This window comes from Blautia pseudococcoides, from assembly GCF_001689125.2.
GTDB lineage: Bacteria > Bacillota > Clostridia > Lachnospirales > Lachnospiraceae > Blautia > Blautia pseudococcoides.
In genome coordinates this window covers 4,644,750-4,760,092 of record NZ_CP015405.2, presented here as the reverse complement: position 1 = coordinate 4,760,092, position 115,343 = coordinate 4,644,750, and the positions used below count along the sequence as shown (strand labels likewise).

113 protein-coding genes and 1 riboswitch (2 of these 114 cut by a window edge) are annotated in these 115,343 nt (G+C 44.7%); of the genes, 33 read left to right on the top strand and 80 right to left on the bottom strand.

The features are described 5' to 3' along the window. Window positions 1-1,039 carry the 5' portion of a site-specific integrase gene (locus A4V09_RS22410; protein ID WP_065544283.1) on the bottom strand. Its footprint begins 17 nt before the window's first position, so only the first 1,039 of its 1,056 coding nucleotides appear in the window; the start codon lies at window positions 1,037-1,039; its stop codon lies off the left edge, out of view. Window positions 1,040-1,074: 35 nt separating this feature from the next. Further along, entirely contained in the window at window positions 1,075-1,269 is a 195-nt protein-coding gene (locus A4V09_RS22405; protein WP_065544282.1) for a helix-turn-helix domain-containing protein, read from the bottom strand. 177 nt (window positions 1,270-1,446) lie between these two features. Between A4V09_RS22405 and A4V09_RS22400 the strand changes: the two genes are divergently transcribed. Together A4V09_RS22400 and A4V09_RS22395 are read left to right on the top strand one after the other, a co-directional pair. Continuing rightward, window positions 1,447-1,932: a helix-turn-helix domain-containing protein gene (locus A4V09_RS22400; protein WP_065544281.1), complete on the top strand. Its 486-nt coding sequence runs from the start codon at window positions 1,447-1,449 to the stop codon at window positions 1,930-1,932. Between the two features lie 221 nt (window positions 1,933-2,153). Then, entirely contained in the window at window positions 2,154-2,876 is a 723-nt protein-coding gene (locus A4V09_RS22395) for a penicillin-binding transpeptidase domain-containing protein (protein ID WP_157766996.1), read from the top strand. 72 nt (window positions 2,877-2,948) lie between these two features. Here A4V09_RS22395 and A4V09_RS22390 read toward each other — a convergent pair whose 3' ends face one another. Then, complete coding sequence (locus A4V09_RS22390) at window positions 2,949-3,653, bottom strand: hypothetical protein (RefSeq protein WP_065544280.1); 705 nt, start codon at window positions 3,651-3,653, stop codon at window positions 2,949-2,951. 134 nt (window positions 3,654-3,787) lie between these two features. On the opposite strand from A4V09_RS22390, the gene A4V09_RS22385 reads away from it, so the two are divergent. The 3 genes from A4V09_RS22385 to A4V09_RS22375 all read left to right on the top strand — a co-directional run bounded on the left by A4V09_RS22385 (window position 3,788) and on the right by A4V09_RS22375 (window position 5,101). Next, window positions 3,788-3,949, top strand: a complete 162-nt coding sequence (locus tag A4V09_RS22385) for a type II toxin-antitoxin system antitoxin (RefSeq protein ID WP_004077980.1) — start codon at window positions 3,788-3,790, stop codon at window positions 3,947-3,949. A 136-nt stretch (window positions 3,950-4,085) separates the two neighbouring features. Beyond that, window positions 4,086-4,319 (top strand): helix-turn-helix domain-containing protein, encoded by a 234-nt coding sequence (locus A4V09_RS22380; protein WP_065544279.1) that lies wholly within the window; start codon window positions 4,086-4,088, stop codon window positions 4,317-4,319. An 89-nt stretch (window positions 4,320-4,408) separates the two neighbouring features. Next, a complete protein-coding gene (locus A4V09_RS22375; RefSeq protein WP_065544278.1) occupies window positions 4,409-5,101 on the top strand; it encodes a hypothetical protein in 693 nt (230 codons plus the stop codon). Between the two features lie 129 nt (window positions 5,102-5,230). Here the strand turns inward: A4V09_RS22375 and guaA (A4V09_RS22370) are convergent, their stop codons facing one another. From guaA (A4V09_RS22370) to spoIIID, 6 genes are all read right to left on the bottom strand, one after another. Beyond that, window positions 5,231-6,775, bottom strand: a complete 1,545-nt coding sequence (gene guaA / locus A4V09_RS22370; RefSeq protein ID WP_065544277.1) for a glutamine-hydrolyzing GMP synthase — start codon at window positions 6,773-6,775, stop codon at window positions 5,231-5,233. A 164-nt stretch (window positions 6,776-6,939) separates the two neighbouring features. Next, window positions 6,940-7,842 carry a cation diffusion facilitator family transporter gene (locus A4V09_RS22365; protein ID WP_065544276.1) on the bottom strand — a complete coding sequence of 301 codons (903 nt, stop codon included), beginning with the start codon at window positions 7,840-7,842 and terminating at the stop codon, window positions 6,940-6,942. A 113-nt stretch (window positions 7,843-7,955) separates the two neighbouring features. Beyond that, window positions 7,956-8,050: riboswitch (NiCo riboswitch) on the bottom strand. A 74-nt stretch (window positions 8,051-8,124) separates the two neighbouring features. Beyond that, complete coding sequence (locus A4V09_RS22360; protein ID WP_065544275.1) at window positions 8,125-8,802, bottom strand: pentapeptide repeat-containing protein; 678 nt, start codon at window positions 8,800-8,802, stop codon at window positions 8,125-8,127. Window positions 8,803-8,888: 86 nt separating this feature from the next. Continuing rightward, window positions 8,889-10,190, bottom strand: coding sequence for a glutamine-hydrolyzing GMP synthase (guaA, locus tag A4V09_RS22355; RefSeq protein ID WP_065544274.1), 1,302 nt, complete (start codon window positions 10,188-10,190; stop codon window positions 8,889-8,891). 76 nt (window positions 10,191-10,266) lie between these two features. Further along, window positions 10,267-11,601, bottom strand: coding sequence for an MATE family efflux transporter (locus A4V09_RS22350; protein WP_065544273.1), 1,335 nt, complete (start codon window positions 11,599-11,601; stop codon window positions 10,267-10,269). A gap of 84 nt (window positions 11,602-11,685) precedes the next feature. Further along, window positions 11,686-11,943 (bottom strand): sporulation transcriptional regulator SpoIIID, encoded by a 258-nt coding sequence (gene spoIIID, locus A4V09_RS22345; protein ID WP_065544272.1) that lies wholly within the window; start codon window positions 11,941-11,943, stop codon window positions 11,686-11,688. A gap of 449 nt (window positions 11,944-12,392) precedes the next feature. Here spoIIID and A4V09_RS22340 point away from each other — a divergent pair, with 449 nt between their 5' ends. Next, complete coding sequence (locus A4V09_RS22340) at window positions 12,393-13,748, top strand: putative ABC transporter permease (protein ID WP_065544271.1); 1,356 nt, start codon at window positions 12,393-12,395, stop codon at window positions 13,746-13,748. Between the two features lie 237 nt (window positions 13,749-13,985). On the opposite strand, the gene A4V09_RS22335 is transcribed toward A4V09_RS22340, so the two are convergent. The 6 genes from A4V09_RS22335 to A4V09_RS22310 form a co-directional block, all read right to left on the bottom strand. After that, a complete protein-coding gene (locus tag A4V09_RS22335; protein WP_065544270.1) occupies window positions 13,986-15,173 on the bottom strand; it encodes a ComEC/Rec2 family competence protein in 1,188 nt (395 codons plus the stop codon). Window positions 15,174-15,365: 192 nt separating this feature from the next. After that, window positions 15,366-15,872 (bottom strand): O-acetyl-ADP-ribose deacetylase, encoded by a 507-nt coding sequence (locus A4V09_RS22330; RefSeq protein ID WP_065544269.1) that lies wholly within the window; start codon window positions 15,870-15,872, stop codon window positions 15,366-15,368. Window positions 15,873-16,084: 212 nt separating this feature from the next. Continuing rightward, window positions 16,085-17,443, bottom strand: coding sequence for an MATE family efflux transporter (locus A4V09_RS22325; RefSeq protein WP_065544268.1), 1,359 nt, complete (start codon window positions 17,441-17,443; stop codon window positions 16,085-16,087). Between the two features lie 96 nt (window positions 17,444-17,539). Further along, window positions 17,540-18,721 (bottom strand): lactonase family protein, encoded by a 1,182-nt coding sequence (locus A4V09_RS22320; RefSeq protein WP_084043733.1) that lies wholly within the window; start codon window positions 18,719-18,721, stop codon window positions 17,540-17,542. After that, window positions 18,672-19,655 (bottom strand): Gfo/Idh/MocA family protein, encoded by a 984-nt coding sequence (locus A4V09_RS22315; protein WP_065544266.1) that lies wholly within the window; start codon window positions 19,653-19,655, stop codon window positions 18,672-18,674. The genes A4V09_RS22320 and A4V09_RS22315 overlap by 50 nt, the downstream gene beginning before the upstream one ends. A gap of 171 nt (window positions 19,656-19,826) precedes the next feature. Then, window positions 19,827-22,106 (bottom strand): glycoside hydrolase family 3 C-terminal domain-containing protein, encoded by a 2,280-nt coding sequence (locus tag A4V09_RS22310; RefSeq protein ID WP_065544265.1) that lies wholly within the window; start codon window positions 22,104-22,106, stop codon window positions 19,827-19,829. Between the two features lie 191 nt (window positions 22,107-22,297). On the opposite strand from A4V09_RS22310, the gene A4V09_RS22305 reads away from it, so the two are divergent. Further along, entirely contained in the window at window positions 22,298-23,500 is a 1,203-nt protein-coding gene (locus A4V09_RS22305) for a helix-turn-helix domain-containing protein (RefSeq protein WP_157766995.1), read from the top strand. On the opposite strand, the gene A4V09_RS22300 is transcribed toward A4V09_RS22305, so the two are convergent. The 21 genes from A4V09_RS22300 to A4V09_RS22200 form a co-directional block, all read right to left on the bottom strand. Further along, a complete protein-coding gene (locus A4V09_RS22300; RefSeq protein WP_157123547.1) occupies window positions 23,497-23,748 on the bottom strand; it encodes a hypothetical protein in 252 nt (83 codons plus the stop codon). The genes A4V09_RS22305 and A4V09_RS22300 overlap by 4 nt on opposite strands. Window positions 23,749-23,819: 71 nt before the next feature. After that, window positions 23,820-24,218 carry a hypothetical protein gene (locus A4V09_RS22295; protein ID WP_065544263.1) on the bottom strand — a complete coding sequence of 133 codons (399 nt, stop codon included), beginning with the start codon at window positions 24,216-24,218 and terminating at the stop codon, window positions 23,820-23,822. A 33-nt stretch (window positions 24,219-24,251) separates the two neighbouring features. Next, a complete protein-coding gene (locus A4V09_RS22290; protein WP_065544262.1) occupies window positions 24,252-24,518 on the bottom strand; it encodes an MFS transporter in 267 nt (88 codons plus the stop codon). Window positions 24,519-24,795: 277 nt separating this feature from the next. Continuing rightward, the gene (locus A4V09_RS22285; RefSeq protein WP_065544261.1) at window positions 24,796-25,479 is read right to left on the bottom strand and encodes a V-type ATP synthase subunit D; all 684 of its coding nucleotides are present in this window, start codon (window positions 25,477-25,479) and stop codon (window positions 24,796-24,798) included. 69 nt (window positions 25,480-25,548) lie between these two features. Further along, window positions 25,549-26,922, bottom strand: a complete 1,374-nt coding sequence (locus A4V09_RS22280) for a V-type ATP synthase subunit B (RefSeq protein ID WP_065544260.1) — start codon at window positions 26,920-26,922, stop codon at window positions 25,549-25,551. Continuing rightward, window positions 26,922-28,688, bottom strand: coding sequence for a V-type ATP synthase subunit A (locus tag A4V09_RS22275; RefSeq protein WP_065544259.1), 1,767 nt, complete (start codon window positions 28,686-28,688; stop codon window positions 26,922-26,924). The genes A4V09_RS22280 and A4V09_RS22275 overlap by 1 nt, the downstream gene beginning before the upstream one ends. A gap of 94 nt (window positions 28,689-28,782) precedes the next feature. Continuing rightward, window positions 28,783-29,103, bottom strand: coding sequence for a V-type ATP synthase subunit F (locus tag A4V09_RS22270; protein WP_065544258.1), 321 nt, complete (start codon window positions 29,101-29,103; stop codon window positions 28,783-28,785). Further along, window positions 29,096-30,073 carry a V0D/AC39 family V-type ATPase subunit gene (locus A4V09_RS22265; protein ID WP_065544257.1) on the bottom strand — a complete coding sequence of 326 codons (978 nt, stop codon included), beginning with the start codon at window positions 30,071-30,073 and terminating at the stop codon, window positions 29,096-29,098. Before A4V09_RS22265 ends, A4V09_RS22270 begins: the two co-directional genes overlap by 8 nt. Window positions 30,074-30,101: 28 nt before the next feature. Further along, window positions 30,102-30,695, bottom strand: coding sequence for a V-type ATP synthase subunit E (locus A4V09_RS22260; protein ID WP_065544256.1), 594 nt, complete (start codon window positions 30,693-30,695; stop codon window positions 30,102-30,104). A gap of 76 nt (window positions 30,696-30,771) precedes the next feature. Further along, entirely contained in the window at window positions 30,772-31,248 is a 477-nt protein-coding gene (locus tag A4V09_RS22255) for a V-type ATP synthase subunit K (RefSeq protein WP_065544255.1), read from the bottom strand. Beyond that, window positions 31,245-33,281, bottom strand: a complete 2,037-nt coding sequence (locus tag A4V09_RS22250; protein ID WP_065544254.1) for a V-type ATP synthase subunit I — start codon at window positions 33,279-33,281, stop codon at window positions 31,245-31,247. Before A4V09_RS22250 ends, A4V09_RS22255 begins: the two co-directional genes overlap by 4 nt. A gap of 177 nt (window positions 33,282-33,458) precedes the next feature. Next, on the bottom strand, window positions 33,459-33,767 hold the full coding sequence (locus A4V09_RS22245; protein WP_065544253.1) for a hypothetical protein: 309 nt from the start codon (window positions 33,765-33,767) through the stop codon (window positions 33,459-33,461). A 185-nt stretch (window positions 33,768-33,952) separates the two neighbouring features. After that, window positions 33,953-35,194 carry an ABC transporter substrate-binding protein gene (locus A4V09_RS22240; protein ID WP_065544252.1) on the bottom strand — a complete coding sequence of 414 codons (1,242 nt, stop codon included), beginning with the start codon at window positions 35,192-35,194 and terminating at the stop codon, window positions 33,953-33,955. 155 nt (window positions 35,195-35,349) lie between these two features. Continuing rightward, on the bottom strand, window positions 35,350-36,399 hold the full coding sequence (locus tag A4V09_RS22235; RefSeq protein WP_065544251.1) for an AI-2E family transporter: 1,050 nt from the start codon (window positions 36,397-36,399) through the stop codon (window positions 35,350-35,352). A 63-nt stretch (window positions 36,400-36,462) separates the two neighbouring features. Beyond that, a complete protein-coding gene (locus A4V09_RS22230) occupies window positions 36,463-37,125 on the bottom strand; it encodes an RluA family pseudouridine synthase (protein ID WP_065544924.1) in 663 nt (220 codons plus the stop codon). A gap of 1,590 nt (window positions 37,126-38,715) precedes the next feature. Next, complete coding sequence (locus A4V09_RS22225) at window positions 38,716-41,004, bottom strand: hydratase (protein WP_065544250.1); 2,289 nt, start codon at window positions 41,002-41,004, stop codon at window positions 38,716-38,718. 284 nt (window positions 41,005-41,288) lie between these two features. Next, a complete protein-coding gene (locus A4V09_RS22220) occupies window positions 41,289-42,374 on the bottom strand; it encodes a PucR family transcriptional regulator (RefSeq protein WP_065544249.1) in 1,086 nt (361 codons plus the stop codon). A gap of 164 nt (window positions 42,375-42,538) precedes the next feature. Next, window positions 42,539-43,651: an ABC transporter ATP-binding protein gene (locus tag A4V09_RS22215; protein WP_065544248.1), complete on the bottom strand. Its 1,113-nt coding sequence runs from the start codon at window positions 43,649-43,651 to the stop codon at window positions 42,539-42,541. A gap of 197 nt (window positions 43,652-43,848) precedes the next feature. Further along, window positions 43,849-44,487 carry a sensor histidine kinase gene (locus A4V09_RS22210; RefSeq protein ID WP_065544247.1) on the bottom strand — a complete coding sequence of 213 codons (639 nt, stop codon included), beginning with the start codon at window positions 44,485-44,487 and terminating at the stop codon, window positions 43,849-43,851. Window positions 44,488-44,504: 17 nt separating this feature from the next. Then, on the bottom strand, window positions 44,505-45,989 hold the full coding sequence (locus A4V09_RS22205; RefSeq protein ID WP_157123546.1) for a hypothetical protein: 1,485 nt from the start codon (window positions 45,987-45,989) through the stop codon (window positions 44,505-44,507). Between the two features lie 88 nt (window positions 45,990-46,077). Then, the gene (locus tag A4V09_RS22200) at window positions 46,078-46,776 is read right to left on the bottom strand and encodes a response regulator transcription factor (protein WP_065544245.1); all 699 of its coding nucleotides are present in this window, start codon (window positions 46,774-46,776) and stop codon (window positions 46,078-46,080) included. A gap of 347 nt (window positions 46,777-47,123) precedes the next feature. Between A4V09_RS22200 and A4V09_RS22195 the strand changes: the two genes are divergently transcribed. Continuing rightward, on the top strand, window positions 47,124-47,390 hold the full coding sequence (locus A4V09_RS22195; protein WP_065544244.1) for a hypothetical protein: 267 nt from the start codon (window positions 47,124-47,126) through the stop codon (window positions 47,388-47,390). A 47-nt stretch (window positions 47,391-47,437) separates the two neighbouring features. Here the strand turns inward: A4V09_RS22195 and A4V09_RS22190 are convergent, their stop codons facing one another. From A4V09_RS22190 to A4V09_RS22170, 5 genes are all read right to left on the bottom strand, one after another. After that, the gene (locus A4V09_RS22190; RefSeq protein WP_065544243.1) at window positions 47,438-48,787 is read right to left on the bottom strand and encodes a glucose-6-phosphate isomerase; all 1,350 of its coding nucleotides are present in this window, start codon (window positions 48,785-48,787) and stop codon (window positions 47,438-47,440) included. Window positions 48,788-48,913: 126 nt separating this feature from the next. Next, window positions 48,914-49,744 carry a hypothetical protein gene (locus A4V09_RS22185; protein WP_065544242.1) on the bottom strand — a complete coding sequence of 277 codons (831 nt, stop codon included), beginning with the start codon at window positions 49,742-49,744 and terminating at the stop codon, window positions 48,914-48,916. A gap of 122 nt (window positions 49,745-49,866) precedes the next feature. Next, window positions 49,867-50,565, bottom strand: a complete 699-nt coding sequence (locus tag A4V09_RS22180) for a 5'-methylthioadenosine/adenosylhomocysteine nucleosidase (protein WP_065544923.1) — start codon at window positions 50,563-50,565, stop codon at window positions 49,867-49,869. Window positions 50,566-50,671: 106 nt separating this feature from the next. Next, the gene (locus A4V09_RS22175; protein ID WP_065544241.1) at window positions 50,672-51,565 is read right to left on the bottom strand and encodes a dihydrodipicolinate synthase family protein; all 894 of its coding nucleotides are present in this window, start codon (window positions 51,563-51,565) and stop codon (window positions 50,672-50,674) included. Window positions 51,566-51,760: 195 nt separating this feature from the next. After that, window positions 51,761-52,171: a hypothetical protein gene (locus A4V09_RS22170; protein WP_242963888.1), complete on the bottom strand. Its 411-nt coding sequence runs from the start codon at window positions 52,169-52,171 to the stop codon at window positions 51,761-51,763. 155 nt (window positions 52,172-52,326) lie between these two features. Between A4V09_RS22170 and A4V09_RS22165 the strand changes: the two genes are divergently transcribed. From A4V09_RS22165 to A4V09_RS22115, 10 genes are all read left to right on the top strand, one after another. Then, complete coding sequence (locus A4V09_RS22165; RefSeq protein WP_065544240.1) at window positions 52,327-55,065, top strand: molybdopterin-dependent aldehyde oxidoreductase; 2,739 nt, start codon at window positions 52,327-52,329, stop codon at window positions 55,063-55,065. Between the two features lie 63 nt (window positions 55,066-55,128). Continuing rightward, window positions 55,129-57,378, top strand: a complete 2,250-nt coding sequence (locus A4V09_RS22160) for a pyridine nucleotide-disulfide oxidoreductase/dicluster-binding protein (RefSeq protein WP_084043731.1) — start codon at window positions 55,129-55,131, stop codon at window positions 57,376-57,378. Further along, window positions 57,378-57,599, top strand: a complete 222-nt coding sequence (locus tag A4V09_RS22155; protein WP_065544239.1) for a DVU_1557 family redox protein — start codon at window positions 57,378-57,380, stop codon at window positions 57,597-57,599. The genes A4V09_RS22160 and A4V09_RS22155 overlap by 1 nt, the downstream gene beginning before the upstream one ends. After that, window positions 57,596-58,249: a class I SAM-dependent methyltransferase gene (locus A4V09_RS22150; RefSeq protein WP_065544238.1), complete on the top strand. Its 654-nt coding sequence runs from the start codon at window positions 57,596-57,598 to the stop codon at window positions 58,247-58,249. The genes A4V09_RS22155 and A4V09_RS22150 overlap by 4 nt, the downstream gene beginning before the upstream one ends. Then, a complete protein-coding gene (locus A4V09_RS22145; RefSeq protein ID WP_065544237.1) occupies window positions 58,203-58,631 on the top strand; it encodes a DVU_1555 family C-GCAxxG-C-C protein in 429 nt (142 codons plus the stop codon). Before A4V09_RS22150 ends, A4V09_RS22145 begins: the two co-directional genes overlap by 47 nt. After that, the gene (locus A4V09_RS22140) at window positions 58,628-59,746 is read left to right on the top strand and encodes a DVU_1551 family NTP transferase (RefSeq protein WP_065544236.1); all 1,119 of its coding nucleotides are present in this window, start codon (window positions 58,628-58,630) and stop codon (window positions 59,744-59,746) included. The genes A4V09_RS22145 and A4V09_RS22140 overlap by 4 nt, the downstream gene beginning before the upstream one ends. Continuing rightward, window positions 59,743-60,867, top strand: coding sequence for an aminotransferase class V-fold PLP-dependent enzyme (locus A4V09_RS22135; protein WP_065544235.1), 1,125 nt, complete (start codon window positions 59,743-59,745; stop codon window positions 60,865-60,867). The genes A4V09_RS22140 and A4V09_RS22135 overlap by 4 nt, the downstream gene beginning before the upstream one ends. Then, window positions 60,857-62,890, top strand: coding sequence for a radical SAM (seleno)protein TrsS (trsS, locus tag A4V09_RS22125; RefSeq protein ID WP_242963887.1), 2,034 nt, complete (start codon window positions 60,857-60,859; stop codon window positions 62,888-62,890). The genes A4V09_RS22135 and trsS overlap by 11 nt, the downstream gene beginning before the upstream one ends. A gap of 1 nt (window position 62,891) precedes the next feature. After that, window positions 62,892-64,172: a DVU_1553 family AMP-dependent CoA ligase gene (locus A4V09_RS22120; protein ID WP_065544234.1), complete on the top strand. Its 1,281-nt coding sequence runs from the start codon at window positions 62,892-62,894 to the stop codon at window positions 64,170-64,172. Then, window positions 64,172-64,759 (top strand): histidine phosphatase family protein, encoded by a 588-nt coding sequence (locus tag A4V09_RS22115; protein WP_065544233.1) that lies wholly within the window; start codon window positions 64,172-64,174, stop codon window positions 64,757-64,759. The genes A4V09_RS22120 and A4V09_RS22115 overlap by 1 nt, the downstream gene beginning before the upstream one ends. A 75-nt stretch (window positions 64,760-64,834) precedes the next feature. On the opposite strand, the gene ilvD is transcribed toward A4V09_RS22115, so the two are convergent. From ilvD to A4V09_RS22025, 18 genes are all read right to left on the bottom strand, one after another. Continuing rightward, window positions 64,835-66,565: a dihydroxy-acid dehydratase gene (gene ilvD / locus A4V09_RS22110; RefSeq protein ID WP_065544232.1), complete on the bottom strand. Its 1,731-nt coding sequence runs from the start codon at window positions 66,563-66,565 to the stop codon at window positions 64,835-64,837. 172 nt (window positions 66,566-66,737) lie between these two features. Continuing rightward, entirely contained in the window at window positions 66,738-67,133 is a 396-nt protein-coding gene (locus A4V09_RS22105) for a hypothetical protein (protein WP_065544231.1), read from the bottom strand. Between the two features lie 55 nt (window positions 67,134-67,188). Continuing rightward, window positions 67,189-67,374 carry a hypothetical protein gene (locus A4V09_RS22100; RefSeq protein WP_065544230.1) on the bottom strand — a complete coding sequence of 62 codons (186 nt, stop codon included), beginning with the start codon at window positions 67,372-67,374 and terminating at the stop codon, window positions 67,189-67,191. A gap of 167 nt (window positions 67,375-67,541) precedes the next feature. After that, window positions 67,542-68,063, bottom strand: coding sequence for a signal peptidase I (locus tag A4V09_RS22095; RefSeq protein WP_084043729.1), 522 nt, complete (start codon window positions 68,061-68,063; stop codon window positions 67,542-67,544). A 41-nt stretch (window positions 68,064-68,104) separates the two neighbouring features. Continuing rightward, window positions 68,105-69,157, bottom strand: coding sequence for a MucBP domain-containing protein (locus A4V09_RS22090; RefSeq protein WP_065544229.1), 1,053 nt, complete (start codon window positions 69,155-69,157; stop codon window positions 68,105-68,107). Further along, window positions 69,154-69,951: a sortase B protein-sorting domain-containing protein gene (locus A4V09_RS22085; RefSeq protein WP_065544228.1), complete on the bottom strand. Its 798-nt coding sequence runs from the start codon at window positions 69,949-69,951 to the stop codon at window positions 69,154-69,156. Before A4V09_RS22085 ends, A4V09_RS22090 begins: the two co-directional genes overlap by 4 nt. A gap of 12 nt (window positions 69,952-69,963) precedes the next feature. Continuing rightward, window positions 69,964-70,725: a hypothetical protein gene (locus A4V09_RS22080; RefSeq protein WP_065544227.1), complete on the bottom strand. Its 762-nt coding sequence runs from the start codon at window positions 70,723-70,725 to the stop codon at window positions 69,964-69,966. Then, window positions 70,725-71,225: a hypothetical protein gene (locus A4V09_RS22075; RefSeq protein ID WP_065544226.1), complete on the bottom strand. Its 501-nt coding sequence runs from the start codon at window positions 71,223-71,225 to the stop codon at window positions 70,725-70,727. The genes A4V09_RS22080 and A4V09_RS22075 overlap by 1 nt, the downstream gene beginning before the upstream one ends. Window positions 71,226-71,239: 14 nt before the next feature. Continuing rightward, complete coding sequence (locus tag A4V09_RS22070; RefSeq protein WP_242964166.1) at window positions 71,240-72,196, bottom strand: DUF5979 domain-containing protein; 957 nt, start codon at window positions 72,194-72,196, stop codon at window positions 71,240-71,242. A gap of 57 nt (window positions 72,197-72,253) precedes the next feature. Next, the gene (locus A4V09_RS22065) at window positions 72,254-73,117 is read right to left on the bottom strand and encodes a class C sortase (RefSeq protein WP_065544224.1); all 864 of its coding nucleotides are present in this window, start codon (window positions 73,115-73,117) and stop codon (window positions 72,254-72,256) included. A gap of 3 nt (window positions 73,118-73,120) precedes the next feature. Next, window positions 73,121-74,020 (bottom strand): class C sortase, encoded by a 900-nt coding sequence (locus A4V09_RS22060; RefSeq protein WP_065544223.1) that lies wholly within the window; start codon window positions 74,018-74,020, stop codon window positions 73,121-73,123. A 116-nt stretch (window positions 74,021-74,136) separates the two neighbouring features. Continuing rightward, on the bottom strand, window positions 74,137-75,615 hold the full coding sequence (locus tag A4V09_RS22055) for a SpaA isopeptide-forming pilin-related protein (protein WP_065544222.1): 1,479 nt from the start codon (window positions 75,613-75,615) through the stop codon (window positions 74,137-74,139). A gap of 113 nt (window positions 75,616-75,728) precedes the next feature. Further along, the gene (locus A4V09_RS22050) at window positions 75,729-80,309 is read right to left on the bottom strand and encodes a SpaA isopeptide-forming pilin-related protein (protein ID WP_065544221.1); all 4,581 of its coding nucleotides are present in this window, start codon (window positions 80,307-80,309) and stop codon (window positions 75,729-75,731) included. Further along, window positions 80,299-80,508 (bottom strand): hypothetical protein, encoded by a 210-nt coding sequence (locus A4V09_RS22045; RefSeq protein ID WP_065544220.1) that lies wholly within the window; start codon window positions 80,506-80,508, stop codon window positions 80,299-80,301. The genes A4V09_RS22050 and A4V09_RS22045 overlap by 11 nt, the downstream gene beginning before the upstream one ends. A 213-nt stretch (window positions 80,509-80,721) precedes the next feature. After that, the gene (locus A4V09_RS22040) at window positions 80,722-81,171 is read right to left on the bottom strand and encodes a hypothetical protein (protein WP_065544219.1); all 450 of its coding nucleotides are present in this window, start codon (window positions 81,169-81,171) and stop codon (window positions 80,722-80,724) included. Window positions 81,172-81,207: 36 nt separating this feature from the next. Next, window positions 81,208-82,470, bottom strand: a complete 1,263-nt coding sequence (locus A4V09_RS22035) for an AfsR/SARP family transcriptional regulator (protein WP_084043728.1) — start codon at window positions 82,468-82,470, stop codon at window positions 81,208-81,210. 195 nt (window positions 82,471-82,665) lie between these two features. Continuing rightward, window positions 82,666-83,460: a prepilin-type N-terminal cleavage/methylation domain-containing protein gene (locus A4V09_RS22030; protein ID WP_065544218.1), complete on the bottom strand. Its 795-nt coding sequence runs from the start codon at window positions 83,458-83,460 to the stop codon at window positions 82,666-82,668. A gap of 174 nt (window positions 83,461-83,634) precedes the next feature. Beyond that, entirely contained in the window at window positions 83,635-83,847 is a 213-nt protein-coding gene (locus A4V09_RS22025; RefSeq protein ID WP_065544217.1) for a hypothetical protein, read from the bottom strand. Between the two features lie 611 nt (window positions 83,848-84,458). Between A4V09_RS22025 and A4V09_RS22020 the strand changes: the two genes are divergently transcribed. The 11 genes from A4V09_RS22020 (at window position 84,459) to A4V09_RS21970 (ending at window position 94,651) form a co-directional block, all read left to right on the top strand. After that, window positions 84,459-85,232: a LytR/AlgR family response regulator transcription factor gene (locus tag A4V09_RS22020; RefSeq protein ID WP_084043727.1), complete on the top strand. Its 774-nt coding sequence runs from the start codon at window positions 84,459-84,461 to the stop codon at window positions 85,230-85,232. Next, a complete protein-coding gene (locus A4V09_RS22015) occupies window positions 85,213-86,496 on the top strand; it encodes a sensor histidine kinase (RefSeq protein ID WP_065544216.1) in 1,284 nt (427 codons plus the stop codon). Before A4V09_RS22020 ends, A4V09_RS22015 begins: the two co-directional genes overlap by 20 nt. 1,054 nt (window positions 86,497-87,550) lie before the next feature. Further along, the gene (locus A4V09_RS22010) at window positions 87,551-87,685 is read left to right on the top strand and encodes a cyclic lactone autoinducer peptide (protein WP_084043726.1); all 135 of its coding nucleotides are present in this window, start codon (window positions 87,551-87,553) and stop codon (window positions 87,683-87,685) included. 128 nt (window positions 87,686-87,813) lie between these two features. Continuing rightward, a complete protein-coding gene (locus A4V09_RS22005) occupies window positions 87,814-88,407 on the top strand; it encodes an accessory gene regulator B family protein (protein ID WP_065544215.1) in 594 nt (197 codons plus the stop codon). An 80-nt stretch (window positions 88,408-88,487) separates the two neighbouring features. Next, window positions 88,488-89,309, top strand: coding sequence for a hypothetical protein (locus tag A4V09_RS22000; protein WP_065544214.1), 822 nt, complete (start codon window positions 88,488-88,490; stop codon window positions 89,307-89,309). Then, window positions 89,302-90,156, top strand: a complete 855-nt coding sequence (locus A4V09_RS21995; protein WP_065544213.1) for a hypothetical protein — start codon at window positions 89,302-89,304, stop codon at window positions 90,154-90,156. Before A4V09_RS22000 ends, A4V09_RS21995 begins: the two co-directional genes overlap by 8 nt. 6 nt (window positions 90,157-90,162) lie before the next feature. Next, window positions 90,163-90,804, top strand: a complete 642-nt coding sequence (locus A4V09_RS21990; protein ID WP_065544212.1) for an ABC transporter ATP-binding protein — start codon at window positions 90,163-90,165, stop codon at window positions 90,802-90,804. A gap of 21 nt (window positions 90,805-90,825) precedes the next feature. Next, a complete protein-coding gene (locus A4V09_RS21985; RefSeq protein ID WP_157123544.1) occupies window positions 90,826-91,983 on the top strand; it encodes a hypothetical protein in 1,158 nt (385 codons plus the stop codon). An 86-nt stretch (window positions 91,984-92,069) separates the two neighbouring features. Then, on the top strand, window positions 92,070-92,504 hold the full coding sequence (locus A4V09_RS21980) for a hypothetical protein (protein ID WP_065544210.1): 435 nt from the start codon (window positions 92,070-92,072) through the stop codon (window positions 92,502-92,504). 668 nt (window positions 92,505-93,172) lie between these two features. Then, window positions 93,173-93,424, top strand: a complete 252-nt coding sequence (locus tag A4V09_RS21975) for a TIGR03905 family TSCPD domain-containing protein (RefSeq protein WP_065544209.1) — start codon at window positions 93,173-93,175, stop codon at window positions 93,422-93,424. Window positions 93,425-93,520: 96 nt separating this feature from the next. Next, window positions 93,521-94,651, top strand: a complete 1,131-nt coding sequence (locus A4V09_RS21970; protein WP_065544208.1) for an SLC13 family permease — start codon at window positions 93,521-93,523, stop codon at window positions 94,649-94,651. An 18-nt stretch (window positions 94,652-94,669) separates the two neighbouring features. Here the strand turns inward: A4V09_RS21970 and A4V09_RS21965 are convergent, their stop codons facing one another. Genes A4V09_RS21965 through A4V09_RS21955 form a run of 3 tightly spaced genes read right to left on the bottom strand, consistent with a single transcriptional unit; the run spans window position 94,670 to window position 97,951 of the window. Beyond that, window positions 94,670-95,881, bottom strand: coding sequence for an ABC transporter permease (locus A4V09_RS21965; protein ID WP_065544207.1), 1,212 nt, complete (start codon window positions 95,879-95,881; stop codon window positions 94,670-94,672). Then, window positions 95,868-97,007: an ABC transporter permease gene (locus A4V09_RS21960; protein WP_065544206.1), complete on the bottom strand. Its 1,140-nt coding sequence runs from the start codon at window positions 97,005-97,007 to the stop codon at window positions 95,868-95,870. The genes A4V09_RS21965 and A4V09_RS21960 overlap by 14 nt, the downstream gene beginning before the upstream one ends. A gap of 11 nt (window positions 97,008-97,018) precedes the next feature. Then, on the bottom strand, window positions 97,019-97,951 hold the full coding sequence (locus tag A4V09_RS21955) for an ABC transporter ATP-binding protein (protein WP_065544205.1): 933 nt from the start codon (window positions 97,949-97,951) through the stop codon (window positions 97,019-97,021). A gap of 207 nt (window positions 97,952-98,158) precedes the next feature. Here A4V09_RS21955 and A4V09_RS21950 point away from each other — a divergent pair, with 207 nt between their 5' ends. Together A4V09_RS21950 and A4V09_RS21945 are read left to right on the top strand one after the other, a co-directional pair. Then, window positions 98,159-99,238, top strand: coding sequence for a sensor histidine kinase (locus tag A4V09_RS21950; protein ID WP_065544204.1), 1,080 nt, complete (start codon window positions 98,159-98,161; stop codon window positions 99,236-99,238). A 27-nt stretch (window positions 99,239-99,265) separates the two neighbouring features. Beyond that, window positions 99,266-99,892, top strand: a complete 627-nt coding sequence (locus A4V09_RS21945; protein ID WP_065544203.1) for a response regulator — start codon at window positions 99,266-99,268, stop codon at window positions 99,890-99,892. Between the two features lie 12 nt (window positions 99,893-99,904). On the opposite strand, the gene A4V09_RS21940 is transcribed toward A4V09_RS21945, so the two are convergent. The 10 genes from A4V09_RS21940 to A4V09_RS21895 all read right to left on the bottom strand — a co-directional run bounded on the left by A4V09_RS21940 (window position 99,905) and on the right by A4V09_RS21895 (window position 106,848). Then, complete coding sequence (locus A4V09_RS21940; RefSeq protein WP_065544202.1) at window positions 99,905-100,135, bottom strand: hypothetical protein; 231 nt, start codon at window positions 100,133-100,135, stop codon at window positions 99,905-99,907. After that, window positions 100,132-100,743 carry a DUF1700 domain-containing protein gene (locus tag A4V09_RS21935; RefSeq protein WP_065544201.1) on the bottom strand — a complete coding sequence of 204 codons (612 nt, stop codon included), beginning with the start codon at window positions 100,741-100,743 and terminating at the stop codon, window positions 100,132-100,134. The genes A4V09_RS21940 and A4V09_RS21935 overlap by 4 nt, the downstream gene beginning before the upstream one ends. Further along, complete coding sequence (locus tag A4V09_RS21930; RefSeq protein ID WP_065544200.1) at window positions 100,730-101,053, bottom strand: PadR family transcriptional regulator; 324 nt, start codon at window positions 101,051-101,053, stop codon at window positions 100,730-100,732. The genes A4V09_RS21935 and A4V09_RS21930 overlap by 14 nt, the downstream gene beginning before the upstream one ends. Before the next feature lie 143 nt (window positions 101,054-101,196). Continuing rightward, window positions 101,197-101,364 carry a DUF6783 domain-containing protein gene (locus tag A4V09_RS27060; protein ID WP_465220358.1) on the bottom strand — a complete coding sequence of 56 codons (168 nt, stop codon included), beginning with the start codon at window positions 101,362-101,364 and terminating at the stop codon, window positions 101,197-101,199. A gap of 13 nt (window positions 101,365-101,377) precedes the next feature. Next, window positions 101,378-101,794 carry a DUF6483 family protein gene (locus A4V09_RS21920; RefSeq protein WP_065544199.1) on the bottom strand — a complete coding sequence of 139 codons (417 nt, stop codon included), beginning with the start codon at window positions 101,792-101,794 and terminating at the stop codon, window positions 101,378-101,380. A gap of 15 nt (window positions 101,795-101,809) precedes the next feature. Continuing rightward, window positions 101,810-102,082 carry a DUF6171 family protein gene (locus A4V09_RS21915; RefSeq protein ID WP_065544198.1) on the bottom strand — a complete coding sequence of 91 codons (273 nt, stop codon included), beginning with the start codon at window positions 102,080-102,082 and terminating at the stop codon, window positions 101,810-101,812. A 103-nt stretch (window positions 102,083-102,185) separates the two neighbouring features. Continuing rightward, the gene (glnA, locus tag A4V09_RS21910) at window positions 102,186-103,616 is read right to left on the bottom strand and encodes a type I glutamate--ammonia ligase (protein ID WP_065544197.1); all 1,431 of its coding nucleotides are present in this window, start codon (window positions 103,614-103,616) and stop codon (window positions 102,186-102,188) included. 52 nt (window positions 103,617-103,668) lie between these two features. Beyond that, complete coding sequence (locus tag A4V09_RS21905; protein WP_065544196.1) at window positions 103,669-105,276, bottom strand: MBL fold metallo-hydrolase RNA specificity domain-containing protein; 1,608 nt, start codon at window positions 105,274-105,276, stop codon at window positions 103,669-103,671. A 118-nt stretch (window positions 105,277-105,394) separates the two neighbouring features. Beyond that, window positions 105,395-105,889, bottom strand: coding sequence for a DUF6147 family protein (locus A4V09_RS21900; protein WP_065544195.1), 495 nt, complete (start codon window positions 105,887-105,889; stop codon window positions 105,395-105,397). Window positions 105,890-105,906: 17 nt separating this feature from the next. Further along, complete coding sequence (locus tag A4V09_RS21895) at window positions 105,907-106,848, bottom strand: DUF4367 domain-containing protein (protein WP_065544194.1); 942 nt, start codon at window positions 106,846-106,848, stop codon at window positions 105,907-105,909. A 245-nt stretch (window positions 106,849-107,093) separates the two neighbouring features. Between A4V09_RS21895 and murG the strand changes: the two genes are divergently transcribed. Continuing rightward, entirely contained in the window at window positions 107,094-108,161 is a 1,068-nt protein-coding gene (gene murG, locus A4V09_RS21890) for an undecaprenyldiphospho-muramoylpentapeptide beta-N-acetylglucosaminyltransferase (protein WP_065544193.1), read from the top strand. Between the two features lies 1 nt (window position 108,162). On the opposite strand, the gene A4V09_RS21885 is transcribed toward murG, so the two are convergent. Both A4V09_RS21885 and A4V09_RS21880 read right to left on the bottom strand, forming a co-directional pair. Next, window positions 108,163-108,720 (bottom strand): RNA polymerase sigma factor, encoded by a 558-nt coding sequence (locus A4V09_RS21885; protein WP_065544192.1) that lies wholly within the window; start codon window positions 108,718-108,720, stop codon window positions 108,163-108,165. Between the two features lie 20 nt (window positions 108,721-108,740). After that, window positions 108,741-109,148 (bottom strand): HIT family protein, encoded by a 408-nt coding sequence (locus A4V09_RS21880; protein ID WP_065544191.1) that lies wholly within the window; start codon window positions 109,146-109,148, stop codon window positions 108,741-108,743. 160 nt (window positions 109,149-109,308) lie between these two features. On the opposite strand from A4V09_RS21880, the gene A4V09_RS21875 reads away from it, so the two are divergent. Next, window positions 109,309-110,034: a sensor histidine kinase gene (locus A4V09_RS21875; RefSeq protein WP_065544190.1), complete on the top strand. Its 726-nt coding sequence runs from the start codon at window positions 109,309-109,311 to the stop codon at window positions 110,032-110,034. Between the two features lie 22 nt (window positions 110,035-110,056). Here the strand turns inward: A4V09_RS21875 and A4V09_RS21870 are convergent, their stop codons facing one another. The 6 genes from A4V09_RS21870 to A4V09_RS21845 form a co-directional block, all read right to left on the bottom strand. Further along, window positions 110,057-110,647 carry a rhomboid family intramembrane serine protease gene (locus A4V09_RS21870; RefSeq protein ID WP_065544916.1) on the bottom strand — a complete coding sequence of 197 codons (591 nt, stop codon included), beginning with the start codon at window positions 110,645-110,647 and terminating at the stop codon, window positions 110,057-110,059. A 221-nt stretch (window positions 110,648-110,868) separates the two neighbouring features. Further along, complete coding sequence (locus tag A4V09_RS21865) at window positions 110,869-112,242, bottom strand: DUF6382 domain-containing protein (protein ID WP_065544189.1); 1,374 nt, start codon at window positions 112,240-112,242, stop codon at window positions 110,869-110,871. A gap of 10 nt (window positions 112,243-112,252) precedes the next feature. Continuing rightward, the gene (locus tag A4V09_RS21860; protein ID WP_065544188.1) at window positions 112,253-112,678 is read right to left on the bottom strand and encodes a hypothetical protein; all 426 of its coding nucleotides are present in this window, start codon (window positions 112,676-112,678) and stop codon (window positions 112,253-112,255) included. Between the two features lie 11 nt (window positions 112,679-112,689). Continuing rightward, on the bottom strand, window positions 112,690-113,130 hold the full coding sequence (locus tag A4V09_RS21855) for an A24 family peptidase (RefSeq protein ID WP_065544187.1): 441 nt from the start codon (window positions 113,128-113,130) through the stop codon (window positions 112,690-112,692). 12 nt (window positions 113,131-113,142) lie between these two features. Continuing rightward, window positions 113,143-113,979 carry a TadE/TadG family type IV pilus assembly protein gene (locus A4V09_RS21850; RefSeq protein ID WP_065544186.1) on the bottom strand — a complete coding sequence of 279 codons (837 nt, stop codon included), beginning with the start codon at window positions 113,977-113,979 and terminating at the stop codon, window positions 113,143-113,145. 39 nt (window positions 113,980-114,018) lie between these two features. Continuing rightward, a protein-coding gene (locus A4V09_RS21845; protein WP_065544185.1) for a DUF5702 domain-containing protein crosses the window boundary here: on the bottom strand, window positions 114,019-115,343 show its 3' portion. It continues 67 nt past the right edge of the window; only the last 1,325 of its 1,392 coding nucleotides appear in the window; its start codon lies beyond the right edge, outside the window — the gene reads right to left on this strand; the stop codon is at window positions 114,019-114,021.

The window sequence follows — 115,343 nt, the reverse complement described above, 5'->3', positions numbered from 1 at the left end:
CAATTTCTAACTTATCTGCCAACTCCAACTGTTTATTTGGGTATAAATGTGAATAAGTGCTTAATGTGGTTTCAATCTTCTCATGTCCTAATCTTTCTGCAATCGCCAACGGTTGAAATCCCATCTCCACCAGTAATGATGCGTGAGAATGCCTTAAATCGTGTAATCTGATACGTTTTACACCTGTCTCTTTTATCCCTCTGACAATCTCATGTTCCATAAAGGATTTTGTATATCGAAACATTCTTTCTTTCGCTGTAATCCCATAAAGTACACTGCAATACTCTTTTAATTCTTCTGCCAAAAACGGTGGAATTGTCACTTTACGATTACTTTTCGGTGTCTTGGGAGGGGTGATCATATCCTTGCCTTTAATGCGCTGATATGACTTATTAATCGTGATAGTCCGATTATTAAAATCAACATCCTCATAAGTTAGTGCCAAAAGCTCCCCGATTCTCATCCCCGTCCAGTACAAAAGTAAAAACGCCATTCTCGCCTCTGGCTTATCCTTCATGGATGGAAGGAACTCTTTAAATTCCTGCTTTGTCCAAAAAGCCATTTCTTCTGCTTTACTTTTTCCAATGCTACCCGCCTTTCTGCAGGGGTTATCCCTCAAGTCGTAATATCTGGTTGCATAATTGAAAAGTGCCGATAATTGATTATTTATGCTCTTTAGATAGGTGGCTGCATATCCCTTTTTAATCAATGCATTCTGCCAAGCCCTAACATCAGAAGCCTTAATCTCACACATCTTCTTATTTTTGAAATAGGGTGTGACTTTCAAATCAAACACATATCTTTTATTGATAATCGTGCTTTCTCGTAAACGATGCTCCATATCCTTAAAATAAATCTCCACAAAATTTTCAAAGTTAATATCTAAATCCTTTTGCTGTTGCTGCCGGAAATTTCTTTCCCATGCCTCTGCTTCGCTCTTTGTCTTAAAACCTCGTTTATTTTTCTTATGGCGTATTCCCTGCCAGTCCTCATAATAGAACTGGCAGCGCCACATTTTTCCATCCCTTGTTGCTGACATAAATACACGCTCCCTTCCTTGCATTCAGTAAATTTTCACATTACTACAGTCAACCCATAAAACTTTTCTTCAAAGTATTTTGTCGGAACCTTGCCACAGATCGTCCGAAAGCCTTTCGCTTTTAATTCCTCATTCAGTCCCCGAATAATCTTGTAAGCATATCCTGTAGAAATTCCAAGCATCTCCGCTGCTTCCTCTGCTGTTACATACATTTTCTTCACATTCTCCATATAGTGTCCTCCTGTTTATTATTTTTCAGTTCATATACGAACTGTTTTATAGTCCTATATTATCAGTTCATCTACGAACTGTCAATAGTTTTTGTTTCATTTCTGAACTGTATGTGTTATAATTAATTTCAGTGAAACACTTTGCACATATTTTTCAGTTGATAAGGGGGATTTTCAATGACAATAGGTCAAAAAATAAAGAAATATAGAGAAGCCAAAAACTTAACACAGAAGCAGGTAGCACTTCGTGCTGGAATGAGCGAACCTGCTATAAGAAATTATGAATTGGGAAACAGGACACCTTCTGCAAAACAAATAGAAAAAATTGCGCTATCTTTAGATGTAAGCCCTTTTGCTATTTCAAATCCTGATCTTGATTCCTATATCGGAGTTATGCACGCTCTTTTTTATTTAGAGGAAAATTATGGGGTTATACCCGGCCAAATTGATGGAGAGATATGTTTGAGATTTAAGGATAAGTTTTCTACTATCTCCACTAACGTAGAAAAATGGCTAAAAGAGTACGAAGCTGTACAGAATGCTTCAAAATATGATACGGAAAAAGCTGAAGCATATTATGAAGAATGGAAAAACAGTTATCCACGCTTATCCGCACAAGAGACTATGAAATCATTAAGGGAAAAAAGGGACTCAAAAAAATAAATATTACTTGAATCAGGAGATTTGGTATGCTAAAACATAGAAATTATTTAAAACGTACAAGTAATTTTGTGCTTATATCTATTATGTGTGCTGCATTAATGTCAGGTTGCACTGCTAAAGAAAAAGATGAAACATAGCCCAACAAAAATTCAATACAACAATCTGATTCCACACCGCAGGAAAATGACGATATCAAAAGTCCTACTTTTGAAACACTTGATTTGAGTAGTATTTTTAATGGAATCAATGGTTGTGCGATATTATTTGACCCACAGAACGATCAATACTCATTTTATAATCAGGAACTTTGTGAACAGGAGGTTTCACCCTACTCTACCTTTAAAATAATTTCCACATTAGCTGGTTTGCAGAACGAAGTTATTACTAATGAAGTTTCAACCATAAATTACAATGGCACTCAATATGCAATTCCAGAATGGAATGGAAATTTAACTTTGGAAACAGCCTTTCAAACTTCTTGTATATGGTATTTCCGGCAAATCATCGATGCCGTAGGTGCAGATGAAATTGCAAAAGAACTTAATGTCTTATCATATGGAAACTGTGATATATCTGAGTGGAATGGCAACGGAGAAAATCCGGTGGAAGAATTGAATGGATTCTGGCTAAATTCTTCTTTGAAAATCTCACCTCTTGAGCAAGTACAAGTTTTATCAAAAATCTTTGAAAAAGAAAGCAACTATAGTGAGAAAAACATTGCTATTCTAAAAAACATAATGTTAGTTAATGAAACTGATTCTCAGAAAATTTATGGCAAAACCGGTTCTGGCTCCAACGGAGACGCTTGGTTTGTTGGATTTTCTGAAAAGCAAGGTAAAAAACAGTATTTCGCTATTTATTTGAATGATAACGCCAAAAAGGAAACTATAAATGGTAATACCGCAAAAGAACTTACTTTAAAGATCACAACCACTGAATCATAGATTTTAAAACCTTTCCGGGAACTGCCTTCAACAGGCATTCCCGGTTTTTTTGACTAACCTGATATTCGCTACTTACTCCCGTGTTGGAAGATAATAAGCATTAACTTCTACCCTCTCTTCGTCGTATTCCATATCAACCCAGTAATCCCTTATAGAGCATCCTATATGCCAATCCTGTACGGCATAAATCTCCAACGTCTTGAAGTCAACTAGACACAGTGGAATTGCTTGTTTCTTCTCGTATTTCCATTTAGATGTTTCCAGTGAATCCGTAATTTTATCTAAACACGCCTGACATAAACGTTTCTGTAGCATTTTTATATCTGGCTTGTAATTCTCCGGCAGACTTACATCTATAGATGCCATTCCCCTATTAGGAGAACTGGATGTCATAATAGACACCTCGCCCGTATTTGTCATTTGGGTGGATGTATGGGCGCTATCACTTTTTAAAGGATTTCCCTGTTCATCGTACTCTTGCAATCCAAAATCTACCACATACCAATCATTCAATGATATTAAGCCAATCGTATCAAATTTTCGGTAATATCCCATTAGACTCCGGTCACTGTTTCCGCATAAATAGCACTCTCTATTATTCTTTAGCTCAGATTTTATCCCTTCATAGGTCACATCCTCCCTCCCCTGCTTATGCTGCCACATCTTATACAAATCTTGTTTATAATATGTGATTACAATAATAGCCAGCATAGTTCCAATAGCAATCCACAAATGCCTTTTTCTGATTTTATAATATTGCTTTTCTTTTCCGCTCATACTTTTTCCCCTTTTTGGCAAAATATAGTGTACTTAAAATAAGTCCATTCATAACATTCTTTTACCCACCGTACTTAAAATGTACTTATTAAACGTACTTGTTTTGAACTTATTTTAAGTGGAAAGGAACTGTTATGGAAAAAGATAAACATCTGGGATTACGCATTGATTCCGAAACTCATAAGAAACTTAAAAGTCTTGCTGAATTTGACGGGCGTTCCATCAATGGAGAAGTTTTATATCTAATTCGACAGGCAATCGCACAACATGAACATAAACATGGTACCCTGAAATAAGATATTGTCCATATTTTTTTCTGTTGCTATCGTCTTACCCTTCAAATGGACTCATTCTAGTCCCATTCTATCATTTTTTCTTTATAAGATAAAGAGAAAACGGACTGATTTTGGTCCACGTGCAAAGGGAAATATGATGGAGCAGAAAATAAAGCAAGAAGGAATTGATATTGGGGGAAATATTCGTAGAATACGGTTAGAAAAGGGAATCGGTCAGACTGAATTAATTGGGATGCTAGATCTAAAAGATATTGGAATGACCAGAGAAGCATTAGTGAAAATTGAGCGTGGCATTCAGCATATTACTGGCGCGCAGCTTCGTGGCATTCGTGATTGTCTGAAAACCACCTATGACGAACTTTTAAAATAAATGATTTTTTCAAGTATGCAGATAGAACCAAACAGCAAAAAACAGCCCTACAATAATATGAACTTAATTATAGAAAGGAAATTTAATATATGAGATTTTGTGACTTATTCATTTCTTATAAAATAGGATTAAAGGGGATTAAAAACACAATTCCCTTTACCAAATTACCTTTTTATCGTAAGATTGCTGTTGCCTTAGTATTTACATTTAGTTTAATATCTGCTTTTCTAATAATAATAAAATATTATAAAATTGCTTTTACATTAATGGCAGCTACAATACTACTTCTAATTATATTTTTAATAATTGATTCAACCAAGCGTAACCTTGAGAAAATGTTAAAACAACATTACTCTCCTTATTCTCAAAAACGAATGAGAATGGTAATCCAAGTTCTTGAGAAATACAAAATTGATGTAAAAAACATGGACTTAATTGATATGCTAATATGTGAAGCTAAGGCCGCTCAAATCCAATGTGACTATTTGACACCTTTGAAAAAATCAATTAAAACATTGGGGGCTATAATTATCCCGATAGTTGTATATGCTGTACAAAAAATAGGTGAGGATACACCCCAAGGCGATATTCTCGCCTTGGCAGTTCAGTTAATTATAATAATATTACTTATTTTTTCTATCGTTTTTGCATCTGCAACAATTGTCAAAGACGTTCTCTACTTTGAATATAACCAATATAATAACTTCATTTCCGACCTGCACCAGATAAAAATATTTTATTCAATGAATGATAAAATGTTATATCTACCGAACGATATTTAAAGTTATTATAATGCATACAATAAGCTATTTTCAGATACACAAGCAGATCAAATAGAGCCAAAGTAGAGCCAAACGACATAAAGCAACCCCGGAAATGCCATTCTATCAGCATCTCCGGGGTTCTGTCCGTTATTCGAATTCAATCGTAGCCGGCGGTTTCCCCGTACAATCATACATAACCCGATTAATATGCTTCACCTCATTCACAATCCTGCTAGTCGCCTTCCCAATCACATCCCAAGGCACCTCCGCGCTCTCAGCCGTCATAAAGTCCGTAGTAGTAACCGCCCGCAGCGCCACTGCATAGTCATAAGTTCTCTCATCCCCCATAACCCCCACAGACCTCATATTCGTCAATGCTGCAAAATACTGTCCAATCTCCTTATCCAGCCCTGCACTGGCAATCTCCTCGCGCCAGATAGCATCAGCCTCCTGCACCATCTCCACCTTTTCCGCATTGACTTCCCCGATAATCCTGATTCCAAGTCCAGGCCCCGGGAATGGCTGACGGAACACCAGATAATCCGGAATCCCCAGCTCAAGACCTGCCTTACGCACCTCATCTTTAAACAGATCACGAAGCGGCTCAATAATCTCCTTAAAATCAACGTAATCCGGCAGACCTCCCACATTATGATGAGATTTGATCACAGTAGACTCTCCGCCCACACCGCTCTCCACAACGTCAGGATAAATAGTTCCCTGCACCAAAAAGTCAACGGTTCCGATTTTCTTAGCCTCTTCCTCAAACACCCGGATAAACTCTTCGCCGATAATCTTCCGTTTCTCTTCCGGCTCTTCCACGCCCTTTAACTTCTCATAAAACCGTTCCTGTGCATTTACTCTGATAAAGTTCAGATTATATGGACCCGCCGGCCCGAATACAGCCTCAACCTCATCCCCTTCATTCTTCCTTAAAAGTCCATGATCCACAAACACACAGGTAAGTTGGTTCCCCACCGCCTTTGACAGCATAACAGCCGCCACAGAGGAATCCACACCGCCGGAAAGCGCACACAGCACTTTACCGTCCCCGACTTTCTCCTGGATCGCCTTAATACTCTCCTCCACAAAGGAGTCCATCTTCCAGTCCCCGGAGCATTCACACACATTATATACGAAATTGGAAAGCATCTTCTTGCCTTCCTGCGTATGCAGCACTTCCGGGTGGAACTGAACAGCATACAGATTCTTATCCGGATTCTGCACCGCTGCAACCGGACAATCGGAGGTATGGGCAATGATCTCAAATCCCGGTGCTTCTTTTCCGATATAGTCATTATGACTCATCCAGCAAATTGTCTTCTCGGACACATTCTCAAACATTTTGGAAGACTGTTCCACCGTAACTTCAATCTTTCCATATTCCCTGACAGGCGCTGTGCCTACCTGACCACCCAACAGGTGCATCATAAGCTGCGCACCATAGCAGATTCCCAGAACCGGAATTCCCAGCTCAAAGATTTCTTTTGTATATGTGGGAGAATCCTCCAGATACACACTGTTCGGACCACCTGTAAAAATAATTCCCTTAGGCTGGATTTCTTTTATTTTTTCAATATCTGTTTTGTAAGAATATATCTCACAATATACATTACATTCCCGAACACGTCTTGCTATTAACTGGTTATACTGGCCGCCAAAATCAAGTACAATTACGGTTTCTCTCTTCAAAAAAGTGCCCTCCTGTTCTTTCGCATTCCTCAAAATCAAATTTTATTATAAAATATCCCGCATCAATTTACAAGAAAATTTCCCTTCCATATTTTAAAAATAGAATATCTGACAAAAATCGTCCCTGCAAAGCCCCATTCTTAGTAAACCTTACTTAGAGTATATTAAACGGGATTCACATGAACCATGCAGTGTTTTACCAGCGGAAACTCCTTTTCAATGGCATCATGCACCTTCTGTGCAATCTCATGCCCTTCCTCCAGGGAAAGGGTTCTGTCCGCGGAGATTTCAATGTCCACATACATTTTTGCGCCAAACAGCCTGGTGTGCAGCATATCAATATTTAACACACCTGCCTGCTCTGAAATAATACCGCGCATCTGCTCCAGCGTCTCGTCATCACAGGATTTATCCACCATCTTGTCTATAGCATCCTTAAATATATCATAAGCCGCTTTACCGATAAATAGACAGATGATCACACTGGCTATAGGATCTAAAATAGGATAGCCCAATCTGGCCCCCAAAATACCGGCAAATGCACCGACCGATGAGAGGGCATCCGAACGGTGATGCCATGCTTCAGCCAGGAGCGCTCCCGAATTGATCTTCTTAGCTGCCGACCTGGTATACCAATACATCCATTCTTTAAACACAATAGAAACAACAGCAGCCACAAGTGCAATCACTCCCGGAACCGCCGCACTGCTGCTGTTTCCTTTTATGATCTTCTCCAAACCGCTGATTCCGATACCAAGCCCTGTTGCCAGCAAAATCACAGCCAGCACAATAGCTGCCACACACTCCAGCCTGTCATGCCCATACTGATGGTTCGCATCTGACTTTCTTTTCGAGATGCTGATCCCCAGCACGGCAATGATAGTACCAAACACATCAGAAGCAGAATGTACGGCATCAGAAACCATAGCCCCAGAATGGCCTATAATACCCGCTAGCAGCTTAAAAAGTGACAACACCACATTGCCGGCCACACTGACCCCGGATACATGAAGTGCTATCTTCTTTGCCTTCTCATCCGTTATAAATTCTTTCCTTACCTGTTCCATTATAATCCTCCCCGGTATTGGTTCTTACTACTGCATAACTTCCTCTTCCGCTTCTTAATACCCGGGCTGTTTCCAACCATTTTAAAAAGCACCTGCGGAACAATAAAGTAATCTACTGTCCCGCAGATGCCCTATGTTCATCTGCTGTCACTAAAAGTGACCCGGCTATACGGATGCCCAGCATCCGTGCCTGCTCAGTTTGTACTGTATTTTAAATGCAGTGCAAAGAAGTTTATATTATTTTATGCCAGAGCAGGCCTATTAGTCAATGCTAATTTTTATTTAATTTTCAGTCTCTAATTCCTTGATCACAATACCCATGCGCTTGGCACAGACAATGGCCTGTGTCATATTGAGCACTACACCCCGCAGTTCTTCCTTGCCGTCAGATATGATGATCCTGTCCATATCACAGTCAGACATATCCACACCTTTGAGTGCAGTCTTGAAAAAACTGGCGCCGGCAAGCTTTACCTGATGTAAGTCAAGATTATCCAGCCCGCATTTACTCAGGCTTGACTCTTCCAGATTGGTATCTTTGATCTTGACATAACTCATTCTGGACGCATCCAGATTCATATCAGAAAGATTGCATTCCAGAAAAGATACATGACGCATAAGGCTGCCATAAAAATCAGCTCCGACAGCCTTGCAGGACTGAAAGGAACATCTTTTAAAATAGACATCCGTGAGGCTGGTGTTGGAAAAGTCGCAGTTCTTAAAACGCACATCAGTAAAGCTGGCTTCATCGAAGAAACAGCTTATAAACTTACAGTTTTCAAAAGCCATTTTTTTGAAGCGAAGCAGTTTTCCATCAAACTTAGTGATAAACACTCCCTTAAAACAGCAGCCTGTAATTTCTTCCTCAGATATTTTTGCATCTTCCAGAACTGAAACTACATCTTCTATGACTGGAAGTTTCACAGGCGCTTTTGGTTCCTGAAACATCTTACTGTTCATATTTTACCTACATTTCTCTTTCGTTTTAAATTTTAATGTAATACATTAACCACAAATATCTGCACTTTTTGCCTCAACATTTCGGGTTATTCCCATTCAATCGTAGCGTTTGGCTTTGGACTCATATCATAGCAGACACGGTTCACGTTTTTGACTTCTTTCATAATACGGTCAGTAATTTTAAGAAGCACCTTCCAGTCAACCTGCTCAATCGTTGCGGTCATGGCATCTACTGTATTGACTGCACGGATGATCACTGGATATTCAAAGCTTCTGGCATTGTCACGCACACCGACTGATTTGAAATCCGGAACAACAGTGAAATACTGCCATACTGTTTTATCCAGACCTGCATTCTTGAATTCCTCACGCAAAATCGCATCTGATTCGCGCACTGCCTCAAGACGCTCCCTGGTAATAGCACCCAGGCACCGCACGCCAAGCCCCGGTCCCGGGAAAGGCTGTCTGTATACCATTTCTTCCGGAAGTCCAAGCTCGATACCACAGGCACGTACCTCATCTTTAAATAACTGTTTCAGAGGTTCCACCAGTTTAAACTGTAAATCCTCGGGCAGGCCGCCTACATTATGATGGGATTTCACCATTTTGGCTGTTTTTGTCCCACTCTCCACAATGTCAGGATAAATGGTTCCCTGTCCCAGGAACTCAATCCCTTCCAGTTTTCTTGCTTCCTCCTCGAAGACACGGATAAATTCCGCACCGATTATTTTTCGTTTCTGCTCCGGGTCATCCACATTTTCCAGCTTTGTCAGGAAACGCTCTGAAGCATCCACATAAACCAGATTTGCATCCATCTGGTCTTTAAACACTTCCACTACACTTTCGGATTCACCTTTGCGCATGAGTCCATGATTTACATGCACACATGTAAGCTGTTTACCGATGGCTTTGACCAAAAGTGCTGCGACAACTGAGCTGTCAACTCCGCCGGATAAAGCCAGAAGAACCTTTTTATCTCCAACCTGCTCCCTGACGATCTCAATCTGGTCTGCAACAAAGTTTTTCATATTCCAGTTTGCTTCCGCATTACATGTTTCAAATACAAACTTTTTGAGGACCTCTGCTCTCTGCTCTCCGCACAGGCCCTGGTATTTCTCACTGCAGGATGCCGGCTCATGGTCAATTGCCATTACCGGGCTGCCTTCCTGGTAAATTTCCTGTCTTATATCAATACGGACACCGTCAACTATATGGTTCGGTCCGCCGTTAATGATGATCCCTTTTACATTCGGGAGCTTTTCCAGCTCATCTTTGGTAATATCGTGGGGATAAATCTCACTGTACACACCCATATCCCGGATTTCTCTTGCAAGTACAGTGTTCTCTGTGCTCCCCAGGTCAAGAATAACAATCATATCCTGTTTCATCAATACTTTCTCCTTTTGTATTTTCATATATTACACTGCCCATGAGAAATATATCCCCAGCAGATGTATACTCAGATCAGACAAGTGACTGGTGCTGCCATTTCCCTCTTATGTAGCGGACCGTAAAACAAACAGCGCGGAACAGCCAGTCAATGGTCATGGCTACCCACACGCCAAATACACCCCAATGCAGTTTTACCCCCAGCAGTACCGAGAATCCAATGCGGAAAATCCACATGGAAATAATGGCAAGGAGCATGGTAAAACGTACATCAGCTGCTGCACGCAGGGTATTTGGAAGTGAAAATGACAATGGCCATATGGTCACCACACATATGGAATGGTATATCAAAATTTTGTAAGCGTAGTTACTGGCCTCTGCTGATAACCCATAGGCTCTGATGATGAAAGGCATTACAAGCATTAGCAATATGTTTATTCCTATCAGGGAAACATAGGCAACCTTCATCAGTTTCTTCGTATAATAATGTACCTGTTCAAAATCATTTGCCCCAACACACTGGGCCCCCACCGTAAGCAGTGCAAATCCAATGGACATTCCCGGCAGAACCGCAAACGTTGCCACATTGTTTGACACAGCATTCGCTGCAATGGATGCAGTTCCAAACCCGGTAACAATACTGAGCACCAGGATTTTTCCAAGCTGGAACATACTGTTTTCCAGGCCGTTTGGTATGCCGATATACAGTATTTTCTTCAGAAGCATCCAGTCTGTTCTAAACGAAAACGGATGGTGGATATGCAGAATTCTGCTCTGATCATTTAAAAGACACAACATTACTACGCAGGCCACACCTCTGGATACAAGCGTAGGAATCGCCACACCCTCCACGCCTCTGTGAAAGCCGTAAATGAGCAGTGCATTTCCTCCCAGATTGATGGCATTCATAAGCAGGGACGTCTTCATGGCAATTGCTGAGTTTCCCATTGCGCGGAAAATAGAAGCGCCCGCATTGTATAAGGCGATCATGGGCACAGACGCAAATACGATGAGCAGATAAACATTACAGTTGTACATAACGTCTGCTTCAATCTTCCCAAACACTCCGTTGATAATAAGATTCTTCCCAAGATATCCAAGCACCATTATGATGCAGGATGCTTTCAGGGTAAAGGACAGCAGTTGGTTGGTTGCCAGGCAGGCATTCTCAGCTTTCTTTTTGCCGATGAACTGTCCTGCGATAACGGCTCCTCCTGTAGCCAGTGCTGTAAAAATGTTGATGATCAATACCATAACCGTATCGATCAATGATACACCTGAGACGGCAGCCTCGCCCACGCTGGCCACCATAATAGAATCGGCAAGTCCTACAAACGCCTGCAGAAACTGGTCGATAATCAGCGGTATGATCAGCTTCCGCAAATCCGCATTTGAAAAGAATCGATTCATTTGTCTTCCCCTCACAATAAACTTTTGTATTTTGATAGGAACAATTATACGCCCATATTTTTTTCAAAACAAGAGTCTCTTTTGTTATTTTTGCACCTTGTGCAGATATTTTTCCCTGGTAGCCATCCCACCCCGGATATGACGTTCCTGCTTGTTCACGTCAAGAACCTTTCGGGCACATTTAGCCAGCGAAGGATTAAGCTGCAGCAGACGCTCTGTAACGTCCTTGTGGACTGTGCTTTTGCTCACCTTAAACTCCCTGGCAGTCTGGCGGACGGTTGCGTTGTTTTCAATGATGTAGTTGGCTATGGATATAGCACGTTCTTCTATATAACTTTTCAAGGAAAAATCTCCCGGAAACGTTGTTTTTACAATGTATGCCGGGAAATTTGGTTGTATGTCAATGCAAATTATTACTTCATGTAGTGTAGGATATTTGATTGTATATGGCCATGGGATGGCAAACGGCGGTTGCAATTAATCCGGATATCAGTTTTAATTCAATTAATCCACGCTACCACGAAGGCAGCGACAGCAAAATGCATAAACACCCTAGCTATTTTTTGTATATAATACCACATTACCCCCACATTTACAATTAATTTCCACAGATTCATCCCATTTCCTACAAATCCCCTTCCACCTTTAACCGCATATCAAGAGCGAATCCCCCTGCAAACTCATGTGCACTGTCAATGGGCACCAGAAAATCTCCACCTCATACACTTGACATCTCCCACCCTCACGTATATGGTATATAAAAAGCACCATCACCCCAAAGGAGGCATAACTTGAACTACACACTATATCAACTTCTATGGTTTTTCTTACTCTATTCTTTCATCGGCTGGGCGGTCGGCACATCGGTTGCGGCGGTGAGGGAGCATCTATTTATTGATGTTGGTTTTTTATTTGGCCCTTATTGTCCGGCTTATGGTTTCAGCGCAGTGGCTTTTACTGTATTTCTGCCTGAACTTAAAAATCAACTGTTCTTTCTTTTTCTTGGCGGTGTCATCCTTTCATCTGTTATCACATTTTCAACAGGCTTTGTTCTGGAAAAAATATTTCATCGGAAATGGTGGGACTACTCACGGAAAAGATTCCAGTTTGGTGGTTATGTCAACCTCCCCTACACCATTGTATGGGGACTCTCAGCCGTAATTTGTATTTCTTTTGTCAACCCGTCCCTGGAGGAACTGCTTGCTATTATTCCCTCCAATCTGGGAACCATTATATTAATTGTCCTTTACGTTCTCCTCTGTCTGGACCTGGCTGGAACGGTTATGGCCATCAAAGCCGTGCATTCCAGACTGCGAAAACTCTCCATTATTGAAGATGTATCCGAAAACCTGCAAAAAGCTGCAGATATGATGGGTGAAGGCCTGACCGGATGGGTGCAGAAGCATATAGCTAAGGCTTATCCCAGCCTGGAGGCGAGAGAATTACTGGCTGCCAGACAGGAAAAGGAAGAACAGCTTGAGGCCGCCAGGGAGCGTGCCGGTATATTTGCTGTCGGCTGTTCGTTCTATAAGCTGGTCTGCCTGTTTTTCCTTGGAGCCTTCCTGGGAGATATTACCGAGACTATTTTCTGCCTTGCAACTACCGGAAAGTTTATGAGCCGCAGCAGTGTTGTCTACGGACCATTCAGCATTGTATGGGGTCTGGGCTGTGTTCTGCTGACTGCTGTTTTATATCAATACCGCAGCCGCAGTGACAGCTACATTTTTATTTTCGGCACAATATTAGGCGGCGCTTATGAATACATATGCAGTGTGTTTACAGAGCTGGTCTTTGGCACCGTGTTCTGGGATTACAGAGATATCCCGTTTAATCTGGGGGGCCGGATCAACTTGTTGTACTGCTTTTTCTGGGGCATTGCCGCAGTCATCTGGCTGAAATACCTTTACCCACGGCTGTCTGCGCTGATCGAAAAACTCCCGAAGAAAGCCGGAATTCCTATAACATGGGTTATGATCTTGTTCATGATATTCAACATGATCATGTCAGGCCTTGCACTTAACCGATACACGGAGCGCCACTCCAATATATCTGCTGATGAAAATACGGTCACCCGTTTTCTGGATAAACATTTTACCGATAAACGTATGGAACAAATCTATCCAAACGCTATAGTAGTTGACGACTAAACGCAGTATAAATGCCTAAATAAAAAAGACAAAATCCCGGATCACTTCCGCATTTTGTCTTTTTTATTCCTGAAAGGACATATTTTTATTTTTTCTTACCGCAGCCATGCTTATATTTTTTCCCGGAACCACATCCCGGCCGCCGCCTTTACCTTCTTTACAGACTCAGGGCATGACATTTTAGAAATCCAATCATATGAACTGGTTCGTTTGTACCTTTATGATTTTTTATAAGGCTTATGGCTTACAATTCCCGCATGCCTCATATCCGTTATCCATAAGCTCATCCTTGCTGCCTTTATAATAAGCCTTATTTTCTTCCTTCATCCCCTTCAAAGAAGAGCAGGAAGGCAAGTGGATTTTTTTCGTATGTGTGTTCAATACATAGTCACAGTGCTCCGCATCGCTGTTATTTTCCTCCACATAAGGTTCCTCCTTATCACCGGACGCTGTTCTTGTGCCGGGCGTGTAATCATTACATGGCTCCTGTTCCCAGGATATCGTTTTTCCATCGCTGTGGAGAAGGACAGTCCCCTGTTTGTCCGTACGGAATACAGGAATCCCGGCGCCCTCCAACAGCTTTATGGTATCCTGTCTGGGATGCCCGTAACGATTGCCGTCTCCGCAGCTTATCACCGCGCAGGATGGAGAAATACGCTCCAGAAATCCGCTGCTCAGATAAGAACCGTGATGATTCAACAAAAATACATCTGCCCCAATATCCACACCGGACCCCATCACTTCTTTTTCACCGGTTTTCCCCATGTCTCCTCCAAAAAAGAAACGGTTATCCCCATTTTCCACTATAACTCCCACGGAATCCTCATTCTCATCCTCATGTCCATAGGAAACCGGGGAGATGATCCGTACGGAAGCACTTCCGAGGGTAAATACATCCCCCTGTGACGGGTGTATCTCCTGATATCCCTGTTTATCCATAGCTTCCAGATAAGACTTATAAATGGAAGAGTCTGTCTCATAATCAGCCGTTATGACTTTCCCCGCAGGAAACTGGTAAAGTGCACCGATAGCCCCTGCCAAATGATCCTCATCAAAATGGGAGATCAGTATATAGTCCAGCGCCTCCACATTCTGCCGTTTCAGATAGCTTACAACAAAGGAGGACGCTTTCCGGTTCCCACCGTCTATGAGCATATAGTGTCCGTCAGACTCCAAAAGCACTGCGTTCCCCTGCCCTACATCCAGATAATGCACCGTCAGCTGTCCACTGCCTGCCGCCTGGCTGCTTTCTGACGTTGGCCCACTCCCTGCTGCCTGGCTGCTTTCTGGCGTTTGCCCACTGCCCACTGCCTGACTGCTTTCTGATGTCCGCCTGCTGTCTGCTGCCTGCCCCACTGCACTGCATCCGGTTATAAGAAGCGCCAGAACCAACAGTCCGGCTAAAAGATTTTTCCATTTTTTCATTTCTTCAAGATTCCTTTCCTGTCTAATCCATGATGCCTGTTTATCTGTCTATTTTTTCCACAATGCATCTTCTTTTATAACTATCCAGTCAGGTCTGCGCATTTACTGCACAGACCGTGCACAAAAGTAGCGGCCGCAGGTATTTGCCCCATGGCATGGGGATTTCAGCGCGCTCAATAGTTATCTGCCTTTTTAATAGTTATCCGCCTTTTTATAAGCCTTTTCCACTCTCTCACTAAAACATACCATAATGATCTCTTCTATATCAGGATACTTTTCCAGTCCTTCCCGAATGGTTTTTACCGCAATACGGGCAGCCTGATCCAGAGGATAACCGTAAATCCCCGTACTGACAGACGGAAATGCCACGGTCTTACACCCATGTTCATGCGCTAACCGGATGCAGTTTTCATAACAATTTTTCAGCAATTCCGCCTCCCCGAAAGCCCCGCCCCTCCAGATAGGCCCCGGTGTATGAATCACATATCCAGCAGGCAGCCCATACCCTTTTGTTATCTTTGCCTGACCTGTCTCACATCCCCCAAGCCCTCTGCATTCCTCCAAAAGTTCCGGTCCCGCAGCTCTGTGGATAGCCCCGTCAACACCACCGCCCCCTAAAAGGGAACCGTTTGCCGCATTAGCAATGGCATCCACACTATACGTTGTAATATCACCTGTTTCAATTTTAAACCTTCCCATACTGACCGCTCCTTTCCGACATTCCCAATTGGCAAGCCATAATTACTCTGTACCTTCGCTGTTACAAACAAAAACCATCTAAAACCGTCTTTGCCATAACATGTTACCCGTCCGCCGAACATTCCAAACTGCAAACTCTGCCTGTCTGCCGAACATTCTAATAGGAAAAGTAAATGTGCAGTCCTCCCAAATATCTGCTTTTAACCAATCTGTTACGGCACTGAATACTTACGCTTTTTCATGATCTGCCGCAGCTTACACCAGCATACCAAATGTGCTGCCGCAGTGATCACCCAGGTTATGGGATACGACAGATACAAAACAAACAGGCTGTGCTGCCAGGCAAATACGGTAAAGATCCATACGATCCTAAGTCCACAGGCTCCGGTCAGGGATACCAGCATAGGCATAACGGAATATCCCATGCCGCGCAGACTCCCCACCAGCACTTCCATGATTCCGCAGAGAAAATACGGAAGACATATGATTTTAAGCCGCTGTATCCCATATGCGGTCACCTCCGCATCCGAGGAATAGATTCCCAGCAGATGGGGTGAAAACAATACCATAAGACATCCGAAAATACCACCGATGACCGTCACCAGCACCAGACACCTCCACAGGATCTGATCTATCCGCTTCTGATTCCCCGCCCCCATATTCTGGCTGGTAAAACTTAAAGTCGCCTGGTAGATAGCATTCATGGAAGTATAAACAAACCCTTCCAGATTGGATGCCGCCGTATTTCCGGCCATGGCAATGGCACCGAATGAATTAACGGATGACTGGATCAGTACATTTGATATGGAAAATATGGCGCTCTGCATCCCGGCCGGAAGCCCAATGCGCACAATGTGCTTCAGCTTGTCCCTGTGCATTTTCAGCTTCTTCAGTTCCAGCCTGCACATGCCCTCCGTGTGCATAAGACAACGCAGTACGAGAAGTGCTGACACTGCCTGGGAAATGATCGTAGCCAGCGCCACACCCGCCACTCCCAGTCCGCACGCGATCACAAAAAACAGGTTCAGCACCACATTGATAACCCCGGCCAGCAGCAGATAATACAGCGGCCTCTGGGTATCTCCCGTAGCTCTCAGCACCGCCGCACCAAAATTATAGAGCATCATAGCCGGCATGCCCACAAAGAAAATCCTCATATAAAGCACTGCCTGTTCCAACACTTCCGGGGGTGTTGCCATCCATTCCAGCATGGGTCTTGCAAATGCCACTCCCAGAAAAATAAGGATACAGCCGCATACAATACTAAATAAAATGGACGTGTGCACAGTCTCACTGACATTCTTAGCATCCTTTGCCCCATAGAAACGCCCCACTAAAACATTTGTCCCAATAGAGCATCCAATAAATACATTGACAAAAAGCTGTATCAGGGAACTGGTAGATCCCACTGCTGCAAGCGCATGGTTTCCTGAAAACCTTCCCACCACCACAATATCCGCAGCATTAAATAAAAGCTGCAGAATACCTGATAAGATAAGCGGTAAGGAAAACAGCAGAAGCTTCCCCCAAAGCGGCCCGCTGCACATATCTATCTCATATGACTTCTTCATCTTACTCTTCTTTCCAAGGCGGAAATCTGCCGCCTAACTTCCTATTTTAACCTGAAAGCCGCCTAAAAACCCGGCAGCTCACTGCTCTTGATCCATTTATAATAACCAGACACAGACAGGGCTTCCCACCTGCAGTTCATCCTCCGCTTCCGCCATATGGCAGTCCGTGTGCTTCACAGATAGAAGCTGATCAGAATCCTGGTTTGCGATCACCAGAAATGTATTCCCTGACTCTGCATTTTCAGCCGCAGCAAAGCACCGGGGCGTCTTCCCACCGGAAGGTATACTGCCGTTTGGCGCAATCCTTCCTGCTCCGTCCACATCATATACCGTAATACAGTCAGCGCCTCTATTGGAAACATAAAGCCTTGTCCCCGAGGAATGAATCCGTATTTCGGCAGCCGTATTAAAATTCCCTCCGTCTTCCGTCACAAGACTGGAAACATCCTGTACCTGCTGCGGTGTGCCATTTCCATACTCATATACAAGAACCCTGTTCCCCATCTCCTGCACCACATAGAATATAGGCAGAACCGGATGATAAACCAACATCCTCGGACCATATCCGGGCTTTGTCATCCAGCTTTCTTCCTCTGTGAAAAGCCACTGGCCATCCTGCTCTCTGACCACACAACGGCTGATCTTATCCAGTCCCAGATCACAAACCAGCACCCCTTCGGCAAACCGGCATGGATGAATAGAATGCACATGCGGCCCTTCCTGCCGTTCCTCATCAATGGAATGCCCGTGATGCCGGATCACCATGGCCGGCTCCTTTAAACACCCATCCTGACCGATTCTGTACGCACAGGCTGAACCGCTTCCATAATTACTGATGTACAATATCCCCTCTGTCTCATCCAGATACAGATGACACGGATTTGTTCCCATGGAAGCTTTCCTGTCCAGCAGCTTCACTGAACCATCCTCCCCCACCTCATAGACACTCACAGCGCCGCTTTTATGCCCTTCATATTCCTCCAGTTCACTCACCGCATAGATTCTTTTTCCGGCCTTATCTGCACAGACATAAGAGGGGTTTTTTATCCCCTCTATGATTTGTTTCAGCCTTATTTTACCGGATACCATATCTATATCTGCCCAATATATTCCCTGCCCGTTACCAATAAAACGGCTTCCGTCACCAAATATGACGGTCTCCGTATACGTGCCGATCAAAAATTCCTGTCTCTCCTTTGACATCTTGCTTCTTCTCCCTCTTCTCTTGTCACTCAGCGTCCTGCGGATAACGGATTCCGCAGATCCTTCTGATCTCATCCAGTTCTTTCATGATCTGAAGACTCTCTTCCCAGGGCATAACCGGACTCTCTGTCCTGCCCTCCTTAAGCATCTTCTGTACTTCCAAGGCCTCATAATGATATCCGTTTCCCGCCACTTCCACAACTCTTTTTTCCTTCAGTGTATCTGTACGGAAATCTTCATTTGGCTCAAACAAATATACAGTATTCGGACGCCAGAAATACGGTATTTCTAGCTCTGCCTTATCCGTGATGATCACTGCCCTGTTGTCCACTTTTCTATTGATGGAAAATACCATATCCGCCAGGCATCCACATGGATAAGTCATCTGAATGCATGTATTTAAATCCACTGTCTCCTCATTTTTTTCAGACCATGCATGTATTACATCCGGCGCCTCTCCCAGAAGATACTGTGCAACACTCACACCGTAGACCCCCACATCAAGAAGTGCTCCACCCCCAAGCCCTGCCTCAAACAAACGCCTTGTCTCCGGTTTGGCAGGCCCGCCAAATGTAAAATGCATATTATGTACTTTTCCGTACACACCAGCCTGTATTTCCTTTCTAAGCCCCCGCATGGCAGGAATAAACCTGGTCCACATAGCCTCCATAAAAAAGGTTTGGTTCTCCCTGGCCAAATGAAGGATCTCTTCCAGCTCCCTGGCGTTCATAGTCACCGGCTTCTCGCACAATACAGGTTTCCCTGCCTCCAGGCAGGCCTTTACACAGGAAAGATGCTGAGGGTGGATCGTCCCTACATACACTGCATCCACATCTTTATCATTTACCAGCTCTTCATAAGAACAACAGTATTTCTTTGCCTTTATCCCGTAATCATTCCTTCCGGACCTGGAAGCCAGCACTTCCACCTGCATATCCGCCGCTTCCTCCAGCCCCCTGGCAAACTGGGATGATATAAAACCGCCGCCCATAATTCCCCATCGAAACATATCAATACCTCCTTATCCGTTCAGTCTCCGGTTGTTTTTCCTCATTATACCACAAACGGACAGCCGGGAATATACTTTCCCGCCTGTCCGTTAAAAATGTACTTTTGCAGTTATTTCATGAATATAACCTGAGACCTGGTATCCAGAAACCCGGACCTATGCTATATTCTTTTATTTCCCGTCCACTGCTGCCTGGAGCTTTTCTATAAGTTCCTGTATTTCCCGTGTGCTGACTCCCGCAAAACTTCTGAATGTCCTAAGCGGTGAGTTCTCCATCATTTTAAGAGACATTTCCGGAGAAATAGCTTCACTGGCCGCACTTTCCCCATCATCTCCCGCCCCAATATTTTCCATCATGGTTTTCAACAGCCCGCTCATGATCTCTTTCGCTTCAGGCTCTGCCAACAGTTCTGCGACTGTGGTATTCATATGGATTTTTACAGGAATTTCTGTTGTGGAGACAAGCTGTACCGCATCTCTTAAATGGATGTCCCTGGATGAACTTCCCACAAGGATCTCATATGTCCCTGTAGCTGCATACCAGTCTGAAATTTCTGTATTATACCACGCAAAACTTCTCTTATCCAGCTCCATTGTAACTGTCTTTTCCTGGCCCGGTTCCAGCTCCACTTTGGCAAAATTCTTCAGTTCTTTCACCGGTCTGCTTACAACCCCTGTCTTATCCGCCACATAGAGCTGCACAATTTCCCTGCCTGCCATGTCCCCCGTATTTTTAACTTTAAGGGAAACGGTCAGCCTGTCCGTATCCTTCATTTCTTTTGCGGAGAGCTTCAGATCACTGTAGGCAAAGGTAGTATAACTCAGGCCATAACCAAAAGGATAGCGAACAGGCAGTTCCTTTGTATCATAATAGCGGTACCCAACAAATACGCCTTCCCTGTACTCCACGGTCTTCCCATCTCCGGGGAAATTCAGGTAGGAAGGATTATCAGACAGTTTATACGGAATGGTCTCTGCCAGCTTACCGCACGGATTTGCCCTGCCGAAGAGAAGATCCACCTGGGCCTCTCCCACGGCCTGTCCGCACAGGTAAGATTCCAGGATGCCCCTCACATCATCCGCCCAAGGCATTTCCACAGGAGAACCATTGTGGAGGACCACCACGGTATTGGGCTGTACCTTTACAATCTCAGCGATCAGTCTGTTCTGGCATTCCGGCATTCTCATATGCTCCCTGTCATACCCCTCCGATTCAAATGCATCGGGAAGCCCTGCAAATATCACAGCTACATCCGCATTCTCTGCTGCCGCAGCAGCCTCTGCAAGCATGGCTTCATCTGCCTTGTCCTCTTTCACATCATATCCCTGGGCATAGGACACATCCGCATATTTCTTCACAGCCTCCAGCGCGCCGGTCACCTTAAACGAGTTAATATGTGAACTTCCGCCCCCCTGGAACCTGGGCTTCTCTGCAAATTTACCGATAAATGCAATCTTCTGACCATTCTCTTTAAGCGGCAGGATTCCGTCATTTTTCAGCAGCACCATGGATTCCCTGGCAATCTTTCCAGCCAGTTTATGATCTTCCTCCATGTTTAAGTTTCCGGGCTGGCGGTTATCCGTGAATTTAAAGATAATATTCAGAATTCTTTCAACTGCAGTATCCAGAACCTCTTCCTTAAGCTCACCGGATCTCACAGCTTCCACAATCTCCGCGTCCGTATGCCCGCCGCTTGCCGGCATCTCCAGGTCAAGCCCCGCTTCCAGTCCTTTTACCCTGTCATTGACTGCGCCCCAGTCAGACATAACATATCCTTCAAATCCCCACTCGTCTCTCAGGATCTCCGTGAGCAGCCTGTGATCCTCAGACGCAAAGGTCCCGTTGATCTTATTATAAGAACACATTACCGTATCCGGTCTGCTCTCCTTGACTGCTGTTTCAAATGCAGCCAGATAAATCTCCCGGAACGTCCTCTCGTCAATTTCAGAGGAACAGGACATTCTCCTGTGTTCCTGATTATTTGCGGCAAAATGTTTGATAGAAGTTCCCACGTTTTTAGACTGCACACCCTTTATATGTGCCGCAGCCATCTGAGAAGCCAGGTACGGGTCTTCGGAAAAATACTCAAAATTTCGTCCGCACAGAGGTGACCGCTTAATATTCACTGCCGGCCCTAAGATCACCGACAGATTTTCCGCCTGGCATTCCTCCCCAAGTGTCTCCCCCAAAGTTTCCAGCAGCTCTCTGTCAAAAGAGCAGGCGGTAGCACAGGCAGTAGGAAAACATACCGCTTTGATACTCTCATTTGCACCCAGATGGTCTGCTTCCTTATCCTGTTTTCTAAGCCCGTGAGGTCCGTCGCTGACCATTACCTCAGGGATCCCCAGCCGTTCCACACTTTTCAAATGCCAGAAATCCTTACCGGAACACATACCTGCCTTCTCTTCCAGAGTCATTTGTTTTACAATTGCTTTTACATCCCGCTTCATATTTATCCGCTCCTTTGCAAAAATGCACCATGCCTTCTTACTGTTGTGCCGCATGATGAGGTATATCATTAAAATACCACGCAAATGCCCGAATGAATATCATAATCCTGCTGTTTCTATCATATTATTGTCAGAAATTCCTATTTCTGTTATACTTAAATAAGCTTATATCATCTCTGGGAGGAAACCATATGGATATGCAAACCATCCGCCATAACTGCCGCCTGCTTTATTACCTGACACAGATTCCTGTCTTCTGCCTGTCACAGGACGGCAGCATATGCTTCACCTATCCCCGGCTTGTAGGTATGGACTTATTCCCCCTTCCCCGTATGCCCAAGAAACTGCCCCGCAAAGGTACTGCCCCGCTGCCTGTTCTCTTCATGGAATACAGCGCGTATTACAGTGCAGGGCTATCCTTTCCCGCGGCTGACGGATGTTTTTCTCTTCACTTTGGTCCCTGTCTCTTTTCCCGGCTTTCCGACAGGGAATTTAAACAGGCTTTCCCGGAGCTGTCCGTATTGTCTCCGGGCAGCCGTTACACGCTTATGTCAGCGCTGCCTGTTATGGAACAGGAATATTTTTATAATTATCTTTCCCTGGCCTGCTGCTTATTCTTCCGGGAACAGATCAATACGGAGGATATTATGGAGGCAAATGACCTGATCACCCCCGCACCCATACCTGCTGCTGTGCAAAAGACACTTTTTCATCGAAGAGAATCCTCCGCATTTCACACACCTTATTCATACGAAAAAAATCTCCTGGACGCAGTGCGCGCAGGAGACCTTATACGTGCCAAAGAATGTATGAATGAATTAAGCCTTACAGGTAAACCGGGAATTCTCTCTGCAAATCCCCTGCGGCACGCGCAGAACCTTTTCATTGCCCACATTACCCAAATCACCAGGGCTGCTATTGAAGGAGGCGCAGAAGAAGATATGGCTTACGCAATGAGCGACAGCTTTATCCAGGCTTCTGAAAAATGCACCTCCATCACACGCCTTCTTACTCTGCGTGACCAGGCCACCTGTGAATTCACGGCTGCAGCAGCGAAGGCAAAAGGTATCACCACCCATTCTCCGGCCATACGCAGAGCCGTGAATTTCATAAATAACCATCAACAGGAAAAAATATGCCTCTCCGACATTGCCCATGCCGCGGGCTTGAGCAAAGACCGTTTCTCCCATCTGTTCCGTCAGGAAATGGCTATAAGTCCTATGGAATACCTGAACCGGAAGCGTGTGGAGACATCCAAGTCTCTGCTGACTGTTTTTCAGTATTCTATATCTGAAGTCAGCATGATACTGGCCTTTTCCAGTCAGAGTCATTATATTTCCGTGTTTAAAAAATACACAGGCATGACTCGCAGGCAGTATCGGGATTCTTTCTAAGACGGTTTAATCCTGCAGTTCAGTTCACACTCCCTGCAATACTTGATAATGGACACTGCAGTCCCGTAATCCGGAACCTCTGTAGGTGTTTTTATCTCGTTCTCCTCATCCTCAGCCATTTGCCTGTCGCAGGTAAGCAAACTGTAACTGCCGTCACGCCCCGGCAGTTTGGTAAGCCCCCCATACTGACCGGCATCATAAGTGATCCTGCCAAAAGCATTCTGGGGACATTTTTTTCTGCAGGGCATATCACAGCCCGCACAGGGATCCCAGTCACTGGGGCCGGCGGAGGGCAAGTCCACACTTAGAAACATAGCTCTCAGGCGCACTCTCGGCCCATACTCTTTTGTGATAAGAAGATTATTCTTTCCAATAGTACCAAGCCCTGCAACAACTGAGGCGTCTTTGAGCCAGATATAAGTTCCAAATTTCCCGGCGGGTTTTTGCCATCCAGCCAGCAGTCAAGATATGGTTTTTCTTCCGGATGCTCATAGGCGATCACCAAAACGGAACGCATCTCTTCCTTCCAGGCCACCACGCCTTCCGGAAGCCCGGTGGTATTCTCCACTGCCCCCACACGATCAATATGAGGCCTCTGTGGCATCATTACAAATGCCGGCGCTGATTTTAAATCCTGAATATTGGCGATCCCTGCTGCAGCTGCCCCTAAAGCGATCGCTATGTTCACTATTAACTCTGTCATTGTGCGGCTGTTCATATTTCTTCTCCTTTCTATTGGAATATATCTGCCTCAGGCTTTTTTATTATTTTCCTTCTTGATGTTCCTATATAAAGTTAATGCCAGAATTGCGCCAATCAGCGCTGCCCCGAATTCATACGCAAACATATATCTATAGCCCTGGATTCCCGGAAATGCGTCCAAAAGGTTCCCCGTAATGGAATATATAAAAATCTGAGGAAGACACCCTATTACTGACGCAAACCCAACTGCCATCCCGGTATATTTAAGTGGAATCTTTAACTCATCAATAACGGCAAAATACAAGGCTCTTACCATAAATAACCCCAGACTGATGACAAGAATGGTAACTGCTGCCAGTCCCAGCAGTTCCGGTAAACTGCCAGTCCATAGGACTTGATCAGACTTATCATAGCTCCCAGGGATTCACTCACCCCAAAAAAATTAGTTAGGTAAGGGGTAATATCCTCTTCTCCTATAAATATCTCCTCTCCAGGCCCTGGAATATTTTTCAAAAATAAAAAAAAATCCTATCTTCCAGCGGACTGACAACCTGTCAGTGCTTCTGGAAAATAGGATCCTTCCATTAGACATATCAGCCCGCGCTATACACGCGTTCTCTGTCCTTTTCCTTATAATGATGCGCTTCTTCAAGCATCATATCTTTTACTTTCATCAGACGGATCTGTGTACTTCTCTCGCTCTCGTCCAACTTCATGGTAATATACTTAATATTTTCCTGAGTCTCCGGAATAATAACATGTTCCAGAGCGTTTACTCTGCGTCGGGTCTTCTCAATCTCGGAAGCCATAAGCTGGCAGGATTTCTCAATCTCCGCAAGCTTCAGCATATCCGGCAGGATATCTGCCAGAGATTTCACCGCGCCGTCCAGGTCACCTGATGTAAAGGCAAAACCGTAGGAATAGATGTCATTTGCATCTGCGGTCCTGGTCTGGGACTGGAAAACAGGAATGTCAACACTCATGACATTCTTCTTGCCCGCATCCAGATACACCTCTTGTTTTGGTGCCATCAGCGCTGTGTTCAGGGTCTGTTCGGACATGCCGGCTTTTGCGATCACGAAGTTCTTGTTAGCCTCTTTAATACCCTCTTCCACTTTCAGGCGCAGAGCCATATTTTCTCTTGCCAGATCCAGGAACTGACGCATAAGCTCGTCACGTTTGTCCTTCAAAAGCTTGTGACCCTTGACGGCGGTAACCAGCTTCTTCTTCTGCTTGGTAAGCTCCATTCTGGTAGGATTCACCTGGGTAGATGCCAAGACAATCACCTCTTTCTATGCATTTTCTGTTGGAACAGCAGGATATTTTGTCCTGCTGTCACGCCGGCATTATTGTTTACCGTAATATTCATCAAGGAATTTATCATCTATACGTTTCAGCTCGCTCCTCGGCAGTATGGAAAGCAGCTTCCAGCCGATACGCAGTGTCTCCTCAATATCGCGGTTTGTGGTATAGCCCTGTGAAACATACTCTGCCTCAAAAGCATCCGCGAATTTTGCATAGATAAGGTCAATATCAGAAAGTGCCGCCTCACCAAGGATCGTCATCAGCTCTTTTGCCTCTTTACCACGGGCATAGGCAGCGAATAACTGGTTCATGGTGTTTGCATGGTCAGCACGCGTCTTACCTTCACCGATACCTTTATCTTTCAGTCGTGACAGAGACGGCAGAACATCAATAGGCGGTGTTACACCCTTTCTGTAAAGCTCACGGCTCAGAATGATCTGCCCCTCGGTGATATATCCGGTAAGGTCAGGGATTGGATGGGTTTTATCATCCTCAGGCATGGTAAGGATCGGAATCATGGTAATGGAACCATTACTTCCCTTCTTACGTCCTGCTCTTTCATACATGGTTGCCAGGTCTGTATACATATAACCCGGATATCCACGGCGTCCCGGAACCTCTTTACGGGCTGCGGAAACCTCACGCAGGGCATCTGCGTAGTTTGTGATATCGGTAAGGATTACCAGTACATGCATATCTTTCTCAAATGCAAGATATTCTGCTGCGGTGAGGGCCATCTTAGGCGTTGCGATACGCTCAACAGCCGGGTCATTTGCCAGGTTGATGAACAGAACCGTCCTGTCAATGGCTCCTGTCTCTTTAAAACTTTCAATAAAGAAGTTAGACTCCTCAAAAGTAATACCTAAAGCGGCAAATACAACGGCGAAGTTCTCACCCGTACCGCGAACCTTAGCCTGTCTGGCGATCTGTGCTGCCAACTGCGCATGAGGAAGACCTGATGCGGAGAAAATAGGCAGCTTCTGGCCACGAACCAGTGTGTTCAGACCATCAATGGCAGATACACCGGTCTGAATGAACTCTTCCGGGTACATTCTGGCAGCCGGGTTCATAGGCAGACCATTGATATCACGCCTCTCATCCGGAAGGATCTCCGGACCTTCATCAATAGGACGTCCCATACCGTCGAATACACGGCCCAGCATATCCTCAGATACACCCAGCTCCATGCTTCGTCCCAGGAAACGCACCTTACTGTCAGACAGGTTGATACCTGTGGAGCTCTCGAAAAGCTGTACCAAAGCATCACTTCCGTTGATCTCAAGTACACGGCAGCGGCGTGTCTCACCGCTTGCCAGCTCGATCTCACCTAACTCATCAAAATGTACATTTTCAACACCGCGCACCAACATCAGAGGGCCGGCAACTTCCTGTATGGTTCTATACTCTTTCGGCATTAGAAGTCCTCCTTCCCAAATACATTGGCAATATCAACAGCAAGCTCTTTTAAAACTGCATCATATTCTTTGTCCAGTTTGTCCTCAGTCACATATTTAAAACGGCCGATCTTCTCACGTACTTCCATTTTGATCAGACCCTGGATATTAGCACCTTTTTCCAGCGCCTCTTTTGCCTGCTCATAGAAAGCCAGAACCAGCTTCATCATCAGATGCTGTTTCTTCAGTGAACTGTAGGTGTCCACCTCATGGAAAGAGTTCTGATGCAGGAAGTCCTCACGGATGGAACGGGCAGCCTCCATTTTCAGCCTGTCAGAAGCTGAGAGGGCATCCATACCAACCATCTTAACGATCTCTTCCAGTTCCGCCTCATCCTGCAGAAGACTCATGAGCTTCTGGCGGTTCTCCATCCAGTCTGCAGCCACATTGTCGTCAAACCAGTCAGCCATGTTATCCACATACAGGGAATAACTGGTCAGCCAGTTGATCGCCGGGAAATGACGTTTGTATGCCAGTGCGGAATCCAGTCCCCAGAACACCTTAACAATACGCAGGGTAGCCTGGGATACAGGCTCGGAAATATCACCACCCGGAGGGGATACGGCTCCGATAACGGAAAGTGCACCCTCTCTCTGGTCGCTTCCCAGAGAAACCACGTGTCCGGCTCTCTCGTAGAACTGCGCCAGACGGGAACCCAGGTATGCAGGGTAACCTTCCTCACCCGGCATCTCTTCCAGACGTCCTGACATCTCTCTAAGCGCCTCTGCCCAGCGTGATGTGGAGTCTGCCATCAGAGCTACGGAATAACCCATATCACGGAAATATTCCGCAATGGTGATACCTGTATAAATAGAAGCCTCACGTGCCGCAACAGGCATATCGGAGGTATTTGCGATCAGAACGGTACGTTCCATCAAAGACTGTCCTGTCTTCGGGTCTTTCAGTTCAGGGAACTCGTTCAAAACGTCTGTCATTTCGTTTCCACGCTCGCCGCATCCGATATAAACCACGATGTCGGCTTCAGCCCATTTTGCAAGCTGATGCTGGATAACTGTCTTACCGCTTCCGAATGGTCCCGGAACGGCTGCCACACCGCCTTTTGCGATAGGGAAGAAGGTATCCACTACTCGCTGTCCTGTTACCAAAGGCATTTCCGGCGGCAGTTTTTTCAGATAAGGACGGCCTTTACGAACCGGCCATGTCTGCATCATTCCCACTTCTTTGTCACCGTCTTTCGTTTCGATAACAGCAACCACATCCTCCACCGTAAATTCACCGGCTTTGATCTCTTTTACCTTACCATTGATCCCGTAAGGAACCATGATCTTATGGTTTACGACGATCGTCTCCTGTACCGTACCGATAATATCGCCGTTCTGTACCTCGTCACCTACTTTAACAGTAGGAACGAAATTCCATTTCTTATCTCTCTTCAAAGAAGGAACCTCAACACCACGCTTTAAGTTGGTGCCGGAAACCTTCATAATTTCATCCAGCGGACGCTGGATACCATCATAGATACTTGTGATAAGACCCGGCCCAAGTTCTACGGAAAGAGGCGCATTCATGGATTCAACCGGTTCTCCCGGCCCCAGTCCTGATGTCTCCTCGTATACCTGAACACTGGCTTCGTCACCGTGCATCTCGATGATCTCACCAATCAGACGCTGATTACTAACACGGACAACGTCGAACATGTTCGAGTCCCTCATGCCCTCCGCGATAACCAGCGGTCCTGCAACTTTTTTAATCGTACCTTTGCTCATCGGAACGAATCACCTGCTTTCTAAATTAGTTCGTATCTGTGACATTTCGCCACCTGAATTCCGGAAACTGCGGCGCTGCCGCTAACCGGACCTTTTAATTATTGCTGAAAAGAATATCCGATCCAACAGCCTTCTCCACGGATAATTTAACTCCCTGCACACCTTCACCGGTATTTCCGAAAACGCCCGGTATCAGGATTATAGCAGGAAAAAGCTGCTCCTGAAATTTATCAATCGTCTTTTTACACTCTGCGGCCAAAGCTTCTGTGATATAAATGATCCCATATTTGCTTGCTGCCAGATGTTCCAGTTTTTCTTCAGCTTCTTTTCGGGATGTTACCGGGAAGGTATCCAGACCCAGTGTAGCAAACCCGTAAATACTGTCGTAATCGCCCACAACTGCAATCTTAAACATACATTTCCCTTACCCTTTCCCGGATGGAATCATCCGAAAGGCCGCTGCGTTTGCCGGACAAAATGATTCGTACCGTTTTGATCTCGTTCTCCCTGGCAAGCACATAGGCAACCAGAGGTCCCACTGAAAATGACTGATATTTCTGAGACTGCATGGTCTCCATCATACGGTTGTCGCACCAGCGTTCAAATGCGGACATAGACTCTGCAATGGCCTTTCCGCCCTCTGCATAAGCAGTACCTGACAAATATTCCACAATGGCATCAATGCCGCTTACTGCCGCTTTGGAAAGCTGTGTCACACTCAGGGATTCACATTCCACCATGGCACGCTTCATAAAGTCCATGTTTTTTGCGGTTTTCTGTGAACGCACAGCGATCTTAATATCTGCTATGGCAACGGTAGACTCCGCATAATCCTTGATAATGCTGTCCTTTGCTTCCCTGCCTGCTGCATAGATAGCTTCCAGGGCTGCCTTGTCCACAATAACATCACAGAGCTGTCCGTCCCTTGTGTGAAGCAGTGTCTCGTAGGCCTCTTTTGCAGCGCCGGCCATATATTGGGGAAGTCTGGAAAAATCCTTGCTTCTCACGATCTCCAGCATCTCATCCGGTGAAATGGCAGTGTCATCATAATAGATGTTCATGGCCCTGCCGTTCTCCTCCGTACATACATCCTTGATGGCTGCCTTCAGATTGTGGAACATATTCGGATAGGAAAGTACATCAAAGACGGACATGTCAACACCCAGGTCTTTAATATTTTCCCAGATTTTTTCCTGCTCCCTGGTCAATATTGTCTCTGCATTCACCGGCGTATCCGCGCCGCCCCAACCCTTTTCCTGTATAAGCTGCAGGCACTGCTCCTCTGTCTGGCAGGCCATGAGCTGGTCAAGAGTGGCAGAAGTGAATAACGCCGTCTCAAGCGCACGGATTCGCGCAACCGCATAGGTATATTTTGTATCAATCAAGATAATTCCTCCTTCTTGCGGTTATCGCTTACGAAAATAATAATGCATGAACTTTATCGGAAAGTTCACCTCTCTTGGAATCAAACATGGCCTTAAAGGTACAGTTTTCCTCGATTCCACCATATATAAGGACAAAGCCGCCGCGGATATTTCTGTGTTCTTTGGAAAGAACCAGTTTTCCGCCCTTTTTCCCGGCTATGCCTGAAATTTCTTTTTCAAAACCCTGCGGCATTCTCTTCAAATCTTCAGGTGAGAAACAAATTTCCCCTTCCTGAGCCAGAACGAATTTGTCCAGCATTTTGCGAAGCATGTTGAAATATGTCTCGTCATCTGCAGAAAGCAGTGTATTATAGGCTCTTTCCAATACTTCGGAAATCACTTCCTGCTTTGCTTCCAGAAGCGCTTTTCTTTTCTGCAGATCACAGGAGGAAAGTGCGCGTTCCTTAATATTTTCAACATCAGCCTCCGCTTTTTTGGAGATACGTCCGCATTCTGCTTCCGCCTTTTCTTTCATCCCCTGTTTTACTGCTTCTGCGCTTCTCTGCGCCCGGTCGATGATATCATTAGCGGAGCTTTTTGCTTCATCCAGAATCTGGCTTTTCATTTTTTCTAATCCAGTCATTCTTTAGCTCTCCTTTACTATTTCTATTCTGTCCTGTAATATCTGTCCCCATGCAGGGACTGCTCTCCTTTTATAATTAGAAGGAAAGGTTCGTTACGGAAAGAATGGAAATCAGCAGAGCAAGGATTGCATAGGTCTCAACCATGGCTGGGAAGAGCATAGCTTTACCGAACTGTTCCGGTTTCTTGGCAACGATGCCGATAGCTGCTGCAGATGTCATTCCCTGATATTTACCGGAGATCAGACCAACGATACCGATCGGCAGACAAGCTGCTAATACCAGTAAGCCCTGCTGTGGTGTCAGGTCTAACATACCGCCGCCTAACAGACCGATCTTGGAAAGTGTGATAAAACCAACCAGCAGACCATAGATACCCTGTGTACCGGGCAGAAGCTGCATGATCAGAACCTTTGCAAATTTGCTTGGATCTTCAGTAACAACACCTGAGGCTGCCTGACCGGCAATACCTACACCAATAGATGAACCTGCACCTGCTAATAATACTGCTAATGCTGCACCAAGTAATGCGTAAACAATTCCTAACTGACTCATAAATAAGTTTCCTCCTTAACATCTACATATTTCGTAGTTAATTTAAACGGGTTGAAAGGTCTTCCTCCACCCTCATAAAACTTGCCGAAGAACTCGACAAACTGTAAACGGTTTGTATGCACGTATGCGCCCAAAAGATTGATTGCCAGATTCAGTGAATGTCCGACAATAAAGATCACGATAAAACCAATAGCAGCGATAAAGCCATCTCCCAGCATACTTGCCATCTGATTTACTACAGACGCGATAACACCTGTTGCAAGACCCAGGGCCAGCAGACGGGAATAGGATAATACATCACTCAGCCATCCTGTTACATTGTATATATCATACGCACCCAGCGCCAGACGCAGTGCGATGTTCTTATTGGCACGGCCTGACATAAGGAGCAGGCCTACAGCACCTGCGATCGCCAGCACTTTTCCAATCTGCGAAACTGCCGGCGGAAAGGTTCCTTCCGGAAGCTGGGAAATAGAAGCAAAGATACTGCTGGGAAGCAGCATCATGATCAAACCGATCAAAAATACATACCAGATTATAACATCACAGAAGAAATCCATATATTGTTTTTCTTTCAGCTGCATGTATCCCTTTAAAGCAAGTCCCATAAACAGATGGATCACACCAAACAGCATTGCATACAGCAGAAGACGCATAGGGTCATTCAGCGGAACGAACCAGGCAGCCTTGATCAGTCCGCCATCCGGTACATTTGCGTGGAAGAACGTTTTCGCGATCACATCCACAGCATCTCCGAAATATCCTCCGAAGAGTACGCCCCATACCAATGTGGATAGTCCACAGTACATAAACATCTTCAGTGCCTTATGCATGCCCTGGCCCATACGCGGATATTTTTTCAGTACAATAAAACATGCCAGGAAAATGATCAGTCCGTAAGCCGCATCAGACAGCATCAGACCGAAGAAAAACACATAGAAAAACGACATGATCGTCGTAGGGTCAACCTCGCCTTTTTTTGGAAGACCGTAAGATTCCAATACACCCTCCACGGACTGGGAGAATGGATTGTTGCTCAGAAGCACAGGTGCTTCCTCATCCTCCTGTATCTCCTCCACGTCAAAGACCAGATCATAGCCTTCCTCCATTGCCTTTTTCACTGCGGGAACTGCCTTCTGCGGTATATACCCACTTACAAAAAAGGTCCTGGAAGACTGTGGAATATGTCCCAGGAGTTCATATTTCTCTGCTCTGGTACGGAAATAGTCAGATATCAAACGCAGGTCTGCGCGCTTGTCTCCATATTCAACAATATGCTTCTGACAAGTATCAATTTGTTTTTGGACAGCACCGATTTCTGCCTCCAAATTTTCTTTTTCGACCGCCGGAACTTCATCCACGATCTGAGATGGCTTAGCAAAGCCGCCCTGCCGCAGCGCATCCTCCACCTGGTGCGCGTCCTTTTTCAGACACAATGCAACAATATAAGTGGAATCTCTGTCCGCAGAAAGGACTGTCACATCCACGCCTTCAGCCTCGGGAGCATACTCCGCGATCAGGCTGTAAACCGCTTCCAGTGTCATTTCTCCCGAAATAGCACCGATGAGTGCCCTGGTAGAACCTGTGCCCTCAAAATTCATAGGCACATCCAGACGCATCCATGGAGCCAGTGCTTCTATCTGGTTCTCCATTTTCTGGATATTTGCACGGCACTCTGCGATTTCTTTCTGCCAGCCGGTTATTCTCGAAGCAATGTCCATCATTTCTTCTTTTCTAACCGCTACCTGGTTGTAAGCTTCTTTTTCAATCAGTTTTTTTCCTTCCAGACTGGACAGCAGGGATTTTTTCTCCGGTGCATATTCCTGCAGGATATCCAGTGCTAAGTCTGCCAGATTCGCTTTCTTTTCAAAAGTGTTTCTGGCTCCCTGGGTATCCATCTTTTCAAAGCCTGACTCATCGTCCAGAACCTGGGTCATTTCCATGACGCCCATGGTCTGCAGCTTTTCCAGGATGGCTTTCCGGTCCCTCTTCAGCGCGCAGATACTGACTCGCTGCATCTGCATTACTGCCATACTCTCATCCCTCCTTTAATTCGTTTTCTTGTAACGGTTCAGTCCCCTCACAGTAACAGGCGAAAATCCATGCTGGATCGCCTTTGGCGATGGGATTTTCGCTTTGCATCCGGGGCGTCTTCTTACGGTCAGCGCAGTAAATGCGAAGACCTGCTGAATAGTTACGTTTTCTTCCTCTCAGACTAATTCGGAAATAATCAAATCAACCGCTTCTTTTTCCCGGCTTTTTGCCGCGCTCTTCAGCTCCTCGATTTCTTTTCCGGCCTCCAAAAGGGCCTCGTCCGTCTGCTGCTTTCCAAATGTTTCAGCAGAATCTCTGAGTTTTTTCGCCTTCTGCTGCGCTTCGGAAACCATATCGGAATACAACTTTTCGGAAGCTAGTTTTGCTTCCTCAGAAATCTTTTCACTCTGGCGCTTTGCATCCGCAACAATGTTTGCTGCCTCCTGCTCCGCATCCCGGATTTCTTTGATTGTTCCTTCTATCACAGTATCACCACCTTCACATAATTTAAATATTACTATGAATTATGCAATTTGTCAATTTGTTCACAATATTTTTACCGAATTACACGAAAAAAAAATGCCTTATTTTGGTAATCCTGATAAAAAAAGAGAGATTGTATATAATTTACACAATCTCCCCGAATGTCTTTGTTTAATTTGACTTTATCTTACTCGTATAAGTAGTTCTTCAGCTTTTCATCATCCAGACTCGCTGCATCAATCCACTGATACCCCGGATTGATAAAGGAATCATTCTCCAACCCCAGCCAAGCCCTGGCTGCCGCTACCACAGTGGCATATCCCATGCCGTACGGATTCTGGGCAATAACTCCGGCCTCTCTTCCGTCCTTTATGGCCTCCTTCTGCTTCTTGCCTGCATCAAATCCAACTACTGCCATATCTTCTTTTCCTGCTTCTTTAAGCGCGTCCAGAACATCATCTGCTGTCATCTGATTGGTACAAAAATAACCTTTCAGATTTGGATTTTCCTCCAGCACTTTTGCAGCCATTTCTTTGACGGACATCTCCTCATTTTCATAGGAGACATTCACAATTTTGATCTCCGGATGGTTTGCAGCGATCTCATCGGCAAATCCTGCTTCTCTGTCCTGGCTGCTCTCAGAACTTTCAATATGGGCCATGACGGCGATCTCACCGCTGTCTCCAATGGCTTCGCTGAGCTTTTTAGCAGCGTCCGCTCCTGCTGCCTTGTTGTCTGTGGCACAAACAGAGTTCACAGTTCCTGTCACAACGCCTGAATCCAGCACCACAACCGGGATTCCATTCTCCTCTGCAGTCTCAAGCTGTGCCTGGCAGGATTCCATATCTATGGCTGCCAAACAGAGAACCCCCGGATTCTCAGCCAGAACCGCGTCGATGATATTGATCTGACTCTCCACATCCGTCTCATCGGACGGTCCTTCAAAGGATAGTTTTATCTTATCATCACCTTTATATTCCAGTTTTTTATTTAAATCTTTTACGGCTGCTTCCATGCCTTTTTTTACAGTTTCCCAGTATCCTGTCTTGGTACTCTTGACAACTACTGCAATATGGCCGCCGGCCTCCAGATTCAATCCCTCCAGGGACGTATAATCAATGGTACCGGCACTGCTTTTCAGAGTTGTCATGGTCAAGTCTTCAGACATGTCAGCATCTTTCTCTTCTTCCGCATCCTGGCTTTTCTCATCCTCACCGGTATGCTCTGCGTTCTCTGTATTTTCTTTTTCCACTTCCTTCTGATTCTCTTCTGTATCCTTCTGAGGTTCCCCACTACTTCCCACAACCGGTTTATCTTCGGCTTTCGCCTCCGTGTTCACAGGTACCTCATTCTTATTCTTATCACCGCATCCTGCCAGGGAACCCACTGCCAGCGCGATGCATAATAAAGCAACTATCGTACGTTTCATGCCCTACCTCCAAGGCTCATACCATGCCCCTGCACGGTTTTACCAGATTTTTACATGGACTTCTCTTCATTTTAACTACGTTTCCATTATACACGAAACTATACATTAGTCCATATGCTTTTTGTAATAATTTCGTAAAATTTTCAGGAACTTTTCTATTCATTTTTCCCATAGTCCAGAAGATTCCATTCGCGTAAAATCCCGTAAATCACCAAAGCGGAAAGTGGGCCAAGCAAAAAACCTGCTCCTCCGTACAAAAAAAGACCCAGATACACGGACAGCAGAACAAGAAGAGGGGATACACCCACTTTTTTTCCGATCAGGCGGGGTTCCAGAAACTGCCTGACGCAGCTTGTAACAAGATAGAGGGCGATACATCCAACAGCACCCACAGCATTTCCCCTCAGGGCAAGCACCAGGGCTGCGGGCACAAGAAATGTTCCTGTTCCCAATACCGGCAGGGCGTCCAAAAGTCCCAGTGCCAGCCCGGCGAGGAGGAAATGGGATGTTCCCAGTAAAAACAGTCCGGCTATGCAGAGCAGAATAATAATTCCCATGATCTTTATCTGGGCTTTGAAATATTCCGCTATTCCGTTCTTCAAATTCCGGAAAAGATTTCTGATCTTCACGAAAACCGGCCAGGAGGCGAACTGCGCTTTCCAGTCTCCGTGTTCCTGCAGGATCAAAACTGCGGATACCACGCACAGAATCAGGCCGCCTACCACCACAACACACGTTTTCATGGAATCCACCGCAGCTTCCATGGACTGGCTTCCGTCAAAAAAAGAACTGCCCAGATTGCTGAGCTGCATATAAATATACTGACTGCTCTCCTGAGCCGGTATCCCCATTGTGTACTCCACCTGTCTGCAGCATTGTCCGATGATCTGGCAGAATTCTTTTTTTATCACCGGATAGAAAGAGATCAGCCGTCCAATCTGTGTGGATAGGGCCTGGAGAAGCCACATGAAGCCGAGAATGCTTGCCACTGAGAGAAGAAGAATCAGAACCGCGCCAATGCCCCCCTCTGTAAAATGAAGTTTTCTGCAGAGTTTCCGGTCAGCCAGCCATCTGGCCGCTGGAAGTATGGCGAGTGCCAGAAGCCCCCCTAAAAGAAATGGGAGCATCACAGGTACCGCATATTTCATTATCAAAAATACGCCTGCGAATACTCCCACTGTTATGCCCGCCTTCTTCCATCTCATCTTCCACTCACCATACCTTATTTTTTTTGTTCTTCTCTATCAGTATGCGTGGACTTTTCTTACCTATACTATAGGAAAATTTCCAGAGGGCTTTACCTGGAATTCCATTTTTTTCTTTGTTTTTGGATGGGCAAATGATAATTTGTATGCACATAAAGCTATGTACTGCCATTCTTTTTCTTTCCCTGCCTGGGGATTGTATTTGGTATCCCCCAGCAGCGGGTGGCCTGCGTATGCCATCTGGACACGGATTTGGTGATGACGGCCTGTCAGAAGGTGGATTTCCAGTAATGATCTGTCTTCCTCCTCTTTTAATACACGGTATTCCAGAACGGCTTTTTTGCTTTGAGGCGTTTTTTGCCTGGATACTCTGGATGTGTTGGTTTTGGCGTCTTTGATCAACTCATTTTCCAGGCGGGATTCTTTTTCTGTCAGAATGCCGCTGACAGCGGCAAGGTAGTATTTTCCCATTTTGCCGTCCTGGATCTGGGTGTTTAGATTTTTGGCTGCCTCTTTGGTTTTTGTGAAGACCAGGATGCCTTCCACGGGCTGATCGAGGCGGTGGATCACGGCAAGGGAGGGAGGATCGCCTTTTGATGTCAAGTAGGTTAGGAGGATGGATTCCAGGTCTGGGGTGTTGATCTTTTTGGTTTGGACGGGGAGGCCTGGAGGTTTGTGACAGATTAGGAGGTGGGGGTCTTCGTATAGGATTTTAGGGGTTATCATGGTTATTGGGTCCTTTTTTATTTTATTGGCAAAAGGGACGGAAAATACAGGGAGATGGGGCAGGTGGATCTTCGTGAAGCTCCACTGAAACATCACACGGACACAGCACACACCCCGGCCCCATCTCCCTGTATTTTCCTGGTTTTCACTGTCGGGAGGGATATCATTACCAATCTATATCAGTAGCTTTATATAATGAAGAAAGATAATGGTGTTGGCGTACTATGCGAAATTGGAAAATTGGTGTGAGACAGGGAAACTTTGTTTGCCTGAGGGTATTATAGCATAAAATGCAAAAAATGAACAACCGTCATATCTTCGATTTTCGGATACAACGGTTGTTCTAATGATCTGCGTTATTCAATTTTTTTATTCCTTTCTTTTTCTAATATTGATAAAAAATCCGGAATGAATACTGTTATTTTGTTCCTTCCTTATTCTTTTATACTTCTTTTTAATCTTCTCATTCCCTATTTATAAATCTTTCACTCAGAATTCTTAATCTCTTTGAGTTTCCTTTCATTTCTTGTATGAATGTTCTACCCAAATCCCTTTTGGACTCTGACAAAGCCTTCATTGAAATGGTCTTCACTCTTCTTGGATATTGAAATTCTGGTTGTCTGATAAGATTTATTGAAAGTTCATATCAAATCTATTATGGATAATAAAAAGCTTCTAACAAATAGTTCGGGCTATTTTGTTTTCAAAACATTTCTTTATACATTTCTTCGGGATATAAAATAACTTACTTCTTTTTCAAGAAAATCTAAATACAACAGGCTTATTTCAACAAATTTAACTTATTATATCTTCTACATTTTTATATCTTTGAATGATGTATAAATACTTTGTTCTTTCAAAATATATTTCTTTACATATATTCTGAAACCTTTTTATTACTTTTGTGGTAAATGTTCAATATGAGGGCACTTTCTGATATATCACCTAACCGCTTATTTATCCTCTTAATAGGATTCTTTTTCGGTCTTATGTAGTTAGGTCTTTCTCTAGGGAACTATGCCTTACCACTCTCATATTGATAATTGATATTCGCTATTTCCAATGGAATATACCTCCTCATCAATATTTCAAATGACACCTTTTACATTACTTTTTATCCTTGGTACTGTTATTCTTTTGTACTTTTTGTATTTCTCATACGTTGTACTGTTTAACATTACTCTTGATCCTATTATGTATTCTCCATACACTTTAAGGAGATATAATGTTTTATCCTTTGTACCTTGTCGCCAACTTCTTAAATAAAATTTATCTTCTCTTAGTTAAGAATTGGTTATGTAGTAATGTGTGTAGGTGTTTTCTTTTGATGGTTATATATTACCATGGGTTGTTCCATTTGTCAATATACTTTTTTAAAAAAGTTCTATTTTTTTATAAGTCATATCTTTAGTATTATTAAGCTGTAAATTATGTATATTTATGTGAATTTAGTATACAATTCTTGATAAACATAATAATTCTGAACATTGGAAATTGCCAAAACAAAACACCGTACGACACATTATTTTATCCTTCATACTGAAAATGTCTGGTTTTGTCGGATAAATGCTGTGCCGTACGGTTTTTATGTTAACCTCTGTAGTAGTTGATCAGACAGCCTTTCAGAATGATTTCACGTTCATCATCTGTCAAATCACCTATTTTAACTGTAAATTCTGTACAGGAATCTCCTGCCACATAGATTTTTATTTCCTCTGCCTTTTCCTCCACAGCCTTTCGGATTCCCGGAAGGAACAGATAATCGCCTTTCTTGAACGGCAGATCACCGGCCTTTATGAGCAGGGGAAGCATTCCCCAGTTGATCAAGTTGGAGCGGTAGCGTTTGGTCGCGTATTCATTGGCAATGTTAGCCCATCCACCCAGCACTTTCTGACAGGAAGCAGCCTGCTCTCTGGCTGAACCGTCGCCCGGTTTAACTGCAAAAATGGTGCTTCCGATCCCTGTGTTGGAGCTGTCCATATCAGGACACAGTTCTCTCAGTTTATCCCACACCGGTTTCAGTTCAGGCACAGCCTCCAGCGGACTGTTTCCTTTCTCACGGGCTTTCTCCGCAGCCTGGACCCCTTTTGCGAGCGGTACATACTCCGGATCTTTTCTGGACAAGGTAAATTCGGCAAGTCCCAGAGGGTTGGAGCGGAAGGATGAAGTCTCGCCGGACGGGATCAGTTCATCTGTTGTGGTGACCGGATCATGGATCTCGGAAACCACCTTAAGCACCAGGTTCTCCGTGAGAGCCGGCATTTCAGGCCAATCCTTGATGTTGGGGCCAAATTGTATTTCTGTATCCGGGTCAGCGATGCCTTTGCTGTCAAATACCCGGTTCTCATAAATGGCCTTGTCAAAGAAGTAGCGCGGTTTTGTATATTTCACATCATAGTCAGTTGCCGCGGTCAGATATCCCTTGTTCGCTGCAGTGGCTGCAATGGAACGGGCATCCATCAGAGCCACAGAGGAAATCTGTCCGTTCTGTACTTTGGAGCCTTCCCGGTTAGGGAAGTTTCTGGTTGAGTGGCGGATGCTCAGGGCATTGTTTGCAGGAGTATCCCCGGCGCCGAAGCAGGGGCCGCAGAAGGCAGTCTTCACAATGGCACCTGTCTGCATAAGATCTGCCAGGACTCCGTTCTTGGCGATCTCCATGTAAATCGGTGTGCTGGCCGGATAAACGCTTAATGTAAAGGCATCTGAACCAATACTGGTGCCTCTTAATATGTCCGCGGCATCACAGATATTCTCAAATCCGCCGCCTGCACAGCCTGCAATGATGCCCTGCTCCACATACAGCCTGCCGTCATGTACCTTATCTTTCAGTGTAAAAGGAATCTTGCCGTCCAGGCTCACCTGTGCCTTCTTCTCCACATCATCCAGAATATCCATCAGGTTTGCGTTTAACTCTTCTATGGTGTAGGTATTGCTTGGATGGAACGGCATGGCGATCATAGGTCTTACCTGGCTTAAATCCACATAGACCATTCCGTCATAATAAGCCACTGCTCCCGGAACCAGTTTTTTGTACTCCTCCGCCCTTCCATGTACTTCATAGAAATCTTTTATGGTATCGTCTGTGGTCCAGATGGAGGAGAGACATGTGGTCTCTGTAGTCATAACGTCAATTCCAATACGGAAATCAGCACTCAGCCCGGAAACGCCGGGGCCTACAAATTCCATAACTTTATTCTTTACATACCCGTTGGCAAACACAGCGCCGATAATAGCCAGGGCAACATCCTGAGGCCCCACGCCCGGCATGGGCTTTCCGGTGAGATAAACACCTACAACCTCCGGCCTGTGTATATCATAAGTCTTTCCTAAAAGCTGTTTCACAAGCTCCGGACCGCCCTCGCCCATAGCCATTGTTCCCAGGGCACCATAACGGGTATGGCTGTCGGAACCCAGGATCATCCTGCCGCCGCCTGCCAGCATTTCCCTTGCGAACTGATGGATCACTGCCTGATGAGGCGGCACATACATTCCGCCGTAACGCTTTGCGCAGGTCAGACCAAACATATGGTCATCCTCATTGATGGTCCCGCCCACTGCACACAGAGAGTTATGACAGTTTGTCAGCACATAGGGAATGGGGAATTTTTCAAGCCCGGAAGCCCTTGCCGTCTGAATGATCCCTACAAATGTAATATCGTGGGATGTGAGTTTATCAAATTTAATCTTTAAATCATCCATATTCCCGGATGTATTATGTTTTTCCAAAATAGAGTAAGCCATTGTCTGCCTGGATGCTTCTTCCCTGTCAAGAGACGCTGCACCTGTCATCTGCGCAACAGCGTTTGCTGCCTTGGGACTGTCTTCCACCAGATCGGTCCCATTCACCAACCAGACACCGCCATCATAAAGTTTCACCATGATATATCCTCCTTGTCGCTAATTTGTATCATTGTATACACTTATACAGTTCTTTTCTATTATACGAATTATCACGCTAAAATGCAAGCATTTTATCTCTCTATCGCTTTATTTAATTCAAGTGCCCTTACCGTCCGCATACCTTGTCCCGCCAGGTGTCATCCGTAAGGGGATTCCGCGCGGTTTCCGGCAAAATACCGGAGCCGGAAGGAGCTGTGAAAAAGCTGCCACATGCCCCGGGTGGGTTCCCCGCGGCATATGGCAGCTCTGACATATGATCCTCTTTAATCCTGTTTTTTCATAAACTCCATATAACTGGAAACCATCAGCGCGATCTTGAATGTCAGCGCATCATCAAACACTCTGATGTCAAGCCCAGTGCTTTTCTGGATCTTCTCCAGTCTGTATACCAGTGTATTCCTGTGCAGGAACAACTGGCGTGAGGTCTCTGATATGTTCAGGTTATTGTCAAAGAATTTGTTGATGGTATTTAACGTCTCATCATCCAGGGATTCCGGCAGTTTTCCACCGAACACCTCTTTCATGAACATTTCGCACAGAGGCATGGGAAGCTGGTAGATCAGACGTCCAATCCCTAAATTGTTGTATCCCACAATTGTTTTCTCAACATAGAAAATCTTACCTACATCGAGAGCCATTTTAGCTTCTTTATAAGAGCGTGATACATCCTTTATCTCGTGGATAATATTGCCGTATGATACACGCACCTGTGACATAGCCTCCGCATTGAGCATATCCACGATCATTTTGGCAATGCTCTCAATGGACTCATAATTGTCGGTCTCCTCCAGAGTCCTGACAATAATTATATTTTTCTCATCAATCGCTGTAATGAAATCATTGGTTCTGGACACAAACAGATTCTTCAGGATCTCAATGGCATCCTGGTCCTTCTCATTTTTGGTCTCAACCAAAAGCACTACTCTCTTGGCCTCCACCGGGATGTGCAGCTTCTTGGCACGATTGTATACATCAACCAGAAGCAGGTTATCAAGGATCAGGTTCTGGATAAAGTTGGATTTATCAAAACGTTCTTTGTATGCCACTATCAGGTTCTGGATCTCAGCAACTGCTACACGGCCAATCATATAGGCGTCCTCATTGCCGCCTTTTGCGATCAGAATAAACTCCACAGACTGCCCGTCGTAAATCTTGAAGAAATGGTAGCCTTTCATTACCTGGCTGTCCGCCATTGATTCCACAAAGCCGGACACATCACCGAAATCCTCGTTCTCCACCGGAAATGTAGTAGAGTTTACCTTTCCATCCACATCCATAACACAGAGATCTATTCTCGTTATGGTTCTCAATTCTTCTAATGTCTTCTGTATCACCTGGCTTGAAATCATAGTTCTTCTCCTTCTGCGCGCTTGTCAAAATACTAATATATCAATTACTATAACGTATTTTCGACAAAATATCAATTTTTTATTTTCATACAAAAGCAGGACTTCCCTGAGATATAAAAACTGCCGCAGATAAATCCGCGGCAGTCTGTATCTTTTCATAACAATTAGTTTGTAATTACCTGTTCTGTTTCTTTGTCGAATACATGAATCTTTTCCAGATCCAGAGAGAATTTAACAACATCGCCTGTTCTGGCTGTTGTACGCGGATTAACTCTTGCTGTCATCGGGAATCCTTCTGTGTCAAAGTATAAGTAAACCTCAGCACCAAGTAATTCGTAAACAGTGATCTTACCTTCGATCACGCTGCCCGGGAACGCCTGGATACGAGCTTCATCATCGTATACATGCTCAGGACGAATACCCATAACAACTGTCTTTCCATCATAACCACCGTCGATCAATGGTTTTCTCTTGGAAGCCGGTAATGCAATCGTTGTTCCGCCTACTACCATTTCAACTTCGTTGCCTTTTACGTGGCATACTGCATCCATCATGTTCATCTGCGGAGAACCGATGAATCCTGCAACGAACAGGTTCTTAGGAGCGTTGTATAAGTTCTGCGGAGTATCAACCTGCTGTACAATACCGTCTTTCATAACAACGATCCTTGTACCAAGTGTCATAGCCTCTGTCTGGTCATGTGTTACATAGATAATGGTCGCACCTAATCTCTCGTGCAGTTTGGAAATCTCAGTACGCATCTGTACACGAAGTTTAGCATCCAGGTTTGACAGAGGTTCATCCATCAGGAATACTTTAGGCTCACGTACGATAGCACGTCCCATAGCAACACGCTGTCTCTGACCACCGGAAAGAGCTTTCGGTTTACGGTCTAACAGTTTCTCCAGGTCAAGGATCCTGGCTGCTTCTTTTACCATCTTATCAATCTGGTCTTTCGGAACTTTTCTCAGTTTCAGGCCGAATGCCATGTTGTCATATACGGTCATATGCGGATACAGAGCGTAGTTCTGGAATACCATTGCGATATCTCTGTCCTTAGGTTCTACATCATTTACAACTTTATCACCGATTTTTAATGTACCGCCTGTAATCTCTTCCAGACCTGCGATCATACGAAGTGTTGTAGATTTACCACAACCTGAAGGACCTACGAAGATGATGAACTCTTTGTCTTCAATCTCAAGGTTAAAGTCTTTTACTGCCTCGAATCCGTTTGGATATGCTTTGCTAATATGCTGTAATGATAAGCTTGCCATTTTCATTTCCTCCTAATTGTTACGCGTCTCTTTGCTTTGATTAACTGTTACAAGTATAACACTGCCACCCCGTTTTTTACCATGGTTCAATTAAACAAAGATTAAATAAAGTCTTTGTTATCATCTCCAAGGAATTACACCCCATTGGCAATTTACCGAATTTTTTATTCTTCAATATACAACTTGCACAATGGATATTATTTCTCCATATTTTTCCCGGACCCTGCAGACGCTATTGGAAATATAAGGGTTGTCTTAAATAAATCCCCGTCCAGATAGATGACAAACCGGCCTCCCATAAGCTCCACCAGGTTCCTGGCAATGGAAAGCCCCAGGCCGCTGCCCTCTGTGCTCCTGGATTCATCCCCCTGGATAAACCGCTGGGTAAGCTCTTCCGCATCAATGTTGAGAGGCTGCCTGGAAATATTCTTCAGGGAGAAAGCGACTTTGCCTTCCTCTATCCTCATGTCCGTATATACACGGCTCCCCGGAAGGGCGTATTTGACAATATTGCCATAAAGGTTCTCCATAACCCGCCACAAGGCCCTCCCGTCAGCCCGGATATAAACCCGCTCCTTGGGCATACTGCTCACAGTCTCCAGACCGCGGCTTTCGAGCTGCTCAAAGAATTCCCCCTGCACCTGCTGCTGGAACTCCTGATAGTCCATCTGCTCGGGCTGGATATGGAAATTGCCGGAGTTGATCTTGGATACTTCGATCAGATCCTCCATAAGTATTTTCAAACGCTGGGTCTTTTTGTCCAGCACATCCACATACTCTTCAATCTTGGGGTTCACAGTCTTCTCCCGCTTTAACAGTCCGATATAGCTGATCATGGAAGTGAGGGGTGTCTTCAGGTGTTGCCTGCGATTTCCGCATTGACCCCCTTCAGGTTCTCTGTAGGCAGTTTATATGCAAAATTATCCTGGGTGATCTTCCGTACACCATCCAGCATCTGCTCTCTTGCGGATATCTCCTTCAGGATATGTCCGCCTGCGTACAGATTCAGGAACACCAGGATCACACCGCCCACGGTCCCTGCATGACACAGCAGATAACTGATCACCGTATAGGAAACAAACCCGGCCAGTGCCAGAGCCGCCCGCTTTCCGCCCCGGATACCTGCTTTATAATTCTCAATGATCTGGATAATAATGCTCCCTCTGCCAAGGGTCGCAGCCTTCCCTCTCCGGAGGATGCTCAAAACTCCTGCCAGCAGAAATGCATAGATGAAAAGAAGCAGTATCACATTTGCAGCAGCCTTGGGAGGGGGCAGAACTTCCTCCAGGCTGTTCCTGACGATCCATGCGCCAAGGTAAAAAAACAGTCCCATGGGAACCAGCAGAAGTTCCATGGCGATCTTATCAAAATACCTGCCGGTCCCTTTTCCCTGTCCGGCTCTTTTTATGGTCAGCACACAGAGTATTATCAGGGAAAAGAAAAATGCGGCGGCGCATAACACCAGCCCTTTCGGAAACGTTTTGATAAACCAGGACCATTTATGATAAAACTGACTGCCGCCCCACAGGTAATCCTTGGCTGCGAATGTCCGGTCGATCCAGACAGAGAGGGTAATATTCTCTGTATCCGAAATATCCTGATTGAGCTTCTTGATAATATCATACCGCATTTCATAAGACAGCGGGACGTCCGTATCCAAAAAGAAGGTCTCTCCCTGAAACAGAATGTGCGCGGCATTCTGCCTGTCCTCCTCCCCGGTACAGTTGGTGTAGACCTGGCCTGTCTCACGGTTTTCAAACCTGTATTTTACATTAGTATTTTCAGGCCTGAACTTTTCTTTGTCTTTCAGATATACCGGCATATCCGCGTCAATTTTCAGCAGGCACACAGCAAGTCCGGAGGAGCAGTGTACCTCGCTTGCCTTTTTCACATTTTTGTCCGACATGACAAATTCCAGAATACTGTCAAATCCTTTAGGAGCATAAAGTTCATCCAGGGTCCCTTTGATTTCCCTTAATTGGCTGATACTGTACAGACTTTTGTCATTCTCCTGGATGTAATTCCTCCACCACTGATAGCTCTCATTCTCCTTGCTCCAGTCATAAAGATGCTGGAGCTTATACACAAGCCCGCTTGTATTGCTGCCGCTTATGCTTCCCTGCTCCGAGTATTCCAGGATATCCACCAGCTTATCCGGGTCGTATTCGCCGTCCGTCTCAAAATCATTCCTGAGACGGATATAATTGATCAGTTCAGATACCTCATTCTCCACATTCTGGGCATAATCCCTGGTCCTGTAATAGGGAGGTGTCTCCCCCGCCAGCCAGCCCGGATCCTGCCATACCTGATAATAGCCGGCAATAATAATGTAGATCATCACAATTACCGCAAATAAAAAATGCAGGATCAGTGTCCCTGGATAACAGAACGGACGCCTATTCCTGCCGGGTTTTTTCTCTTTTCTATTACGAAATATTGTCAACTTTGTATCCCACTCCCCAAACAACTTTCAGATACCTCGGGTTTTTTGGATTCAGTTCAATCTTCTCTCTGATATGCCGTATATGTACTGCTACCGTATTATCAGCGCCTATGGCTTCCTCATTCCATATATTACGGTAAATCTGCTCAATAGAAAATACTTTACCCTTATTTTTCAGAAGAAACAAAAGAATATTATATTCAATGGGGGTAAACCGCACCCCTTTTCCATCCAGGGTCACTTCCTTTGTATCGTCATTCACAAGCAGTCCCCCGGAAAAATAAATATGCTCCCCCTGCCCTTTCGGCATATTTCCCAGTTCGGTGTAACGTCTTAACTGGGATTTCACCCGGGCAACCAGTTCCAGGGGATTGAAGGGTTTTTCCATATAGTCATCTGCTCCCGCATTAAGCCCGGCGATCTTGTCCTCATCCTCTGTTTTGGCTGTCAGGCAGATAATGGGGATACTGGAAAATCTGCGTATCCGGGTGATGGCCTGTATTCCGTCCATTTCAGGCATCATGATATCCACCACCAACAGATGAACCTTCTCCCTGCGCACCACTTCCACAGCCTCTATTCCATCATATGCGCACAGTACCTCATATCCCTCCTCCGAAAGATAGAGCTCTATGGCACGAACAATCTCTCTATCATCATCACAAACAAGTATCCTGAACATGTAACCACCTCTTGTCATTATTTTGCTATCGGGCACGACATCCTGCCAGGGATGCCTGTACCCTGAATCGTCTCAGGACGTGGCGTCACTGCTGTAAATCCATTATACCATTATTTCTACATTTACCGTAAAGAAACGTAGATAAATTCCATAAAATTAAGAAATACTTAAAGAATACATATTAAATATACAGATAATGAACTTTTCTTCCGTATACAGCATTAACAAAACAATGACTTCAGGCAATTCCTAAATCAACAGTAATTCTTTCCGAATTACTTTACATATGTCGAATTCTTTTTTATAATAATACGAATTAGACAAATTCAATGGAAAGGAATTTTATTATGTTTCGTTTGATGGGAACAATTTATAAAGACACACATATGGTCAAGAGTACCGTTATATGTGATGAGACGGACACCAGCCGCACCAAAAAAGTATTTCACTGTCTGGACGCCATATGCTATGAGTTCGATCTGGAAAAGCCTCTGTGGCTGGATGTGAATATCAAAGATTTCCAGAAGCACGCAAAAGCGCGTTTTAACCAGGATAATTTTATTGAGGTATTGGATTTTGATTTTCTGGAAATCCAGGTGATCGAAGAGGGATAAAAAAATGGCCTGCACGGGAGTTGTGAACTTCCGCACAGGCTTTTTTATTAAAGTCTTTTCAGTAACTCTTCTCTTCTGTCCTCGTATCCCGGTTTTCCAAGGAGTGCGAACATATTCTTCTTGTAGCTCTCAACACCAGGCTGATTGAAGGGGTTCACACCTGTCAGGTAACCGCTGATACCGCAGGCAAATTCAAAGAAATAAAACAACTGTCCGAGATAGAACTCATCCTGTTTCGGGATTTTCACCATCAGGTTCGGTGTATTGCCGTCTGTATGGGCAAGGATGGTTCCGTTCATAGCGCTTTTGTTTACAAAGTCCATGCCCTTGCCTGCCAGATAATTCAGGCCGTCCAGGTCATTGTCCGCCTCTTGGATGGCAAGGTCCTCTTTCGGCTCTTGGATGGCAAGAACTGTCTCGAACATGATTCTGGAGCCGTCCTGGATAAACTGTCCCAGGGAGTGCAGGTCTGTGGTAAAGTCCACGGATGCAGGGTAGATCCCCTTCTGATCCTTGCCTTCGCTCTCGCCGTATAACTGTTTCCACCATTCTGCCACATAGTGCAGGGTCGGCTCATAGTCAGCCAGAATCTCAACGGATTTGCCTTTTCTATGAAGAATGTTGCGGACTGCCGCATACTGCAGAGCGTCATTTTCCGCATACGGAGTATTCAGTGCCAGTTCTCTTCCGGATGCTGCACCTTCCATGAGCTTGTCAATGGAAACGCCGCTCACTGCGATAGGCAGGAGTCCAACGGCTGTCAGCACGGAGAAACGTCCTCCAACGTCATCCGGAACTACGAATGTCTCATATCCTTCCTCAGTTGCCAGGGTCTTTAATGCACCCTTCGCTTTATCTGTTGTCGCATAAATCCTTTTTGCTGCTTCTTCTTTTCCGTACTTGTTCTCAGCCATTTCTTTGAACACACGGAAAGCAATTGCCGGCTCTGTTGTAGTACCGGATTTTGAAATGACATTAATGGAGAAGTCTCTGTCTCCGATAACCTCAGCAAGGCCTTTTACATACGCACCGCTTAAGTTATTTCCTACATAGTAGATTTCCGGAGCTTTACGGGCTTCTTTTGTAAGGTTGTTATAAAATGGATGGTTCAGGAAATCAATGGCAGCTCTCGCTCCCAGGTAGGATCCGCCGATACCGATCACAAGCAGCACATCGGAATCACCTTTAATCTTCTCTGCTGCTTTTTTGATGCGGCTGAACTCTTCTTTGTCATAGTCTACCGGAAGGTCGATCCAGCCCAGGAAGTCATTTCCAAGACCGTTTTTGGATACCAGAGTTTCTTTGGCCGCTTCCACCATTTTTTCCATTGCTGATACTTCTTCTTCGCGGATCACATTGGCGGCTTTTGAATAATCAAATGTAACTTTATTTCCCATTGCTCTCTTCTCCTTTTTCCTGTCGTTTGCCTGAAGCTGACCTGACATAACGTCAAGACAGCATGTCCGGCTTCACTTGAACGTTGTCATTCAACAAATATAGTTTAGCAAATGATGGGAGGTTTATCAAGTTAGAAATTCCTTTATCACATCTTTGACGATGGCCTCCTCCTCTTTGTTCAGGAGATGACTGTACCGTTCATCTGTGGCTGCCGCTTCCCGGATACGCTCTTCCACCTTCTCGGCCCGGGTGTCTTTATCCTGCCCGCGGCGGTCCGGCATGGCACGCTCCTTCTGGGCTTTCAGCCGTTGTTCCTGCTGGATCTGTTCCTGTTCCTTTGCCTTTGCTCTTGCCCTTCTGCCCGTCTTTCCCGCTTTTGCCGCTCTGGCAGCTTTGGAATTAGAGTTCTGACGGACCGGTTCGATCTGGATGACCTTCTGGCTGTCACCCTTCTGGTTTTCCATATAATCCAAAAGATTTGTCTCAATAACCTCCTCCTGGAATCCCATGGATATGACCATGCGAATCAGAAGAAGCACAATACCCATAACCGCTGCGCTGCCCACGAGAAGTCCCATAGCCGGGAAATCGCGGGTGATGACCGGAAATGAGATCCGCTCCAGGCCTGTCCTCCTAAGCCACAGCGCCCCGGCACCTGCTGCTAAAAAAGAGAGGACAAAAGTATACCAGGATACCCCTTTCATCTGCCGAAGGGTTATGGGTCCTATCTTTCGTCCTCTCATCCGCCTTGTGAGATACACAGCGGGGTTATGTATCGCTGAATCGTCTTTTACATTTCTCTGATATTCCAGCAGAAACTGCTGCAGCCATTTGTCTTTTACCGCCGGAATGTTTTTCATATCCCGGATTACTCTTCTGTTGCTCCCGTAGATTGCCAGTACGCTGAACAGGCTTAATAACCCCATCAGCCAGGTGCCATAATAAAATAAGTGCACAGTAAATCCTCCTCACTATTTCGGCGCGCAAAAAGCTCGCTCTTTATGGCATTCATTATATAGCAACCCAGCCGTTTTGAAAACAAAAATCGTGCGTCAAATGGCGACAAAAGCCGCCTTTTCTATAGTCTCTCCACCATGCTCTCCACCAGATTTACGGTGTGGCGGATCGCCTCTCTTTCAAAGGCGGGATAGTCCATATGGGCGCTGTCATCCGCCTTGTCGGAAATGGCCCTTATGACCAGATAGGGGATCTGATTGAGGTACGCAGCCTGTCCGATGGCCGCCCCTTCCATCTCTGTACAGTATCCGCCTGTGTTCTCAAGGATCCGGTCTTTCAGCTCTTTTTGGGCTACAAACTGATCGCCGCTCACCACACGGCCCTCAAACACCTGGATATCGGGATTGACCCGGCGGCAGACCTCTGCGGCCAGGCCCCGCAGCTGTTCGTCCGCCGGAAATGCCAGCGTGTCCATCCTGGGCACCTGGCCGATGGGATAGCCGAACTCCCTGGCATCCATGTCGTGCTGCAGGGTATCTGTGGAGAGAACAATATCGCCGATATTGATCTCCGCCCGCAGTGAGCCTGCCACACCGGTGTTGATGACAGCATCCACGTGAAAATCATCCGCCAGGATCTGGGTGCAGATGCCTGCATTGACCTTGCCGATCCCGGAGCGCACGATCACAGCCTCCCTGCCGTTTAACCTGCCGCTGTAAAACTCCATGGACGCCTTTTTCTCTACTGTCACGTCCGTCATCTTTTCTTTCAGGATTGCCACTTCCTCCTCCATGGCTCCTATGATTCCTATATGTTTCATTATGATAATCCTTTTGTAACTGTTCAGTGCCTTCACAGCTGCATCCTTTCTGTCAATTATGATCACGGTTCACATGTCACTGTCTTGCAGGTGTTTTGCTGCAGGTTCAGATGATCTCCGCCTGTTTCAATATTTCCCTGATTTTCTCTGTCTCATTCTCATCCGCGGAAAGCAGAGGCGCCGCACAGGCAGGATTCATCTCCACACCGCACAGGACCATGGCCTTTTTAATAATAGGTATAAACTGCTCCGCCACGTCGTAGATCGCCATCAGGCTGTCAATCTTCTGCTGATACGCCTGCATGGCTGCCAAATCATTATCCCTGGCCGCCCCGGCAAATCCTGCTGCCACAGCCGGAGCAAAGTTGGAAAGCCCCGCAATACAGCCGTCCCCGCCGCTTAACACATTGTGGGCAAAGAACTCGTCAAACCCGGAATACACCAGAAATTCCGGAAACTCACTCTTAACCGTCTGGATAATGGCACGGGTATGTCCCATAGTTCCCACGGTATCTTTGATTCCCACAATATTTTTATGTCTGCGCACCAGATCCAGAATCACTTCCGGTTTTAAATCGTATCCCGTTCTTGCAGGGAAATTGTAGAGAAGCACGGGTCCATTCACACGGTCCGCCAGGCTGTCGTAGAAGTTTTCCACCGCGCTGTCAGGCAGATTGAAGTAATATGGGGAAATCACCATCACACCGTCCGCCCCTGCATCCAGGGCAAAATTGGAAAACTCCACGCACTCCTCAAACTCCATGCTGTTGGTGCCGATGTAGACTGTAACTCTGTGGTCAATGCAGGCCACTGCCTCCCGCACCATATTTTTCTTTTCCTCCATGGGCAGCGCGAAAAATTCACCGATGCTGCCGAAGATCAGGATCCCGTCTATGCCTGCCTGAATCAGGTGTTCATAAATTTTTTTATTGGCCTCTGTATCAATGTGTCCGTTTTCATCCAGTGCCGTCACTACCGGTGTAATCCATTTTGTTTTCATAGTCTTCTATCCTCTCTGTTATTTGGTAAAAATTATAGCACGCTTTTTCCCATGAAACAACTTTCTGATGTGAGTTTTCAACTGACTTTTTCTTTATAAAACTTCTCTGCGGCATCGCGAAAAAGCTTGACTGAATCCCTATTTATATGTACAATATTTATATAATAGGTATTATTTTCCAACACTTTTTCGTTATTATTCATGTAAACCGTGACCTTTACATGGGCTGTGGTCCTCACCCTGACCGGTAATGTCAGACACCTTGTCCGCTGCTGTCTCAGAGAAAAACACAATCTCGGAAGGTTCCCCGGAGACATTTTCCCCGCGAAGAACCAGTCCGTTGCTGTTTTCCCTGTATGTAAGCGGCAGCAAACGGCTGTATATGCGTCCTGCTGCTTCATCCTGCACGTGGACGGTAACCTGGGATGCCCGGATATATTCCGTGTCTGCATCCCCATACAGCAGTTCCATTCTGGCATCCACGGCCTGCAGGATCTGCCTGTGAAGCTCACCTGACTGCCTGGAATCCTCTGCGCCGGCTGCGGCCATAAGGTAATCCAGCAGTCTTGCTACCTGAAGTTCAATCTCCTGATATAAGTTCTCCATGTTCTCTCCTTTCTCTCCGCCCTCTTGTATATCTGCTATTATACAGGAAGAACAGCGGAAAGAAAAGATGTGATACACTGCTACTTACGAGACATAATACCCCCTGCTACCAGAACAGCCTGAAGGAACTGATAACAGCCAAAGGAGGTATCCATATGATCAAAAAAGTATTGAAAATCAACGGTATGCCCCGCACTTTAATTGTAAATGAGGAAGATTCCCTTGCCAAAGTCCTCCGTGAGCAGATGATGCTGACGGGATGTAAAGTAGGCTGCGGTCAGGGCCAGTGCGGTACCTGTACTGTCATTGTAAACGGTAAGGCAGTCCGTTCCTGTATCATGAAGATGGACAGGCTGGAAGATGACTCGGAAATTGAAACGATTGAGGGTATCGGCACCGTCGACGATCTCCATCCCCTTCAAGTGGCCTGGATGGGACACGGATGTGCCCAGTGCGGATTCTGTTCACCTGGATTTATCATGTCCGCCAAAGTTCTTCTGGAAGAAAATCTTTCCCCCACCCGAGAGGAAGTGCGCCACTGGTTCCAGGTACACAGGAATCTGTGCCGCTGTACCGGATATAAACCTCTGGTGGATGCCGTTATGGACGCAGCGAAGGTTCTGAGAGGTGAAATGAAAAAAGAGGACCTGATCTTCAAGCCGGTGGGCAACAAAATACTCGGAACCAGCTATATCCGTCCGTCAGCCCTGAAGAAAGTAACCGGAACCTGGGATTACGGCGCTGACATGGCGCTGCAGATGCCCCCAGACACGGCACGGCTGGCACTTGTACAATCAGAGATTCCCCATGCAGTCTTAAAGGGTGTGGATCATTCCGAAGCGGAAAAGATGCCCGGCGTGATCAAGGTCATCACTGCAAAGGATGTAAAGGGAAAGAACCGCATCAGCGGCCTTATCACATTTGCCAACAACAAAGGGGACGGCTGGGACCGGCCAATCCTCTGTGATGAAAAGATTTTCCAGATAGGGGATGCGGTGGCCATGGTAGCGGCCGACACGGAGGAACACGCAAAGGAAGCTGCAAAGAAAGTCAAACTGGACCTGGAACCTCTTCCCGCCTATATGAGCGCACCGGAAGCTATGGCTGAGGATGCCATTGAGATCCATCCGGGAACACCCAATATTTACTATGAGACCAACTGCATCAAAGGGGAGGAAACAGGCCCGATCATGGCGTCTGCGCCCTATGTGGCTGAAGTGGAGACCTACAGCAGCCGCCAGCCTCACCTTCATCTGGAACCGGACTGCGGTTTTGCCTATATAGATGAGGAGGGCAGGCTTACCGTACACTCCAAGAGCATTGGTATCCACCTGCACTCTGCCATGATCACTGCCGGCATCGGTATTGAACCGGACAAATTCCGGCTTGTGCAGAACCCCTCAGGCGGAACCTTCGGATATAAGTTCAGCCCCACCATGGAAGCCCTTCTGGGCGTTGCCTGTCTGGCGCTGGACGGACGCCCCTGTTCCCTGGTTTACGATATGTACCAGAATATCACCTACACGGGAAAACGCAGCCCGGCCTTTATGAACATCCGTATGGCGGCAGATGAAAACGGCAGATTCCTGGCACTGGAAGGCGACAATTATATTGACCACGGCCCGTACTCCGAGTTCGGTGACCTGCTGACCATGCGTCTGTCACAGTTTACAGGCGCAGGATATGACATCCGTAATATCCGCAACAAAAGCCAGACCGTATGTACCAACCATGCCTGGGGCTCCGCCTTCCGCGGTTACGGTTCTCCCCAGTCCTATATGGGTTCTGAGGTCTGCATAGATGTACTGGCAGAAAAGATGGGCATTGACCCCTTTGAGCTTCGGTACCGCAACATTTACCGGAAAGGAAGCGGATGCACCACACCTACAGGGCAGGAACCTGAAGTGTACTGTCTGGAGGAGATGTATGAGAAAGCGCGGCCTGTCTACTATGAAGCAAAAGAAAGGCTTGCGAAAATGAACACTGACAAGTTCCGGTACGGCGTAGGCTTTGCCAGCGGTATCTACGGCTGCGGCCTGGACGGCAAGGACAGTTCCTTTGCCAATATCCGCCTGAATCCTGACGGAACCTGTACTGTCTACAACTCCTGGGAAGACCACGGACAGGGTGCTGATATCGGCGCGCTGACCATGGCCCATGAAGTTCTCAGGGAGGCCGGATTCACACCGGAAATGATCAAGCTGGTGCAGAACGATACAGCCCTCACACCCGCATCCGGACCTGCGGGAGGAAGCCGTTCCAATGTGGTTACAGGTAATGCCACACGTGTGGCAGCGGAAATGCTTTTAAATGCCATGAGAAAGAACGACGGAACCTTCCGCACCTATGAGGAGATGACCGCCGAAAATATCCCCACTTACTATGAAGGCACATGGGCTGCCGCAGCCTGCACGGACTGCGACCTGGAAACAGCCCAGGGCGCACCGTTCAGCAATTACATGTATGAACTGTTTATCCCTGAAGTGGAAGTCAACATGGAAACCGGAAAAGTGCGTGTCATCCGCCTGACCACGGTATGCGACTTTGGAACTATTATCAACAAAATTGTAGTGGACGGCCAGGTTTACGGCGGCTGTACACAGGGTATCGGACTTGCGCTCACTGAGGACTTTGAGGATTACAGCAAACATACCACCTTAAAAGGATGCGGTATCCCTTATCCTGAGGATGTACCTGATGACTTCAATATTATATATACGGAGACCTCCAGGCCTTTAGGCCCATTCGGGGCATCCGGCTGCGGGGAAGGCCCGCTTACCGCCGGCCATCCGGCTATATTAAGTGCAATCTATAACGCCACCGGCGCAAGGGTACTGGAAATCCCCGCGCGGCCTGAAAAGGTAAAAGAAGCTATCAACGCTTTGAAACAGTAGTTTAAAAACACCCATAGGAGGGCGCTTCGGCGCCTTCCTTACATAAAAGGCAGGAGGGATTCCATGCTTGAACTGAACCAGCAAAAATTACATGAACTGGAAGCGAAATGCACGAAAGAACAGCCGCCTGCTGCCATGGCCGCCTGTCCCCTTCATGTGGACTGCCGGGAAATATGCCGGGCGGCCGCTGTCTCTGATTTTTCCAAAGCCAGGGAACTGTACGAAAAAAATGCGGTCTTTCCCGGTATTTTAAGCCATCTGTGCGAAGAACCATGTCAAAGTGCCTGCATCAGAAAAGAGCACGGTGATCCTGTAAGCTTACGCCTGCTGGAATGTGCCGCGCAGGCCTATGGTTCCCTGAAGAAAAAAAGAACGTTCCTCTCTAAAAGAGCCGAGAAAGCCGCAATCGTTGGAGCCGGCCTGACCGGGCTGGCTGCCGCGCTTGAATTAGGGAAAAAGGGCTATTCTGTCACCGTGTTGGAACAGGCCCGGAGACCCGGCGGTTTTCTGCTGACAGAAAGACGTCTGCCCCGGGAGATCCTGGAAAAAGACCTGGAGCGGCTGAAAGAATATAAAATTGAGATCCACACCCTTAATAGGGTTGATCATATAGAGACACTCACAGCGCAATATGATGCTGTTTTACTGGCCTGGGGGCTTCATACACCGCCTGTGCATGCGGATACCGTAGCCTTTACTGCCGATAAAGACAAGTTGTTTGCAGCGGGAGATGCCGTAAAAAGCCGCAGCGGAACTATACCGGATGCCATCTCTGAAGGCAGACGCGCGGCCATCTCCATGGACCGTTATCTCAAAAAAGTATCACTCACCGCAGGCCGGGATGCGGAAGGGGCATTTCGCACTACACTCCACGTCACAGGAAAAGAGGCGGAATCTTTAAATTCCTGCCTCTCATCCGGACTCCCCTCAAAAGAGGAGGCCGTACAGGAAGCCTCCCGCTGTCTGGAATGTACCTGTACGGACTGCATTGACGCCTGCGCCTTTATGCGCCGCTACAAAGCCTGGCCAAAGAAATATCTGAGGGAAGTATACAACAACCTGGCTATCGCCATGGGTACCAGACATGCCAACAAAATGATAAATTCCTGCAGCCTCTGCGGACAGTGTGCATCTGTGTGTCCCCATGGTTTAGACCTGGGCCAGGTGATACAGGCGGCCAGGAACATCATGGTATCCCAGAATAAAATGCCTTCCTCAGCCTTTGAGTTCGCCTTGAACGACCTGACCTTTTCCAACTCGGAGCACTGCTTTCTTGTGAAACCTGACCCTGAGAATGCCAGGCCCTCCTATGTATATTTTCCGGGATGCCAGCTTGGGGCTTCCGCCCCGGAGACTGTATGGCAGTCTTACAACGACCTACGCTCCCGCCTTCCCGGGGGAACCGGCATAATACTGGGCTGCTGCGGCATTATGGCAAAATGGGCCGGACGCGGGGATATCTATGAAGAGACAGTCCTGCAGCTTAAAACTGCCTGGGAAAGCCTGGGATGCCCTGAAGTGATCACCGCATGCCCTGCCTGCCTTACCTCTCTTTCGGAGGCGGTTTCCCAGATGCACTGTACAGGTATCTGGGAAATCCTGCATACAATCGGCCTGCCGGGGACAGCGCATACCGGGAATGTATCCCTGAGGATCCATGATGCCTGCCAGGCAAGAAATTCTCCCCGGATCAGAGAGCAGGTCAGGCATCTGGCCCGTTCCATGGGATGCAGCGTATCGGAAGGTCTCTATACAGGGGAGTCCTCCGGCTGCTGTGGTTACGGCGGACTGACACAGTTCTCCAATCCCTCCCTGGCAGATGAAATGGCGGGACAATGCGTCTCGGATTCCGATTCTGCCTTTCTTACATACTGCATTAACTGCCGGGACCGATTCCTCAGACAGGGGGCGGAGGCATATCATATACTGGAACTCATTTACCCTTCTTCCTATGAAGAACACAGATGGCCTTCCTACTCTGTAAGGCAGCAGAACCGTATGTACTTAAAACGCAGGCTGTCAAAAGAGCTGTGGGGAGAACATACCAAAGGAGAGATGCCCTTGAAATTATTTTATGACAGTGAAACCGCGGACCTGCTTGAAAAACGCATGATCTTAGAGCGGGATATCTGCTCTGTCATCGAAGCGGCTGAAAAGACCCGGGAACGGATACGTGATGCCCAGAGCGGCCTGTACATTGCACATAAGAAGGTGGGGAATGTCACATTCTGGGTATGGTACCTGCCCAGGGAGGACGGATATGAAATCCGCAGGGGATATGCACATCGTATGGAAATCAAAGGGGATATGTAATGTCAGAAAAATACTATGAAACATATGCATTTGAACCCGGCAGCCTTGTCTGCGACAAATGCGGCACAGCGCTTGAAGCGGGTGAGGTGGTGCTGCATTATATGGGAAACGATTTCCCTATTGAAATGCCGAAATGTCCTGTCTGCGGGCAGGTCTTCATTCCGGAGGAACTGGCAGCCGGGAAAATCCTGCAGGTAGAACAGGCTTTGGAGGATAAATGACAGAATTAAAGGAAAATGACATCTGGGCAGACCAGGCGGCCTCCCATCCGGGAGGTAAGATGCTGACCAAAAGAATGATACAAAAAGCGCTCCAGGGAGGGTGGCTGGCTAACCACTGCCGGCTTCTGGATCTGGGATGCGGCAGCGGGGAGACAGTAAGACTGCTCCGCGGCATGGACTTTAACGCAGAGGGCATTGATCTAAGCGCTGATCTAAATCAATCCCATCTGGTAAGAGGGGACGCGTCCCTGCTCCCATGGGAGGAAGAAAGTTTTCAGGGAGTCCTGGCGGAATGCACCTTATCCGTAACCGGAACCGACGAGGTGCTGCCTGAGGTCCTGCGGATCTTGAAGCCTGGAGGCATCTTTCTGGTATCCGATCTCTTTGAACTCGGGTGCCGGCCTTCCTGGCCTGAGAAGTACGATCTTGAGCTTTTGTATCTGGAAAACGCAACGCCTTGTCTGAGAAATTACATCAGTGAGTGGATATGGAAACATGAACGAGCCTGTCCGCCCCTCTGTCTTGGGGGCCGGCGGATCTCTCCCGATGATCTGACTTACTACTATGCAATACTGCGAAAGAGAAAGGGGGCAGGATACTTTAATGGAACTCAGAGAATATCTGATGGAGTTAGGAATGCAGGGCTTTGAGTGCAGCCAGATCCTCATGCTGCTGGCCCTGGAAGCGGACGGCTGTGAAAACCCTGACCTGGTACGGGCAATGAGCGGCCTTACAGGAGGAATGGGGCACTGCCGGAAGGAATGCGGCGCACTGACCGGAGGCTGCTGCGTACTGGGATATTTTGCCGGAAGAGGAAGCACGGAGGAGATGGAACATAATCGGTTTACACAGATTGTAAAGGATTATGTAAACTGGTTTCAGGAGCAGTACGGCACTTTGGAGGGGCACACAGACTGTCGCTCCATACTGGGAGAAGATTTCTCCAAAACTTTTGCTGTATGCCTTCCCATACTGGAAGCGTGCCAGGAAAAATTGACGACACTTTTAAGCGAGAATGGTGTGATTGATTGAGTGAGAAAAAATACGAAAATATTTATGTACTGATCGCGGCTGCCGGATGTTCCCGGCGCATGAAGCAGTTTAAGCCGCTGCTGCCGCTGCATGACATGTGTATTCTGGAGTCCACCCTGAAGAATTTTCAGGATGCGGGGCTGCATAATATTATAACTGTTGTGGGATACCGGAAACAAAAGATGATTCCCATTCTGAAAAAATCCGGTGTTCTTATTGTGGAAAATAATGCCTATGACGAGACGGATATGCTGGAATCCATTCGTCTTGGACTGCAGTCCGTCCCGCCCCGGGCCGATGCCGTATTTCTATGCCCTGCTGATGTGGCGCTTGTGTCCCCTTTTACCGTACAGGAACTCATTGCACATCACAGGGCATTTCCATCTTCTGTTCTGCTGCCTGCTTATCATGGGGAATGCGGGCACCCGCCCCTTTTTACCAGGCCTGTCATGGAGGCCCTGACCCACTACAGAGGGGATAAGGGGATGCGCGGTGTGCTGGAGATGTTTCAGGATGACACAGAAATCCTTGAAGTACCTGACCCGGAAATCCTGGAAGATGCAGACCTGCCCAAGGACTATGAACGCCTGAAGGCTGCCGTAAAGAACAGGGCAGTTCCCAGCGTCCAGGTGTGTGAGGATATATGGGATTACGTGAAGACGCCATCCCGGGTCCGGGCGCACTGCAGAGCAGTGGAGAAAACAGCGCTGAAACTTGCAGAAGCATTTGAAGCCCGACACGACAGCCGGAACAGCCGCCTTATAGATATTACAGTACTGTCAAGGGCGGCACTTCTGCATGATATGCTGAAAACACAGCCACACCATGCCAAAGCCGCTGCTGATATGCTGGAACTTATGGGATACTGCGGCGTGGCCGGATGTGTGCGGTACCACAAACAGCTTCCCACGCATTTTCTGGACACTGTGAATGAAACCACCCTGCTCTATCTGGCTGACCGGCTGGTGACCGAGGACCAAAGCGTTAGTCTTGCGGAACGTTTCCTGCAGAAGAAGGCAGGATTTACAGGAAATACGGAGGCACTGGAATGTCTGGAAAGAGACAGGAAAACCGCGGAACATCTGTATAAATTGATAAGGGGTGAAAAGCCATGATCTATCTGAACAACTCTGCAACCTCTTTTCCAAAACCGCCTGCATACGCAGACGCCTGGGCCAGGACCGCAGGAAAAATACCGGGGCACGGAATCCGTTCCACATACCGTGAGGGAAAAGAAAATACGTCATGCCGCCAGCGTCTGGCAAAGATCCTGGGTATTGATGACAGCAGACAAATTATATATACACTGAATGCCACTCACGCGCTGAATATGGGGCTGCTGGGTTTCCCCTGGACGCCGGGTGATGTGGTTCTGACAAGCCGGGCTGAACATAACTCTGTGCTGCGTCCTCTTTATTTTCTGCAGAAAAAGGGCCTCATCCGTTATTATGAGCTGGATACAGACAGAAGCGGACGTCTGGATTTGGCAGTATACCGTGAGGCCCTGAAAACCCTTCATCCCCGTATGGTGGTGATCACCCACGCCTCCAATGTGACCGGAGCCGTGAATGATATTCCCGTTATTGCCGGGGAAGCCAAAAAAGCGGGGGCCGCGGTCTTCTTGGACGCAGCACAGACAGCCGGGCTGATACCGGTCATGCCTGCCTTATGGGGTGTGGATATGGCTGCGCTCACAGGACATAAATATCTTCTGGGACCTCAGGGTACCGGAGCGCTGTATGTCTCCCATGATACAGCCCTTCAGCCTGTCTATACAGGGGGCACTGGCATCCATTCGGATCGGGATGAAATGCCGGAGGAATATCCCACCCGGCTGGAGGCAGGCACCCAGAATGAACAGGGCATGGAAGTGCTGGGGGAAATGCTTGCTTGGGCAGAAGAACATCCCTTCAATCCGGGGCAGATACTGGACTATTCTTATATGCTGGAAGACACGCTGAAAGGGCTTGGATGTTCTGTAGTTCCGGTATCCGGGACCCGCACGCCTGTGGTAACTTTTACTTCACCCGACTATTCGCCTGCTGATATTGGGGATATGTTAAGCGGCAGCTTTGACATTATCTGCCGCACCGGACTTCACTGTGCCCCTCATATTTTTCCCTGTATAGGGGCGGGAAGGGATGGGACGGTGCGGTTCAGCCTGTCCAGATTTACTTCTCTGATGGAGGTTCAGGAGGTCATAGGGGTGTTAAAGGAGATTTTCAATGGGAATTAAAATACTGGACTGCCAAAAGGCAGATAACTGCTTTGCAAATGCCAGCTCTTATGCCTATACGCTTTCCTCCCCTGTGGATGACCGTCTCTTACATCTTCTGTCCGGATGGGGGAGGATGAAGGTGCGCAGAGATTTCAGGAGGCCGTTCTTCATGCTGGACACAGACCAAGGGATCCAGGTGAAGGGGATCCTCAATGAAACTATCATTAAGGCCGGATTTTCCGGGGATGACTGGGAGGAATTGAAGATGGACTTTGAAAAACGGCTGTGTGGTTGTGAGGATTCTGCGGAAGGTTGTGATGGCTTAGGGGAATGCTGTGGCGGGACTGCGAAATGCTGTGATAGGACTGCGGAATGTTGTAATAGGACTGCGGAATGTTGTAATAGGACTGCGGAATGCTGTGATAATACTGCGGAATGCTGTAATAGGACTGCGGATTGCTGTGATAATACTGCGGAATGTTGTAATGGGACTGCGGAATGCTGTGATAATACTGCAGAATGTTGTAATGGGACTGCGGAATGCTGTGATAATACTGCGGAATGCTGTGATAATACTGCAGAATGTTGTAATGGGACTGCGGAATGCTGTGATAATACTGCGGAATGCTGCAGCAGCTCTAATGCGTTTAAACAGGGTATTCTGGGATATACGGAGAGTGTCTGCCCTGTCTGTCTCAAAAAGGTGGAAGCCCGGAAGGTGCGGGCAGGGAATCAGGTATTTCTGGAAAAATCCTGCCCGGAACATGGTGATTTCCGCGCGCTTATCTGGAATGGTGCCCCTGCCTATGAGACATTTGACAGGGAACGCTGTTTTGTATCCCCCGTGGCACCTGCTGTTAAAGCAGACAGAGGATGTCCCGATGACTGCGGGCTCTGCCCCCAGCACAGACAGCGTACCTGCTGTGTGCTGCTGGAGGTGACAAGCCGCTGTAACCTGGTATGTCCTGTATGCTTTGCCTCCTCCCAGGCAGAAACAGATGCGCAAACGGCAGGGTCCAAAAATGAACCTGACCTGGAAAATATCCGGCACCGTTTTGAGGCCATGATGGGCATGGGCGGACCCTTTAATATCCAGCTTTCCGGTGGGGAACCTACTATGCGCAATGACCTGGCAGATATTATCCGTATGGGTAAGGAGACAGGATTTCCATTTTTCCAACTTAATACAAACGGAATCCGGATCGGAAAAGATTTTGCTTATTTGAAAGAGCTGGCAGATGCAGGACTTGACTGTGTGTTTCTGCAGTTTGACGGACTGAGGGAGGAGACGTACAGAGCACTTCGGGGCCGGGAACTCCTGAAGGAAAAAATGGATGCCATTGCGGCCTGTGTACGTGCCCATGTGGGGGTTGTACTGGTCCCTGTAATTGTTCCGGGGATCAATGACGGGGAGGTGGGGGATATCCTTAATTTCGCGCTGGAACATATGCCGGCTGTGAGAGGCGTACACTTTCAGCCTGCCAGCCAGTTCGGCAGATATGATCCAAGGCTTTCCAAGAAGCATTTTACCCTGCCTGACCTGCTTCGGGCCATCGAGACCCAGACCGGGGGAAAGATGAAGGCAGAACATTTTTCACCGGGAAATGCGGAGAATCCTTACTGCTCCTTCAGCGGCAATTTCGTTCTCCAAAAGGATGGAACCCTGCAGACATGGGGTAAGGAAAAGACCTGTGGATGCGGCACGGAGGACGCTTCCCGGAAAGCCAGGGAATTTGTAGCAAGGCAGTGGGCAGCTCCCCCTGAACCATACCGCTGTTCTGATTCACCGTTTCACAGTAGACCGGCCTGCTGTGACACCAGTTCACTTGATGACTTTCTGGAACGCCTGGAACATGATACCCTTGCAGTATCGGCCATGGGGTTTATGGATGCCTGGACTCTGGACCTGGATCGGTTAAAGGAGTGCTATATCCATGTGGTCACAGGGGAAGAACCGGTTCGTCTGATTCCATTTTGCGCCTATAATCTGACTGCACAGGACGGGACCTGTAAATATAGGGGGCATGAGAAAGGAAACTAAAATGCCGATAAAAACATGTGTGTTAGATGACTGGATAGAGAAAAAAGAAAACATCACCCTTTCTTCCCGAAAGGAATTAAATAGCTGGCATCTGGAAAGAATACGTGCCCTGCTTTCCTTTGCGGGGGAGAACAGCCAATGGTACAGAAAAAAACTGACCGGTTTCCCTCCGCCAAAATCCCTGGAGGCGTTCACATCGTTTCCCACAATGGACGGAAAGGATTTGACTGACGCCGGACTGTCCATGCTGTGTGTTTCACAGGGGGAGATCAGCCGGGTGGTCACTTTGCGGACTTCGGGCACGGAGGGGCTGCCTAAACGCATTTTTTATACAGCTTCTGACCAGGAACTGACCGTGGATTTTTTTCATCACGGAATGGCTGAACTGACGAAAGCAGGGGAAACCGTGATGGTATTCCTTCCCTTTGAAAAGAAAGGAAGCGTGGGGGATTTACTCATGCAGGGGCTTGGGCGGCTGGGCGCATATCCCATTGGCTTCGGAATCATAAACAGCCTGGAGGACTGTGCGGCGCGCTTACTTGAAAAGCAGGTCTCCTGTGCCGTGGGAATTCCGGTTCAATTTCTGGCACTGGCGGAATACTGCAGGCAGCAGCATATAAAGCTGCCTTTGAAAACCGTGCTTTTAAGTACCGATCACCTGCCGCTTCCGGTACGGGAGAGAATTTCCTCTGGTCTTGGGTGTGAGGTATTTGATCATTTCGGCATGACAGAGACAGGACTGGGATGTGCCCTGGAGTGCAGCGTGCATAAGGGAATGCATATCCGGGAAAATGATATTTATGCGGAGATCCTGCATCCGGTCACACATGCGGTCCTGGAAGACGGTTCGTGGGGTGAACTTGCAGTCACTACGCTTACCCGAAGGGGTATGCCTCTTCTGCGATACCGCACCGGAGATCTTGCCAGGTTCCTTCCGGGCTTCTGTGCCTGCGGAAGTGTATTAAAACGTCTGGAATGCGGAGGGAGGATCAAGGAGAAAGGGCTGACCGTAAAACTGGATGAGGCCTTGTTCTCCATAGATACTCTGGTTGATTATGAAGCGGAATATGAACCGATGGAAAAAATGCTTTCCCTGAAACTGAAATTTATGGGAGACGGATTCCGTGGAAATCAGGCAAATATTGAAATGAAGGTAAAAAGAGCAGTCTCTGAACAGGGACTAAACCCGGTTTTTGAAAAGATACCGGTATCCTGTTACAGCGTGGATAGATTTTTAAATGCTTATGCAGGAAAAAGGAGCATTAAGATAAGGGGGAAGTGATGAAGCTTATTTTTATGCGGCATGGTATCCCTGATTTTATGTACGGGAACGGAAAATATTCAGGACAGGCAAAATGTGTGGGGCAGACCAATTATCCCCTGTCAACAGCCGGGTGCAGGCAGATAGAAAGAGGCGCTCTGGCGCTGAAAGAGAATAATATCCCTCAAGTGATTTACAGCAGCCCTCTGCTGCGCTGTGTACAGAGTTCCTGTATACTGAGGCCGTATTTTGATTGTGGGATTTATTTTGCCGAAGATCTGGCGGAAATTCATATGGGCGAATGGGAAAATCTGCTTTTTTCCCAAATAAAAGCCAGGTACCCGCAGGAGTATCACAGACGGGGGTATGCAATGGGCGATTATTGTGTGCCGGGCGGGGAATCCTTCCTGGAGGTCCAGACGCGGGCTGCTGCGCTTGTTCGCCAGGCTGCCGCAGATGCAGCGGCGGATGATACGATTCTCTTTGTAACCCATATAGGGGTCATACGAAGCCTGTTGTGCCTGTGTGAGGACAGGCCCCTTGCACATTTATTTGAATACTCCCTGGATTACGGCGAATATCTGGAGGTGTCTCCATCTGTTTTTTAAATACGGCGGCAGCGGCAGTACATCCGCTGCTGTCGTATTTTTATATATTGCCATATTTCTACATCTCTTCGTATTTTATACTTCCTCGTATCCCGCGCCTTTCATAGCTGATATTGCATGGCTTGTATAGCGGCCAAACAATCCTTTTCTTTTTGGACGTGGAAGAATGCCGGACTCTGACCGTTTTTTCAGGATCGCTTCTATCTCTTTGGGGGGAAGTTCTTTTCCCTGGATCCCCACCACATCCAGACTTCTGTTCTGTACACTATATTTCAGTATATCTCCTGTCTCTATAAAGGCCAGGGGGCCTCCTGCGGCTGCTTCCGGGGAAACATGGCCGATGGCGGCACCTCTTGTGGCGCCAGAGAAACGTCCGTCTGTTACCAAGGCAACTGTGCCGTTGAGACGCTCATCGCATACAATGGCTTCTGTTGTCATCAGCATTTCCGGCATACCGGTTCCTCTTGGTCCTTCGTAGCGGATAACAAGAATATCTCCCGGGTCCACCTGTCCGTCCACAACTGCCTGGTAGGCATCTTCCTCACGGTTGTATACCTTTGCCGGGCCAATGTGCTCCCGCATGGTCTCGATGCAGGCCGAATATTTGATCACTGCGCCTTCCGGTGCCAGATTGCCCTTTAAGATGGCAATGGAGCCTTTTTCTTCCGCTTTCTCCACAGGGAAAATGACCTGGTCACGTTCCAGACCATAATTGTGAAGATAACCCAGGTTACGGGCAAAGAAATTGTCTCTTTCCAAATCTTCCAGATTCTCACCCAGCGTTTTGCCTGTGACAGTCATCACATCTATATGCAGCATGTCCTTTAAGTATATCTGGACCATGGGGATTCCTCCGGCAAACCAGAAGGATTCCGTCAGGTGCTGACCGCTCGGATTGATATTGCCAATGTGGGGCACTTTGTGGTTCAGGTCATCGAAAAGTTCCGGCTCCAGCGTAATTCCCAGTTCCCTTGCTATGGAAGGTAGGTGGATCGTGGCATTGGTTGAACCTCCGATGGCACTGTGAATGATGATGGCATTTTCAAATGCCTCTCTTGTCATGATGGCTCCTGCTGTAATATCACGCTCTGCCAGCTCCATAATCTTTCGTCCCGCCTTTCTGGAATAAGCGAAAATGTCCCGCATGGTAGCCGGCATAACGGCAGTTCCGGGAAGCGCCATGCCCAGAGCCTCCGCCATACACTGCATCGTACTGGCAGTTCCCAGGAAGGTACAAGCTCCACAGGACGGACAGCCTGTAAGTTTGTAATCTCTGATCTCCTGCTCTGTGACAGCCCCTTCACGTTTTTGCCGCAGAGAAATGTCTCCGGCAACCAAAGATGTGGTCATATCCGGGCCGGGGCGCATACTGCCTCCCGGAATGAAGATTGTGGGTATATCCAGACGGGCCGCTGCTTTTAACTGGGCAGGAATAGACTTGTCGCAGGAGGCGGAAAGGATCATACCGTCCCATGGGTATACGCAGCCGTGTACCTCTATCATATCGCAGATGGCTTCACGGGAAGCCAAAATGTAATTCATGCCGTCGTGGCCCTGGGCACATCCGTCACAGATATCTGTAGTGTGATATTGAGCCGGATAGCCGCCTTTCTCAAATACCCCGTATTTTGCCTGTTCCATAAGGCCGGACAGGTGGGTGCTGCCGGGATGGCTGTCTCCGAAGACATCTTCCAGCAGAATCTGCGGTTTTTTTATGTCCTCCTCATCCCATCCTGAGCCCATCTGCAGGGCGTCAAACTGGGACCAGAGAAGACGCTGGGGAGCGCTTTTTTGTTTGTGGTTCATAGTGTGTTATGTATCCCTTCTTTATAGATTATTTGATGATTTCATATTACAACTTTTTGGGGGATTTGACTACTGTTAATTAAGAGATTGATGAAATACAAAAGCCGCGGAACGAAGACGAATCTCTCTGTTCCGCGGCTTTTGTAAATATATACGGAGGTTTTTATTAAACTTACTTTAAGCGCTTTCTGACTACAAATTCCCTAGCTCCGGCTATAAGCAAAATACCTGCGAAGACACCTACACACAGAAGACCTGTATAGTCGTTTTTTGTTATGTTTTCCCCCTCATCCAGGGGTACCTGCTCACCGATGATCGTAACTGTCTTCCTGTTATCTGTACCTTCTGCGGTGCCCGGATCATCTGCAGATACGGTATTACTTTGCTGCTTATCTTTATCATCCTGAGGGCTATTTCCTGTACTTTCCTGTGTCTGTTTTTCGTCCGTCTCTGTTTGGGAAGCTTCTGCCTCCCGGCTCGTGCGGCTGCTTTCACCGGACAAGCACTTTTTTGCCTGGGCAATGGTCATATTTCCCAGGATCATGGCAATGCATAATGTGAGCGGCAAGATTTTTTCGCTAATCTCTTATGTCCCATAATGCACTCCTTTCCAGGCCTTATTGTTACTCTCCGCTCTCTTCCGACTGTTCTAAGGCTCTGTCTATAAACTTTATTAAATCTATAGCACTGCGGAAATCCTGTTGGCTCTGTTCTTCCAGCCAGGTGACACTGCCCTGCCATGTAGCGCTTTTATTGTCAGCAATTTTAACCACAAAGGTTTCTGCATTTCTGGCCATCCTGTTTTTCACAATGTTCGTTCTCCTCCGAAAGGTGTTTGTCAAGTTGGGTCATCCACTTATTATATATAATATTGTACTGCAGACAGCATTACAAAAAGCATTACATCATTACCTGTATGTAGTTCTATTTCCCCTGCGTGCTAATCTGTAATGGTGCAAAAACAAACAAGCCTACTCTATTCCCGTCTGCGGATCACTGAGGCTATAACCTCCAGAAGCAAAGCTGCGGCGATCACACCGCCGGCAATGATCTTCCCGATTGTACTTGTGAGGGCCTGTGCAATGCTTCCCAGAACAGGAATTGTGTACACTACTTTTCCTATAAAATTGCTGTAGGGAACTGTGTTCATATCTTCCGTCTTATTCGCGTCACCTTTGGTGACAAATTCACCCATGACCACTTTATTCTCTACCACTCTATGGGTGATTATGGCATTGGAATCCTTCGCTCCGTAGAAAGCGATCACATCATCCTCTTTCATATCCTCGGGTGCTGCTTCCTGCACATATACCAGGCTTCCCGTGGGGATCGCCGGCTCCATGCTTCCGCTCACCACGGAATAGGCATCATAGCCAAAAAGCCTGGTTGCTGTTATGGGAAGACAGACAAGCACCAGACCTGTCAATAAAACAGTGCCCAGTGCACTGCAAATTGCAGACACTGGGCTTTTTTTATCCTTTTTCTTCTTTCTGCTCAAAATCGGATATCCTTTCTGTTACCTATGCATTTTTATATATATTATCTGCGGCGTCTGATCAGAAATACAGCTAATGCTGAAAGAGCAGCAACTGCTCCGACTCCGATCGCAATACCGGCTGCCAGCGGAAGACCTTTTTTCACTTTCTCTTTGGTTTCCTCCGGGTTGTCAGCAAGGGGAGTTTCCTCCTCGTCTAAATCTACAATATCCTGATTTCCTTCCGGAACTTCCTCAGGCTCAATTACCTGGGTTCCTGCATCGGTTCCTGCCTCTCCGGCTGTTCCCTCTGTACCGGCGGTTCCGGCATCACCGGGGGTTCCTTCTGTGCCGGCCGTACCCGCGTCGCCAGTGGTTCCATCTGTACCGGTTGTTCCGGCAGGTGTGGTACCTGCTGCAGGTGTCTCGATCACAGTTGTCTCTGTTGTGGTGGTTCCCGGCACTACAGTTGTGACGGTTGTAGTCTCACCAGGGACAGTGACGGTCTCGGTGGTTACCGGTGAATATACGAAAGTAAATACATTCTCTGCTTCGTTGGAAACCAGCGTTTTTGTCAGTGCCAAAGCCTGAGGCGTGTAGTTCTCCATATACAGATATGCCACCACCGGTTTGTCTCCTACATTACCGTAATAAGTACGGCTTGGTGCCAGTTCGTTGCCGTCTGCATCATGATAATTTACAGTATAACCAACCATATCGCCCTGAATTCCATAAGCAACTACAAAATCTCTGTCGCCGTTTACATGAAATGCGGATGTCTCAAGAGAATTATTGTCATGTCCGCTTATACGGACACCTTTTACATAATATTTGCTGGAATCTCCCAGTGATACTGCACCATTCTGTACATCAAAGGATACTTTATCACCTAATTTCAGGCCGCTTACTACTACCCGGTCCCCGCCCGGAGTAATGACCGGTGTTCCTGTACTTTCAACAGACAAACCGTCAATTCCCGAAAAGGTACCCTGATTGCCTGCATAGAAGGTTGCTGTATAGGTATATTCTTGCTCCGCTGCAAAAACACTGAATACGGATGAGCCAAAAAGCATGCAGACAGTAAGTAACGATGTCAAGATCATTTTCAGCTTCTTCATGACTTCTGCTCCCCTTTCTCGTTCTCACGGCGTTTTTTCATGGAAAGAATTCCGAAAACCAGCAGTACAACTCCACTGATCAATGCTATTGTGCTATAGAGAAGGATATTCGTTGTATCTCCTGTTTTTGGCCGGGTTATGGTCTCTTTCACCGTATTTGTTGCACCGGTGACTGTCTTTCTGATCACTGTGTCCTCACCTTTTACTGTGACCGTGGAGGCCGCAACCTTTTCTACTGCGAAATTCATCTGCAGACGGGCCAGTGTATTCTGATACGCATTGCCCTGGGTTTCACCGTCTAAGATAACTTTCAGATGAACGGATCCGGCTTTTCCTGCATCCAGTCTGTCCAGATAGAAAAAGTCATCGAGAGAATTCGTTGCCTGCTCCAAACCTTCACCCATGTGAGAAGTGCCTTCTCCGCCTACGGTTTCGCTGTCATAGAGTACCGCTTCTGTTCCGGAAGGGTCATAGTATGTCAGAACATAAGTGTATGCTCCGCCTTCAGCCTGGCTTCCTTCCTCAAGGCTCTGAAGAACTTCATTGGACATATACCAGTCTGTCTTTTCTTTGCCTGCATTCTTTATCTCTACCTGCAGTTCCATGGTATCGCCGGGAAGGATTCCATATATCTCCTCCGCCATCTCTTTGGAACTGAAGTTGCTGTTCATCTCATCTCCGTCAAAAGTGACCTGCCAGTTTTTATCGCTTTTAAAATCTTCTGCATATGCTGTTGCTGCAGTGCCTACGGTCATGATCGCTGCCATGACAAGGCACAAAATTTTCTTTTTCATATTCTGTACCTCCTATCGTAAGCTGATATCTCCATTTGCCGCCACATCTACATCCACGCCCCAGGCACTCTTGATGGCATCCACAGCGTTATGTGTCTGTACAGCATCCACTTCGGCCTCTATCTGAAAGCTGTAACCGTCATAATCATAAACTGTGGTAATTGTCTTATATCCATTTTCATCCTCTGTCACATGTTCTGTGACTTTCTTGCCTAATGACGGGTCAATTCTCAGACTGTCCGCAAAATCCGGGGTGGTTTCCCCTGCCGGAAGGATACTGGTGTAATAAAGAATAGTACGTTCTTTTGAGTTGGATGTTGTGTTATCCACTACCCATCCATTACCTGTCAGATTTAAATCTATCAATTCGGGTGATAGCTTGGTATCTTTTACCGCATCCGCGCCTTCCCCTTTTGACCAGCTCTTGTTCAGGATCACCCTCACGTAGCTGTCAATGGTGCCGCTGTTAGTGACACTGAGGTTCTCCTCATACTTCTTTCCAAGCACCAGTTTTTCTTTTTTCAGACCTTCCAGAAGATCCCCTGTGGTCTCATTCCATTCGCCGTCTTTATCGTAATCTCTGCTGCTGATCACGTTTCCATTTTCTACCAGGCTTACACCTATATTGGAGGTACTCATCTCAATCCCATAATTTTCACTGTAGTATGTCAGTGCTGCCCGCGCGCTTCCCACTGTGCTGCCGAGCAGAAGCAGTGCGGATGCTGTGAGAAGGATAACTGGTTTAACAGAAAAGGATTTTTTCTTCTTTTTCATTATTCACCAACCTCCTCTTGTTTCGCGTTCCAGTCTGCATAAGGATTGCCCTGGTCATCATATAAAACCGGCGTGCACTCCTGGGCCACGATAACATTAAATTCTTCTTCGCTGTCTTTAGAATCAATCTTAACCTGAAGTTCTTCTGTCTCGCCCCCTGCCGGAACTATATCGCTGTAATAATAGTAATCTTCTTCTCCGGGAGACCATTTCTCGCTGCCCTGATATTTCAGCCCATCCTGATATTTATCTCCTGCAAATACTTTAACGCGGACATAGCATTCAAAATCGCCTGTATTCTTGATCACAATGTGCTTTGTCCAGTCGCTGACCGTCTCTTCCGGGATAGTTGTTGTTGAACCAAGACTGATGGTCACACCGCCTGCTGCTGTTGCATAGGTAGTAAAGTATGCCATAGCGCTGTTCACTGACAGACCTGCAGTGAGGGCGAGAGCTGCTGCAGCCAGACAAAGGCTTTTTTTATTGAATTTCTTCTTCATCTCTCAATCCTCCTTTACTGCTGTTCCCAGTCCCAGTTACCTTCATTGTATGTGAAACGGTTGACAACGCTGCTGCCGCCGTTGTTACGGTGGTCGTATTCATTTTCAAAAGAAACGCCTGCAATATCATCTGCTGCTATGACTGTATGCTGTGTGGCTTCAGTTGTGAGTTCATAACTTGCGCCGCTGTAAACCTCTGTAACTGTGACAGAAGCGCCGGCCGGGATATGCTCTATCTTCACACTTTTTGTTCCCGGTGCGTCAAAGGATATTGAAACTACGTTGCTGTAAACCACTTCATAATCCTTCTCTGCTTCTACCTTAAATACGAAATCCGCTCCGCCTAAAGTTTCATTGTAGGAAGTGAGTGTTTTACTGATCTCCAAATCTCCATAGCGTTTTGACTGTGAAGGTTTTAAACCGGCTGCCACATCATATACCCAGGTATCATCCTGCGTGGACTGGTAGTAGTTATTTGGAAGGGATACCAGGTAGGGTGTAAAATCATAGGTGTTGTAATCTGACTGCACGGACCTGGCAGCTACCAGATACATTCCCGTGGCAAGATTTTCTGCGCTTCCCCTGGATTTGTCCTGGCCTTCCTGGCGCTGCATCCGCACATTTACTGTGGGCTGGGCTGCAAGGTTATCTACAAGTCCCATGGCTTTTCCCGCCAGTTTCTCCCAGTCCTCTGCTGTTGTCTTATCGCTTATGGATGTCAAATCCAAATCTTCATATCCGGATAATACTGTGTATTCCCCGTTCTCTTTCACATCAGCCACTTTATATAGGTCAATAGGTATTACCAGACTGTCCAGCTCTTCATACTGTCCATCCAGCTCAAATGTCAGGGAACAGCTTTTCTCTGTATCTATGCCGAAGGCTGCATATACCTTTGGCAGAACCGTAGCGGAAAGCATCAATGCCAGAGCCAGAGCTAATGCACTTCCTTTTTTTATTGTCTTTTTCATCTTCACATTTTACCCTCCTCTGAATTCTCATTCCCTGTAATCCACTGTATATTCTATTTATTTCTTCTTCCGTGGTCTAAACAGGAATTTCATTAAAAGTATCACAAGCAGTGTCACCGCCAATCCAAGGATCAGATATATCATATAATAATTCTGAACTGCTTTCAGCATGGATTGTACTGGTGTGCTTTCTATTTCTTCCTCTCCTGTATACGGTACCCGATGTCCGCGGACTAAAAGTCTGTGGGAGTTTACACCGTATGGAGTGCAGGTGAACAATGTTACATAATCCTGGCCTTCTTCGATTGCCATGGCGCTGTCTAAGGTTTCCCTGTCGTCCTTGTCTATCATGGTAAGGATTTCATCTACCTCATAGGCTAATGTTTCGTCCAGTACGTGAATGTAAAATAAATCTCCGCGTTTTAACTGGTCAACGTCTGTAAACAGTCTGGCGCTTGGAAGTCCCCTGTGGGCTGCCAGTACGCTGTGGGTGCTTTCGCCTCCGATCGGTAATTTAGTTCCGTTTAAGTGGCCTACTCCGGTCTGGAGGACATCGTCCCCGGTGCCGTGGTAGATGGCAACTTTTATATTGATCTTGGGAATGGAGATGTAGCCCATGATCCCGTCATTGTTGACATTGAGAACCTTCCAATATTCTGTGTTTTCCAGTTCTTCTTTATCCTCTCCGAACACATCACCGTAAAGATTGTTCTGAGTCAGAGATTCATCAAAGGCTCTTGCAGCCTCCCATTCTTTTGTAAAATCTTCCGGCGTCATATCGCCCAGGGTCTCTTCATAACTGCTTATGAGTTTACTCTGGCGGTAGGTATTCCACTGATTGGAAACGGTTGGGTAAACCAGGATACCGAATCCTGCCAGAAATAATAGTGCAAACAGAATCGTTGAAATTTTTCTCTTCATAATTTATTTGTCCGTCAGCTCCTCGTTCTCCTGTTTCTCACCCAGATCAAGCTTTTTTCTTAATTTCTTTTCACGGAGATAGAGGAAAATCACAAAAGCTGCTGTCACTGCCAGGCCTACGATTACCCAGAAGAGATAACTTGTGTGCATGCTTACACCGGTCAGCAGGGAAGTAGGTGTTTCTTCCATTACTGTCTCCTCATAGGGAACGCGGTGCCCGCGAACCAGAAGTCTCTGGCTGTTCACACCGTATGGTGTACAGGTAAAAAGGGTAACTAAATCTTTTCCTTCCTCTACTGCCAGCCCTTCGGTTTGGTCAGGTTCTACTATTGATATCATATCCACTTCATAGCAAAGGGTATCATCTAAAATATAGAGAAGAAAATGGTCGCCTTCTTTTAACTTGTCAAGATCCGTAAACAGTGTGGCACTTGGGAGTCCCCTGTGGGCGGAGATGACAGAATGTGTGCCCTCTCCTCCGATAGGGAGAGAACTTCCTTCCAGGTGGCCTGCTGCTTTTTGAAGTACCTCGTCCTCCGTGGTGTGAAAAACAGGGATTTTAATATCAATTTTAGGGATTTCCACATATCCCATCATACCATCACCTGTGAGGTTAAGACAAGACATATATTCTTCGTCCTCCTCGGAAGCTTCCGCTACGGCAAAGGAGTCCGGAAGGATGCTGGGAAGAAGGGCATTGTTGTAAGCTTCAGCGCGGCTTGCTTCGGCTTTATAGTCGATTTCACCGGCTGTGCTTTTTTCATTTACCACTTCTTCGTAACTACTGATCAATTTGCTCTGTCTGTAGTTGTTCCATTGATTTGATACGAAGGGATACAGCAGCAAGGACAAACCGGCTAAAAATAGAAGGGAAACAATGATTATGTGTGCTCTTTTTTTCATCCGGACTCTCCTTATTGTTGTATTTTTCTAAAATGCCGGGGCGGGCCGTCCGCCCCGGCATTTTGTTGTTGCTTGGATTTGTTGCTAATTATTATGAATACTAATTGTAGTTATAATTATTTTGCAGATTTTCTGCGGCTTGCGAAGAAGAGACCTGCTGCTACAATCATGATGAGGCATCCGCCGATGGTGAAGATTGTTGTACCGATCCCACCTGTTCCAGGAAGAGAGGAAAGCTTCGTATCTAACATTTGTGAGATACCTTCCACAGGTTTATCCAATTCAGCTGGTACATCTCCCCATGTTACTGTTACATCTGTTTCATTGATGCTATAGCCATCAGGAGCTTTAATTTCTTTGAATTTATATTCAACATCTTTTTCAAGACCGTTTACTGTGACTGTTCCATCATCCTTGGTTTCTAAAGGTGTTGCATCCTTTTCTACTGTAGTCCATCCCGTAAGCTTGTTTGTTGTTTTATCAACTGTCGCATAATTTACTACGCCATCTACTACTTTTGTCAATACAAATTCAGCTCCGGCAAGCAATATAGTTTCATCATTTGCATCCTTTTTTGTAAGAGTAACGGTACCGCTAACTAATTTATCATTATCGCTACCATAATCCCCTTTACCCTCGTTCTCACCTTTACCTGCATATACAGTATTATTAACTATCATATCTTTTACTATTGCAGTATAAGATAATTCAATATACATATTAGCATATGGGTTTCCTTCCAAAAGAGCATCTAAATCAAGTTCAAATGTCTGGTTATTATCTGCTGTTGTAGTAGGCACAACTTTATAAGTATTTGTATATTTTGACTGTTCTGAATCCTTAGTTTCTTTAATAACAACATTTACATCAAGTGCATTATCCTTCAACTCATATACTGCGCCTTTAATTTCATCAATAATTCTGTAATACTTATTAGAGTCTGTCTCAGGAACAAATGGTACTATAGAATTAACTTTATAGGTAACAGGTTTGTTAATCTCAACTACTTTATCTTCGTCATTATTCTCTTTTTCAACATGTGTTGTAGATTTCTTGGCATTGATTTCTTCTGCATTCAAAATGCCACTTGGTTTTCCGGTGACATAGTTAAATCCTACATATGCTGCCATGGGGCTGTATGTAATGCCCTCTCCTTCAAATCCTCTGATTACATAAACGCCTGCATTTTCAACAGGTATAGGATTAGTAGCGGTTGCAGTCTCATCTGTAATAGTAGCAAATACATTCTGTAACGCGGCAGCATATTTATGTGCAAAACCGTCAATTTCTTTAGCTTCTTTAGCGTTTGGGTTCTGTGCATGTATCATGCCTTTGATAATTTCTTGCTCATTATCTGTATTAAAGGCATTCGCTTGTGTAAAATATTGTGCATATCCATCTACAAACGCCCAACCAGTATCTGTAGAAGAGTCATCTTCAATTACCTGTACTGTTCCGAATCTTGCACCCTCCGCATTATTAATTTTGATTTCTGCATTGCCATCTGTTGCTTCTGCTGCAAATGTTGTTAATGTGGTTCCCAGAACCATGGCTAAGGCTAATAACATAGCTAAGACTTTTTTAATTTTACTCATATCTTTTCTCCTTTTCTTTTTAGGGGCATACTCAATTAAATTTTAATTTTTACTTTGCATTACCTTTCGCTCTTTCACGATACAGAGACCGCTGAAAAATGTTTTCATATTATTTAATTTTCCAGCACCTCCCTGCGTTTGTTTTTATATAAGATTAGGGCTGCTACCATCATTAGCAATGCACCGCCAATCGTATACCCGAAAATACCTCTACCGCCTGCACTAGGTAATTCATATAAAACAGAATTTTCAAAATAACAAGAAACCTTATTATCTTTCTCAATCATATTGCCTTGAACAACCCCTTCAGCATTTATCCAAGAACCATTCTGTCCAAGCGTAAGCTTCCATGTTTCCTTACTCAAAACATATCCAGTAGGTGCACATGTTTCTTTTAAAGTATAAGTACCCGGAATAATATCTTGTTCAGATACAGATGAATTGAACTTTTCATCAGAGTACCATATTACTTTACCACTTGCGTTAGACTTACCATAATATCTGCTTCCGCCACTATCACTCGGCACTAACTCAAATTCTGCTCCCTCTAAATAATAACTGGTGCTATTGGTACTGCGTTTTATTATTTCCCAAGACTTTCTTATATTTGATACTGTTTTTGTTATCACATAATAGATATCTGCTTCACCCGGTTTACTGTTCTCATCAACGATAATCGAAGGATCTTCAGGATTTAACTTTGTATAAGGCAATGTAACTTCAAAACTATTATTATTTTCATCTAATACATAGCCTTCCGGAGCCTTATTTTCAATTACCTTATATCTTCCATTTTCCAGATTATCGAATGCTGCCATACCATCGTCACCTGTGATCACTTTATACACCTGATCATCTTTCATAACAGGTTCAAATCTATTATGTTCCTCACTCCATCTTTGAAGTTCAAATTCTGCCCCTGCCAATACATTGGAATTTTCCGAATCAACCTTTTTTATGCGGAGAGTATTAGCTCTTTTCCTATTGGTGATATTTACCTGAGCATCTATCTTTCCGAGAAGTATGGTTCCATCCGCCCCATCTGCTGTTGGCTCTGCACATGTACCTTCTTCAATTACTTTTTCAGGATCAAAATAAGCATCTGTATCCAAATTTACTTCATCAACCTTAAAATTTGTCCCCGATAATATTCCAGTTACTACAACCGTATATCCTACCGGAACACCTGTCACGATTCCATCTTGTGACGTCTTACCACAAACCTTTGCCTCTTGTCCATTTGATACTAAATCATTTTTATCATTGAAATAGTAGTAATTCCCGCTCTTATCCATAAGATAATAGTCTCCATTAGCGTATGGTACAAGTTCACTATTCTGATTTGTTAATAATATCCGGAAACTAAAGGTATCTTTTGTAGTCTGGCCATCCGGCATGCCTTTTGTTATGCGAAGTTCACGACTATTATATGCAGAACAATTATTTTCACATACTACACGAGGCCGTTCAAGGACAGTAGCTTTATCCGTCTTGATATCTTGGATAACCCCTTGTATTTGTTCATCCTCATTATAAGCTTTATATTCTACACCATTGATAATTATTTGATCGTATTCTTTCGCACTGACTCCAACTTCAACAACATAATATTTACGGTCTACCTGAAGGTCTTTAAATTGTGCCACTTGACCGGGTTTGAGAATGAATACATCATTATATGATTCACCCCCAAATTCTCTTTCTGCAAATTCAACAGATTCTCCCGTGTTTTTATATACTGCACTATTTAATGTTTCATACTCGGTATCTGAATAAATCTTGTTGCCTTGAGTATCTTCACCCAACTCCTTTTGTGCCCATACCTGGAAAGCAAATTCAACATTTGCGTACTTCTCTTTATCAGTATTGGTAAGCTGTTTTTCAACTTCAATAGCATCTTTTGGTATAATAGGAAGGTTCATTTTCATATGTAAATTAGAAGCACCCGCTCCTCGTTCCATATAAAACATTTTAAAAGTATGAATGGAAAAATCCTTTAACGTATCACCATTAAAATACTGGTCTACTTTATCATCATCCCATTCGACTCCTTTAGAATCAGGTAACCGGTTTGCATCTTTGAACATTTGTTTTATTGTAGTTCTATATTCTTTAGGAGTACCATTCTTTACGCAATCTTTCCAGCATACAACTCCAGTAGAAAAATCAATATAACCGGAATGTGCATCATGAATACCACCAATATCTAATACCAGAACATCGTCAATATAAATCCATAAATCATCATCTCCATTAAACTCATATCTCATAGGAGATTTTGAATTATTATGTTCAGCCAAACCATTTCTTGGCTGAGAGAAAGTAGCTTCCATATACATTCCAAAATAGAAATCATTTGTTCCCTGAGTCAGATAAAGATCTTCTCCAAATCTCGGATCACCTTGTTTCAAACCATTTCCGTCTTCATCATATAAATTTTTATTCGAGGAGAGCTTCCCTGCCACAATAGAGTTATATGGCATGAAATTACCTCTTTTATAAAAATATTCATTGTCATTACTTGGAGTTCCTATTTGATCATATACTGTGAAATTTTTTGTATTTTGGTTTAAGTATGCATAATTTTCAAAACTACTGTATTCATAATACCCGGTTTCATCATAAATATCTTGACGAAATAAATGATTTACTTGTAGACCATTATCAAATAACGATTTTAAAGATGTATTATCCTTTGTTGTTCTCGGAAATCCCTGGTCAAGCACCGGTTTAAGTAGATTCTTTTTAATATTACCTGTCTTACCATTTTCTGTATAACTCCCACCTATGCTGCCACCTAATCCATTAGCAGGTGTAGGATAATTTATCATTCTCATGGTGATACCATCTTTAGTATGATCTAATGTTTCTTTTGTTGTTAATTTATTTCCTGTAGCTTCAGAGAGTTGATAAATAAAATAATATCTATCTCTTGAATCATATCCTCTCCATCCGCCGTTATTATCCCTCCATTGAACTTTCTTATCTTTGACCCTTAAACCTGTAACTCGGGATCCACCTGTTGTAGCACCGTTCCATATATTACTTGCATGATGAAAAGTATAAGTCTTCGTCCCTGTTTTATCTGTTATTTCATTAAATTTTTCTGGTTTGTTTGCAATTAAAAATGTCTCACCCTTTGATAAGGAAAAATTATAATACGTGGGATTGGATACATTAATCTCATTACCATTTGTGTCCACCAAAGTAATATTAACCTTATGATCTGTTTGCTTCCATGTTATTGTAAAAGCCGAAAAGCTTTCTGTCTCAAATTGTACCTTTTCGATTTTGTTATCTTCTGTAGTTTTTATTTCCTTGACTTGATCACTCTCGTTCATATCAACTACATTCTTAATTACACCCTTATCATTCTCCTCGAGATGTAAAACTGTAACCTCTGTACTATCTATTGATTCCTTTTCTATACTTTCCGGAATCATCTCCTTTTTATAGTCTATAGAAACCTTAACATTTCCTTCCGGCTCTACTTTATTTCCCAAAGCATCTATAAAGGTTATATCATACGCTAAAAAACCTGCGATATCATATGCATCCTTAACTGCCTTTTCCTGGATTTTCTGTTCGACTATGTTATAATATTCCTTAGTTTCCTTATTGTCTGGTCGAATTGGTACGACTTTTAAGGAAATTCCTTCTGGAATTGCATTTAGCGTATATGCATCCACATTAACAATTACATCATCATCTTCATAGGTTAATGTCTGCACAGGTTCCGGTGTTTCTTCTACATAACATCCATAGATTGTAGAAGTTCTACCTTCCATCTGAATCTTCTCTGCAACTCCATCTGCATTAACAGAAATCTCAGACAAATCATACTCATCAATATTCTCAACGCTCTGTCCTGCATTCTGAAGATTTTCAATCATCTCATTCTTCTGTATGATCTCAATGATCTCATCTTTGTCATCCTGCACTTCCGTGTCAGCCGGGTCCAGGTAGAAAACATTTGCTTTCTTTGTGTCTACTATACGAAGTCCGCTTCCCTCAAATGTAATGGTGATTTCTTTCTGAGGTTCTGTGACTTCTCCGTTTACTTTAAACTTAATATCATAAAGTATGTAGTCACCGAGAATATCATTTTTCGGAAGAGCTTTTGTCATCAATCCCTTTAAATGATTTTCTGTGTCTTCATCCAGATAATTTACTTCCATTGTGATTTCAGAAGCACTTGCCTGAAATGCGCCTTCCGGTAAGTTCGCAGTTACACGCTGTGCAACATTTCCGTTCTCGTCTATGAACTCTTGTTTTAATTCTGTTGCTTCAGATTCAGTTTCCTGCTCTGTAGTCTCATTACTTGCCTCTGTTCCCTGCTCAGGTGTCTCTTCCTGAGCTGTATTACCGCCAACCAGATCCGTCACACCAGATACGATGCTCTCGTCTCCGTTCGGTACATCAGCATTTTCCGGTGTATTTGTTTCTGTTGGTATCTCTTCCTTTGTCTCTGTGGCTTTATCCGGATCAGCAGATTCATCTGCAGGCCCCTGTTCTGTTCCGACTGCTTCATCTTCAACACTCGCTGCCGCAGGTTCCTGATTCGCAGCATTCTCTGGTGTGGAGGTTGTTTCCGCTGCCGCTCCACCATCTGCCATAGTAGATATGCCAGTACTGAGCATCAGGACCATGCAAAGTACAATTGCTAATATTCTTTTCTTCCCATTACTTTTCATGGCTTCCTCCTTCTACTATATTTTCTTCTATTCCGGTTATGGCTCCATCTATCAGTTTCAATAACTCCAAGGCGCTGCGAAAATATTGTTCCTGCTGTTCTTCAACCCACAGGACACTGCCCTGCCATGTGGCATTTTGACATTCATGAATTTTTATAATGAAAGTTCCTTTGTCTTTTTTTATTGTTTTGCCACTCACAACATTCTCGCCTCCTTTGGGTAAAGTTTTTTACATTTACTTGACTATGGTCTTATTGTACTTAAAGGAGCATTACGAAAAGCATTACATGCATTACTTTTTCAAAAGTTTTTATTGTCTTTATCTCTTGTGTAATGGTTCTGTGAAAATTCCGTTAAACAGCCTAAAAAACGCAAAAAAAACACCGCCGGCAACCCGGCGGCATATCCAATATCAAATATCATATTCTCTAAGAGCACTGTCTATGAGTTTTATCAGCTCCAGAGCGCTGTTGAAATGCTGCTTTAATTCTCTTTCACTCCAAATCACTTCACCCTGCCAGGTGGCATTCTGTCTGTACTGGACATAGATCACAAATGTAGCAACTTTCCCTTTCTGTTTCAGGATTTCATCCTGAGGCACCCGTTTCTGTAATTTCTGTAATGGTTCCTTTTCCTTTTTTACAAAGCTGCGGCTTTCTGTGGAAGCCTGGGGATAAGAGATTATATCATAAAGATTATCCATAAGACGCAGGAGCTGTACCACATTTTTGTAACGCCACGGCTCTTCCTCGTAACACTGGTAAAGGCGTCCCGAAAACTCCCCATGGTCGCTGGTATCCACACAAACGCTAATTAGGTTCGGGGCGGATACATTAATGTTTATATTGTCTTCTTTGTTCATAGTCCACACTCTCCCGTCATTCCCGGAATTTTTTTGTTAATCCCAATGGAATCCATTGCTTCTGAAACTGATCCTGGATTTGTCATTCTCTACATCAGCTATGGAGGAGACATAGTATTCCAGATGTTGTTCCCATGATTTATGTTCTCTGGCAAAATAGCGGGAAATACGGTCAAAGATCATTCCACAGTTTTCCTGGTTGGTTCCTACCAGAAGAATCAAAAACTGTGTGGGGCTATATTTTGTAAATGAATCTCCCCTGCGCAGACAATGTTTGATTGCATGATACAGTTCATCGGACATGGCTGTCAATTTATCTTTGTTTTCCATTGGACGACCTTTGCCATCCGTAATGGTACACAGCATGAGATACACAGATTGACCGCTCCGCTCAATGATCCGCCTTACAAGACGGTATCCATCCCGAAAACTTGGAAGATTACAGTAAAACGCACCGTCCTCCTCATCGTCTTCTTTCAATCCGCCTTTAATTTCATTGATTGCCTGAGGTTTATGGCTCATTTTAGCGCTCATTTCCTTGAACTGATTCATCATTTTTTCAGAAGGACTGATTCCCAATTCTTCAAAGAACAGCTTTGCTGTATCCTCGTAAATCTGGATTGCTTCTTTATACCTGTTCAAAGCCATAAGACAGTCTACCTGCACAGACTGCCATTCATCAAAGGGATAGAGTTCACTGGCAGTATCACATAATTTTAATACTGTCTCATATTCCCTCCGTTTAAACATATAATCGCAGATTTCTTCCAATGCATGGGTGTATTTCTTTTTATACTGCACGCTCTCCAGCAAAACCCAATCTTCCCCTGAAAGTCCCGGCAGGAATTCACCATGGTAAGCTTCACAGGCCTGGCGGAGATATTGTATTTTCTTTTCTTCGTCCGTTTCCGCTTCCCCTAATTCAATAAGGTGTGAGAACATAAGGGCATCCACCTCTGCCTCCATAGGCCCATTCCAGCGGTAGATTCCACTTTTAATCTGTATATAATCATACTCCGGAAGACCGGCATCTACAAGCATTTTCTTTAGCCGATGTGAAGTTACCCTTAAATTGTTGGATACATCTGCCAATTCTTCCCTTCCATACAGATTATCTAAAAGTTTTACCCTGGCAATTCCCTTTCCACCGCAGTGGAGTAGAATCTGGAGCAGCTTCATTGATTTGGTCGCTGTATTTCTGCGGAAGGATATGGGTCTGTCACCATATTCCATGGAGAAGCCTCCCAACATGTGCACTTTTAAAACCGGTAATTTTTCTTCTATCATACTCTCTCCCATTTATCTGCACGCCTCCGCTTGTTTTATAGCCCTAAAATATTTTGTTTTAATTTTATAATTTGTCTTATGGTTTGTCAATGGTATATACAGCAACAAAACTGCCATTCAGTTACAAAAATTGTATTTCATTTCCAAATAAATTCAAATTATTCTTATTTCATGTTTATGTAATGCATCTATGATTGTCCTGATCTCTTATTTGGAAATGTTTTCAAATTTGTTATCCTCAAGATATTTATCCAATGTATTTTCCCTAATATCCTTTAAGCTCGCTACATTGGTATCCTTCGGTTTCCCGTTTGTGTCAGTATTGGTGCTCTGATATATCTGTCCGTCGACATAAATAAGATAGCCTTCCCAATTTGACCAGGCATTTCCTGTATTAGTTGTTCCGTATAGTACCATCTTACCATCTGCTAAATAATATGGCTTCCAATATAAATCTTTATCCGCAAAGACAGTTTTATTTTTTATAGTGTCCGAAATTTTCAAAAATCCTTTTTCATCTGCCACTTTTTGAATAACGGCTTCCCTATTTGTAAATCCGGCACTACTTAATTCTTTATAATAACTGCCGCACATTGAAACATATCCTTTCACATTATCAACACAGGAACAAGAAAAGTCAACTTGCTGCTGTCCTGATTCCACAGTCAGTTCAACTGTATATTTTTCATTATATACAGGGCAAACCGTTATGTCTTCAGTACAGTATCCATTCTTGACCATATAGTCCAATATATCATCGCCCAACAGTACGTGAACTTCCCCTATTTGATCACAAAGCGCAATTTCCGGCACATCTGTTCCCATAATCTGAAACTGTGTCTCCAGCTCATGCCTTTGATTCGCACACTTTGCTATCTTTGACTTCTGTACATAATGGGTTATAGAAGGCACAGCTAATGCGGCAAGTATTAAAATTATTACAATCACAACAATTAATTCTACCAGTGTAAAACCCCGATTATCACTTTTCTTCCGCGCCATGTCCTGTTTTACCTTTCTTTATATTCATGTACGGTACATAAATTTATTCTGTTTCCATCATATTACTAATGTTGGATATATGTCAATGGGTATGTCTCTGTATAGCGCACAAAAAGGACATTTTATGCTTAAAATGCCCTTTTCATGCTTTCTTAATTTTTTATTAAGCCCCTGTTATGAGTTTACATAACTTTTGTAATTGCTGCGCCCGGTTACCTGAATGCGCACCACATCCTCTGAAGCAAGAACAGACACCCCGCCTTCCGTCTGTTCTGCCCTCTCCAGAAGGTCTCTAACCTTTTCTCCCCAGGCATCCCCTAACGCAAACCCACACAAAAGCAGACTCGCGAGATGGGAAAAGCCCTCATACATATCTGTTTCTTCCATATATAATGTATGCGGATCAACCGCTCCCTGCAGACACTTCTTCCGCAGGAAAATTTCAGCATATCCTCAGGGCCGCCTATCCGTTGCATCATATCTTCACAGCTTACAGCAATAAGACAACACAACTACCCCGGAGGGCTCCATATTTACAGAGATATCTTACAGAACATAATGTGAGGCCTATCTGGTAAAAGTACCCAGTGCCGTATCCTGTAAACAGACGGATAAGTTAGTTTGGACATACTGTGGTAATTCAGGTCCTTGCCTCACAGGGAGAAGCAGGCAGGTCAATATTAACTTGTTTTACCAGTAAACAGTATACTGTAATATAAGGACAAAATCTTGCTAGAGCGCTCCGACACAGAAAACCACCACCAGCTCTTGGTGACAAGCCACATTATTTCGGCTGTTAGAACCTCCGTGGTCGCAGCAGCAGTGGCAGGCACTAGAGCTTCGCTTCATGAGATTGTGAAGCAGAAGTACTCTTTTGCGCAGCGGGTGGAAAGGCGCCTGGAAGAAAGATGGGCGGAAGTCAGCTATTTTCATGACAAAGGTAGCTGAAGTATTGAGGAGAAAAGAAAAAAATCTAAAGGGTGAGAGGAGAAACTTGCATGAATATAGATAATAAGATATCATATATGGCGACGGAGGAGTTTTTGATGAATATAGTAATTTGTGATGATGAAAAAAGTATTTGTGCAGAACTAGAAAATATTATTAAAAGTTATGCTTCGGAACGCAAGGTTAAAATCCAAACAGATGTTTTTTTGGGTGGGGATACACTGACCAAATATCTATGCAGAGAAGAAGGTCCAGATATTATTTTTTTAGATATAGAAATACCAGGCTATAATGGTGTTGTGGTTGGCGACTATATACGAAGGGTATTGGAAAATGAGCAGATATTTATCATATACATATCGTCAAAAGAGCAATATGCATTACAGCTTTTCCAAAATAGACCATTTGATTTTCTGGTTAAACCGCTGCAGAAGAAGAAAATTTTTGCCATACTTGATAGCATTTATCGGATTGTAGGAAAAAGCAATTTTGATTTTGAGTATCAAAATAATGGGGTTAAATATAGGATTCCTTATAGAGATATTTTGTATTTTCAAAGTGAGGGCAGGAAAATAAATATTGTAACTAAACAGAAAACAAAGACTTTTTATGGAAAATTGTCAGAGGTTGAAAACAAAGTCCCAGAATATTTATTTTTGAATATCCATAAATCTTATTTAGTTAATTTTAATTATGTAAAAGAATATACATATGAATGGATAAGAATGTTAAACGATGATATTTTGAGTATTAGTAAAATGAATAGAGCAACTATACGTAGAAAAATAATGGAGAGAGAAGCAGATGGATTTAGTAATGGCTAACATGTTGCTTGGGGTACTGGCAAATGCAGTGCGGTTTTACGCGATAAAACGATTTATAACTCTTTTTTTTGTTAACGATAAGTGCCGCTGGAACCATACCTGGATATTGTATGTGGTTGCCTGCTGTTATACTAGTTTAATCTATGAACTATTTAAATCTCCAGCATGGAATGTTCTAGCAAATTTATCGGGGCTTTTTTTGGTGACGTTCCCATACAAAGTAAAGGCGTTAAAGAAATTTTTTCTTATTTTAATAATTTATATTGTAAATATTGCTGTTGATGGTATTGTAGTTTTTTCATTTACAAAATATGTACTTGGTGAACCTTTTAATCAGGTTTACGGATGCGTTACGAGCCTTATAATATTATTGATCTCAATTGTTCTGGAAAAAACAGTTTTACCGGAAAAAGACATTCAGTTACCTGCGTTTTACGGAGTCATACTGGGAATCGTGCCAGTTGTAAGCATATTATGTATTTATAGTCTCACGGTAATAGAAATAGAACAGGAGCAAGTAAGGATTATTGTCTCTTCTTTTTCTTCTTGGATATTATTGGTGAATATAGTGATATTTTACTTATACAATGCGCTCAAACAATTTTATTCTGAAAAAATTGAAAAGAAAATGTTTGAACAAATGGTGGAAGTATATTCGTATCAACTTGATATAGTACAGGAATCGCAGGAACGGGTAAATGCTTTGCGGCATGATATGAAGCACCATATTATTGAATTATCATCTATGATAAAAAAGGAAGATTATCCTGAAGTAATAAGATACTTAAAAAATATGGAAAAATTTATGTTAAATCCAAAAGAACATGCAACAACAGGAAATAAAGCATTTGATGGTGTATTAAATTACTTGCTACAAGATGTAGAAGAGAGTCTTGATTGTGTGAATATAAAAATAAGTATTCCAGAAAAAAATCACTGGACGGATTTTAGTATTTGTGTTATTTTAGGAAATTTAATTGACAACGCTGTTCGAGAAGCATCTAAGTCAGAGGAAAAATTCCTGGAGATAAACGTTCAATCAAAAAAAGGGATTATATTGATATATATAGAGAACAGTTATACTGGGGAGATTGTGGAACAAGAAAATAAGTTTAAGACCTCACAAAAGATGATTGCGGTTCATGGTATTGGACTTGAGAATGTAAAAAAAATGGTGGAAGCAAACGGGGGAGAAATTAGTATAAATTATGAAAATAACAGGTTTAAAGTGGAAGTACTTTTGTATTTATCAAATATAAAATAATAGATTCGCTGAGCATTCCATTCATATCTAGCAAAATACTATTTGAAGTTGATTCTTTAGCTGATTATAGGCAAGTTTGGCATACTTCTATAATAAGAGCTTCATTCTTCATTTTCTCCTCGGACTAAATTATTATGTGTGTGGGCAAATCCCTATTTTGGATTTATAATTAAAAAAGAAGACATCACTGTGGTATTCGGGTTTTTACAAAGGCCTGATTCCATACAGGATGTCTTCTCCTTTCTGCAGCTCCTATTTTTATAAGTAAAATCTTATGCTTGTTTTTAAATCCCTTTTCTTGAATTTGTTTCCTGTATGGCTTATTCATCGTATCTTTCAATCTCCTGTTAAAGGAAAAGGTGGTATTTATTGATATTCCGCCTTATCGTCCCTCTGTCTGAGAAGTCTCTATACCATACATCTCTATGGTCTTGATATAGCCCCTTGCCCTTTACTATTCGTCCGGATGTGGCGCACAGCTCCCTCCCATCGTGGCAGATATAGAAATGTCCATTCTTAAAAGTTCGACAGGTCATGTTGTAATGTTTCCAGATATCTTCCAGATGGATCCGGGTTATTCGTCTCATAACTGGCTGAATATTCCACCCATAGTGTACCACCAATCTGCGCATGGATACCGCCTGTCCACGGCAGCAGTACCGGTCCGCTGACAACTTAATCCACGGCAACCGTACCGACAATCCATATATGTCAAAGGCCTCTGTCAGCGAAGTATGCAAGATCGCTGATGAAAAGAAGATTTCACTTACCTAAAAGTTTCCCTGTGTTTCCTTAATCGAGATTAGGGTATTATAGTCCGTGCAATCATTGTACACATAGGTTAGGCTGACTATTCTCACATGGTAGTCTTGTAGCAAGCATGTACATGCAAAAATTATGAACCAGGGGCGATCAGGAGTCAGCGCAAATTTGATAGAGAGTTTTGAATGATAGTGTCATATTTTGGCAGAATAGTGGGCGAATTTTTACAGAGGAAAGTTTAAGAAAAAATGATGTGATATTATATAATCAACAGTTTAAGGAGGTAACGTATATGAATAGGAAAGTGTCTAAAACAATTGGTTATTTAGTAAGAAAGGTAGCAGAAAGAGATGCCAACACCAGCTGCCCATTTTGGGGATATCAGCCGAAACTACCGGAAGCAGTAAGGAAACTCAAGAAAAGCTAATTAAGAAGTTAAGAAGGTAACCGTTAAACTATCTATCTTTTATTAAGGGATGGTTTGACGGTTACAAAAATAAAGTTTGAAAAATAAGAAACTGTCTGACCTAGCTAATAAGGAAAAGAGTTAAGTTAATGAAGGAAAGAATTGAAAAATTTTCAAATCATTTAATATCACAAATTAGTACGAGTAAAGAAGATCGTGAAGTATTAGAATATGGATTACATCAAAGCTTGATAATTTTATTAAATTTGTTATCCGTATTGATTTGTGGTTTTTTCTGGAAGTTATTATTGTTTGGTTTGTTACTTTTTCTTACACTGTTTTTTCTTCGACCATATGCCGGAGGATTTCATGCGGACACAGAAATCAGATGCTATATGGTGTCTATTGGGATTATAAATTTAGCAATGGCCGGAGTAAAGTTTATAAATATGTCGAATAGTATAATGATTATCTTATATATGAGTTCATTTTTAATTATTTGGAAAAATGCACCAGTAGTTAATTCTATTAATCCCTTGGAAAATATTGAAATATTGAAATATTCCCAGAAAGCGAAGCGGATTATAATAGGATATAGCTTGATTGCTGGATTTGGAATATATTTGCAAAATAGTACAATATATGAGCCTATTTTTTATGGAATATTAATAGCAGCACTATCTGATTTAATAGGTAAATATAAATATAGAGAGAATACTGCTCATAAAAATATTTTGGTTTGAATAGAGCATACTACAGCTTTTAATGACTTTCATCCTATTTCGTTGACAAAAGGACAGAAGGGCAAGGTGGATAATTTTCAATGATACTATTTTTTAAAGTTTTATGTTCTGATTTTAAGCGGATGTTTTCATCTTGGAAATTTTATGCAGCTATACTGGGGATAGTCAGTGTTACTTTTATAAGTATCTGGCCCGAAGTTACGGCATCGGGATATGCGTGCTCTGTATATTATTTGGTAAGTGCCCGTGGCGGACTAGGAGCATTTTTGACAGTGTTTACTGTACTTATCGTTTTACCTTATAGCCTGAGTTATTGGGAAGATTTACAAAATAATTATGTGTATTACTTGAAGTGTAGGATTGGAATAACCCAATATTGCTGGTCCCATACTTTAACAGCAGCTATAGGAGCATTTTTGACAGTATTTTTAGGATATATAATATGTTTTGGGCTTATGGCAATTAAACTTCCCATTATTCTGCCTACCGAATTAGAAACTTTACAGTTATACATGGGAAAGGATATTTTAAGTGGCTATGATCCTCTAATTCTTCAACACTTTAAAAGTTTATATTTTTTGGCTGTATTTTCAACTGAGGCAATGGGCTATTCGTTTCTGGCAGTATTTGCGCTGGTTATCTCTGCAAAGATAGAAAATGTGTTTCTATTATTTAGTATGCCAGTTATATTTTATAACGGAAGCGTTCTGTTGTGTAATGTTTTGGGTCTTCCAGGGATATGCAGATGGTATTATATTATGAAGACAGGAGGCTATTTTTCCAGGATCTTTACTGACATTGGCAAACTTATGATTTGTGTATTTTTATATTTTGCCAGCCTTATTTGTCTTGAGTGTATTCTTTTTATTTTCTGGTTAAAGAAAAGGAGACTACATGGATAAATTGAGAAAAGTTTTGCGTGTATGCATGGTGGGGTTTAGAAAAATTTTAATTTCACCAAGATTTTATCTGGCATTTCTATGGGTATACTTTTCATTTGCTCCTGACATCGGAGCAATCAGGAGTTTTTGTGGTTCGGTTGGAAAGAATTGTTCACCATGGATTTTTGCCTTGCTTACTGAAAATTCGAGTAATCAATTATTTATTATTTTGGGTGCACTGTTTCTGTTTTGTGATGCTCCGTTTCTTCATGCAAATAGTAGTTGGCAAATTCTGAGAGCTGGAAGGAGTAACTGGTTTTTGGGAAACATGTTATATATTTGGTTACTTTCATTTTTATATTCAGTGGGAGTGGGTATTTTGCCAATAGTTTCAATACTTCCTATGCTGGAATGGGATACCGGTTGGGGAAAGATATTAGGAAGTTTGGCACAAACAAGTGCAGCAAGTCAGTTTGGAATGGAGCAATTTAATTATGCGATTATTGTTCAACATAGTCCAATGGATGCAATGGCTTTGACTATTATATCGGTTTGGTTGAATGTAGTGCTGATCGGTGTATGTAATTATGTTTTTAATTTTTATCTGAAGAAGGGAACAGGCAGTGTCGTAAGCGTGGTCCTTGGACTTTCGCCCTTATTGATTGTACGGCTGGCAAAATTTAGCACAGGGTATTACTTTTCGCCACCTCTCTGGATGAGCCTTGCAAACTATAAATGGAAAGAATATGGATATGGGGTCTCTTTTGGTTATGCTTATGGTGTTTTGATTGGTTTGATCCTACTTTGTATGATATTTTCGTGGAAAGGTATCTGTAAAAAAGATTTGAATTTTTCAGATGAGGTCTAAAATAGTATGGAAAATATGATTGAGATAAGAAGTATAACAAAGAAGTTTCAAGAGTATAAAGCTTTGGATGATGTATCATTAACTTTTGAGAAAGGAAAAATCCATGGTGTGATAGGGCGAAACGGAAGCGGAAAAACGGTATTGTTTAAGTGTATCTGTGGATTTTTGAAAGTTGATATAGGGGAAATTTTTATTGAAGGAAAAAAACTTGGGAAGGATATCGAAGCTCCTTCCGATGTAGGAGTAATCATTGAAAATCCTGGATTTTTACCGGGATATAATGGATATCAGAATCTTAATTTTCTGGGAGGTATCAAGAAAAAAATATCCAGACAAGACATAATGGATGTTATGGAAAGGGTAGGATTAGATGGCAAGAGTAAAAAACATGTAGGAAAATATTCTCTGGGAATGAAGCAACGTTTGGGAATAGCACAAGCGATTATGGAGGAACCCTCTCTTCTGATTTTGGATGAACCAATGAATGGACTGGATAATCAAGGGGTACAAGATGTCAGAACACTTTTAACAGAGCTAAAAAAAGAGGGAAAAACCATTTTACTAGCTAGTCATAATAAGGAAGATATATCTGTTTTGTGCGATACAGTTGTTGAATTTGATAAGGGGAAGATTGTCGAAAAAATATAATTAGATGGGGTGATGAGACTTGTGAAATATGTAAGGTACTTTCTAAATATGTTAGTTGTGTGCGTTGTTTTGACGGGTTGTCAAAAAACAAACGATGAAAAGGAAACAAAATTGATAGATGATGTTCGGGATAAGAAAGAAACTATGATTGTTGAAAATGGAGAGGATTTGCAAGATGGAGATAAGATTAATTTTTCATTGACAGAAGGAGTAAAATTTGATGCGATTGTTGAAATGCCGGACATAAATTTGGATACGATTAGTTTGTTTCATGTTATTGCACAAAAGTATGATGGACAGAAATTAATACCATCCTTGCTTGGAAATATGCCGGAAAATGTGAAGGTTGAAAATAGGGGCAAAGCTGGTTATGGATACAGTTTCCAGGGTAATCTAGGGAGTAATTGGATGAACATGGATGGTCTGGTAATGGCAGATGAAGACGCTTATATAGAAACAGATCATTGGAATGAGATTTCTGCCTTTTTTCCTGTTAGTTACATAGGAACTGAAATTCAGGTTGTGATTGACGGTGAGAAAAACAATCAAGAATTTTCTTTTGCTACTTTAGGAGAATCTACAGATAAGGCTAGACAGTATGTAAATGAAATATCTGGATTTGAAGATGTTCAAATGTATCAGGCTTATGCTTTTAATTGGCAGCAGATGAGTAAAATGCAGGAGGAATATATTAATGCTCCGGAAAATGAACAGGCAAAACCAGAGGGGGAATCTATGAGAGACTGGAGCGATGGGGACAATTGCTATTGGATTTTTTTTGAACAGACCATAGATGGGATTCCTGTATTAAATCGTTCCATCACTCGACAGGATGATTTATATATACCATATAGTATGACAGAGGTTGGATATACTCAGAATGGAATAGAGTACATTCGATTTGGAAGGCGTTATGAGATTTTAGATAAGCAGACGGTGAAATTAGTAAGTCTGCAGGAAATTTATGAAACACTACAAAAAAAGTTTGAAATGGCTTTTGTAGAAGACATTACAATCGATCAGATGAAACTAATCTATTACCCTCTACCCACAAAGAAAAATAAAGAGGAACGGTGGGTGTGTGATATGATTCCTGTGTGGCAGTTCCGTATTCAGGAAAAGGAGTATACGGATTATATTTACATTAATGCTATAGATAATATTGAAATTGTAGGCTAGATAGGGTTTCTTATTTATTTGTTTATTATTTTGCATTGCATGAAAGGTAAAAAAAGTAAAAGTTTAAAAAAGGAGGCAGGTAGAAGATGAAAAAAATTTTTAAAGTTTTATGTGCAACTATGGCTGTTACAATGTTATCTTCCGTTTGTGTAATGGCTGGCAATGTAAATAGTACATTCTATTTTACAACCAATGGGCAGAAGGTTGACACTTCTTCAGCAGCAAAAAAATCAAATGATGGAGATTACAATGCATATGTTACCACTTTAGCAACAAGTAACACTGGACAAACTAGTACGCTCTTTAAAAAGGGTGGAACACTTTATGCAAGAACAAGATTAGACTCAAATCGCGATGGTGTGTATTCACCGCTGTTTACTTTTTCAAGTAATAATGCTCAGCATAAGGCATACGGTTCAGGCATGACATACTTTGGCTCTTACTACATTTTGAGGGCTGAAACTGATTATGCTAATTATTCAGGCGGAAAACTTATTCAGGCAACTAGATGGTGCCCGTAAGTTTTAAAATTAGTAAAATTAAAAATTTAGTTTATAACTGTCTTTACCTTTCAATGCAATGCATATAATAACTTGAGCATTGTATGCTCTAGTGCTTTTTAAAAGATTTTAACATGAAATATAGAATGGTCTGAAGTGAATTTTTACTTCAGGCCATTTTACAGATTACACTTATTTTCGTCTATTTGACATACAATCCCAAAAACACTTGCCATTTGCATCACCTCCGGATTCTTATAGTTTTTAAGTGTTTGGAAATAAGCGGCGATATGCATCAATGCAGACAGAAGCTGCACTGTAAAAGAATTTACCTCCAGCGGTCCTGTTTTCCGCTGTTATTACAGATTACATGATATATAAATGAAAGCATTTAAGTTTATATAACCTTTTTCTGTTATTTTAAGAAATAATGTGACATCAAAACCTGCTGCAGACTGAATGAATAACCGGCCGCCGCAGGCTTTATACCATTTTTTACTTTCCTGTATAACCGTGAACTGCTTTCCTCTCTATAGACAGAAAAAAGCACAAAACAGCGGTGATTATTAGCAGCGTGTTTTGTAAAATGCAAGCATAGAATCCCTGCCTCCCCGTAAAATCCCTATTTTCTTTTCCCCGCATATCTGCTATAATTATCCGCAGGATAATACGAAACGGAGGATATGATTATGACTGTATATAAGACTAAAGGTGTCTGTTCGCGTTCCATCGAGATTGAACTGGATGGGGATACGATCTCATCTGTAAAATTCAATGGGGGATGCAATGGCAATACGAAAGGGATTGCCAGCCTGGTAAAAGGCATGAAGGTTGATGAAGTCATTGAGCGCCTGAAAGGGACAGACTGCGGCGGACGTGGTACATCCTGTCCGGATCAGCTTGCGCTGGCGCTGGAGTCCATCAAAGCGCAGAATGCCTGAGACTGAAAAAATATATGAAATCTAAAAGCCGCATCCTGTGGAAGACCATACCGATGGCCTGCTGCGGGAGACGGCTTTCTTATGAGGTGGATGACTATGAGGTCCTTACTGTATAAAACACTCCGGGAGGAGACTGTTTTCTGCATCTCGCTCCTTTTCGCCCTGCTTTCCATGCTGGCTGTAAAGCCTGATGCGGAATATGCGGGCTATATAGACCTGCGCACTCTGTGCCTCCTGTTTTGTCTCATGGCTGTGACGGCAGGTTTTCAGAAATGCGGTATTTTCCGTATACTGGCCGAAAAACTCCTGGGTGCCCAGAACCATATGCGCGGGCTTGCTCTCGCCCTGGTACTGCTGCCGTTTTTCTGCTCCATGGTGATCACAAATGACGTGGCGCTCCTTACCTTTGTTCCCTTCACCATCCTGGTACTACATATTATTAAACAGGACAGACATACCGCGCCGATCATTGTGCTGCAGACCATAGCTGCCAATCTTGGAAGCATGGCTACTCCCCCCGGAAATCCCCAGAACCTTTTTCTCTGTTCCAGATATGGGCTGGGAATGGGAGAATTTTTTCTCACCATGCTGCCCTTCACTGCTATTAGCCTTATTCTGCTTCTTTTTTGTATCCGGTTCGTGCGTCAGGAACCTGTGAGGGTGTACTTTAAGGAGTCTTCCCCTCTGGAGCATCCACGGCTTCTGGCTGTTTTTACAGTCCTTTTTCTTTTGTGCCTGCTGACTATCTTCCATGTTCTACCCTATCAGGCATTGACCTTGTGTGTTATTGTATGTCTTATACTTCTTTCCAGGGACATCTTTTGGAACGTAGACTATTTTCTTCTGGCAACTTTTGTATGCTTTTTCGTCTTTTCCGGAAATCTGGGCAGAATGGAAACCATGCGCTCCTTTCTGTCCGCGTGTATGACAAAAAACGGCATGCTGACTTCTGTGCTCTCCAGCCAGATCATCAGTAATGTCCCCGCTGCTGTGCTTCTGTCTTCTTTTACGGAGAATTGGAAGGCCCTTTTGGTGGGCACCAATCTGGGCGGTCTGGGAACTCCCATCGCCTCTCTGGCAAGCCTGATCTCCATGAAATTTTATCTCAAGACCGAGGAGGGGGATTTTCGTTCCTATCTGCTGCTTTTTCTGGCCTTGAACGCAGTCGGACTTGTAATCCTCCTTACAGCCGCATACATACTTTCAGCCGCCGGTTTTCTTTTTTGAAAAACGGCGGCTTTACTGTTACATCCCTATCTCTGTCTTTGTGGTTCCGAAGGACTCCTCCGCACCGCTTTTCTGCTTATTTACTGCCAGCGTAACACAGAGGACTGCTATTGTGAATCCCAGAAGGATCCCCATACACTTCCACACCGGAAGCAGATTCTCCATGCCGAATCCAGTCAGGCCGCTGATTTCATCCAGGCATTCTTCGTACCAGTATACGGGCAGGCATCTGGCAACTTTCAGAACGCTGTCCCCCATAATGCTGATGGGCACAAATGCTCCCCCCAGGAAAGACAGGCCCAGGGCCAGTATATTGGCTGCCGCATTCTGCATATTCGTATCCCTGACAAAGAGGGATGCCAGCACCGAGACTGCCATAGCAAGCAAAAGCATGATAAAGTTGTTCAGCAGGATCAGGCCTGTGATCCTGATATCCATGTCCTTCACCGAATCATAATATAGGAAAAGTCCTGCGGCTGTAAGTATGATCCAAAATACAATCCCAACACATGAACATCCCAATCCCATCTGCCACAGCCGTGTAAATGGTTTCAAAGGCCCGCACAGATTCCTCATACGAATATCCGGCCTCTGGAAGCTGAGAAATATGGAGGTAATGCAGAGAACACAGATAACCAAAATGATATACGGCGCCACCTGATATTGAGCCTTAAATCCCTCGGAGACGGGCTGTGTCTTCAAATACTGGCGTTTTTCCACGCTGACACTTCTGTTTAAAAGTTCTGATACCTCATCTGCAATTTTCTCTCTGTCCGGATTCTCCTCTATCTTTTCCCTGGTCTGTATATAGCCCCAATACTGGTTGACATAACTACTCATCTGATATCCACTGGCAGAGTCCTGTATCATATTTTCCAGTAATTTGACCGGTTTCTGATCCTTCAGGGCATCCTGGAACCCCTCCGGGATGATCAGGATATAGCTGACTGCCTCGTTAAATCTGGCATCCTGAATGGCTTCCATATCATCTTCAAGAGGCACATAAGTTCCATGCTCCTTTAAAAAATCCATCATTTTTTCCGTATAAATTGTTTCTTTATCTCTGTTTATCACTGTGAACGCAGGGCGGCTCTCCTCAAATACACTGCTGTAGCTCTGTCTGCTAAACTGTGAGAGCATAATAGATACGCCGATAAATATGATAAAATAAGTGGCAAACATGACCATCCTGCGTCTGATCACCAACAGACACACCTTAAATACTCTCATAATTCTGCCTCCTTAAAGAAAATGCTGACAGCAGAAACATTCCGGCTGCCATTGCCAGTATCACAGCTATGTTCTGGCAGTATCTCTGATAGTCGTCAAAATAGTACAGGCAGTAAAAAGCATCTGATATCCTTGCCGCAGGGTTCAGCCAGGAGATAATGGGCATATGCTGGTCCACAATATATTTCATGCCTGAAACCATCATGCCTGCCCCAAAACAGCAGAACATAGTAATGGATACCAGAATTCCAACTTTCATATTCTCTCCCAGTTTAGTCAGACAGCTTATAGCCGTACCGAACGCCACACCCAGGATAGTGCCTGCCAGACACGTGAGAACGAGAAGAGGCAGCCGGTCCCCAAAATCCACTCTCAGAATAACCGTAATATAAAACAATAGAAACAACAGGCTCATTATATGCACCGTTGCACTGGCCAGCAGGTCGTAAAAAATCACACGGATCCTGCCAAGGGGTGCCATCATGCGCCTGGCTCCCAGAGCGGACAGGTTTCCCTGCAGATATGTGATACTTGTAAGCCCCTGCATACCGCCGTACATGCATATCATTGCGATCAGGGCATAATAAAAGTTCACCACCGGGGAATAGGGCTGCGAGGAGAGGGATATTTCCTCTGTCAGGGTATCTCCTCCCATGATCCCCTCAAAATCAAGGGCATAATCCGGATTCTTTTCCATTATGGACCTTATATTTCCCTCTGTCTGCACATAGCGGTCCAGAAAGCTTTTCAGGATTGTCTGGTTTATGCCGTCCTGCTTCACTACAAGCTGGGGGATATTTTCCCTGATAAGAATATATCCGTCAATGTCTCCCTTCTCCAGCGCACTGTCCGCTTTGTCCCTCTGCGCATATTCCGTCACCTTCAGTATGGCATCCTCCCCGCTGCCCACCTGTTCCAAGACCTGATTGAACATCTGGTCTTCCTCATAGGCGGTATCAGTAACCACGCCCACCGGAACAGACTCCAAATTGTCTGACTGTGACACGGATGACAGGCAGAAATAAAACAGGGTCGCCATGATCAGCGGAAAGGCCCAAATCCAAATAAGCTGATCCTTGTTCCGAATGGAACTGAGTAAACGCTTACTGTAAATATTCCAGAACATATCCATCCCCCCTAATCCCTCAGCTCTTTTCCTGTGATTTCCAGGAAAACATCGTTTAATGTAGGCGGCTCTGAAAATATCCTGCCGAAATATATCTTATTTTTCCGCAGAATATCCAGCAGCGTAATGAGACTGTGGCCTCCGCTCTCGCACTGCACCTTCAAAAGATTCCCTGCATATTCCGCTTCCAGTACACCTTCCACTTTCTGTATTTTCGCCATGATCTCCGACGGAAGTTCTGATAATTCTATAGTGATCTTCTCACCTGTACGGATCAGGCCCTTCAGCTCCTCTTTGGTGCCGGAAGCGATCTCCCTGCCTTTATCCATGATCATAATGCGGGAGCATATCTGCTCCACCTCTTCCATATAGTGGGTGGTATAGATAACAGTGGCACCGTTTCGGTTCAGCATTTTAATGCCCTCCAGAATGCTGTTTCTGCTCTGTGGGTCAACTGCTACAGTCGGTTCATCCATAAAGATCAGCTCCGGCTTATGGGCAATACCGCAGGCAATATTCAGACGTCTCAGAAGGCCGCCGCTGAGCTTTCCGGGCTGGAATTTCCTGAAATCTTTTATATCCGTAAATTCCATGGCCTCCTCTACCAAAGCCTTTCTTTTCGTCTTTTCCGGCACATACATACCGCAGAAATAGTCTATATTCTCATAAACGGTCAGTTCATTGAATACTGCTACATTCTGCATCACAACACCGATTCTCTGTTTCACTGCCCGGTTGTCCGGCGCCATGATCTCTCCGAAAAGCCGGATCTCCCCTTTATCGTATTTGAGCAGGGCCAGCATACAGTTGATGGCAGTTGTCTTGCCGCTGCCGTTTGGCCCAAGCAGACCGTATATCTCTCCTTTCTTTACCTGAAGATTAAAATGGTCCAGAGCCACCAGATCCTTATACCGTTTTACAAGATTGTTTACTTCTATAATCATAGGTCATCCTCCCCTTTTTCTTATCTGCCTTCATTCTACCAATTTTGTTCCACCCCTGACAGTGAGCGGTGTCATAAATACAGGCCGCTGTATATGACATTTGTCATTTCTTCCTGCTGCACCTTACTTTTTATACAATCCTGTGATACACTCTTACTACAAGCATTGATAAATCTTAACACACACTCCGGGAAAGGGGGCGGACATATGAGGCGTCTGTGGGATAAATCCTTTATTTTTATATTTTGCACCCTGACTCTTGCAGGCTATGCTATTATTACTCCTCTTATCTCAGCCCTGCTTTTATCACTCAGTGTAACCGCGCTCATTTCCTTTCTGGACCGGGAACGGGCCCGGGATCATCTGTGTGGGATCTGTATCGCTGTCTCCCTGTTCTACCCCGGTCTGGCAGTCTTTCTTCCGGTTATTTACTATGACTGTCAGCGCTCCCGGAAAAGGGTTCTGCAGCTTGCCTGGGTCCCGGCATACCTGTACCATTTTCACAATTTCACCGTATCGGCCTTTTTTCTGAACCTCATGACAGGGGTGCTTGCAGTCTACATCTCCCGGCGGACGATAGAATATGAAAATATGATGACGGAATTTCACAACTCCCAGGACAGCACCCGTGAGGAATCCCTTTATCTGGAGCAGAAGAACAGGGAACTTATGGAAAAACAGGAGTATGAGATCCAACTGGCAACCCTCACCGAGCGAAACCGGATCGCCAGGGAGATCCATGACAATGTAGGTCATCTTCTCACTCGTTCCCTCTTCCAGATACGGGCCATGCAGGTTGTGTGGAAAGAACAGGAGGAGCTGGCCGCACAGCTTTCCGCTGTTAAATCCACACTGGATGACGCCATGAACAATGTGCGGAGCAGTGTGCATAATCTATATGAGGAATCTGTGGACCTGCAGATGGTACTCTCACGCCTGACCCGGGAATTTACCTTCTGTCCCGCGGCACTGGACTACAGCGCCAGGATTGAGTCCAAAGAGTTGAAATACTGCGTGATCGCCATTGTAAGAGAGGCCCTGTCTAACATTTCCAGGCACAGCAATGCAACAGAAGCTTCCGTCTCCGTGCTGGAACATCCCGGATTCTACCAGCTCATCATTCAGGACAATGGTACCCAGACAGCCGTATCCGATTCCGTCGGTATCGGACTTATGAATATGAGGGAGAGAGTGGAGGATTTTCACGGCATTTTCAGGACGGAGAACAAGAATGGGTTCCGTATTTTTATTTCCATTCCTAAACAGAGCGAGCAGGTTTCAAAATAACACGGATAACAGAAGTGAGGTATTGATATGAAAGTTATAATTGTTGATGATGACCCTTTTGTCTGCATTTCATTGAAAACAATTCTGCAGGCAGAGCCTGATATTGAAGTATGCGCTTCCGGAAACAGCGGGGAGGCGGCGGTCCGTCTGTACGAGGACATGAGGCCGGATATTCTGCTTATGGATATTCAGATGGGGGACTTTTCCGGTCTGGATGCAGGGGCGGAGATTTTGGAAAAACATCCGGAGGCCAGAATCCTGTTCCTGACCACCTTTTCAGACGACGAGTACATTGTGCGGGCTCTGCGCATTGGTGCCAAAGGTTATCTGATCAAACAGGATATTGAAACCATTGCTCCGGCTCTGCGCTCTGTCATGTCCGGGCAGAGTGTGTTCGGCAGCGAAATTGTTACCCGGATTCCGAAAATGATGGAAAGATCCGGAAGCATGGATTTGAGCAGATATGGGATATTAGACCGGGAAATGGATGTCATTGAGCTGGTGGCAAAAGGCCTGAATAATAAAGAAATCGCACAGAGCCTTTACCTCAGCGAAGGCACTGTGCGGAATTATTTAAGTGCAATATTAGATAAACTGAGTCTGCGTGACAGGACGCAGCTTGCGGTTTTCTATTATAAGAACATGGAAAACTGATGCTCACAGCCATCAAAAAGAGCCAAAGTTGGTGATATAGAATCCATCTCTCAGCTTTATACCTATATGGAAGTTCCCTCGCTCATAGTGGATGGTCTGGTACCATCTGTTTTCACTCCATTTTAATAAATTATTAGGTTCAAATCCAGTCATTCCGAATCCCACAAGTCCCACAGCTGCTCCGGCCAGCATAAAAATAACGCCAGCCAGCAGGATTTTGCTTTTAAATGATTTCATTTTCATGCTTTAACACCTCTCTTTTTCTGAAACAGTCCTGCAAGCCATCTGCTGAATTTTGTAGTAACCACTACAAATTTTTTACCCACTTCCCAGGTAAGCAGTGTGGTTACCAGAAAAGCGCCTGCAAACAGAATTCCCAGTCCCATCTGCACCAAACCTGTGGCAGTATCCTGGAACAACAATATAGCAGAACCTACTGTGCTTACCAGGGCTAAAAAAAGACTGGACACACTAAATACACCACATATAAAAGGAATGCACCAGATAAGCACATAGGCACATAATACCATGATCACGGCTGAAAGCGCACAGCAAATAGCCACAAGGACCAGGCTTCCCCAAAGCGGAGAACCCAGGACCAATAATACAATAACCCCTGCCTTCATCCACGTGGGTGTGGGCTTGGGCGGCTGGGCGTCTCTGTCTGACAGGATCTCCTGTGCTATCTCACCTGGATTCCCTATTCGCTGCACAGCCTCCTCCTCTTCACATCCGTTCTCCATATAATCCGCGATCATCTCTGAATAATAGGATAGGAATCTATTCCGTTCCTCCCTTTTCAGGCTCCGCAGCAGCCGCTCCAGACTGCTTAGAAATTCATCCTTCTTCATTTTCTACTGCTCCCTTCACAAAATCGTATATATCTGTTACCTGCTGCCAGTCATGTAAAAACTCCTGGATATGTTCCTTGCCCCCGTCGGTGATTCTGTAGTATTTACGCAAGCGGCTGTTGTGCTCCACCGAGTATGTCTCCAGACGCCCGTTTGCTTCCAGGCGTTTTAATATGGGGTACAGGGTTGATTCTGATATTTCAATACATACGGATATGTCTTTAATGATCTGGTATCCGTAGGAATCATTCTTGTATAATACCGCAAGAACACAAAATTCCAGGAAGCCCTTCTTTAGCTGTGTGTCCATTGTATTGCCTCCTTATGCATTACACTATACATTACATAGTATAATGTGTCAAGAGGTATTTTATGTTTTTCTCTTTGGGGTATAAAAAAATCGCCAACTTTTATAAAGTGACGATTTCCGCTCAATGCTTCCGTATTTTATTCCTACCGCGCCTTACCGCTCTTAGAGTGTGTCTGAAAATTGCTTTCGGCAAGCTGTGCGTGGCACTTTATGGGAGATTTGGACCCGATGAGGGAGGCGTAGCGGGCAACGTTGACCGAATTGGGGCCAAATATACCGCGAAGTGGGACGTGCACATTGTGGGAATGAATTTTCTGACACACTCTAGCGCTCTTCCTGCCCGGAAGGGCCGTCCAAATACAGATCATCAGACAGTTCCTCCAGACCTTCGATACCATTGGCCGCTGCCAGCGCTTCCACACCGTCCAGAATTTCCTGTCTGCTGTAGCCGTTTGCGGCCAGAAATTCATCTGTATATTGGTTGATATGGAGATAAAAGCTCATAGCCATCTCCATGTATCGTTTGTCAGTCTGATCCATATCTGTAAGGAGTATGTTTTCCGCCTCATTGATCTTTCCCTTGTCTGCCATCTCAATGATTTCACGGTAGAGAAAATCCGTATCATCCGCTTTTTCTTCCTCCACCTCATACTCTGTAAATCTCTTTCCAAAGATGACACAGGCCAGGGCCTTGACCATATCCTTAATTATCCTCATGACATAATCTTCTTCCAATCTCATGCTGCGTCCTCCTTCTCACCACTTCTTCGGAATCCCGGGACAGTTGTTCTTTTTCATGACAGCCCGCATCTCCACAAAGCATCCGCAGATTCTGCACATTCCACTTATTAAATTATCACATTCCCTGCAAAATCCAAGTCTCCGGTCATAGAGCTGTGAGGAGACCTTCAATTCCTCATCCAGATTTTCAATGTATTTACGCATGTCATCAAAATACTGCCCTTCATCCATATCCTGAAGAAGACACTTTCTGCAGAAACGTTTGGGTTGGTTTCCCGTATTCTCCATGCTGTACCTCCGTCTCGCATAATTATGTAAACTAAATGTCGTCTAAACCTTTTCTTGCACCACAGGCGGAATCCCAAAGAAATCCCGCCTGTGATACTGCTATTTATAGATCATAATAATATTTAAATTCTGAGGGGCTTGGAATCTGTTCAATTTCCTGCAGCTCTTTTTTCTTTTTCTCCAGCCAGATGTCAATGAGGCGCTGCGGGAAGACGCCGCCTGCGGTGAGATAATCGTGGTCGTTTTCGAGGGCTTCCAGAGCTTCTCCCATGGAACGGGGCAGGCTCTGTATCTTTTTCTGCTCCTCAGATGACAGGGAATACAGATTGCAGTCAAAGGGGCCCCATCCGTGTTGGCGCGGGTCTATTTTATTCTTGATCCCATCCAGGCCTGCCATAAGAATGGCAGAATATGCGTAGTATGGATTGGCTGTTGCATCCGGGTTGCGCAGTTCAAATCTCTTGGCTTCCGGTTTCTTGGCATAAGCCGGTATACGGATGACCGCGCTCCTGTTTGAAGTTGCATATCCAATGGTTACAGGTGCTTCATAACCGGGCACTAGACGTTTAAAGGAGTTTGTGGATGGGTTGGTAAATGCGCACAGGGAGGCAATATGCTTGAGTAATCCGCCGATAAAATAATGGGCAGTGTGGCTCAGTCCTGAATATCCGTCCTTATCGTAAAAGATGGGAGCACCGTCTTTCATGAGCAGCATATGCACATGCATACCGTTTCCGGCTTCTTTGTGAATGGGTTTCGGCATAAATGTGACGGTTCTGCCCTCTGCCGCAGCCGCATTTTTCAAAACATATTTTACGATCATGGTCTTATCTGCCATTTCCACCATATCACCCAGCTCAACCTCAATTTCCATCTGACCCGGACCGCCCACTTCGTGGTGATGATATTTTACTTTGACACCCCACTCCTCCAGGAGCATACACATTTTACTTCTGAGATTATATCCCACGTCCTGGGGGGCCGCTGCGTGGTATCCACCCTGATACGGAACCTGATAGCCGTTGTTCTGCCCATTATCTATGCCGCTGTTCCACTCCGCCTGCCTGGTGTCAATACTGTAGCTGCACTTTTGAGGTGTGACACTATAACTTACATGGTCCAGCAGATAAAATTCAAATTCCGGCCCGATCACCATCCGGTCCGCGATCTGCTCTTCCTGCATATATTCCACTGCTTTGAGCGCAACATTTCGTGGATATTGGTCAAAGGGCAGGTTCTTGTCTTCACCGATGGTGCAGACATTTCCGCACATAGTCAGTGTGGGAATCTCTGCAAAAGGGTCCACGGTAGCTGTGTCCGGGTCTGGAATAAATACCATATCGCTTTTTTCTATAGGAGCATAACCATAATTAGAACCGTCAAATCCGATTCCATAGACAAAAATGTCATCATCAAAACGTTCCACAGGAATGGTCAAATGGCGCCACCGTCCGTTTAAATCTGTCATTTTAAAGTCTATCATACGGATCTGCTTTTCTTCACACAGTTTTCTCACATCTTCACTTGTTTTCATATAGAATCCCCCATTCTCTTTGTAAAATAGTTTCTTCCGCTGTTCCTGGCTGTCAGCGGTCCCACTTATCGCACATGGAATTAATCTGGTCTGCAAATCTTGCCAGGTCTTTATTTGCACCGCCCTCATTATGACGGATAACCGTCATTAACCGCTGGCCCGCTGCAAGAAGTCTTGCATAAACACCGGAAGCCTTGCGGGCTTTTGCCTTCTCTTTCGCATGTTTAATGACAATTCCAACGGTTTCCTTCTCAAATTCATTTGCCAGCATATCAAATTCCGTGCCGCTGAAAGGCGCCATGGCATTGTAGCCCAGTTCATTTTTCAGCCTTTCCGCAAACAAATCACATACCTGGTCATCCCCGTGTGTTACAAAGACACGCTGGGGTTTCTCCTTAAAGGCGGATGCCCAGCGGATCAGTCCCGCATCATCCGCATGGCCGCTGATGCCCGGCAGTCTCACTATGTCTGCGCAGACATGGATATCCTCACCGAACAGCCTTACATCTGTAGCGCCCTCCAGCAGCGCACGTCCCAGCGTACCTACAGCCTGGTATCCGACAAATACAATGGTGGACTCATGCCTCCAGAGATTATGTTTCAGATGATGCTTAATACGTCCCGCATCGCACATACCGCTGGCCGACAGGATCACCTTATGGCTGTCATCCATATTGATGGCTCTTGACTCATCACTGGTGATGGAGAGCTTCAAACCCGGAAATGCTATGGGATTGATACCTTTCTCTATGAGGTCCATAGCTTCCTCATCATAGCAGTCCGTATAATGCTCTTTGAAAATATTGGTGGCCTGGACGGCCAGAGGGCTATCCACATACACATCAAAATACGGGTATTCGGGAAGCATATTTTCTTCTTTGATCCGCCTGAGGAAATACAGCATTTCCTGAGTCCTGCCAACAGCAAAGGAAGGGACCACCACGTTTCCGTTCTTGTCAAAGGTTCTTTTCAGAATTTTCACTAATTCCATGGCATAGTCAGGCCTTTCACCGTGACTCCTGTCACCATAGGTGGATTCCATGACCACGTAGTCCGCGCTGTCCAGATATTCCGGATCCTTTATAAGCGGCTGGTCCAGGTTGCCGATATCTCCGGAGAATACAATCTTCTTCTCCACGCCCTCCTCTGTGATCCATATCTCAATACTGGAAGACCCCAGAAGGTGCCCGGCATCCACAAATCTCACCTGTATGCCGTCCGCAACCTGGATTTTTCTGCTGTATTCACACCCCACAAACTGTTTGATCACATTCAGAGCATCCTCCATGGTATACGCCGGTACAAAATCAGGCTGTCCGTTTCTCTGTGCCTTGCGGTTCCGCCACTCTGCCTCAAACATCTGGATATGTGCACTGTCACGCAGCATAATGTCACACAAGTCGCAGGTAGCATTGGTTGCATAAATAGGTCCCCGGAATCCTTTTGCATAAGCCAGCGGGAAATTGCCGGAGTGGTCAATATGGGCATGGGTCAGCAGCGCAAAATCCACATCAGACATTGCCACCGGAATCTCCTGGTTTTCATACTGATCCGGTCCCTGCTCCATTCCGCAGTCCACCAAAAACTTCTTCCCCGCCGCCTCCAGGAAATAACAACTTCCCGTAACCTCATGAGTCGCACCTATAAAAGTCAGTTTCATAAAAGAACCCCCTTTGCGGTTATATAAAAGTATGGTTACTTTCATTATACCGTAAAGGGGGGGAGTTTAATAGAACTTTTCAGATTATTTTATTATTTTTGATAGTGGTGATTAATTATTATCCTATCCAGATTCCATCGGTAACTGGTGCTTTTGATTCAGTAGTGCTTCCCTTCTGTGCAACACAGGCTGCCTTTACTCGGTAATAATATCCTGCTGCTACACCTACATTATAACTTCTTGACATAAAAGAGGTATTATATGCAACATCACTGTATGAGTCATAATTATACCACCCCCCATTTCTGTACTGCTGAATTGTCAACTTTAAAGTCATTTTATCACACGTCACACTGCCTAATACAGCACCATAAATATTTACTGTTCCATTACCATTATTCGTTATCTTAGCCAAACCTTGGTTTAGAATATTTCCTCTTACAACTGAAGCGTCTACTGCTTCAGAATACATTTTATCTGTAAGTTCTGAACCGTCAACTATTTTCCCTAAATCTTCTCTAGCTTCAGCATTTACTGGCAAAGTAAAGCTAAATACTATAACAAGACTTAATACCATAGTTATCAATGATTTAATAATTCCTTTTTTATTCATTTATTTTTTTCCTTTCATTAATACATTATGTTTTTAACAATTTCTATCATTTCTTCTTCATTTATTTTACCAACTGTCTCGTAAAACGTATTTTTATATTCCCATTGAGCTACATAAGTTGGCTTTTTATCCTCAGGCTCGTCTATTTTCCATAACTCTGCATTAACATCTGAGAGTTCGCTACCAATTACATCAATTTTTTTACCAAAGTCATTTTTATATATTCCACTAGCATCCTTAGGATTCGCCAATGCAATCAAAAAAATGGACTCATTCTCGCACAAATATTCCATAAGAAATGTCTGTGCTTCTTCATCAATCTCATATCCCTTATATTGAACATTGTCTGGTAGATAAAACAGTACTGGAACCTGTATATTTAAAACATCTTCAGCTTTTTTTCTATCTACTTCTTCTGTTGTATCACTTTCTATAGTTTCATTTGTATTATTAATTACAGTCTCCATGTTGTTACCCATCAGTTGATTAACTTTCTGCATTACAAATGTACGATTTGCTTGACTACTCATAGATATCCCAAAAACACCTAAAAGCGTTACTGCAATCATAGCAACCCATTTTATAACAAAATATTTTTTACTAAAGTGGTGGATAACTTTTCCTTTAGAAGTAGAAACTTTCTCTTGTGTTTTTCTCCTCTTTCCTTGCACAATATCATCTGAAAATTCTATCTTTTTAACTCTTACATCGTCTGTCTCTTCTTCAGCTGTCTCTTCTTCGGCCAGCAGCCCTCTCTCATTGGCTATTCCCACAATTTTCTGGAGCAGCTCCTCGGAGGGCTGAAAATCATCTAAATTCGGGTCGTTTTCCAACCCGTTTACCATATCTGCGGTTTCATCAAGGACGCTTTGGCTGACCCATTCCTCAAAAGCTTTGTCTTTCTGGACTGCCGCAGACTTATGTGCTTGTTCAACTTGCTTTTCGTCCAATTTACTCATGAAACTCCTATCTTTCCTTGACTTTTCCTGACAAGTGTATCATATTATCTTATAGTATTTGTTTCGTAACCATTCAGTAGGTGTCTGCGCATTAACTGCGCTGACCGCAAAAAATCATTCAGCAGCCAGGCAAAGATCCCGTTGCCGAAGGCGATTCTGTGTGGATCTTTGTTCGTAACTGTGAAGGTACTGAACCGTTACAATTATTCTTTTAACTATTATTTTTGAATGAGCAGGAGGACACCATGAAACATATCGTACTTACCGGCGGCGGTACTGCCGGACACGTTACCCCCAATATTGCAATGATTCCCCGCCTAAAGGAGCTGGGCTATACCATTTCTTATATCGGCTCCTATGAGGGAATCGAAAAAAAACTGATAGAGGAACTGGGTATCCCTTATTATGGGATTGCATCCGGTAAATTAAGACGCTATTTTGATGTCAAGAACTTTACTGACCCATTCAAAGTTATGAAAGGATTTGCGGAAGCTAAAAAACTTATGAAGCAGTTAAAACCTGATGTTGTCTTTTCCAAAGGCGGTTTTGTTACCGTTCCTGTGGTCATTGCGGCAAGCAGGAGAAAAATCCCTACCTTTATCCACGAATCTGACATGACACCTGGTCTGGCTAATAAAATTTCTATTCCTTTTGCTACTAGAGTGTGCTGCAACTTCCCTGAAACCGTGTCTGAACTGCCCGCGAACAAAGCGGTACTGACCGGAACTCCCATACGGCAGGAACTGCTGGAAGGAATCCCCGAAAGAGCACGGACTTTTACCGGTTTCACTTCTGACAAACCGGTTATTATGATTATTGGCGGAAGCCTTGGTGCAGCAGCCGTAAATGATGCCGTCCGTGCAGTTCTTCCTGAATTGCTGACAGATTTCCAAGTTGTCCATCTCTGCGGCAAAGGAAAACTGGACGAATCATTAAAAGACACAAAAGGTTATGTACAGTATGAATATATCAAAAAAGAGCTGGCCGATTTATTTGCCCTTGCGGATATTGTCATTTCCAGAGCAGGCGCCAATGCCATCTGTGAACTGAGTGCACTGAAAAAGCCTAATCTTCTGATTCCGCTTTCTGCCCGTGCAAGCCGCGGTGACCAGATACTGAATGCCCGTTCTTTTGAACGCATGGGCTACAGTATGGTTCTGGAGGAGGAAGAAATCACCAATGAAAAACTTCTTGATACAATTAACTCCCTCTATAAAAACCGCTCTGCTTTTACGGATGCCATGTCCAAAAGCAAGCTGACTGATTCTATTGAAGAAATTGTTCAGCTATTTGAACAGACCATAAACAGATAATTCATAGAGAATCGTATTCTGACTGATATCTTTGTTTCAGCCATTCCATCATCCTGTGTCTCTTGGTACGCACATTTCCAATCGTGATACCAAGAGCGCAGGCAATTTCTTCATCGTTTTCTCCCATGACATATGTCCTTACTGTGATTTCATACCAGTCCGTATTCTTCGTTCTCAGAGAATTCAAAATCTTTCCGGTAAATTCTTTGTGCACCATCATCTCAGCCATTTCATCATTATAAAATCTGGTGCTTTTGCCTCCGCTGTCAATCTTGTCCGCCATTTTCTCCGCACCGGCTTTTTCAGCACGGTCTCCTGCTGTCACTTCATGTACCTGATAAGCCTTCTTGCAAAAATCTATGGCTTTTCTTCTGGCACAAACGGACAGCCATTCCGCATAACGTGTTTTATCAACAGTATCCACTTTTTCCAGAAACGTAAGGAATGTTTCCTGGCAGATATCCTGTGAAAAATCTGCATCATACAAGACACAGTATGCCGCTTTCATAACTAAACGATAATATTGATGAAAGATTTCACGAAATTTTTCTTCTGTCATCTTAACCCTTTTCCTGAAGTCTAATCCATTGAAAACTTCTCAAGGATTTCCTGTTTATCCTCCTCTGTTAATTTCCCCGGCGTCCATGTAATCCCAGCGTTATCCCCAACACTGCGCGGTATCAGATGGATATGGAAATGGAAGACTGTCTGGCCAGCTGCTTCTCCGTTGTTCTGCACAACATTATAACCATCGCAGCCGAGAACGTCTCTCATTCTGGTGATTATTTTCTTTGCAAGCACCATCCCTTTACCTGCCAGCTCATCAGGGATTTCATAGAGATTGGCATAGTGCTGTTTCGGCAGAATTAAAGCATGTCCTTTGTTCGCTGGTCCCAGGTCCAGTATGACCCGGAAATCCTCATCCTCATACAGCGTTGCGGATGGGATCTCGCCGTCTGCAATTTTACAAAAAATACAATCCGACATATTTATTTCTCCTTTCTGTGCTGCTTTTGCCGGCTCTTATCGACGGCATTCTTTCATATGTTTGTCGTTTTTTGGCGCTTTTTAGGTTATAAAATTATTTGATATTTGGCAGTAACAGTGCTACACTATCAACGTAAAGAAAGAACAGGGGGGACACATAATGACAATACAATCCGGCACCGACCAGAGCACCAGGTTGCCTGAAACTGCTGATTATAAGAAGCTCTATCAGCAATTGAAAATAAAGCATCAGTTTATGCTTTCTCAGGTTTCTCATGAAATAAGAAATCCTGTCACTTTGATCAACAGCTTCATGCAGCTTTTAGAAGGACGGCATCCTGAACTTACGCAGGATAATTACTGGCAAAAAATCATGGAGAATATGGATTTTCTCAAATCACTTCTCAATGAATTATCCGCCTTCAATAACTCAGAAAAACTGAATCTGCAGATTTCAAATATTTATACAACCTTCTGCGATGTAATTGAATCTGTGACCCCATCTTTGAATGAACGGCATGTTACCATAGATTTGCAGAAATTATCTCCAATACCCGTTATAAAAGCTGACGGCATAAAACTCCGTCAACTTTTTCTGAACCTGATCAGAAACGCATCGGATGCTATTGAAACCGGTGGCCATATTGCCTGTACCATACAGTCAGACGGTGAATCTGTCATATTTACCATAGCAGACACCGGAAATGGCATTCCATCTGAATATCAGGATGACCTGTTTGAACCATTCATCACGCACAAACAGGAAGGTACCGGCCTTGGTCTGCCAATCTGCAGACGCATTGTCAGCGCCCACAAAGGCACTATTTCCTTCAAATCAAAACCAGGTGAAGGTACCATATTCAAAGTAATTCTTCCAATCAGTTAATCACACAAAAATGTGCTGCCTCTTATGAAGGCAGCCTTTTCTTTCCGTGATAAAGGATGATTCCAAGGGCGAAGCCGCATAAAAGCCCGCCAAGATGTGCTGCATTGTCTACCCCTGCACTTGTATACCCATGATAAAGTGTAAGCGCGGCCAGGAAAACAAGCTGTCTGGTCGTAAAGTTTTCCACTCTCCCACGATTTCTTATCACCACATAGATCAGCGCTCCAATCACGGCAAACACCGCACCGGATGCACCTGCGGAGACTACCATCTCCCCTCCTCTTATCTCTGCGTAATAAGAAATATAGCTGGCACCAATTCCGCCAATCAGATAAATGAGAAGATAGCGTATCCTGCCCACTTCCCTTTCCAGACTGTCCCCGAGAAATACAAGCACCAACATATTATTTCCCAGATGTGTCAGCCCGAAATGAAGAAACATACAGGTAAAAAGACGGTAATATTCATGTCCCTGTTCAATGAACGGCGTATAAGCAGCTCCCCAGTTTACAAGATGCCTGCTGTCCAGTGATGATCCGGTTATCTCTGTCAACAAAAACACTAAAATATTGACAGCTACCATAATTGTGTTCATCAAAACACTTTTCCGCATTCGTAAAAACCGCCAGAAATCGGATTCCGGCTTCTGGTTCCAGTTACTGTAATCTACCATGCACTACCTGTCCTTTTCTTCTTATCTGATATAGTCTTCAGCCCTGCGAAATCCTTAAACCACTCTTCACTCCCTGCCTGCAGGACATAGCTTCATTATAAGCTCTTTCCCAAATTAACGCAACCATATACTTCCAAATTAAGCCGCCTAAAATAAGCCAATCAGATCCCTATATTCTGAAAATTGCGGTACTCTAACTCCGTTCCCGCAATACTTATCTTATCACCATTATGCAGTAAATATTCTCGTTCCGGTTCCAGCATTCTATCGTTTAAGAGGGTACCATTCTTTGAATTCAAATCGGAAATAAAGAAATCCTTCCCCTCTTTTCGTATTCTGCCATGTATTCTGCTCACTGCCGGATGCCTTAGGCATATATCCGCAGACCCTGTCAGCTTTCCGATCATCCCCATATCTTTAGTAAGCATAAACCTCTTTTTAACACCTTCTTCCATCCAAAATAAACATGCGTCTGCCTCATCCTCTTGATCCGGCGACAATAGAATGGTGGGGCCGCATGTATCCAAAACATCAGCTTCCTTTTTCTCCTCTTTCGGGCTGTCATTTGCATGTCTTTCTGCTTCGCTTATATCCTCACGCTCATATTCAGCATCCCGTTCCCATCCCCATGCTTCCAGTTGGTCCAGATCCCTTTTTTTCCTCTTTTTCTCCTCCCTGGCCTTCTTGAGCCGGAATACAACAAAGGCCCCCGTACCCGCTGCCGCCGCTGCTGATAATCCGATGCAGATTTGAAACGTGTTTGCTATCTCATAGTGCAGCAGTAGATAAATGCACACTGCTGCTGCCGCCAATGTAAAAATACACCCCACAGCATTTAACAGGGGATGTTTCTCTTCAACCTCTTCCTCCTCCTCGAAAAAAGCATCCAGCGCCTGCTTTCTCTTCTCCTCTGTCATCACTGCCTCCCCGGCATATTCCTGCTGCGTATACTCCTCCTTCTGTCTGGCCTCTTCTTCCTTCAAAGTCTCAAGGGGTACCTTTCTTAGCTCCTTGCGAATCTCATCCGCTCCCATACCGGACTCCACGCTCTCCCTATACACGCCATATCCCAAAACTACAGCCCCTGCATCTTTATGGTCTATCTTCGGCAGTATGTACTCCGTCAATTCCAATATCCCGGCCTGTTCCTTTTCCTGTCTCACAGGAAAACAGCAGAAATAGATATTCTGCCGTTCTGTATCCATATAGATATAGCGGGGATTAAAAAGAAGTGTCTCAACATCCAGAAGATATTCCTCCAGTTTCTCCATCACATCTGCTGCCGCCCTGAAAATCCGCTCCAGATCCTCCTTTCCAAACTTTTTTGTCTCATAGAGTAAGGATATACTCTGCTTGGATGTGACCTCATAATAAAACAGTGGCTCACCATCTATATAACGCACAGAGAGGGGAAGCAGCCCCACCGGTGCGTTGTGTAAAAGCATTTTTATCTCATATTCCTGCGGATTCATTTCTTCGTCAGCTTTCAGAACCAGATAACTGTGATTCATTTCCCTTCTGTACTCTGCCTGCATCTTGTCCTCCTTATCCCCCCATTTCGTCCTTCCATCTTCTGACGCTTCTAACTTTTTCTATAAACGAAACAGGCCGGATCACTTTACTTTTCCCACTGCCTTGTATATGCCACTGCAAACCTGCGAAAGGGAACTTTATATGCTCCTCATAGTTGACGGTAACTTCCCTTTTGCTGCCGTTCACAGAATAATGTCCGCTTTCACCGGCAAGCCGTTCCCCTGCTGCCGCCACCCCATCCCCCTGCCTGCGTACAGCCTCAGTGCTGCCTGCCACTGCCGCCTCATATGCTTTTGCTGTGTATACCCCTCTCTTTATGGTTCCCATCAGCAGCAGAAGGACCGCAAATACGGTCAGCATCCACACGCCGCTGATGCAGGCAGCCTCCAGGGTATAACTACCTCTGCACACAAACCTTCTTCTGTTTTTTCTTTTCATAATCCCCTGTCTCATCCTATCAAGAGATAAAACATCATCCCTGCAAATAAAAATGGGATGAACGGTATCTCATACTTTCTGTCTTTCTTCCGCACTGCCAGTAAAAAACCGGCAGCCAGTACCGCCAATATGAAAGCACCTGACAATACGCTGAGAACCTGCCAGAATCCTAAGTAGATTCCCAGAATCAACACAATCATTCCATCTGCACTGCCTACTGCCCAGCCTGAAATTCTTCCGAAGAGCAAAAGAAGGATACCCGGAAGGCTGCCGACCAGAGAGTCCTGCGCAGCGCTCCATACTTCCCCCGGAATCCCTTTTGTCTTGACCGCAGCACATATAAAACTTCCTGTCAGAAATAAAAGGATTTTCCAGGCTGCAACTGTTTTCCCTCTGAAATCTTCCCATCCCATAAACGCAAGTAAAACACCTGCGGTTATTTTCTCTGTCATTTGAATCTCCCCCTATTTTTCCCTGCAGCGTGAACAGGCACTCCTGTTCTCCGCCTCAGATTTCTTCATCAGCCGTACATGCCGTGACAAACCGCCGCACGAACTGTTGCTGTGGTAACGGTTTCCTTTTTCCGTAATATACACAAACCTGTCATTCCCATGCCCCTTCATACATTTTTCACAGGGATGATACTTATTCCCGTACTGGTTTTTGCCCTGTAAGGCATTCTGTATTCCCACATACTTTACCGTAAGCTTTATATGGGTACAATCCTCTGAGGTATGATATACACTTTCATAATCTGTCACATAAACCATCTCCTCCCCCGGCCCTTCATCTGCACTGCCGTATTTATCCCCCTCATATCCCAGCCAGGCCTGCGCACTGACTGCAGCCTTTATCTTTACCGGCAGGACCGGAAATACTGCTGCCGGACTTCTGTACAGATAGTTGGCTTTCAGGGTTATAATACCATTCTGATACTTTGAACCCAGCAGTGTGATCCCCGCCTGTTTTCCCACAATTCCGGTAAGATTTTCTTCCTTTATCCTCTTCTGTATCTCCGCAGATGCATATGCAGTACAGGCAGCGTCCGTCACTGCTCCCACGGGTGATTTACTCTCCCCGTCAATACTGTATGCATACATTCCCAGCTCTTTGGCGCTCTGGCTGAGCGCGGACACCAGAATTGTCTGGATGCGGAAGATATCCATCATACTGATAAGCATTACCATTGCCAGAAAATAAAGAGGAAGGGCAGCCGCACTCTCCAGTGTCAGACTGCCTTTTTGCTGAAGAGAGTACCATTCCTTTCTATTCCATTGATTTCTGCCTTTTACACCGGGCAACTGCTCCCCCTCCTTCTTTCTGTTTTTCACAGTTGCATTTCACATGTCATATCCATAGCTTCGGACTGCTGTCCACCTGTTTCCCCATGGGCTCAGAAAACAGGTTTCCATCTCCAGACATTCCATACAGGAATCTATACGAAAATTTTCCTTTCCGGGTTTCAGTCGTATGTTCTGCTCTATCATATCCATACAGCGAAATGTCAGGCTGTTCCTGGAGGATGTGAACAACAGTATCTGCAGATAGTCGTTATAATCCAGGCCGGAAGTATTTTTTGCCTGCCCGTCCTGCAGCAGTGAAAATATCTGTCCTATATCCGAAAGTGCAAGCTGCCAGCTCGCACTGTTTTTTACCAGAGGGACCTTCCCGCCTGCCATCAGCTGGCGCACGTCCAAAAGGCTTTCCCCGTAGGCCCACCCCAGCAGAAGCAGTTTTTCAACTACAAAAGCCCCCTCCGGTATCAGAAGTGCCGTGCACAGTGATGCCGCCAGTGCACCGGACTGTGCCCGCTTTTCCGGGTCTGTATAAAGATACGCCGCGTTTGCGGCCTCACGCAGCAGCAGCATCCTGTTCACTGTCTTTTTCAGATTTTCCCTGTCGCTGCCTCTGCCGCCAACAATGTATTCTACCTGATAATCAAGGGCTCCCGGATTCCCCGGTTCTCTGTAAGTTCCCAGTTTATTCATTGCGTATGCCTGGAGAAAAAGCTTATCGGATGTACCGGATTCACGGCCTCCTAAACTTCCCATCCCCTTCTGCAGATTTCGGTTTGAAGTGAAAACGGAAACATCTGCTTCCTTTTCGGAAATAACTGCATTGTCAGGGAGAACCAGCCCTAAAATCCCCATAGTCCGTATACGCTTTATCACCTCCAGGGGATTGTTATCCGGGGTGATCCCCGGTACAGACGTGTCATCCGGCACTGGTTCCTCCGGCATGGGAGGGACTCCGGCCGCCTTTTGTTCCTGCTGCTGTTCTATCACCTCTCCGGTATTGCTGAGATACTCCTTCAGACGTTTCACGGCATCCGTGCCCAGATGTTCTCTGACAGCCTCTGCTGCCTGTGCGCAGAATGCCTCCCCGCCGTTATCGGAGGCCAGCCTGTACCCTGCAATAGAACAGCTTTCCCGTCTGCTTCCCCGGATGCCGGTTTTTAGAGTCAAATCCATGGAATTTTCCATTTGCTGTACCACACGGAAAGCATCTATGGCTCCTCCCCCGTACCCGCTGTCCAGAAAAAACAAGTCATACTCCTCCAGCAGATCCTTTTCATACTCTGAGAATACGGAATACAATCCCGTGTCCACTGCATTTACAGCCTGTACACGGGCATACTGTTCCCTGCATAGCTTGATACCTGCCG

What these genes read in the sequence shown, in the direction of transcription:
- A4V09_RS21885 (WP_065544192.1), bottom strand. Translation starts at nt 108,720, where the DNA reads ATGACAGAAGAAAAATTTCGTGAAATCTTTCATCAATATTATCGTTTA.
- A4V09_RS22400 (WP_065544281.1), top strand. Translation starts at nt 1,447, where the DNA reads ATGACAATAGGTCAAAAAATAAAGAAATATAGAGAAGCCAAAAACTTA.
- A4V09_RS22015 (WP_065544216.1), top strand. Translation starts at nt 85,213, where the DNA reads ATGGATTTAGTAATGGCTAACATGTTGCTTGGGGTACTGGCAAATGCA.
- A4V09_RS22325 (WP_065544268.1), bottom strand. Translation starts at nt 17,443, where the DNA reads ATGAAGAAGTCATATGAGATAGATATGTGCAGCGGGCCGCTTTGGGGG.
- A4V09_RS22235 (WP_065544251.1), bottom strand. Translation starts at nt 36,399, where the DNA reads ATGAGATGGAAGAAGGCGGGCATAACAGTGGGAGTATTCGCAGGCGTA.
- A4V09_RS22315 (WP_065544266.1), bottom strand. Translation starts at nt 19,655, where the DNA reads ATGTTTCGATGGGGAATTATGGGCGGCGGTTTTATATCATCCCAGTTT.
- A4V09_RS22330 (WP_065544269.1), bottom strand. Translation starts at nt 15,872, where the DNA reads ATGGGAAGGTTTAAAATTGAAACAGGTGATATTACAACGTATAGTGTG.
- A4V09_RS21990 (WP_065544212.1), top strand. Translation starts at nt 90,163, where the DNA reads ATGGAAAATATGATTGAGATAAGAAGTATAACAAAGAAGTTTCAAGAG.
- A4V09_RS21865 (WP_065544189.1), bottom strand. Translation starts at nt 112,242, where the DNA reads ATGCAGGCAGAGTACAGAAGGGAAATGAATCACAGTTATCTGGTTCTG.
- A4V09_RS22255 (WP_065544255.1), bottom strand. Translation starts at nt 31,248, where the DNA reads ATGAGTCAGTTAGGAATTGTTTACGCATTACTTGGTGCAGCATTAGCA.
- A4V09_RS22070 (WP_242964166.1), bottom strand. Translation starts at nt 72,196, where the DNA reads ATGAAAAAGACAATAAAAAAAGGAAGTGCATTAGCTCTGGCTCTGGCA.
- A4V09_RS22085 (WP_065544228.1), bottom strand. Translation starts at nt 69,951, where the DNA reads ATGAAAAAGAAAATTTTGTGCCTTGTCATGGCAGCGATCATGACCGTA.
- A4V09_RS21905 (WP_065544196.1), bottom strand. Translation starts at nt 105,276, where the DNA reads ATGAAACTGACTTTTATAGGTGCGACTCATGAGGTTACGGGAAGTTGT.
- A4V09_RS21955 (WP_065544205.1), bottom strand. Translation starts at nt 97,951, where the DNA reads ATGATTATAGAAGTAAACAATCTTGTAAAACGGTATAAGGATCTGGTG.
- A4V09_RS21980 (WP_065544210.1), top strand. Translation starts at nt 92,070, where the DNA reads ATGAAAAAAATTTTTAAAGTTTTATGTGCAACTATGGCTGTTACAATG.
- A4V09_RS22295 (WP_065544263.1), bottom strand. Translation starts at nt 24,218, where the DNA reads ATGAACAGCCGCACAATGACAGAGTTAATAGTGAACATAGCGATCGCT.
- A4V09_RS21995 (WP_065544213.1), top strand. Translation starts at nt 89,302, where the DNA reads ATGGATAAATTGAGAAAAGTTTTGCGTGTATGCATGGTGGGGTTTAGA.
- A4V09_RS21920 (WP_065544199.1), bottom strand. Translation starts at nt 101,794, where the DNA reads ATGAGATTGGAAGAAGATTATGTCATGAGGATAATTAAGGATATGGTC.
- A4V09_RS21970 (WP_065544208.1), top strand. Translation starts at nt 93,521, where the DNA reads ATGAGGTCCTTACTGTATAAAACACTCCGGGAGGAGACTGTTTTCTGC.
- A4V09_RS22280 (WP_065544260.1), bottom strand. Translation starts at nt 26,922, where the DNA reads ATGCCGAAAGAGTATAGAACCATACAGGAAGTTGCCGGCCCTCTGATG.
- ilvD (WP_065544232.1), bottom strand. Translation starts at nt 66,565, where the DNA reads ATGAACCACAAACAAAAAAGCGCTCCCCAGCGTCTTCTCTGGTCCCAG.
- A4V09_RS22375 (WP_065544278.1), top strand. Translation starts at nt 4,409, where the DNA reads ATGAGATTTTGTGACTTATTCATTTCTTATAAAATAGGATTAAAGGGG.
- A4V09_RS22290 (WP_065544262.1), bottom strand. Translation starts at nt 24,518, where the DNA reads ATGGTAAGAGCCTTGTATTTTGCCGTTATTGATGAGTTAAAGATTCCA.
- A4V09_RS22200 (WP_065544245.1), bottom strand. Translation starts at nt 46,776, where the DNA reads ATGTTCAGGATACTTGTTTGTGATGATGATAGAGAGATTGTTCGTGCC.
- A4V09_RS22240 (WP_065544252.1), bottom strand. Translation starts at nt 35,194, where the DNA reads ATGAAACGTACGATAGTTGCTTTATTATGCATCGCGCTGGCAGTGGGT.
- A4V09_RS22215 (WP_065544248.1), bottom strand. Translation starts at nt 43,651, where the DNA reads ATGGCAAGCTTATCATTACAGCATATTAGCAAAGCATATCCAAACGGA.
- A4V09_RS22210 (WP_065544247.1), bottom strand. Translation starts at nt 44,487, where the DNA reads ATGATCAGCTATATCGGACTGTTAAAGCGGGAGAAGACTGTGAACCCC.
- A4V09_RS22115 (WP_065544233.1), top strand. Translation starts at nt 64,172, where the DNA reads ATGAAGCTTATTTTTATGCGGCATGGTATCCCTGATTTTATGTACGGG.
- A4V09_RS21950 (WP_065544204.1), top strand. Translation starts at nt 98,159, where the DNA reads ATGAGGCGTCTGTGGGATAAATCCTTTATTTTTATATTTTGCACCCTG.
- A4V09_RS22220 (WP_065544249.1), bottom strand. Translation starts at nt 42,374, where the DNA reads ATGATTTCAAGCCAGGTGATACAGAAGACATTAGAAGAATTGAGAACC.
- A4V09_RS22120 (WP_065544234.1), top strand. Translation starts at nt 62,892, where the DNA reads ATGCCGATAAAAACATGTGTGTTAGATGACTGGATAGAGAAAAAAGAA.
- A4V09_RS22090 (WP_065544229.1), bottom strand. Translation starts at nt 69,157, where the DNA reads ATGAAGAAGCTGAAAATGATCTTGACATCGTTACTTACTGTCTGCATG.
- trsS (WP_242963887.1), top strand. Translation starts at nt 60,857, where the DNA reads ATGGGAATTAAAATACTGGACTGCCAAAAGGCAGATAACTGCTTTGCA.
- A4V09_RS22300 (WP_157123547.1), bottom strand. Translation starts at nt 23,748, where the DNA reads ATGCCCTGCAGAAAAAAATGTCCCCAGAATGCTTTTGGCAGGATCACT.
- A4V09_RS21975 (WP_065544209.1), top strand. Translation starts at nt 93,173, where the DNA reads ATGACTGTATATAAGACTAAAGGTGTCTGTTCGCGTTCCATCGAGATT.
- A4V09_RS21965 (WP_065544207.1), bottom strand. Translation starts at nt 95,881, where the DNA reads ATGAGAGTATTTAAGGTGTGTCTGTTGGTGATCAGACGCAGGATGGTC.
- A4V09_RS22165 (WP_065544240.1), top strand. Translation starts at nt 52,327, where the DNA reads ATGATCAAAAAAGTATTGAAAATCAACGGTATGCCCCGCACTTTAATT.
- A4V09_RS22205 (WP_157123546.1), bottom strand. Translation starts at nt 45,989, where the DNA reads ATGATCTACATTATTATTGCCGGCTATTATCAGGTATGGCAGGATCCG.
- A4V09_RS21880 (WP_065544191.1), bottom strand. Translation starts at nt 109,148, where the DNA reads ATGTCGGATTGTATTTTTTGTAAAATTGCAGACGGCGAGATCCCATCC.
- A4V09_RS22035 (WP_084043728.1), bottom strand. Translation starts at nt 82,470, where the DNA reads ATGGGAGAGAGTATGATAGAAGAAAAATTACCGGTTTTAAAAGTGCAC.
- A4V09_RS22000 (WP_065544214.1), top strand. Translation starts at nt 88,488, where the DNA reads ATGATACTATTTTTTAAAGTTTTATGTTCTGATTTTAAGCGGATGTTT.
- A4V09_RS21930 (WP_065544200.1), bottom strand. Translation starts at nt 101,053, where the DNA reads ATGGACACACAGCTAAAGAAGGGCTTCCTGGAATTTTGTGTTCTTGCG.
- A4V09_RS22320 (WP_084043733.1), bottom strand. Translation starts at nt 18,721, where the DNA reads ATGAGATCAGAAGGATCTGCGGAATCCGTTATCCGCAGGACGCTGAGT.
- A4V09_RS22365 (WP_065544276.1), bottom strand. Translation starts at nt 7,842, where the DNA reads ATGGAACAGGTAAGGAAAGAATTTATAACGGATGAGAAGGCAAAGAAG.
- A4V09_RS22155 (WP_065544239.1), top strand. Translation starts at nt 57,378, where the DNA reads ATGTCAGAAAAATACTATGAAACATATGCATTTGAACCCGGCAGCCTT.
- A4V09_RS21915 (WP_065544198.1), bottom strand. Translation starts at nt 102,082, where the DNA reads ATGGAGAATACGGGAAACCAACCCAAACGTTTCTGCAGAAAGTGTCTT.
- A4V09_RS22040 (WP_065544219.1), bottom strand. Translation starts at nt 81,171, where the DNA reads ATGAACAAAGAAGACAATATAAACATTAATGTATCCGCCCCGAACCTA.
- A4V09_RS22190 (WP_065544243.1), bottom strand. Translation starts at nt 48,787, where the DNA reads ATGGGAAATAAAGTTACATTTGATTATTCAAAAGCCGCCAATGTGATC.
- A4V09_RS22020 (WP_084043727.1), top strand. Translation starts at nt 84,459, where the DNA reads ATGAATATAGATAATAAGATATCATATATGGCGACGGAGGAGTTTTTG.
- A4V09_RS22060 (WP_065544223.1), bottom strand. Translation starts at nt 74,020, where the DNA reads ATGAAAAAAAGAGCACACATAATCATTGTTTCCCTTCTATTTTTAGCC.
- A4V09_RS22350 (WP_065544273.1), bottom strand. Translation starts at nt 11,601, where the DNA reads ATGAATCGATTCTTTTCAAATGCGGATTTGCGGAAGCTGATCATACCG.
- A4V09_RS22170 (WP_242963888.1), bottom strand. Translation starts at nt 52,171, where the DNA reads ATGGAGAACTTATATCAGGAGATTGAACTTCAGGTAGCAAGACTGCTG.
- A4V09_RS22025 (WP_065544217.1), bottom strand. Translation starts at nt 83,847, where the DNA reads ATGGAAGAAACAGATATGTATGAGGGCTTTTCCCATCTCGCGAGTCTG.
- A4V09_RS21945 (WP_065544203.1), top strand. Translation starts at nt 99,266, where the DNA reads ATGAAAGTTATAATTGTTGATGATGACCCTTTTGTCTGCATTTCATTG.
- A4V09_RS22160 (WP_084043731.1), top strand. Translation starts at nt 55,129, where the DNA reads ATGCTTGAACTGAACCAGCAAAAATTACATGAACTGGAAGCGAAATGC.
- A4V09_RS22335 (WP_065544270.1), bottom strand. Translation starts at nt 15,173, where the DNA reads ATGAAAAAATGGAAAAATCTTTTAGCCGGACTGTTGGTTCTGGCGCTT.
- A4V09_RS22135 (WP_065544235.1), top strand. Translation starts at nt 59,743, where the DNA reads ATGATCTATCTGAACAACTCTGCAACCTCTTTTCCAAAACCGCCTGCA.
- A4V09_RS22360 (WP_065544275.1), bottom strand. Translation starts at nt 8,802, where the DNA reads ATGAACAGTAAGATGTTTCAGGAACCAAAAGCGCCTGTGAAACTTCCA.
- A4V09_RS22050 (WP_065544221.1), bottom strand. Translation starts at nt 80,309, where the DNA reads ATGAAAAGTAATGGGAAGAAAAGAATATTAGCAATTGTACTTTGCATG.
- A4V09_RS21960 (WP_065544206.1), bottom strand. Translation starts at nt 97,007, where the DNA reads ATGTTCTGGAATATTTACAGTAAGCGTTTACTCAGTTCCATTCGGAAC.
- A4V09_RS21895 (WP_065544194.1), bottom strand. Translation starts at nt 106,848, where the DNA reads ATGAGTAAATTGGACGAAAAGCAAGTTGAACAAGCACATAAGTCTGCG.
- A4V09_RS22225 (WP_065544250.1), bottom strand. Translation starts at nt 41,004, where the DNA reads ATGGTGAAACTTTATGATGGCGGTGTCTGGTTGGTGAATGGGACCGAT.
- A4V09_RS21875 (WP_065544190.1), top strand. Translation starts at nt 109,309, where the DNA reads ATGACAATACAATCCGGCACCGACCAGAGCACCAGGTTGCCTGAAACT.
- A4V09_RS22380 (WP_065544279.1), top strand. Translation starts at nt 4,086, where the DNA reads ATGGAGCAGAAAATAAAGCAAGAAGGAATTGATATTGGGGGAAATATT.
- A4V09_RS22075 (WP_065544226.1), bottom strand. Translation starts at nt 71,225, where the DNA reads ATGAAGAAGAAATTCAATAAAAAAAGCCTTTGTCTGGCTGCAGCAGCT.
- A4V09_RS22175 (WP_065544241.1), bottom strand. Translation starts at nt 51,565, where the DNA reads ATGAAAACAAAATGGATTACACCGGTAGTGACGGCACTGGATGAAAAC.
- A4V09_RS22405 (WP_065544282.1), bottom strand. Translation starts at nt 1,269, where the DNA reads ATGGAGAATGTGAAGAAAATGTATGTAACAGCAGAGGAAGCAGCGGAG.
- A4V09_RS22195 (WP_065544244.1), top strand. Translation starts at nt 47,124, where the DNA reads ATGTTTCGTTTGATGGGAACAATTTATAAAGACACACATATGGTCAAG.
- A4V09_RS21935 (WP_065544201.1), bottom strand. Translation starts at nt 100,743, where the DNA reads ATGAAGAAGGATGAATTTCTAAGCAGTCTGGAGCGGCTGCTGCGGAGC.
- A4V09_RS22250 (WP_065544254.1), bottom strand. Translation starts at nt 33,281, where the DNA reads ATGGCAGTAATGCAGATGCAGCGAGTCAGTATCTGCGCGCTGAAGAGG.
- A4V09_RS22390 (WP_065544280.1), bottom strand. Translation starts at nt 3,653, where the DNA reads ATGAGCGGAAAAGAAAAGCAATATTATAAAATCAGAAAAAGGCATTTG.
- A4V09_RS22005 (WP_065544215.1), top strand. Translation starts at nt 87,814, where the DNA reads ATGAAGGAAAGAATTGAAAAATTTTCAAATCATTTAATATCACAAATT.
- A4V09_RS22180 (WP_065544923.1), bottom strand. Translation starts at nt 50,565, where the DNA reads ATGAAACATATAGGAATCATAGGAGCCATGGAGGAGGAAGTGGCAATC.
- A4V09_RS22080 (WP_065544227.1), bottom strand. Translation starts at nt 70,725, where the DNA reads ATGAAAAAGAAGAAAAAATCCTTTTCTGTTAAACCAGTTATCCTTCTC.
- A4V09_RS21900 (WP_065544195.1), bottom strand. Translation starts at nt 105,889, where the DNA reads ATGAATAAAAAAGGAATTATTAAATCATTGATAACTATGGTATTAAGT.
- A4V09_RS22065 (WP_065544224.1), bottom strand. Translation starts at nt 73,117, where the DNA reads ATGAAGAGAAAAATTTCAACGATTCTGTTTGCACTATTATTTCTGGCA.
- A4V09_RS22150 (WP_065544238.1), top strand. Translation starts at nt 57,596, where the DNA reads ATGACAGAATTAAAGGAAAATGACATCTGGGCAGACCAGGCGGCCTCC.
- A4V09_RS22145 (WP_065544237.1), top strand. Translation starts at nt 58,203, where the DNA reads ATGGAACTCAGAGAATATCTGATGGAGTTAGGAATGCAGGGCTTTGAG.
- guaA (WP_065544274.1), bottom strand. Translation starts at nt 10,190, where the DNA reads ATGAAACAGGATATGATTGTTATTCTTGACCTGGGGAGCACAGAGAAC.
- A4V09_RS21940 (WP_065544202.1), bottom strand. Translation starts at nt 100,135, where the DNA reads ATGAAAATGAAATCATTTAAAAGCAAAATCCTGCTGGCTGGCGTTATT.
- A4V09_RS22230 (WP_065544924.1), bottom strand. Translation starts at nt 37,125, where the DNA reads ATGATAACCCCTAAAATCCTATACGAAGACCCCCACCTCCTAATCTGT.
- murG (WP_065544193.1), top strand. Translation starts at nt 107,094, where the DNA reads ATGAAACATATCGTACTTACCGGCGGCGGTACTGCCGGACACGTTACC.
- A4V09_RS22260 (WP_065544256.1), bottom strand. Translation starts at nt 30,695, where the DNA reads ATGACTGGATTAGAAAAAATGAAAAGCCAGATTCTGGATGAAGCAAAA.
- A4V09_RS22270 (WP_065544258.1), bottom strand. Translation starts at nt 29,103, where the DNA reads ATGTTTAAGATTGCAGTTGTGGGCGATTACGACAGTATTTACGGGTTT.
- A4V09_RS22010 (WP_084043726.1), top strand. Translation starts at nt 87,551, where the DNA reads ATGAATAGGAAAGTGTCTAAAACAATTGGTTATTTAGTAAGAAAGGTA.
- A4V09_RS22305 (WP_157766995.1), top strand. Translation starts at nt 22,298, where the DNA reads ATGGATATGCAAACCATCCGCCATAACTGCCGCCTGCTTTATTACCTG.
- A4V09_RS21855 (WP_065544187.1), bottom strand. Translation starts at nt 113,130, where the DNA reads ATGACAGAGAAAATAACCGCAGGTGTTTTACTTGCGTTTATGGGATGG.
- A4V09_RS22385 (WP_004077980.1), top strand. Translation starts at nt 3,788, where the DNA reads ATGGAAAAAGATAAACATCTGGGATTACGCATTGATTCCGAAACTCAT.
- A4V09_RS22055 (WP_065544222.1), bottom strand. Translation starts at nt 75,615, where the DNA reads ATGAGTAAAATTAAAAAAGTCTTAGCTATGTTATTAGCCTTAGCCATG.
- A4V09_RS22275 (WP_065544259.1), bottom strand. Translation starts at nt 28,688, where the DNA reads ATGAGCAAAGGTACGATTAAAAAAGTTGCAGGACCGCTGGTTATCGCG.
- A4V09_RS22030 (WP_065544218.1), bottom strand. Translation starts at nt 83,460, where the DNA reads ATGGCGCGGAAGAAAAGTGATAATCGGGGTTTTACACTGGTAGAATTA.
- A4V09_RS21860 (WP_065544188.1), bottom strand. Translation starts at nt 112,678, where the DNA reads ATGAAAAGAAAAAACAGAAGAAGGTTTGTGTGCAGAGGTAGTTATACC.
- A4V09_RS22310 (WP_065544265.1), bottom strand. Translation starts at nt 22,106, where the DNA reads ATGAAGCGGGATGTAAAAGCAATTGTAAAACAAATGACTCTGGAAGAG.
- glnA (WP_065544197.1), bottom strand. Translation starts at nt 103,616, where the DNA reads ATGAAAACAAGTGAAGATGTGAGAAAACTGTGTGAAGAAAAGCAGATC.
- A4V09_RS21870 (WP_065544916.1), bottom strand. Translation starts at nt 110,647, where the DNA reads ATGCGGAAAAGTGTTTTGATGAACACAATTATGGTAGCTGTCAATATT.